We start from the raw sequence: 115,343 nt of genomic DNA on the forward strand, positions 1-115,343 counted from the left end.
AGAGTCGTCAACAATAATAATTCTCTTTCCGCTTACATTTGCCTTAAGGGCAGTAAGTCTTGTTTTGAGAAGTCTTTTCTTTTTATCTTTTCCCGTACCTACGGTTCTGCCAATGTATTTATTCTTAACAAAACCTGTACCGTACGGAATACCCGACGCCTTAGCATAGCCTTGTGCGGCAATAATTCCCGAATCAGGAACACCGCATACCATATCCGCCTCAATAGGATGCTCATTATAAAGCAGTTCACCTGCCTTAAATCTCGCATTATGAACACTCACTCCGTCAATTACACTGTCGGGACGGGCAACATAAACATATTCAAAAATACACATAGATGTATTATATGCCTTAATTCTCGACTTGTAACTGTGAAAACCCGTTTCATCAATTACAACCATTTCTCCGGGCTCAACATCACGCAAAAATTCACCGCCAAGACTGTCAATTACACAGCTCTCGGAAGTAATAATATAGCTGTTGTTAAGTTTTCCGATGCAAAGCGGACGGAAGCCGTTTTTATCACGAAAGCCGATAAGTCTTGACGGACCGCAAAGGACTGCGGAATATGCGCCCTCAAGTTTATCCATAGCAAACAAAACCGCTGTTTCAAGGTCGTCCGTGGTACAGCGTTCGGTTGCGATTACATAAGACATAATCTCAACATTTGAGTTAGACTGAAAAATTGCGCCGCCATGCTCAAGCTGTTGGCGAATTTCGGCAAAATTAGTAATCGCACCGTTGCTTGCAATAGCAAGCGAACCGGCAATATATCTCATAACAAGGGGCTGATTTGCCGCTCTGTCAAGGCTTTCGTGCGCACTGTAACGCACATGACCGACTGCAATGTTTCCGTCGCCGAGTTTATCTATAGCCTTATCGTTAAAGACCTCTGACACCATACCGAATTCTTTTACGGTAGTAAAATTTTCATTGTTATTTACAGTAATGCCTGCACTTACCTGTCCCCTGTGTTGAAGTCCGTACAAGGCCTCACGGGTAAGGGAGGCTATATTAAAGTCATCACTGCCGGCTTTGTAAACGCCGAACACGCCGCATTCATCGTTTACCTTGTCTTTGTCATATATATCAACATACTTAATCAAAGTTCTGCCACCTTAAGCTGCATAGCCTCATCCTTTTTGGCTACGCCTTCTTCCATATCTGCTTTCATTTTCTCAAGCTTTTCTGCAAGACTGTCATCAGAAAGAGCGAGCATTTCAATCGCAAGAATAGCGGCATTTGCAGCGCCGTCAACAGCAACTGTAGCTACAGGAATACCTGTCGGCATCATAACTGTTGCAAGTAAAGCATCCATACCGTCAAAAGCGGCTGATTTGCAAGGAATACCGATTACAGGCAAAGTTGTTTTTGCTGCAAGCACACCTGCAAGATGAGCAGCCATACCCGCTGCGGCAATGATTACTCCAAAGCCGTTTTTCTTTGCGCTGCCTGAAAATTCAATAGCAGCATCAGGAGTTCTGTGAGCACTCATAACATGCACTTCATATGGAACACCAAATTCCTTAAGCTTTGTGACAGCCTTTGAAACTACAGGGAAATCACTGTCAGAACCCATAATAATAGCAACCTTTTTCATCATTACACTCCTTAACTTTTAACGGCACCGTAAAAACGGTGGCAAAATTGTTTCGGCAAAGTTTCTGCAAAGGCAAAAATTCATTGCCCTAAAATCACTTTAATTACCATTATATAAAAAATCAGAATAAATTGCAATATGTGACAGGAATTATTTTGAAATTCATAAGCTAATTTACAGTTTAAACGCAGTTTTGATTAAAAATTTTATAATTGACACAGAAGTCGATGTTTTTTAAACTTTCACAACAAACAATGCGCTAAACCATAAATTAACGGGCAGCAGATATATTTACCTGCTGCCCGAGTTGAACTCTGAATTTTCAATTCACTGCTAATTTTTTTCCGGTGCTTTCATATTTGGAAACAGAAATTCCATTTTCTCATCGTCAAAATGATAATCTATATACTGTATAAAAGCGTTATCCGTTTTGGGGTGTTCTGCCCTGTCCTGCCATCTGTAAACCGCCGCACAAGACATAAATGCATTAAATACCATAAATATTATGAGTACCGCCGTCATTACACCGCCTGCTCGCTTTGGAATTTTCTCAATAAGTCTTGCCATCCACGGATAAACAAAGCGTACCCATACAAGTCCCAAAAATCCCCAGATAAGCGCATACATAAGGTTTGTTCGTCCGTTAAAATTCAGCGGAGTATCGCTGTAATCCCATGATACCGTACCAAAAACAGTTTCCTGAAACCATGAGCAAAAATACTCAAAACTTGCACCAACCACTGCGCTGATTACATAAATAAGCGTATCGTTAAGTTTATACAGCTTATAAAGCACAACAGTCAAAAAGCACGCTCCGCCGCCGTAAACGGGAATGAACGGTCCGTACACAAGTCCCACTCTCACCTGAAAATTACCGTCAATCATAAACGCCCACAAAGTTTCAAGTATCGTGCCAAAAAGCGAGCCGATCACAAACAGATAAAACAACTTTGTAAAACAAAGTCCGAACGCAAAAGGGCGTTCTTCTTTATTCTCAAAAACAGCCGTATATTCGGTCATATTTTTATCCTTGACCTCGCCCACTTTATCTGAAATCATACCGAGATAAACGCTTGTTTTAAGGTCAGGAAACGCATTTGCAAGTCTTCTTCTTAAAATATTTTCCGTAAAAAGTCTGTTACAGTTTTCGCCTATAAGTTTTATTTTTTCCTCGTCTGCATCATCTCCGAGCAATTCTTCAATATTGCTTAAATATTTTATTCTGCGTTTTAATCTTATAACCGTAATCACAGAAAAAATATAGTCAAGCAAAATTATTGCAAGCAGAGCAAACAAAATTATATAGCTGACTGTAGTCGGAATAAGCATAACAAGTGCGTCGGATACGGGCATAAATACTTTTATAAAACCAAATCCGAAAATTCCTGCCAACAAAGCATAAGGCAAAGATATATAACTGCCGATGCTAAGTTTTGACTGCGAATAATCCCATACCTTAAAGCCGAGTATTTTTTCAAACAAAAATCCCGACAATACTATTATACCTGTTGTAAGTGCGATTGACGCAACAAGCAAAAGCAGCGGATAATTCTCAAGCGGAGTCAAAACCACTCTGCAAATAACAGCCGTAAGTCCGTACATAGGAAAAAACGGAGAAGTCAGAAAGCCGTTATTTTTAAACCTTTTATATACCGCAAGGTTTCGTATAACATTACCGACCCAGCCTAAAAACGAAAATATAACAAATGTCCAAAGAATAAGAACCATTAATTCACTTCCTATAAAAAAGCACCTAAGGGTGCAGATAAAAACTGCACCCTTATGCCATATTTTGATTTAGAATTATACTGTATTACTTCTTTGCAGGCTCATCTTTCCAGATTTCCTTAATTGCGGCAACATTTCCTGCAATTGACTGGAGCTCCGACGGAATAATAATCTTTGTAGCCTTACCGTCAGCTGCTTTTGCAAACGCCTCGAGAGATTTAAGCTGAATGATTCTGTCTGTAGGAGCAGCCTCATTAAGCATACGAAGAGCGTCGGCATTAGCTCTCTGTACTGTAAGAATAGCCTCTGCCTCACCGGCAGCCTCTCTGATTTTCTGTTCCTTAACAGCGTCAGCTTTTAGAATAGCAGACTCTTTAAGACCTTCCGCAATAAGAATCTGACTGCGCTTTTCACCTTCGGCGTCAAGAATCTTAGCTCTTCTTTCACGCTCTGCCTTCATCTGCTTTTCCATTGCGTCCTGAATTTCACGAGGCGGAAGAATGTTCTTAAGCTCAACACGCTTTACTCTGATACCCCATGCGTCTGTAGCCTCATCAAGGATAATTCTGATTTTATCGTTGATAGTGTCACGGGAAGTAAGTGTGCTGTCGAGTTCGAGTTCACCGATTATGTTACGAAGTGTGGTTGCCGTAAGATTTTCAATAGCGTTAAGCGGACGCTCAACACCGTAGCTGTAAAGCTTAGGGTCTGTAATTTCAAAATAAACTACGGTATCAATCTGCATAGTAACATTATCTCTTGTGATAACAGGCTGAGGCGGGAAGTCAACTACCTGCTCTTTTAAAGATACTTTTCTTGAAACTTTGTCGATAAAAGGAATTTTTACATGCAAGCCCGTACCCCAAGTTGAGTGATAAGCACCGAGTCTTTCAACTACATAAGCGTGCGCCTGCGGTACGATTTTAACATTGCTGATTATAGCAATTAAAATGATTAATAAAATAATTGCAATTACAATTAACGGTCCCATTCTGATTTCTCCATTCAATAATTATTCTCCCTGCCAAGGTTCAACTATCATTTTTACACCCTCAATGGCAAGGATTTTGACTTTGTCATCTTTCTTTACAGGTGTAGGATTTTTCAACTTTGCGGTCCAGACTTCACCGCTCACCTTTAGCTGACCCACTGCTTCCAAAGTGTCAATATTGGTAAGCATTACACCTGTTTGCCCAATAAATCTGTCGGAATTTGTTTTTACCTCCTTATGACCTTTTTTATACTTATCCACAAGCGGTTTTGTAGCAATGAGCGTACCGCAGGTAACTACGATAAACACTATAACCTGAACAAGCACAGATGAAGTAATAAGAGAGGATACGGCAGCGCAAAGTGCACCTACGACAAACCATATTGAAACAAGCTGATTTGTTGCGGCCTCGCCCACAGCCATAACCACTGCAATACCAATCCAGACAAAAGGCATATACTCTTCCATATTCACATCTCCTTTCACAACAACATTCTACCATAAGAACAATATACAGTCAATTATTTTTTCAAATTATACTATAATTTTTAAAATATTTTTAACATTTAGGTTACTATATTATTAAAATATTTTTATTTGCGAAATTTTATGTGTGTTTATTTATAATATTTTCTCCATATCGGCAATTTTTTAAATATGAAAATTCAGCCTTAATTACTGTTAAATTAAAACATAATTAACCGCAAAAGCAATACATATCGGAATATTTTTTCGGTTATTATAAAATTTCTCTACACATTTATATTTTTATATGATATAATTAAATAAATTAAACTGAAATTAGGTGAAACTATGGCTTTTGATACATTTGACGAGGGTATTGTCCCGGGCGGAATGAGGAGCAAATACGAAATTCGTATTCTTATATGCTATCTTTTAAATTCAATTAAAGAACCCGTCAGCAAAGAAATTATTGTTGACTCAATATGTGAGGAAAGCCTTGCAAATTACTTTGAAACAAGTTCATGCTTTGACGATCTTATTGAAAAAGGAAATATAATTGAAGAAGGCTCCGACGGAGATATAAAGACATATACCGTCAGCAAAAACGGAGTTATGATTGCAAATCAGCTCGACACCATACTTGCCTACACCGTAAAAGAAAAAGCGTATGACTGCGCAATAAACCTACTTGCACAAAAGAAAAAAGAGCGTGAAAACAGCGTAGAAATCGTTAAAACCGATATGGGTTACAATGTAAACTGCAAAATTTCGGGCGGAAATCTTGATTTGCTGAGTTTTTCGATTTTTGCTCCGGATATGCCGCAGGCACAAATAATCAAAAAGAATTTTTACGAAAACCCAACAACTTTTTATAAAGTAATACTCGCCATGCTCACGCAAAACAAAGAAAGCGTAGGCGAAGCACTCGAAAGTCTTTTATGATTATAAAAGCAATTGATAAGATTAATATTAAGAAACAAAATACCGACTTGCAATTTTAATGCGAGTCGGTATTTTGTTATATCGATTATTCTATAAAAAGCACTTAAAATATAATGAAATCAAGCGGTTAAAATATTTTTATTTTGAAATATTTTTTTGCAACTCGGTAACATCTCTTACAACAATAATGCCGTCTTTGTTTAAATCAGCCATTTTTAAGCCCTTATAATCAAATGAGCCGTTTTCTTTGAAAATAAAAACATTAAGTGCAGAAAAAGCCTTGCTAATTGATTTTACAAGGCTTTTGGATAAAAATAAAACAAACAGAAATTGATTTAAAAAAATAAATTTAATCCAAGCATCAGCGTTACTCCGGGCACTCCGCCAAATGCGGCACAACACACCGACACAAGGCTTACAGGCAGGTACACACCTGTAAAAGAGCCTGTCAGATTTACCGCAATCAGCGTTAAAATTCCTATAGCCATTGAAAGCAGACTTCTTTTAAACGGATGTCTGCTTTTACTTATGTAATGAGCAAATGCAAACAGCAAAAATGCACCGAAAAACATTAATCCTATTCCCCACAAAGGCATAATTAACAGCTCCTTTAGCATAAACAATACTGTAAAACAGAGTCTTTTATATATGTAGGATAAATTGGTTTTGCTCTAAATGTTAGGCAAAATAATTTAAAAATTTAGGTCAAGCCTTTTTAAAGGCTTGCGAGTTTGGGCAGCGCCCATAAAAATCTTCCGATATAACAATTTATCAGGCGCAAACAGCCACGCTGTTTGCGTGCTAAAACTAAGTTTGTTAAAACAGGCGACAGCCTTTTATAAAAGAAATAATTAACTTTTCATTATATATCGAATGGCTTTCTTATTGCTGTCGCATTTAAGGGCTTCGCCCATTCGTTCAAGCCGCCAAACAGCAAACTGTTTGCTATCGTTAGATTGCATAAACGGAAAATATTTGTGGGCTTTGCCCACACCCACGACCTTTGAAAAGGTCGACCAAACTTTTGTAATTAATTTGCAAATCAATTTGCTAAACCATAAAAACAAAAATAGACCGCAGGACTAACCTACGGTCTATAATTATGTTTGAAATTTTGAAAATATTACAAGCTTAATCAGAAACTTTTTCCGACAAAATAAGCAAGTACATTAAGTGCAATTACGATAATTACGAAAATTGCTGCAAAAAACTTTGTAAAACGAGCAAGCTTTGCATCAATCGAGCGAGCCTTATTTTTTGAGAAATAAGAGTCAGCAGCACCGGAAACAACACCGATACCCTGCTGGTTGCCCTGCTGAAGAATAATTACGATGATAATTGCAATGGCTGCTACGATAAGCACTGAACCAAGAACAATACCCCAAACGCCCATATTATACCGTTCCTTTCTGTAATATAAATGTATAATAAGTTCCAAATACAAAAACTAACTAATTTATATTAACATAAAATTATAGATTTTGCAAGATTTTTTTGAAAAAATTTAAATTTTTTCGATATAATTCCAAAGGTGAAATATACAGTTAAATCAGCGTAAGCTGTTCGTCGGTTGAATCTTCATTTGCAGGCATAGCGCCGAGAGTAGGAAGTGTTTTCGTTCTGTATCTCTGCGGCTTTGCAAATGTTCCCTCAACATACTCCGAAATTTCAAACAGTCTGTGACCTTTTTTGAGTTTCATAACCGCCACGCCCTGTGTCGAACGGGTTGTTTTCAGATTAATTGCACCCGAATGAATAAGCAACATTCTGCCTGATGACGCTTTCAACAAAAATTCTTTATCCTCTGTAAAGAATACCATTCCCGCAAGCGGTGATTTATCGGAATAAGCGCCCGTAAGTTTTTTTCGGTTTGTCTTTGTTTGATAAGCCTCAAGCGGCACTTTTGCAAGTTTACCGTTCTCAAACGCAAACAGCAGCATTCCCTTGTAATCCTTTGTGGCTACCATATACACTGCGTTTTCGCCCTCGTCCATACCCAACTTTGCCGGTACATACTCGCCGAGAGCGCTTGCCTTTGTATCGGTGAAATCCGCTGCCTTTGCTTTGTAAACCTGACATTTATCGGTAAAGAACAGCAATTCGCCGTTATTTGAAAATTCGCAGGTCTGGGCAATCTCATCGCCGTCCTTGAGCTTATGGTTGCTGCTCATTCTAAGCGACTGCGGAGTAATCTTCTTGAAATAGCCTTCCTTTGTAAAGAAAAGATTTACGGGGTAATCAGGAACATCGTCCTTTTCCTCCGTATAACTTACGATATCTTCGTAAATTATAATACTCTTTCGTGGCTGACCGTATTTTTCGGCAATCTCTTTGAGTTCCTTTACAATTATGGTTTTAATTCTTGTCTTGCTCTTGAGAATTTCTTCAAGTTCGGCAATTTCCTTTTCAAGTGCCTCAATTTCTGCCGTACGCTTTAAAATGTATTCCCTGTTAAGATGACGAAGTTTGATTTCGGCTACATATTCAGCCTGCACCTCGTCAATGCCAAAGCCGATCATAAGGTTTGGTACAACCTCTGCCTCTTCGTCTGTTTCTCTTACAATTTTAACCGCTTTGTCAATATCAAGCAAAATTGCCGAAAGACCTTTTAAAAGGTGGAGCTTTTCGGCTTTTTTGTTTCTGTCAAAATATGTTCTTCGTCTTACACATTCAATTCTGAATGCAATCCATTCTTCAAGCAAATCCTTAACACCGAGCACCCTCGGCACTCCGCCGATAAGTACATTAAAGTTGCAGGAGAATGAATCTTCAAGCGTTGTAAAACGGTAAAGTTTTGCCATAAGTCGGTCGGGATCAACACCGCGCTTAAGGTCAATTGTTATCTTAAGACCGTCAATACCCGTTTCATCTCGAACATCGGCAATATCCTTTATTTTTCCTGCTTTTACAAGGTCAATAATCTTTTCAATAATAACTTCGCAAGTGGTTGTGCTCGGAATTGAAAGTACATCAATACAGTTTGCCGATTTATCGTACCGGTACCTTGCCCTTAGTTTTATTCCGCCCTTGCCTGTTTCATAAACCTGGCGCAATGCACTTTCGTCATATATAATCTGACAGCCGCCGATAAAATCGGGCGCAGGCAATGTCTGCATAACATCGTGGTTCGGGTCACGAATAAGCGCCGCCGTGGTTTCGCAAATTTCTTTTAAATTGAAAGAACAGATATTTGACGCCATACCTACCGCAATACCTGTGTTTGTATTTACAAGTACAGACGGAAAAGCAACCGGCAAAAGTGACGGCTCTTTCATTGTATTATCGTAGTTATCAACAAAGTCTACGGTATCTTTATCTATATCACGAAAAAGCTCGTTACAGATTTTGTCAAGTTTTGCCTCTGTATATCTTGATGCCGCCCATGCCATATCACGGCTGTAGAATTTACCGAAGTTACCCTTTGAATCCACATAAGGATGTAAAAGCGCTTCGTAGCCTCTCGAAAGTCGCACCATAGTGTCATAAATTGCCGAATCGCCGTGCGGATTAAGTTTCATAGTTGCACCGACAATATTAGCGGATTTTGTTCTTGCACCGTTTAAAAGTCCCATTTTATACATTGTATAGAGCAGCTTTCTGTGCGACGGTTTAAATCCGTCAATCTCCGGAATAGCACGGGAAAGAATAACGCTCATTGCGTAAGGCATATAGTTTTCTCTGATTGTAGAGTCAATGTTCTGTTCTACAACTTCACCCGCACCGTTGATAACACCGTGTGTTTTTCCCGTTGCGGCAGGCTGTGTTCTTCTTCTTTTTGCCATAAATTCGCACCTCCCGTCAGCTTACATCAAGATTGTCAATGTACTCGTTACCATGAGCCACAATGTAATCTTTTCTGCCCTGAAGATTGTCACCGAGCAGAATATCAAAAATTTCCGCTGTTTTTTCAGCGTCTGTCGGCATAACCTTAATAAGTCTGCGTGTAGCAGGGTTCATAGTTGTAAGGTTCATCATATCAGGCTCGTTTTCACCAAGACCTTTTGAACGCTGAATCGTGAACTTCTCTTTGCCGATTTCCGCAATAAACTTATCTTTTTCCGCCTCGTCATACGCAAAATACACATCATTTTTAGCTGTAATCTCATAAAGCGGTGATTCCGCAATAAAGACTTTTCCCTCGTTTATTAGCGTAGGAGTAAGTCTGTACAGCATTGTCAAAAGCAATGTTCTGATCTGAAATCCGTCAACATCGGCATCGGTACAGAGAATAACTTTATTCCAACGCAGTGCGTTAAGGTCAAATTCGCTCAAGTTTTTATTGGCCTTTGACTTTACCTCAACACCGCAACCGAGCACTCTAAGCAAATCCGTAATTATTTCGCTCTTAAAAATTTTGTCATAATCAGCCTTAAGACAGTTAAGTATTTTACCTCTGATTGGCATAATCGCCTGAAAATCAGGGTTTCTTGCCTGCTTACAAGCACCGAGAGCAGAGTCACCCTCTACTATAAAAAGCTCTCTTTCCTCGGCATTTTTGCTGCGGCAGTCAACAAACTTAGCTACACGGTTTGTCATATCAAGACTGCCCGAAAGCTTCTTCTTTATGTTAAGTCTTGTTTTTTCGGCATTCTCTCTGCTGCGCTTGTTTACAAGCACCTGCTGTGCGATTTTGTCTGCCTCAAGCGGATTTTCGATAAAATAAACTTCAAGGCTCTGCTTTAAGAAAGCAGTCATTGCGTCCTGAATACCCTTGTTGGTAACTGACTTTTTAGTCTGGTTTTCATACGAAGATACGCTCGAAAACGAAGAAATTACACACACAAGGCAGTCTTCAATATCATCAAATTTTATCTTGCTTTCCGATTTATTGTATTTATTATTTGTCTTTAAGTAATTGTCTATCTGATAAAGAAAAGCAGTTCTCACCGCTTTATCAGGAGCACCGCCGTGCTCAAGCCAGCTTGAGTTGTGGTAATACTCGGTAAGTCTTGTCTGATTTGAAAAAGCAACCGCCACATCAATCTTACACTTATACTCAGGCTTATCGTCACGATCCCTTGTTTTTACCTCCGTTGTCCAATGCTGAACCGAAGTAAAACCGTTTTCACCGATGACCTCCGCAACATGATCCTCAATACCGTTTACATAGCAATAAGTTGTGGTGTCAAAGCTCTTACCGTTCTGATTTCTGAACACAAATTCAACGCCCGCATTGACAATAGCCTGTCTTTTCATTATGTCAAGGAAATATTCAGGCTGAATGTCTATATCGGTAAATACCTCAAGGTCAGGTTTCCAACGGATTTTTGTACCTGTATCCTTTTTATTGTACGGCTCTTTTTTTAAGCCGCCGACATTCTCGCCCTTTTCAAAATGCAGGGTATAGCGGGTACCGCCACGGCGAATATCAACATCCATATATTCGGAGCTGTACTGTGTTGAGCAAAGTCCGAGACCGTTCATACCGAGCGAAAACTCATAACTTTCTCCCTCGTTGTTGTTATATTTACCGCCTGCATACATTTCGCAGAATACAAGTTTCCAGTTAAACTCATTTTCTTTTTCGTTAAAGTCAACGGGAATACCTCTGCCGTGGTCTTCTACCTCGATAGAACCGTCGGAAAACCTTGTTACGGTAATTTTTTTGCCGTAGCCCTCTCTTGCCTCGTCAATAGAGTTAGAAAGAATTTCAAAAACTGAATGTTGACAGCCGTCAATACCGTCAGAGCCAAAAATAACCGCAGGTCTTTTTCGTACTCTGTCTGCGCCTTTAAGTGCAGAAATACTTGAATCACCGTATTCAACTGCTTTGGTTTTAGCCATTTAATCAATCCTCATTTATCGCCACGGAGCTTTTTGATTTTGTCACGCAGATATGCGGCGTGTTCAAATTCAAGCAGCTTTGCGGCAGCTTTCATTTCCTTAGTAAGGCTCTCAATGAGCTGTTGCTTTTGAGCCTTGTTCAGCTTTTTAGCCGATTTAAATTCATCATCTGTATGTGTAGAAATTTCAAGAATTTCACTGACTTTTTTAACAATAGTGGTTGGCGTAATGCCGTGTTCCTTGTTGTATGCCTGCTGAATTTTTCTTCTGCGTTCGGTTTCGGTAATCGCCTTGCGCATAGAATCGGTTACACTGTCGGCATACATTATTACAGTGCCCTCGCTGTTTCGTGCGGCACGGCCGCAAATCTGGATAAGTGAACGCTCACTGCGCAAAAACCCCTCTTTGTCGGCGTCAAGCACGGCAACCAGCGATACTTCCGGAATATCAAGACCTTCTCGCAAAAGGTTGATTCCGACAAGCACATCAAATTCGCCGAGGCGCAAATCTCTGACAATTTCCATACGCTCTACGGTGTCTATATCGTGGTGCATATAGCGCACCTTGATACCCATTGTTTCAAGGTATGCTGTCAAATCCTCCGCCATTTTCTTGGTAAGAGTGGTAATAAGCACTCTCTGCTTTTTGCTCACCCTTATATTAATTTCAGAAACCAAATCATCAAGCTGTCCCTCGGTAGGTCTTACCGAAATTTCAGGGTCAAGAAGTCCTGTAGGTCTGATAATCTGCTCTGCTATTGTCTGTGATTTTTCAAGTTCAAGGTCGCCCGGAGTTGCACTTACAAACACAACCTGATTTATTCTGTCGTAAAATTCGTCAAAATTAAGCGGTCTGTTGTCAAATGCAGACGGCAGGCGGAAACCGTAATCAATAAGATTTTTCTTTCGTGCATGGTCGCCTGCGTACATTCCTCTTACCTGCGGCAAAGTGACATGCGACTCATCAACAAACAACAGAAAATCCTTGGGAAAATAGTCAAGCAAAGTAAACGGCGAAGAACCGGGTTTTCTGCCCGACAAAATTCTCGAATAGTTCTCAATGCCCGTACAAAATCCGATTTCCTGCAGCATCTCCATATCATAGCGTGTGCGCTGTTCAATTCTCTGTGCCTCAAGCAATTTTCCGTTCTCACGAAAATACGCAAGTCTTTCTTCAAGTTCACGGTCAATTTCTTTGAGTGCGGTTGCCATTTTATCCTTAGAAACAATGTAGTGTGACGCTGGATAAATTGCCGCATGACGCAAAACCGCCTTTAGTTCTCCCGTAAGTGGGTTAATCTCGGATATACGGTCAATTTCATCGCCAAAAAATTCTACTCTTATTATAGAATCGTTAGATGCGGCAGGAAAAATTTCGACCACATCTCCCCTTACTCTGAACTTATTTCTTATAAAATTAACATCGTTGCGCTCATATTGCAGTTCAACGAGTTTTTTCACAAGGTCATCTCGGCTTTTTTCCATACCGGGGCGTAAAGATATTACCATATTTCGGTAATCAATAGGGTCGCCCAAGCTGTAAATACAGGAAACCGAAGCAACTATAATTACATCTCGTCTTTCAGAAAGCGCAAGAGTAGCGCTGTGCCTGAGTTTGTCTATTTCATCATTTACAGCGCTGTCCTTTTCTATATAAGTATCCGTGTTGGCAATGTATGCCTCCGGCTGATAGTAATCGTAATAAGACACAAAGTATTCTACCGCATTGTCGGGAAAAAACTCCTTAAACTCGCTGCAAAGCTGTGCCGCAAGAGTTTTGTTGTGCGCAAGCACCAGGGTAGGTCTTTGCGTTCTTTCTATTATATTAGCCATAGTAAATGTTTTACCCGAACCCGTTACGCCGAGCAAAGTCTGCTCTCTGTTGCCCGACTCAATGCTGTTTACAAGCTCATCAATCGCAGCAGGTTGGTCACCCGTAGGCTTATATTTAGATTTCAGTTTAAATTCCATAAAATCAAACCTTATTACAATAAAAAAATACTTCCCGACATTTCACTTTCACGCAGGGAAACATAGTCAAACTCCGTCACAATATAATGGTCAACAAGGCTTACTCCTATGCTGTCAAGAGTTCGTCTTATGATTTTTGTAGAAGTCAGATCGCTTTGCGAGGGCAATGCCGAGCCGCTCGGATGATTGTGTCCTAAAAAAGCGGTCTTTGCGTTGTGCCTTAGCGCAAGGTCAACGATTTTCCTAAGCGGAACATCCGACGAACTTAGCGAACCTTTGGCAATAATGTCAAAGAAAATCATTCTGCCCTTTGCATCTCCGAGCATAAGCGCAACTGCCTCGTTTGTTCTGCCTATAAACTTATTTATAAACATTTCGCCGAGATGTTCAAGCTCGATGACATTATGATTTTCCGTTTTTGACTCTTTATACACTCTCGAAAACTCGGGCAGCATTTTCAGAAAAACCGCACAAGACTGCGAAAGTGAAAATTCACGCATAAGCTCGTCAACAGGTGCGTCGCACACACCCGCAACGGTTAAATACCTGTCGAGCAAACGGTGTGCAAGCGCATTTGTATCTTTTCTGGGAATGGCATAGAAAAGGCACATTTCAAGCACCTCGTGCGGCTCAAAGCCGTCAAATCCGTTTTCAAGAAACTTTTTGCGAACACGGTCACGGTGTCCTGTATGCTCATTTGCCACGCCATCCACCTCCGATTAAATTTCTGTTAAGTAATTATTCTTTTACACCGTACTGCTCATAGTATGCGTCAATTGCAGCCTTGAGCTTGTCGTCAATAATAACTTTGCCCTTGTATTCCTTATTGTAAAGGTGCTCAACAACCTCTGCCATGGTAACGATTGCGGTTGTTTTCAAGCCGTATTTCTCTTCAATTTCAGAAAGCGCACTCTTTGTGCCCTTGCCTCTCTCCATTCTGTCAACGGATACAACAAGACCGATAGGGTCAGCATTGCCCTGCGCCTTGATAATCGGGAGAGTTTCCTCGATAGAAGTACCGGCTGTAGTAACATCTTCGATAATAACTACCTTGTCGCCGTCATTTATAGGGCTGCCGAGTAAAATACCCTTATCGCCGTGGTCTTTAACCTCTTTACGGTTTGAGCAGTAGCGAATATCTGTATCGTACTTTTCGCTGATTGCAACAGCAGCCGCAACAGAAAGCGGAATACCCTTGTATGCAGGTCCGAAGAGAACATCAAAATCAAGACCGAATTTCTCTTTGATAGCCTCTGCATAGTAGCCGCCGAGCTTTCTAAGCTGTGCGCCTGTTCTGTAAAAACCTGTGTTTACAAAGAAAGGTGTCTTCCTGCCGCTTTTTGTTACGAAATCGCCAAATTTAAGCACCTGGCAATCAACCATAAATTCAATAAATTCCTTTTTATAAGCGTCCATAGTAAAATCCTCCGATAAAAATACATAATTTAACATTTAACATCATACCACATATGTTCGGTTTTGTAAATGATAAAACGAAAATTTAACCGTTATTTAACCGTTAAAAAAATCCCTATATAAATAGTATAGAGAATTTTTACGAAAATCCGTGTTTAATATATAATTAAATTAAACTGTCTTTTAAGCAATATATCAACAAAATTATTAAAAAAGTTTTACAATCGGTACTGTTTTTTAATAAATCAAGGGTATTATTATTTTCAACAAATTAATAAAAAAAACGGCATAAAAACTATAAAAATGCACTTGCATTATTTTTACTTTCGGTGTACAATATTTGCTGTAATAATATTTTGCAAAATATTATATTTTAAATGAGGGAGAAAAATGAAAGAAAAAAGAACACCAAATTCACGCATAAGCGTGCGATTTAAATCGTTAGGTCTTGCAAAAAAAATCAAAAGCAAAAAAGGCTTTACATTGGTAGAACTCGTAGTGGTAATTGCCATAATAGCTATTCTCGCAGCTATAGCTATACCAATAGTTGCATCTACTACTAAGTCATCTATAGTAAGCAGGGCAAAAACCAACGCAAACACCATAGAATATGCCTTTAAAGAAGCCGATGCGGCTGTTGCGGGTGAAGATAACACAAAATATATCCATGCAAGCACAAATACTATACAAATTTCTGAAGTTATAGCCGCTAATAAACTTGAGCATATTATTCAGCCCGAACTTCTTTTTGGCACACCGTATTATCCTGTTATCTGTAAAAGCAAGGTGTATTTTGCAGTTGATTCAAATAATGACGGCAAATTTGATGCAAACGACAAAACCATTGACGGTACAAAATTACCCGATGAGGCTATTGCTCTTTACGACCAAGCAAACGGGTGTATAAAAGACGGAAATATTACAACGCTAAATCTTTCAAACAGAAAAAATTAACGGCACTTTTAACAATTTAACGCAGTAAAGTTTGTGCAATGTTATAAAAATGCGTTTTTTAACTTTTTTTGGTAAAAATATATTGCAAGACTTGCAAAAATGTTATATAATAAACTTGTTTAAAGGAAACGGTAACGCAAAATCCTATCAGCAACCGTCGTTGCGGTTTCCACAAAACGGCTCACAAATTATTATTAAAGAGAGGTAAAAACAATGAACGAAATTCAGGCAGTAAAAACTGCAAAAATCGAAGAAGTTAAGAAGAACAGCAAAAAAGGCTTTACACTCGTAGAGCTCGTAGTAGTTATTGCTATTCTCGCAATTCTCGCAGCAATCGCTATTCCGGTTGTATCTTCAACAATCGCATCATCACAGAGAAGCACTGCACTTTCAGACGCACAGACACTTGAGCTTGCTCTTAAAGAGGCTCACGCTCAGATCGTTGCTAAAGATACATCTGTTTATACTGATGCTGCAACAGTAGCTGATGTAATTTCTGAAAAGTCACTTCAGAGCATTCATGTTGGTGATACTCGTACAATCGGTGGTGATACATATACACTTTCATGGTGTGCAGCTGATGATAAGTGCTATTGGATGAATGGTACTACTAACCTTGATTCTTCAATCACTCCTGGTGGTACAACAGCTGCTATTGCAACTGGAGATGTAGTTTCAACATTATTCTAATTTTTTAATTAATGTAATCTCGGTTTTGCTGATGACCGACAACATACAAGCAAAAGGCTCGCCGAGTGCGAGCCTTTTGAAATATATATAGGCTTTTCGGTGTATTAAACTTAATTTTTGTGTATTGTTAATAACTTTTAGGGGATATGCCCTGTTTGATTATAAAATTATTTTAATTTATTCTTTAAAGTAATTTTATAATCAAATCGGTTTAAAAATTTTTAACGGTTTTGATAAGCTTAAACAAGCATAAAATTTCAGGTGGTGTATTAAATATGAATTATGTACTGGTGCAGATTGCCAAAAGATACCTTTGCATAACAGCCTGCGAAACTGTAGGCGAGGCAGCTGCTAACGGCACTGCAAATAAAGGTAACAGTAAGAAACAGGCTGACCCTAACGAAAAGAAAGCCTACTCTTTCTCCTCCCCTCTTATTATTCCTGTAGACAAGGCTGTATTAAAAGACAAAAGCTCCGTATGGGAAGACCCTGCTTTACTCGCCCGCCTTGTAAAAGACGGACTAAGCACAATGAACCACAGTGAGGTTCGTGATGTTATTCTTATGGTAGAAAGCTACGACCTTACCTGTCAGGAGTATCAGCATATCAGAGGTGCCAAAAGAATAATTGAAGGACTTGCAATTGACAGAATCAGAGATTTTGTCGGCGAGGCGGTTTCCGACTTCTCGGTAATCTACAAGGATTACTCTACATACAAAACAAAAGAAGTCAGCGAAGAAATCACATCTAAGGCTTTTGCAATGCCGAAAGCACTTGCGGATGACCTTGTTACAGGATTTAAGTCTTTCTCTCTTAATCTTATCAAGATTATTCCGTCAGAGGCGGCAATGATTTATGCTGCTCAAAAAACAATCTACAGCTTTAACAAAACCGTAGCTCTCATCAGTATGGACTATTCGGCAGTCAGAGTTTTTATCGCCAAAAACGGTGCGCCTCTCTACTGTCACGAATTTACATCCCCTGTAGATGAAATTTTACAGGTAATTGAAGAAGACAGAGATTTAAGCACGGCTGCCGCTATTGATTACCTGCGTACCGCCGGATACGGATTTAAAAATGAATGCAGAAATGCGTCTTCAAAAAGAAAGATTGACGATATTGCAGAAAACCTTATAGATGATATCGTCCGCAATGTTCGCCTTGTTACAATGTCGCTCAACATCAGCATTGACCAGTTGTTCTTAAGTGACTTCTTGGCTTACATTCCCCACATCCGCAACTATTTTGTAGGTTTTGGACTTGCAGGCGAGGTTATGCTTGTATCTGATACATTCAATACAGGCTCGGTAATTCCGGAACCATCGCTTAAGGCAAGAGATGACTTCTACAAAAACGGTTCATACTTCCTTATGAACGAACTTATGAACTGCGGTACAGTATTTGAGAACAACCTTATTTACGGACTAAAGGCTCAACAGGCTAAAACACTTGATGACAGTGCAAAGGCTGCAAAAGCAGGCTGTGTCGGTCTTGGCATACTCTGTGCTGTGGGACTTGCTTTCTTTGGTTTCTACTTTGGCAGAAGCGTTGTAGATGATATGATTTATAACAATACAAAGTACGACTATGCAAAAACTCTTATTCAACAGAGAGATGACATTACCCAGTCTTTGGCAAATCAGTCACAGGATGCCGAGCTTTTACCGAGAACACAGCTTTATTGTGAAGATGTAATTAATGAGCTTGATGACCAGGTTGTAGATAAAATGGATACTTTTAAAAGTTACAACATAACTCACGCAAACGACAGCAACGAAACCTACAGCATTCCGGTAAACGGACTTATTAAAGACTTCCCTACCTTTATTGATTTACAGAACAACATTAAAGACAACGGTTTCTTCTCTATGAGCGAAAACTTCTCGGTTTCTACAGATACAGAAACCGGTCAGTACAATCTTACAGCTCAGCTTACAACAGACATAACTCAGTCACAATCAAGTAAAACTGCAAGTGATACTGAAAACAACAGCGAAAACTAAGGGAGGAAACAAAAATGAAAAAGACTAAAATACCGGTACCGATTATTGTGTTTGTTGCACTTCTCATAGTATTTGTAATTATTTTGCTTGCACTTGTAATGCCGACATTCACTAACCTTTCTAAGTATAATGATGACCATGCTGCTATCACAGCAAAAATTGCCGACTGCGACGATGTACTTGCAAATCAGACAAGTGTCGAAACCAAAATTGACGAAATGACAAAGCAGTATAATGAAAATCAGGAAAACCTCTATATTGACGCAAAGTCATCCGTTAAGGATTTGCAGGATATTTTTGCCGACCTCGGTATTGATATGTCATCACTTACCCGTAGTGAAGGCGTGCAGGACTCACAGGGCAGAACATCTAAGGGCGGTATTCCGCTTTACTACACAAACCTTTTATTCAGCTATACCGGCACAAAGGATAAAACTTTACAGCTTATTCATTATCTTGAGCAGGAATCAAAAGGCTGCTACTTTATTGATTCGCTTTCAATGTCAGAAATTGAAGACAGCAAAGAATATGCTACTTCATTTAATGTAACACTTTACTACTTTGACACAACAAAGCAAGCTGTAAGTAATACAGATTCTACCGATTCAACAGAACCAACTACATAATTATAAGGACTTTACTATGGCTAATTTACTTCCAATCGACTTTTCACAAATTTCAACCTATATAACTCTCGCAGTAATTTTAATACTGTCAGTTGTACTCTGTATGCTCGCATACAGGCTTATGAATGTCGTGCCTGCAAAATGGCTGTGCGACTATGATGAAGAGCCGGACGAAAGTCTTTTTGGCACAAGGTATATTTTCAAACAAAGCGGAATTTACACTTCCGCTTTGTTTGCTATATTTAACTTAGGTATCTTTGCGTTTTTCGGCTATTCTTATTACACGATTTTCTTTTTATTAATTTCGATTACAATGCTCCTCATAGCTATGAGTGACTTTAAATATACAATTATTCCCGACCAATTCACAATTGCACTTGCAGTGCTTTGTGTTGCGCTTGCAATAACCGACCTTTTCACGCAGCAAATCTTTATTAAAGAATGGTGGAGTATTCCGCTTGGTGCTGTGTGCGGCGGTGGTTCGCTTATGCTTATAAATTTATTTTCTATTGTAATTCTCAAAAAGAACGGAATGGGCTTCGGCGATGTAAAACTTATGCTTGCACTTGGTGCTTGCCTTGGTTTTCCTATGGTATTTTCAGGACTTTTAATCGCCGTATTTATAGCTTTCCTTTATATAATATTTTTGCTTATCAAAAAAACATTTTCAAAAAACGAAGTTTCAAGCTATTTCCCCTTTGGCCCGTTTCTCTGCATCGGTTCACTATGCAGTATGTTTTTAGTTAATGTTATAAACTATGGCTTAGATCTCTATTTCTCTCTCTTTAGCCTTAGTTATTAATCTTTATTCCCCTGAAAGGATGATAATATATGAAGAACTCTGTTTTTAACTTGAGTGACGATCTCGTTAAAAGCGGTATAGTAAGTTTAAAAACATTAAAGCGTATTGAAATGCTTTATATGGAAGACAATACTCTTACTCTTGAACATGCGTTGATAAAAGAAGGTGTTGTCACAGAGGAGCAGATTTATGACCTTATGGCAAAGAAAATGCATTTGCCGCTTGTTGACCTCACTTCCTACTACATATCAGACGATATAGCCCAGCTCATTCCTGAGCAGATGATGGAAGACCTCGGCGTTATGCCGCTTACCATTGAAGGCAATTATCTCTTGATTGCCATGACAAATCCGCTTGATTATAAAGCAATTTATACTCTCAACAACTATACAAAAAGAAAAATAAAAACCGCTATATGTACTCCTACACAACTTAAAATCAAACTTGACGAAATTTTCAGTGTGTCGGACAAAGAAGCGGTAATAGACGAGGCTCAGGAATTTGTACAGAGCCAGATGAAAAAATCCGAGGACACGGTATCTACCGAAGATCAGGAAGATGTCGAAGATCAGCCTATCATTAAATTTGTAAACAATATGATAGCCGAGGCTGTAAGACAGCGTGTATCCGATATTCACCTTGAGCCTCAGGAAAAGAAATTGGTAATTCGTTTCCGTGTTGACGGTAAACTTATTAAATATATGGACTCAAGCAAGGAGCTTGCTCCCTCTGTAACGAGCCGTATTAAATTTATCAGCGGTATGAACATTGCGGAAAAAAGAATTCCGCAGGACGGTAGAATTCACTATAATATCAATAATCAAAAAATTGATATGCGTGTATCTTCTCTTCCTTGTGTTTATGGCGAAAAAATCGTAATCAGAATTACAACCGCACTCGGTATGAAGCTTGATAAAAAGAACATCGGTTTTCTCCCCGAAAACCTTGAGAAATTCGACCAGCTTTTGGCATCAAGCCGTGGTATCATTCTTCTTTCGGGTGCAACAGGTTCAGGTAAGTCAACCACACTTTACGCTGCTCTTTCAGCTCTTAACACCGAAGACAAAAACATTGTAACAGTTGAAAACCCTGTCGAAATGGTTTTGCCGGGTGCTACACAGGTTAATATCAATGAAAAAGCAGGACTTACATTTGCAAGCGTTCTTCGTTCTATCCTCCGTCAGGACCCTGATATTATTATGATCGGTGAGATTCGTGACCAGGAAACCGCAGATATCGCAGCAAGAGCCGCTATCACAGGTCACCTTGTACTTTCAACAATCCATACATATAACGCAGCCAGCTCGGTTGTCCGACTTATTGATATGGGTGTTGAACCTTATATGGTATCTTCTTCTATGCTCGGCGTTATTGCCCAAAAGCTTGTAAGAAGACTTTGCCCGGAGTGTAAGCAAGCATATAATGCAACAGATGACGAGCTTAGACTTCTCGGACTCCCTATCACCAAACAGCTCACACTTTACAAACCGGGTCAGTGCCCTGCTTGTAACAACATAGGTTATAAGGGAAGAATTGCCGTTCACGAGGTTATGCCTGTTTCAAGAACTATTAAAAATGCCATTCATCTCGGTAAAACCACAGATGAAATTGACACAATAGCAAGAGAAGAGGGTATGATTTCACTTCGTGATAACCTTAAAAAGCTGTTGTATGACGGTATTATATCATTTGATACATTCATTGACACTGTATCAGAAATCTATCAGGAAGATTAAGGAGTAAGTTTTATGGAATTTGAAGAGATGGTCAGATTTGCCGTTGAAAACGGTGCGTCTGATATTCACCTTGCAAGCAATAACTTGCCTTCTTACCGTAAAAACGGTAAAATTATGAGCTACAAAGGCGCAGAGATTCTTGACGAGGACACAGTTATGAAGTATATTGACGAGGTTCTTGAGCCTGCCGATTACCTTAAGTTCTGCAACACAGGCGATATCGACTCGGCTTATCAGTTTGAAGACCTCGCACGATTCAGAGTTAATGCATTCAAGCAGCGCCACGGTGCGACGCTTGTAATGCGTGTAATCAAAATGAATCCTCCAAAACTCGGCGATTTAAATTTGCCGCAGTCTATTGCAAAAATTCTTAACCTGCAGGAAGGTCTTGTACTTGTAACAGGTCCTACCGGTAGCGGTAAGTCAACAACACTTGCAGCTCTTATCAATGAAATTAACCATCGAGAAGAACTGCACATTATCACAATTGAAGACCCTGTTGAGTATATGCACTCCCCTGCAAAATGTATTATTAACCAGAGAGAAGTCGGCGAAGACAGTGAAACTTACTCGTCAGCACTTAAATCGGCACTTCGTGAAGACCCTGATATTATCCTCATGGGTGAGATTCGTGACCTTGAGTCAATGTCAATCGCTCTTCGTGCAGCAGAAACAGGCCACCTTGTTTTTTCAACACTTCATACAGAGAGTGCCGCAAAAACAATCGACCGTCTTATAGATATGTTCCCTGTTGAAAGGCAGAAACAGGCACTCAACCAGCTTTCAACCACACTTAAGGCAGTAATTTCACAGCGTTTGCTTCCAAGATCAGACCGTCCGGGCCGTATCGGCGCATTTGAAATTATGTTCGTTAATTCTGCTATCGCTAACCTTATCCGTGAAGATAAGATTCCGCAGATTGAACAGATGATTTCTTTGAACCAGCAGACAGGTATGATTACAAGAAAGTTGAGTATCGAAAACCTCCTCAAAAGAGGACTTATTTCAAAAGAAACTGCCGACAAGTACAGTTACGATGTGGCTGATAACGCAATACTTACAGGCGGCAACAATTCTCCGCAGCCGGGCGTACCGGGAATACCACAGCAAACACCGCAGCAGTTGACCGCTCCAATGCCACAGTATTCTAATCTCCCGCAAAACAGCACAAACGCTTATCTTAACAGGAGGTAAAAATAATGGAATTTTCTTATGTAGCGGTAAACGAAAAAAACCGTAAATATCGTAACCGTATGACAGCAAACACCAAGGAAGAGGTTAAGCGAAAGCTTGAACAGCGTGGTCTTATCGCTATTTCTATTAATGAAGTAAAAAAAGGTTCGCAGGAAGATATTCCAATCTGGCAGCGTGATCTTGGCGGTTCAAAAGATGTGCATACATTAAAAATCAGTAACAAGCGACTTCTTACATTTATGCACCAGATGGCATTGATGATTCGTTCGGGTATTTCGCTTTCGGTTGCAATGGCCGTAATGTGTGACACTGAAAAAGATAAGAATATGTTGAGAATTTTACAGGAAATAACCGCAAACCTCTACAACGGTATTACTCTTTCGCAGTCGCTAAGCTCATTTAAAACTTTCCCGACTGTTTATGTAAACATTATTCAAACAGGTGAGGCAAACGGTCGACTTGATGAAGCATTTGATAAGTGCGTTAGTCTTCTCAAAAAGGAAATCACTCTTAAAAGTAAGATTAAGGGTGCAATGATTTACCCTATCTTCCTCCTCATTCTTACAATCGGACTTATCATAGTAATGAGTGTAATTGTACTTCCGTCATTTAAAGGATTGTTTGAAAGTTTTGACTCCGAACTTCCGATAATGACGCAAATTACAATGGGTATTTCAGATGTACTTATTCATTACGGCTGGCTCATTGTTCTTATTATCGTTGCAATTGTAGTTACGATCAGAATTCTTTACAAAAAGAACTATTCATTCTGTATGTGGTGGTCAACATTCCAGCTTAAAATCCCGATTATCGGCGAAGTTTTAAGACTTAACCAGCTTACAAGATTTGCAAATATGATGGCAACACTTACTTCTTCCGGTGTAAACATTCTTTACGCACTTGAACTTTCAAGAGATGTAGTAGGCAACAAATTTATGTCCGACTGTCTTAACCAGGTAATTGAAGATGTAAGAATCGGTACACCGATCAATATTTCTCTTTCAAGATATCCAAAAGCTTTCGATCCGCTCTTTGTATCAATGATAAGAGTCGGTGAGGAAAGCGGTATGCTCAGCGATTCCCTTAACAAAATGGCAGATATGTACGAAGAACAGGCAACCGACGCTACACAGCGTATGACAGATGCAATGACACCTGCAATGACAATCATTATCGCCGGTATCGTAGGTTTCGTTGTAATTTCTATCGTACAGGCAATGTTCGGTATGTATTCAGTTATTAACTAATTGTATTTCAATAATCGAAAGGAGTTTTTTTATGAAGAAATTCACTACAAAGAAGAGAAAGATTAACAGCAAAAAGGGTTTTTCTATGGTGCTTGCCATTGCCTTGGTTGCAGTTTTGTTTTTATCGACAACTACTTTCTTATCTATTGCAATGCTCCAGCAAAAAGAAACCGGTATTACAATGAACTCCCGTCAGGCATATGTATCAGCAAAAAGTGCACTTGATATAGCAGAAGAACTGTTAAACGGCGGTAAACTTTCATTACCTGATTCAGGATCACTTTACTATGTTTTTTACTATATTGAAGGAGATCCAAATGTTCATGTAGAAAAATTCAACAGCTCTGAAGATGCATTAAATTGGATTAACAATCCACCTAATGCAAGTTATACTATAATAGGTAATGCTTATATTAAAATTACTAAAAATGCAGACGGTAGTTACACTATGACTGCCGTTGGCAAAGAAAATAAATATGACTATTCAGGTGATGGAAATACAGGTGATCTTTCAACCAAATTTGATGTAAAATATAATTTAGTTGAAAAAGAAGAAATAGCTAACCTCACTATGAAGCAAAAATCAATTACTACACCGACCGGCAATAAATTTTTAATGCTTGGTGATCAAGCTTCATTTTCACTTCTTCGTTCTGTAAGAAAAACTTTAAACGAAGGAGATAACACATTTCGTACCTTACAGGACTATGATACTGACAATGACAATAAATCAATAATTTATATTCCTAAAAACGAAGCTGGCAGTACACCACTCACAACTTGCTTTCCTCTTGTATTTGATAAAGCAGTAAAAAGTACAAGTAACGGTGATAGTAGACTTAAATTTACAGCATATGATAACGGCATTTACTTTTTAGGCAATTACACCGGACCAAAAGTAAAAAGTGACTATAATTCCGAAGCAGTTGATATAAGTTTTTACACAAACTCAGACGCTTACGGTACAGCCTTAGAATGTAAATATCTTGTAATTGGCGGAAATATGGTATGTCGTCCGGCCACTGGCGAATCCGGCATTACACTTAAATACTCCGGCAGCTCTTATAATACCGATAAAGGTGTTGTAATATACTTTACTAAAGATTGTAAGCTTATGACTTATAATAATAGCAAGCAAATAACTAAAACAGTAGAGTATAAAAAAGGATATTATTATATTAACTTAGGTGACAACAATACAGCCGTTGATTTATTTTCAGAAAATACCAAAAAAAGTGCTGTAAAAATTGCTACAAACAGTGAAGAATACAAAAGGGTTAACAGTATTGATATGTATAGTTCTATGGTTGATACAAACGGCAAACTAAAGGACATACATTCAGCTTACGAAGGTAACTGGGAAAAGGGCAAAGAAAGAGTTTATATTTTGAATGACAATGGAGCTTTCAACACAGATCCAAATTCAAACAGCTACTCCAATACACCTCGAACAACATTTACTGAAGGATGGAAAGACTACTACATTTATTGTTCACCATCCGAAATGCCAACAGCTAGTGGATATTATGATATGTATTCAGGCAAAGAATTTAATTATCTTTGGTACAATATAAAACCAATGGAATTTAATGGAAATATCGATATGGCAATTCATAGTAGTAATATTACATTATCAATTGGTCCCGATGAAAAAGAAACTGTTTATTATAACAATAAAATTAAGAACAGCAACGGCAATACATACTTTCCTTATTCTTTCAATCAAACTATTCTTCCTACTAGCGATTTTGCTACTGACAGTAATACTCAAAAATTCACAGCAGAAGGTTCAAATATAATCAAACAAATAAACAGTTCAGCATCATTTAGCGTAAAACCTTATTGGAATGAAAAATCGTTTACTCTTAAAGTAGTAAATGATTTTATTGTAGAAATGTCAGATGGTACATCATATACCGTAAAAGCCGATGATTACACAGATATTCCGGAGACAGGACTTAACTTATTTTCAAATGATGCAAAAAAATACTTTGAAGATCATTCTACTTCACGAGTTGATTCTAACTCATCGAGTATTAAATGGGTGAAAGATAACGCTATTAATACTTCAGTAGACAGCAGTAACCTCGACCAAAGCAGTTCAGTTATAAATTTTAAAGCAACATGCGGCGGAACACTTAAAGACGATACATATAAGGGCAAAGCTATTTACTGTGATTTTGGTAATGGTTCTTCGGGTAAAGATGCTATTGTAACATATGGAAACAATGCAACCTTAAAAGCAGATGTTGTTTCAATCGGAGCGGATTTACTTGAAAGAAAAGACGGAAAAGGACTTAAAATTAATACTTATAGTGCACATAATGAATCGACATGTGTTGTAGACGGTAATCCTATTGACGGTTCCATGCTTCAGATTACTCGTAAAACTACTCTCAAATTTAATGATGATAATGCTAATTCTATAACTTTAAGTCCGGGTTACTATTTCTTCCCGGGTATTACAGGTGATTTTGATATTTTAAGCAAAGCTTTTTGGGAAAATTGGACTGATTCAAAACCATATTACAAAGCAGAAAAATTAGGCGATGGTACTAAAGCTTATAAAAAGGTAACTGTTACAACTAAAATGGATCCTGTTGACTTTGAAGGGAAGTATTTCTAATGAAGAAGAAGAACCTTAAATTTAAAAAATATTTAAAAAGTAAAAAAGGCTTTTCTCTTCTCGAGTTGGTATGTGCAATTATGATCATGGCAATAGCCGTTTCGGCTACTGCCACTGGTCTTAATATCAGTAATCAGTCCATTACTAAAAACAGTCTTATGGACAAAGCTTCTGCAAAAGCACAAATGTATTGCGATGTAATTATGACATATGTTGAAAAAACACCATCAAATGATCCATATGACGGTTGGGATTCATTAACTGATGCACAAAAGAATGCTAATAAACTTTTTAACACTCCGCCTAATCAAACATATACTTTTACAAGCGATATTCAAAACAATATTGATACAGATGTAAAATCTCTTGACAATACTTTTTCAGCAAAACAATATACTTCTGCAAATATCGACCATAGAGATTTTAACAAAAATGAAGTTGCTTATACAATTCAAAAAGAAGGTTCTTACACTAATTCTGATGGTATAAGTATGGTATCGTACAAAATCACTGTTTATATTGATTACGGTACAAATGGTACAACTTCATGTACCGGTATTATCACTAAATCCAAATATGTTCAATAAGGAGGATGCAAATGATTAAAAATAAATTAAAAAAACATCTCTCCAAACGCTCTATAAAGGCAAAAGCAGGTGCTACGCTTGTTGAGCTTATCGCAGTTGTATGTATTCTTGCAATAGTTTCTTCAACCTGTATCGGCGGTATGTTTGCTATGGCAGATGTAGCTAAACGAGGTCAGGATCTTTCCCTTTGCGAACGCACAAGCGATATGATTTCTAAACAACTTTCAATTTACGGTAATACCTCAAACTATGTTCAATCATATGATTCAAAACCTACTCTCGAAGCATATGACGAAAGTGCAAAACCAAGTGGTTTTATGGATGTAGATAATGGTATCGGTAATAAAAGTGATTACTTTTTATATGCAGATCCAAATACAAAATACAGATTAATTCTTGCTAAGTTTGATACTTCATCGGGCGATCCTACAGGACATAAGCTTACACCAATAGTCAGTATTGACAATGTAAAATCAATTAAATTCGACCTTAAACAACTTAATACTGATGAAAAAAAATATATTCTTCAATATACAGTAACAACAGTAGGAAGCAATGTATGGGATAAGGATACTGATAAACGAGTTGAGTACACTATTTCAAGCGGAGTAGTTTTGAATAATACAAATAATTCTTCTACTATACCTACCCCGCTGCAATATTCAACCATAACAACAAAAACTTCTTCAACTGAAGCAAATTCAACCTATATCAGAATACAAACCACAAGCAGAAGTGATCTTGATATTTACTAAAAGTTAAAAGTCTTAAACAAAAAGCTGTAAAAACAGCATATCAAAAAAGCCGAGATTCACGAAAAAGTGAGTCTCGGTGATTTTTTTCTTATATTCTTGAAATTGTATAAAAATATGAAGAATATTGAATACTTATTGTCTGTGCTTTATACTGCTTTTCTTCCATACCCGGCTGTATTTATTTGCATTGGCAGTTATCTTTGTTCCGTCAAGGTGTTATTTAGATCAATATAATGAAAAACCTCGTTAAATGTATATAACGGATCAGAAATTTCTATTATTTTTTCAATTTTAGGTGGTAATTTTAATTGATACGGTGTATAATATACCTTGTTTATATGGTTTTTCATTACAAATAAATTATATCACAAAAATGACTGCATTCCTACCTTTCGGTTAGAATGCAGTCGTTTTTTATCTGGGTTGTTTTTTACAGCTCCATAAATTATGTAGCTATTAACTTAGTTTGTTGAAATGAACGGACGAATTGCAGATGCAACTGTAGAAATTGGGTGCGACTGCAAGAACACTCTGCCCGGTCCTGTAATAACTGTATTAAACAAACCCTCTCCGCCGAGGAACATATTCTTAACACCCTTAATACGCTGGATGTCCATTTGACAAGATGCATCCATTGCAGCAAGGTTGCCTGTATCAACAACAATCTGCTGACCGGGTGCAAGGTTATACTGCTTGCAGTAGCCGTCAATCTCAACAAAAGCAGTTCCGTAACCCGATAGCTTTTGAAGTATGAATCCTTCGCCTCCAAAAAAGCCTGCACCCGCTTTTTTATTAAAATGTACAGAGAGGTCAACAGTAGCAGAACTTGCAAGGAAGCCCGATTTCTGAACGATTATAGGCATATTAGGCTGAATCTCAAAAGGAATGATTGAACCTGGGAAAGATGAAGCAAGAGTAATGAAACCCGGACCGCCCATAGCTGTGTAGCGGTTATGCATAATCGACTCACCTGTCATCATTTTGCCGAACATCTTGCCTACTCCGCCGCCTGAAGTTTCCATATTAAGGTTAGGTGACATCCATACCATTCCGCCGCCCTGTGTAATAATAGTTTCGCCGTTTTCAAGAGATACCTCCACTATCGGAAGTGAACCTCCCTCAATTTTGTATTGCATAGATAAACCTCCATAAATGTTTATTATCGGCATTATATCATATATCAAATGCAATGTAAATAAAATTTTACATATATACATCAAAAGACTTCCATTTGCAGAAGTCTTTTTTACTTATGTTTATTCACCTGTCAAATGTACAACTGTTGCCGTATGCCCTACTGCTTTTAAAAACTTATCAAAAACATCTGTTGTTTTTATTTTAAGGCTCGATGTATTCACGCATGGGTGACATCCTACATATTCACCTTTTAAAACATCTTCATCTACAAGCAAAGTGACTGCGTTTTCTTTGTCGTTCATAAGTCCCATAATGCTTACAGACCCCGGCAAAATATCAAGGTACTCTTCCATAGCCTCGGCAGACGCAAAAGAAAGTCTTGCCGAATTAATTTGACTTGAAAGTTCCTTTGTTTTAAAAGGCTTGTCCCCCGGCATCATTAAAAGATAAAATTTAGTTTTCTGCCTGTTGCACAAAAACAGATTTTTACAAATAAGTACATCAAGTACCTTGTCAATTTCATTGCACGCCTCCATAGTATCGGCATGGCCGTGATCTGTTCGCAGATACTCTATGCCAAGGCTGTCGAGCAAATCATATACTCTGACTTCCCTGTCAAGTCTTCCCTCAATATTCTGCGGTCTGCCTTTGTATAATTCCACCGCTGTCATCTCCTAACATTTTTACTACTAATATAATAATGGATTACTCTCCCTTTGTCAAAGAAAAACAGAGCGACTGCACAACACAATCGCTCTGTAATTTATTTATCTTTCATATACTGTGTCGTAATCACCATATTCAGGAACATTAAAATACTCAGAGTTTTTATTAAGTGTATAGTCAGCTTTAAGTAAGCCGTACTTTTTGAGTACCTCAATGGTATTTGTATATGACTTCGGTACAAAGTAATACTCAGAATCTGTACTGTTAGTACCGAAAATAAATTTTTTAGCTTTTTCAGGATCATAATTAGTATATTGTAATTGAATTTTGCAGACATAATCCTTAGAATACTTCTCTCTGATATATTTAAGAGAATCAAAGCTGTAAACCGAATCATCGTCATTAGAAGAATCATAATAAATATCATCATTGTAAAGAAGTGCAAACGGATCATACAAAACACCGTTAAGATAAGCAGTGTCAGCCTCAAGGTCTTTTTTAAATGCTGCGTTTATATCATTCATAATACTGTTCTTTTCAGCAATTTCTTTTGGATCTTTTTCTTTTTCATCATATGAATACTCGCCATAGTTTTCTATGGTCGACGAATATACACTGTCCTCGGAATATGTTTTGGTCAAAGCATAAACAGTCACACTGCTTACTTGGAAATCTTCGTTCAGACCGGCATTTGCCACACCCGAGTATTTCATAATATACGGCTTTGATGAAAGCACAGGTTTGGCGGCAGTGTAAATTTGTGTAAATCCATATGATCTATAACCGTAATCAACATCATATGTATCATCGGTATAATCAATCGGCTCATAATCAAATGTCGCAGCCATTTCAAGCAGATTCTTAGAATAGTATCTTGTTACGGTTCTTCCGCTGTTTAGCTTGTAGGCAACGGTAATTATCTCGTCGCTTGCATATTCTCTGAAGGTATTGTAAAGCATACTGCCCCACACACTTGAAAATTTAGCCTTAGAAGTTGTATTCGTCTTTTTCTTGGTGAGAATTTCATTGTGAACATTAATAATAGATTTAATGTCAGCTTCGTCTGTAAAATCGCCCGCACTCTTTGTGTAATATTTCGATATATTCTTGCCGACAGTGCTATACTCTGAACTAATCAAACCCGCACTCTTTACATCTTCTGATTTAGGCACATAATTATTGTAGCCTAACACATCAAGATTAATAAGAACCACACCGACAATTACCACAACAGCAAGACCTGCATAAATCGGAATAGTTCTTACAATCTGCTTTAAGCCTTTGTAGAAAATCATATGAACGATAAGGAATGTCGGCGCACTTGCAAGAATAAAACCAAAAACAAAACCGCCTACGCCATTGCCAAAAACATTTATAGCGCCGAACATAGTTCCGAGAAACATACCTGCAAGGAATGAAACTATAACTTTTATTATATGGCAAGGAATGTAATAAGCAAATGAAGTCTGGGCTCTTTCGGATCTTCTCTTCATAATCAGCAATGTACCCAAAGCAATGCAGACTATACTGAAAATTATCCAATAAATAAGATTGTTGCCAAAGTAAGCAGAAATAGGATTGAGTGCATTTGTTATAAAACTGTCAGAAAAATTACCCGTGTATGAGCCTGTAAAGAAAGCGTCGATATAAGCCCTTACAAAAACCATAGATAACGGATAGCAGGCACAAACCGCAATAAACATAATAACAGTATTAAATGTAGTACCACAGCAAGCAGACAGAAAACCGTATGCGCTTATGCAGGCAAGAGTACCCACAATAAAATTAACATACATATTTGTTACCTGCGGAAGTAAAAGCGTACCCGTACAAACAGACGCAATAGCAATAATGCCCATAAACACAAGCATAGGAATGATAGAGAACAAATAAGCTGCACCGTACTTGGCGAGGAAAAGTCTTGCTCTGCTTATAGGAAGCGAACCGTAAAAATCGACTTTACGCTTGTTGTGCATATACGAGAATATCTGCACAGTATAAATAATAGCAAAAATAAGTGTAAGAAAACCGATAATGGCAGATGAAATAACCTGAAAAACCTGCATTTTTTCGCTTAGAGATATTTTCGGTGAACTTTCAGTTGAAAACAAAGGCGAAAATGAGGTTTGATCTGCCGTAAGCACAAAAACAAGTGTAAAAATTATTACAGTAAATACCGACGCCAAAATCGTATATACCATCAACGAGCCTTTACAGCCTTTCAAATCCCATAGAATAACTGAAAAAATCTGCTTGAGCTTATCTTTAAAGGATACTGTGGATGTCATATCCTGCCGCCCCCATTTCACTAATAAATATTTCCTCCAAAGTAAGAGGTATTGCAGAAACAAAAGCAGGATTAAGTGCCTTAAGCTTTGGCATAAACTCCTCTTCCTTTCCCTTTATTGTAAGATTAAATATATTGCCGTTGCGGGTTATATTAATTGCATTAATACCCTCAAATATATTCGGCTTATACGGCAACTCCGTAAATGCCACCTGTACCTTGCGCAAACCGTGCCTTAAATCGTCAATACCACGCTCAAGCATCATATGTCCCCTATGCATAAGGCAAAGTCTGTCGCATAAATCTTCAAGCTCTCTCAAGTTATGAGAGGCAATTACAACGGTTGTATTATTGTCTGCCACCTTTTCGGCAAGCAGGCTTTTGAGCATATGTCTTACCACAGGGTCAAGACCGTCAAATATTTCGTCAAGGAATAAATATTTCGGACAGGTTGAAAGCGCCAAAATAAGCGCCGCCTGTCTTTGCATACCCTTTGACATATTAATAATAGGTGCGTTTATGTTAATCGGGAAAATCGAACAAAGTCTGTTATATTCCTGTTCGCTCCAATTCGGATAAAGTCGTCTGTAAAGGAAAGCCGTACTCTCTACCGTGCTTGTATTGTAAAAATACGGGAAGTCAGGTATAAAAAAGCATTCTCCTTTAGTTACGGGATTATCAAAATGCTGTATGCCGTCAACTTTTACAGTTCCTCCGTCAGGTGCATATACTCCCGCAAGCATACGCAAAAGTGTTGATTTACCGCTGCCGTTACTGCCTACAAGACCTACAACCGCACCGTTTGGAATATTCACGGTCATATTATCTACAGCATTAACCTTGCCGAACCTCTTGGTAAGTCCGCAAATTTCAATCATCAATGCCACCTCCGTTATAAATATTTTCAATAATTCTATTAAGCTCTGCCTTGTCAACGCTCAGTAAATTTGCTATTTTTGTGCTCTGTTTAAAATCATCGAGCGCCATGGCTCTTTCAGCACAATCCTTTGTCAGTTTATCGGATACATAACTTCCCCGTCCGACATTGGATACAATATACCCGTCATTTTCAAGCAATTTATATGCTTTTGCTACGGTATTAGGGTTAATGCCAAGCTCAGATGCAAGACTTCTTACAGGCAACAATTTATCACCCGGCTTCAATACTCCCGCTGATGCAAGACGAATTATATTGGTACAAATTTGTTCATAAATCGGTACTCTTGATGTCAAGTCAATCTGAATCATTATTCTACCTCCAATCTTATGAATTGCACTCATTGGATTTATTGTATTAATTTAAATAGTACATCTTAAATATATACTATTTAATTATTTTTGTCAATACTTTTTATCATTTTAGTAAATTTTATTTGATTGTCATTTTTTGTTCTGAATATGTAATCTATTATACAACAATATTATATGTGCAAAAAACACAGAAAAAGAAAAAAGCAAGACAAAGTCTTGCTCTTTTCTATGCTCACAAAAATTAAAAGAAAGAAATAACTATAAACTTTTTCAAAACATATAATTGAAAATTTGTTATAATTTATCTTATGGCTTTATTATAGCACATAATACTTCAAAATCAAGCATATTTTTTAATTTCATTCAAAATCAGCCATTTATATATGTTGTATAAGCTTTGTATGCGATATTTGTGCAATTTGTACATCAGAAGAAATTTAACTCTTTTAAAAAATAAATCCAGCCGAATAAAGTAAAACACGAAAGCATAGTTGTAAAAACTACGGTACCTGCTGATAATTCATAATCGCTGTCCATTTGCCTTGCCATGGTATAAGAAGACACAGCGCAGGGCGATGCAAAAATTCCGATAAGCGAAACTAAATCAATTTCCCTGAAACCAATCATAATAGCTACTGAAAGACTGATTGCAGGCACAATAATAAGTCTTGCAAAAATAACCGCAATAAGGTTTTTCTTGTATCTTTTTATGCTTGCAAATTCAAAAGATGCTCCGAGCACAATCAACGCAAGCGGTGTTGCCGCCGACGCCATATCAGAAATAACGCTCTCTGCAATTTCAGGTAATTTAATGCCGAAAGCCGCAAACAAAATACCTGCAACCGAGCCGATAATCAGCGGATTAGTAACTATGCCTTTGAGTATTTTTGTAATTTTTATACTCTCTCCCCTGAATACTTCAAGTGTTATTACAGCCAGAATATTATACATCGGAACAATAACCGTGACAAGCATAGATGTCATACCAAGTCTGCCGCTGCCAAAGATATTACCTACAATCGGCAAACCCATAAGCACAAAATTACTCCTGTAAATCGCCTGGATTAGCGCACCACGACTTTTATTTGATTTTTCAAAAATTAAAGCAAAACCAACCGACAAACCGTAAATAACCGCTACGGCAACAACCGCATACAAAAGAAGTGATGCATTAAAATCTGCCGACAAATCAAAAGCATATATATTGTTAAACATCAAGAACGGAAAGAAAACATTAAAAACGATTTTGTTAAGCACAGGCAAATGAGCCTCTTCAATCACCTTCATTTTTCGCACAGTAAAACCTATAGCAAGCATTATAAACATAGGCAGTACCGCATACAGAGCCACAAAAAAATTAGACATTCTACCATCTCCTCAAAGAAAGCATAGCATATATTTTTTATAAATACAATATAATGTTAATTACCTTTACAAATTTGTTAGGCATTATAAACATCTTTCCCATTCCATTCACTTAAATATCATTGAAAAAAGCGGTGTAATGTGTTAGAATAGTTTATAATATAAATGAAAGGTTCTGAAAACTTGAAAAAATGTGATTATTGCGCAAAAGAAATATCCTATTTTGAACAATATTGCAGTGAAGAATGTCACGGCAATGCAAATAAATATTACGAAACTACCGAAAAGTACGGTAAATTGTTCAGCATTATAAATATGATTTGCTTTTTCGGTATTCCTATCGGAATTTTTCTTTTTGCGTTTTTGCGAACTGCGGGAATGATAATTACAGTCGCAAGCTGCGATATTCTCGGCATAATGCTTATTTTACTTCCGTTTCCCACCGAAAATATGATTTCAAAGTACAAGCTGAAAAAAGCAACGAAAATTACCCGTATTATCGGACTTGCCGTAATCGGCCTCGGATTTATGTTTTTAATCTTTATGCTATTGTTCCCGATTATTTTTCCTGATTAACTTTCGTTTGAAAATTTTAATGTAAAGGAGTAAAAATTTGAATGTAAATCAAAATACAGGAAGAAACTATTGCATTTCCATACTAAGAGTATTAGGTATGCTATTTATAATACTTTGTCATATTGCAAGTTGGCTTGATATAGCTTTTTTAGAACAATTTTTTAATTATGGCGTATATATTTTTTTATTCATTTCTGGATTTCTTTATGCAAATAAAGAAATAAATAGCCCTTCTGAATGGTTTTTGACAAGAGTAAAAAAACTGTTAATTCCATTTTATTTGTTTGTTATTCCTGTTTCCATAGTGTATTTTAAAATAAATGGATTTGATGGCTTGGAAGCAATAAAATATTTATTTTGCTTGCAAGGCATTAATTTTATAACTCCTTTCATACCATTTTCTGAAATTAAACCTTTAGGAAATTTGTGGTTTGTTACAATTATTCTTATTTGCTATTTACTGACAATATTAGTTAAAAAGATTGAAAAAAAGCATAAACTCAATATAGCTGTAATAATTCTGATACTTGTTGCTGCTTGGTTTATTCCAAAAATAATGATGTGTTTTAACATACCATATATTTCACTTGAATATTTTGTTACATATTTTTTAGGATATTATATTTCTAAATTCAAAGTAAAAAATACACTGCCGATATTCATTATTTATGGCTTGTTTTTATTTTTAGCTTCTATTGGCATCAGATTAGTAGGCAAATATTGTTTTGATAATTCTATTAATAATTTTTATTTACTGATTGTTTCCGCTACTCATTTAGGATTAGCCATATCAACTTATTTCATTTGTAATTACTTGGTTAACAAATTTACAATATTTATAAAAATTGCAAAATCAAATATTTGGATAACTTTTGATAAACTGTCATATCCAATATATATTACTCACTATGCTTTTTTAAATAGTGTAACTTCAGTTGATAATTTTGGATTATCTAAACCGATTTCATTTATACTTTTTATATTAATGACTATTACAAGCGCTCTAATTATATTTTATATTGATAAAGCTATACAAAACAAAATTATCAGAACATAAAAACAACTGAATATTTATTTTAAAAGCGTCAATAATATTTTTACAATTATAATTAAGGAGGATTATTATGATTGATAAAATTGCCCTGACGCTTTTAATTATAGGCGGACTTAACTGGGGCTGTGTAGGTATTTTTCAGTTTGACCTTGTCGCCTGGATTTGCGGCGGTCAGACAGGAATTATAAGCCGAATTGTTTACATTCTCGTTGCGCTCGCCGCAATTTGGTGTATTTCACTTTTATTCAGAGATACCGACTCCGATACTGCGGTTAATAATGATTCCGTGTAACGCAAAAGGTGGCTGTCCACTACGAACAGCCACCTTATTTTTATATGTAGTTTTAATTAAAGGGCCTCTACAATTTCCTTTGTATCTCTTGCAATAACAAGTTCTTCGTTAGTAGCAATAAGCTCAACTCTGATTTTTGAGTTTGGAGTTGAAAGTGTGCCTGTAACGCCGCACTTTGCTTTCTTGTTAAATTCCTTGTCCATCTCTACACCAAGGCAAGAAATGTAATCGCAAACAGTTTCACGAAGCTGTGGCTGATTTTCGCCGATACCTGCGGTGAATACGATTGCGTCACAACCGCCGAGTGCAACATAATAAGAACCGATTGTCTTTGCAATCTGATAATAAAGCATTTCGTGAGCAAGGTGTGCTCTGTGGTTGCCATGCTCCTCAGCTGCACAAACATCACGATCATCTGAGGATATGCCGGATACACCCAAAAGACCCGATTCCTTGTTAAGAATCTTAAGCATTTCTTCGGCAGAAATGTTTTCTTTCTCTGCAATGAAAGTAATTACAGACGGATCAAGTGAACCTGAGCGTGTGCCCATCATAAAGCCGCCGAGCGGAGTAAGACCCATTGATGTATCAATTACCTTGCCGCCCTTGATAGCTGTGATTGATGAACCGTTACCGATGTGACAAGTAATGATTTTTGTATCTTCAATATTCCTGCCCATAAGTTCAGCCATTTTCTGTGATACATAACGGTGAGAAGTACCGTGGAAACCGTAACGGCGGATACCGTACTTTTCATAGTATTTATATGGAATAGCAAACATATAAGCCTTTTCCGGCATTGTCTGATGGAAAGCGGTATCAAATACTACAACCTGAGGAACATCTTTGCCGAATACCTTTGTACAAGCATTGATGCCCTGAATGTGAGCGGGGTTGTGGAGAGGAGCAAGAGGAGCAAGCTCTTCAATCTTCTTGATAACATCGTCTGTTACGAGAACCGACTTATTAAAATAGCTACCGCCCTGCACTACTCTGTGACCGATTGCGCTAACCTCTGACAAATCCTTGATTGCACCATACTGCGGATCAAGAAGTGCGTCCTTAACAGCCTCAAAAGCCTGTGTATGATTAACCATCTCTGTTTTGCGTTCAATTTTTGTGCCATCAGGAGCTTTAAAACCGATAAATGCACCCTCCTGACCGATTCTTTCACAGTTTCCTTTTGCAAGTACCTTTTCGCTGTCCATATCAATAAGCTGATATTTAAGTGATGAGCTGCCTGCGTTAATAACGAGAACCTTCATTATTATTCATCCTTTCAACTATATTAGTTGTCCTAAAGCGATTTTTGATATATAATATATCTGAGGACAATTAAAAGTCACTCTGTGAGTGTTACACTATAATGATAAAACTTTTTATAATAGTTTTCAAGTGATTTTTTTAATATCTGACAATAATTTTTTGCTTTTTCGAGGTAATGCTATGGCAATCGGCATAATTTGCGAATTTAACCCTTTTCATAACGGACATAAATATTTAATACAAAAGGCAAAAAGCCTTGTAAACGAACCTGTTGCGGTTGTAATGAGCACAAGCTTTACACAGCGTGGCGAAATCGCAATTACAGACAAATTCACAAGGGCAAAGTCTGCCCTGCTCGGCGGCGCTGACCTTGTAATAGAACTGCCTGTCGCCTATGCCGTATCAAATGCCGAAGTATTTGCAAAAAGCGGAGTTAAAATTCTCTCATCTTTCTCAAGACTCACGCATCTTGCATTCGGTTGTGAAAACAGTAATATTGAACTTTTGAAACAGACAGCCGACGCACATAAAAATACTGCCGTACAATCGCTTGTGGCAAAGGAAATGCAAAATGGTTCGTATTATCCGAAAGCAATTGAATCTGCCGTGCGTGCAATATACGGCGATAAAACAGCCAAAATTCTTGCCACACCAAACAATGTGCTTGCCGTTGAATATCTTAAAGCATTGCCGAGCAACATATCACCACTGCCAATCCGTCGTGAGGGAGTTGAACACGACAGCGAAATCACTGAAAACGGTTTTGCCTCCGCATCATATATAAGAGAACAATTAAAGCAAGGCAAAAATATTGCGGAGTTTGCTCCTTTTGAACCGACAGAGCTTGCTCTGCCCGATAATTTGGAAACCGCCTTGCTGTATAAATTGCGCTCCATGTCTGTTCATCAGCTTGCCGATTTACCCGATGTAACCGAAGGACTTGAAAACAGAATTTACACGGCAGTGCACGAATATAATTCAGTTAATGAAATATTGTTTGCCGTAAAATCAAAGCGTTACACACTTGCAAGACTACGCAGAATTTTAATATGCGCACTTTTGAATATAACAAAAGAAATTCAAAACACCGAACCGTGCTATGCAAGAGTGCTCGGCTTTACAAATGACGGTGCAAAAATCCTGAAAAGCTGTACTCTCCCTGTTATAACCTCTGTAAAAAAAGGTTTGTCACTCGGAGGCAATACAGAAAAATTACTTAAAACAGAAATTTTCGCAACAGATGTTTTTTCACTCGCTGTAAATCCGCTTAAAAAGTGCGGAGCAGACTTCACAACGCCGATAATAAAAATATAAAATCAGTTACCGCAAAATAAATATCTGCTATAACTTGCAAATATTTTATTTTGTGGTAATATATATGCATACAGTTAGTTTAGACTAACCTATGTGTTGAAAAGAGGTAATTCTATGACAAAGAAAAAATCAATTATAATGCTCTTATGAATGCTCTTATGCGGTATTTTAGGTTGCATATGTTTCGGATGCGGCGACTGTCTTTTATAAAAGGAATGATTAACTTTTCATTATATATAGAATGGCTTTCTTGTTGCTATCGCACTTTTAAAGGCTAACGCCGTTGTGTTCAAGCCGCCAAACAGCAAGCTGTTTGGCTATCGTTAGATTGCATAAGCGGAAAGTATTTGTGGGCTTTGCCCACACCCACGACCTTTGAAAAGGTCGACCAAATTTTTATAATTAATTGGCAAATCAATTTGCTAAACAATAATTTATTATTGTTATGCCAACATTCAGGACAGAACCTTTATTTACCCCATAATGCGTAAGCATTACTTTTTTGCATACTTAATTTTCAAAAAGTAAAAGCACCTGTCTGCTGACAAGTGCTTTCTTTTGGAGCGGATGACGGGGCTCGAACCCGCTACCTCCACCTTGGCAAGGTGGCGCTCTACCAGATGAGCTACATCCGCATTTTTGGTGCCTCCGGACGGAATCGAACCATCGACACGGGGATTTTCAGTCCCCTGCTCTACCGACTGAGCTACAGAGGCAAAAAATTGGCGACCCGGAACGGGTTCGAACCGTCGACCTCTAGCGTGACAGGCTAGCGTTCTAACCAACTGAACTACCGGGCCAAATGTGGTGGGAACAATAGGACTCGAACCTATGACCCTCTGCTTGTAAGGCAGATGCTCTCCCAGCTGAGCTATGCTCCCATTTGGTAATTGTTGCCTTTGTTTCGGTCTGTAAAGACTCAAAAATACATATTAAATTATCAAGTTGTTGAGAATAAAAAAGCACTTGACTTACAAGTGTTTTTATTGGAGCGGATGACGGGGCTCGAACCCGCTACCTCCACCTTGGCAAGGTGGCGCTCTACCAGATGAGCTACATCCGCATTTTTGGTGCCTCCGGACGGAATCGAACCATCGACACGGGGATTTTCAGTCCCCTGCTCTACCGACTGAGCTACAGAGGCAAAATTTGGCGACCCGGAACGGGTTCGAACCGTCGACCTCTAGCGTGACAGGCTAGCGTTCTAACCAACTGAACTACCGGGCCAAATGGTGGGAACAATAGGACTCGAACCTATGACCCTCTGCTTGTAAGGCAGATGCTCTCCCAGCTGAGCTATGCTCCCATTGCCTTTGTCGCTTCGCTTTCGTTTGTCGTATCTCTTAGCGACAGGTATTATAATACACCATATCGGCTCAAATGTCAACACTTTTTTGAATTTTTTTCAAAAAAACTTTACAAAAGCAAAGCAACACGATATTTTACGACAATTTACTCTTTTGACTTTTTGTCTTTGGAAGTGTTATCCTTGGAATTTTTCTCTTTAATAATCTTCTCAAGGTCTTCTTTATTAAAGATATACTTCTTGTTACAGAAATGACAATTAGCCACTACTCTGCCGTTTTCATCAGGCATTGCACGAATTTCATCGTCGCTCATTGTACAGAAAAGTCTTTCGAGTTTTTCTCTTGAACAAGTGCAAACATACTTTACAGGGTACTCGTCAAGCACTTCTACCTCAAAGCCTGCAAGAGCGGTTTTGCATATATCAAGAATACTCATTCCCTTTGCAAGCATAGTTGTAACAGGCTCGAGAGTTTCGAGATTCTTTTCAAGTTTTTCAATTGTATCTTCAAAAGCACCCGGCAAAAGCTGAATAAGCAATCCGCCTGCGAGCATCACTTCGCCGTCCTCCTTATTAATAAGAACGCCAAGCGCACATACTGTGGGAATCTGCTCACTTGTTGCAAAATAATTGGTAATATCCTCGGCAATCTCTCCGCTTACAAGCTCAACCTGACCGATATACGGGTCGCCTGAACCGTAATCACGCATTACATTAAGCACACCGTTTTTACCTACTGCTTTTGAAACATTGATTTTGCCGTTGTTATAGTATTCGGTAGGGCAATTTGCGTTTCCTACATATCCACGAACATTACCCTTACTGTCCGCAACCGCTATTACGGGGCCGAGTTCTCCGTCACCCGATACTCTAAGGTTAATTGATGCGTCTTTCTGCTTGAGCATTGCACCCATCATAGAAGTCGCACACAAAAGTCTGCCGAGTGCCGCAGTAGCGCTTCTTGAAAGTCCGTGAATTTTCTGTGCCTTAAAAACAATATCGGACGCATCAATAGCCGATGCCATTACTGCGCCGTCCGATGTTATACATCTTATAATTTTATCCATATTATTCTCCCGTTAACATTCCTTATTGATTGGATTTTTCATTCTTGCCACAAAAACAAGCCTTTGTTCGTCGGCTTTCGGTTCGTCAAAACTCATATCTCCATATACAGCCTCAAGTTCAAAACCCGCATTTACAAGCATTTCCGTCAGTTTTTCTCTTGAATATCCACGTTCCGAAAAGCTCTCGCTTGTTCTATAATAAATGCCGTTTTCTTCTTCAAAAAAGTCAAGGTCAATATCCGTCACGCAGTTTTCCCGTAAAGTATTCTGCCACACGCAAAATACCTTATCGGTTTCGTACACAAAGGTATTATTCGCAAGCACCTGTTCGTGTTTATAAACGGTATTGACATCAAATACAAACAAACCGTCTTTATCCATAAAGAAAGCTACACGCTCAAAAGCCTTTGTCACATCTTCTTCTTTTGTAATGTGATTTATGCTGTCCAGCGTACAAATACAAGTATCTATAGTGCCGTAAAGGTTAAGATTCTGCATTTTCTGCTTTAAATATAAAATATTAAGCCCTTTTTCGCTCGACTTTTGCATTGCCTCGCTAAGCATTTCCGCACTTGCGTCAATTCCGTAAACATCTATCCCCTTAAGTGCCAACTCCGTAGTAAGACTGCCCGTACCGCAGGCAAGGTCAAGTGTAATGCCAAATTCGTGATTATGCCTTTTCATAAGCTCACAAATGTAGTCGCTTCGCTCTTTGTAGCCGACATTTTGCATTAATACATCATAATAATCGGCAAAAATATTGTAACTCATTTGTTTTCCTCTTTGGCGATTTTATCGAGTACAAGTGTGTAACCGTAGGTATCGTTATCAAAAAGAGCACGCTTTACACGACTGATTGTTGCGGTTGACGCACCCGTTTCTTTTACAATTTCAGAATAAACCTTTTTTTCTGTAAGCATTTTTGCTACAACAAGTCTTTGTGACATAGCCTTAAGTTCAGGACTTGTGCATAAATCTTCAAAAAAGCGATAACACTCCTCTTCGTTTTCAAGAGAAAGAATTGCTTTAAAAAGAAAATCAGTATCACTGTTTTTTAACTTAGAGTTCATAATTTCCGTTCTCCTTTGCAAAACATTGCAAATATTTTTATACACTAAAATTTTAACATACAAAAGTATAAAAGTAAATATCAACAGAAAAATTTTTATAAAAACAAAAAGCTGCCTCAAAAGAGACAGCTTAAAGTTTATACCTGATAAATTATAGGTTAAGATTAGCCTAATTCAGCAAAGTACTTAATTGTTCTAACCATCTGGCTTGTGTATGAGTTCTCGTTGTCATACCAAGAAACAACCTGTACCTCATAGAGATCGTCAGCAATCTTTGATACCATTGTCTGTGTAGCATCGAAGAGTGAACCGAATCTCATACCGATTACGTCTGAAGAAACGATTGGATCTTCGTTGTAACCGAATGACTCAGAAGCAGCAGCCTTCATAGCAGCGTTAATGCCCTCAACTGTTACATCCTTACCCTTAACAACAGCTGTAAGAATTGTTGTTGAACCTGTTGGAACAGGAACACGCTGTGCAGAACCGATGAGCTTACCGTTGAGCTCAGGAATAACAAGACCGATAGCCTTAGCAGCGCCTGTTGAGTTAGGAACGATGTTAGCAGCACCTGCTCTTGCTCTTCTGAGGTCACCCTTTCTGTGAGGACCGTCGAGGATCATCTGATCGCCTGTGTAAGCGTGGATTGTTGACATGATACCGCTCTGGATCTCAGCATACTTGTTAAGTGTGTTAGCCATAGGAGCGAGGCAGTTTGTTGTACATGAAGCAGCAGAAATGATTGTATCATCAGCTGTAAGTGTACCCTCGTTTACGCTGTAAACGATTGTCTTAAGATCGTTGCCTGCAGGAGCAGAAATAACAACCTTCTTAGCGCCGGCATCAATGTGAGCCTGGCTCTTTGCCTTTGATGTGTAGAAACCTGTGCACTCAAGAACTACGTCTACGCCGATCTCGCCCCATGGGAGTTCAGCAGCGTTAGCCTTAGCATAGATTGTAAGAGTCTTGCCGTCAACTGTGATTGTGTTGTTCTCGTCATCAGCCTCTACTGTGTGAAGGTTCTCACCGATTTTACCGCAGTAACCGCCCTGTGCTGTATCATACTTGAGAAGATCTGCGAGCATTGATGGTTTTGTAAGGTCGTTGATAGCAACTACCTCATAGCCCTCTGCACCAAACATCTGTCTGAATGCAAGACGACCGATACGGCCGAAACCGTTAATTGCAACTTTTACTGACATTTTAAATTCCTCCTAATTTATAAGGTAGTTTAATTATATTACATTTTTTGCTGTTATTCAAGTGTTTGATAAAATTTTAACAAATTTCTTATGAATTTTACATAAAAACGAAAATTTTACAAAATTTCTGCATCTTTTACTGCAATTTGACGAACGCTATTGTCAAATTGTCCTGTGAATGTTGCGCTTTTTAATTATTTATTTGCAAAATTGCCATTAATATTCTTGACATTTTTATTAAATTAGGATAAAATACTTATAATACCGTTAGTGCGGTTAAATAGGATTAATGCAAATTTACCTATTTTTTATTAATCAGACTCGTTCAGAGCCGTTATTTATAGATATTTTTTATTTAGTTTTTATAACTTATTAATCGTTATAATATACCTTTGTTGCAAACCACAGCATATAAAAAATATTAAAATTAAATTATTTTTATAAAAATGAAAATTGAATATCTTTACTAACGGCACCGACAAGGCTGTTTGATTGAACTTAAACTTATTATCTAATTAAGAATCAAACAAGGAGGTGTCAGAATGTCGTTATTAGCAATAATATTAATTATTGTTGCGTTGCTTCTCGGTGCGGGCATAGGCATTTTTGCAGGTATAAGCTATCGTAAAAATGTTGCCGAAAAGGAAATCGGAAGTGCAGAAGAAGAGGCAAGAAAAATCGTGTCAGAAGCTATGAAAACAGCCGAAGCCAAAAAGAAAGAGGTTGTTTTAGAAGGCAAGGACGAGGTTCACCGTTTCAGAACCGAGAGCGAAAAAGAAATTGCCGACCGCCGCAAAGAAGTTCAACGCCAGGAAAGACGCATTCAGCAAAAGGAAGAAACCCTCGACAAAAAGCTTGACAACATGGAGCTTAAGGACGAAAAGCTTTCTCGTAAGTTAAAAGACGCTGATGCAAAGCTTGAGGAAATCGAAACACTCAAGAAAAGTCAGTTTGAAATGCTTGAGAAAATTTCCGGCTATACAGCCGAGCAGGCAAAGAGTTACCTGCTTTCACAGCTTGAGGACGAGCTTGCTCATGAGAAATCCGTTAAGATTATGGAATATACGGAGCAGCTTAAGGATGAGGCGGACGAAAAAGCAAGAAACATTATTTCTCTTGCAATTCAGCGACTTGCCGCAGAGCAGGTTGCAGAGGCTACAATTTCCGTAGTTCCTCTTCCGAATGACGAAATGAAGGGCAGAATTATCGGTCGTGAGGGCAGAAACATCAGAGCCATTGAAACACTCACAGGTGTTGATCTTATCATTGACGATACACCGGAAGCAATCACTCTTTCAAGCTTTGAGCCTGTAAGAAGAGAAGTTGCAAGAATTGCTCTTGAAAAACTTATTTCAGACGGCAGAATTCATCCGGCAAGAATCGAAGAAATGATTGAAAAAGCAAGACGAGAAGTTGACGCTACAATCAAGCACGACGGCGAAAGAGCAGTGCTTGAGGCAGGCGTACACAACATTCATCCGGAGCTTGTCAGATTACTCGGCAGACTTCGTTATCGTACCAGCTACGGTCAGAATGTACTTAATCATTCACTTGAAGTTTCATATCTTGCAGGTATGATGGCAAGCGAGCTTGGTATGGATCCGACAATTGCAAAGCGTGCGGGTCTTTTACACGATATCGGTAAGTCAATTGACCACGAGGTCGAAGGAACTCATGTTCAGATCGGTGTAGATTTGGCAAGAAAATACAAAGAACACGATGCGGTTATTCACGCTATTCAGGCTCACCACGGTGATGTTGAGGCAAAGACGGTTGTAGCTTGTCTTGTACAGGCTGCCGACGCACTCTCTGCCGCAAGACCGGGTGCAAGAAGAGAAAATGTAGAAAACTACATCAAGCGTCTTGAAAAGCTTGAAGAAGTTGCATCTTCATTTGAGGGTGTTGAAAGCTCATATGCTATTCAGGCAGGCCGTGAGGTTCGTATTATGGTTAAACCCGAAGTCATAAATGACGAGCGTATGCTTCCGCTTGCAAGAGAAATCTGCAAGAAGATAGAAGAAGAGCTTGAATATCCGGGACAGATTAAGGTTAATATCATAAGAGAGAGCCGAGCTGTCAATTACGCAAAATAATTAAATCAAGAGATACCTTTCGTGGGTATCTCTTTTTTGTTGCGTTGAGTTAAAACGAGTTAAATTATGGTTTAGCAAATTGATTTGCCAATTAATTATAAAAGTTTGGTCGACCTTTTCAAAGGTCGTGGGTGTGGGCAAAGCCCACAAATACTTTCCGTTTATGCAATCTAACGATAGCCAAACAGCAAGCTGTTTGGCGGCTTGAACACAACGGCTAATGCCCTTAAATGCGATAGCAACAAAAAAGCCATTCATTAAACAATAAATAAGCAAATTCTTTTCTAAAAGGCTACCGCCTGTTTTTTCAAACTCAGTGCAAGCACGCAAACAGCGTGGCTGTTTGCTCCTGATAAATTGTTATATCGGAAGATATTATGGGCGCTGCCCATACCCGCAATTTTTGAAAAAATTGAGTAAACTTTTTTGTTCTTTTGCTGATAATTTAGCGTTAGCTAATTTTCAATGCCCGACCGACACTCCGCTAAACAATAATTTATAAACCGCACCGCACAACCTTTTTTATTATAACTGTATTAATCTCCCCTATTATGGCAATACTTATTGTAAGAAATTGCTTGGGGGTAATTTTTTGCAGTATGGTAAAGTTGAAATTTGCGGAGTAAACACATCTAAGCTTAAAGTCCTAAGTGAAAAAGAAAAGAAAGCACTGCTCAACACAATAAAGAACGGCAGTGAACAAGAGCGTAAAAAAGCAAGAGACGCAATGATAAACGGCAACCTGCGCCTTGTACTTTCGGTAATTCAGCGCTTTACAAACCGTGGTGAAAATCCAGATGATTTATTTCAAGTCGGTGTAATCGGACTTATCAAAGCAATTGATAATTTCGACCCGTCACTCGATGTGCGTTTCAGCACCTACGGAGTACCTATGATTATCGGCGAGGTACGAAGATACCTGCGAGATAATAACGCTATCAGAGTATCACGCTCAATGCGTGACACCGCCTATAAGGCTATGCAAATCAAAGAACAGCTCACCAATAAAGAAAACCGAGAGCCGACAGTTGAAGAAATCGCCAAAATAATGGGAGTGCCAAAACACGATGTTGTGCTTGCGCTCGAGGCAATAATTGAACCCGTTTCATTGTACGAGCCTGTTTTTTCGGACGGCAATGACACCATTTATGTTATGGACCAAATTGGTGACAAAAACGACGATACAACCTGGCTTGAAGAAATTGCGGTAAAAGAAGCAATCGCAAACCTTTCCGACCGTGAAAAAAGAATATTGACAATGCGGTTTTTCCGAGGCAAAACTCAAATGGAGGTTGCAAGCGAAATAGGCATTTCACAGGCACAAGTCAGCAGAATAGAAAAAGGCGCACTTGACAGAATCAAGAAAAATATTTTTTAAGCCGTTCAACAAAGATACTCCGCCATCGTTGTAAAGTGGCGGAGTATTACTTAATTATTCTCTTTTTAACACGCAAATCACAAAAAAAGTGACCTGAATTTTAATTATTTCAAGCTAAACCATAGCGTTTACATTTTCTTTATTACTAACTTTTTTACAAAGTTAATAAACAAAACACCGAGTAATGTCAATGAAACAGCACTGATAACATAGAACGAATAAGATATAAAATTATACATAAATATATTTTCTGACATCATATTATCAAAAATTTCATAATTCTTCAAAGCAAGGCCTATCATATAATTCTCCGAAGCAAGGCCTTTCATAATAATATAATACACAAAGAAGATAATATTTGTAATCAGAAATATTACAGCAAAAAATATTGCACTTTTTCTCGCCTTGACATTGGTTTTAATCTCCTTTAATGATATGTTTGCACAATTTTTTAGTATTACCACAAACATAACAACCGCAAACGATGAATTTATTAAATACGAAAAATCAATGTAGGTTTCACTTAAACATGTCACTGATGCGTTAAGCAAATAATATAAAATATCAAAACCTGTTCTTACGGCAAACAAAACACCGATATTTTTAAACACCTTTTTCGCCATAAATTGTGTATCGGTAACCAATATCACCACATAATTATATGCCAGCAGATACACAAACACAAAAGCCGCATTAAATATTAGCATTGGTATTGCAAATTTGAATCCTCCCATAGCAAGTATTCCTATGCACTTCATCCGCAAAAAGCTATGTTCCTCATTATAAAAAATCAGCGATATTAATTCGAGTGCAACCACAATTATAAAAGGTAAGCATTTTTTCAATTTACTGTTCATATTATTCTCCCTCATTCTTATATTTTTTCGTTCAAGCCTAAAGCAAGAAAAATTTTCAATCTCTGCTTTTCTGAATCACGAACGCTCGTCATAACCGGAAACTTGCCAAACATTATCTTCCAATACCCATTGTACCGTACAATTAGAACGATTAGCAATATAGCGACTGTTATCGGTATTTACCACCCCTGACATAAGAATCAGAGGTGGTTTTGTCAAAATAATAATTTTCTCCCAAAATACCGTTTACATCACATTCAACCCATGCAACTCTGTTGCTGTTATAATAATTAGCCAAATAACTGCCATCTCTGTGCCATGTATGTTTCATATCCCATTTTTCTGTCCAATACACAGGAAATCTCCAACTCGGTTTCATAAAATCTATATAAATTTTATCCGTACCGCAGTTTTCCATTTCATTTTTGTAATTATATGTATTTAAAAATTCATAAATTAATGCTTTGGTTTTCTCCTCATTATCGGGACAATTTTGTATTATAAATGCCCTAATCGATTCAGAATTATATTGAAGATCTTTTTCGGTACCGTACGGTGTTAATTTCCTGTCATGAGAATAATCCTCTATTTCAAATATTCTTTCCTTATTAGGATCATTTGTTCTGTGATAAAGCTCAACACGATATGCCAAAAATCCTATAATTGCCAAAACAGAACAAACAGATAATACGATTATTTTTGTTTTAGATTTTTTTATTTTCATTGTAATTCACCTGAAAACTAAGTTTTGTAATTTTATTTTTATCCATATCTATATTTCTTTTTAATTAATATTCCATAGGATTTCGCTCATAATATTCTTCGGCGGCTTTGAATACATCAATTATTGCATTTCCTATTTCTTCCGCCGTAGCATTGGCAGGCAAGTTTATTGACTTTATGCAGCCATTATATCCGCCCTTCTTTTCTCTGCATTTCTCAGATGAATAAACTTCGTAACTTTGGTTTTGATACAACCTAACACTTGCGAGGTTATTATGTTTCCAAAAAGTTATATATCCCTTATACTTAGAACCATTTTTCCAAAATTGTTTAGGCTTTCCTACATACAACGGACTATCCTCAATAGATTTTAATCCTAAAAAAGCTTCAGTTCCTAACTTAGCTACAAGGTTATCTTCTGCTTCACTAACTATTGTTATTTTATCAGAATATGTATTATAACCGGCCTTATGTTCAACTTCTTCAACAATTAAAAATCTTCCCTCTCCTTTATATATTCTTACTGTCCACGGATATGATTGTACACTCATCTTTCTCCTCCTCTGTTTTTCCATTGATTATCAAATGGTACCTTACCACCCCTGACATAACAGTCAGAGGCGGTTTTGTCTAAAAATACTTTTCAAATCTAATTCCGTTAGCATCGCACCGCAGATACGCAACTCTGTTGCTTTCAAAATAATTTGCCAAATAACTGCCATCTCTGTGCCATGTATGTTTCATATCCCATTCTTCTGTCCAATACACAGGAAATCTCCAACTTGGTTTCATAAAATTAACTACAAATTTATCGGTATTATACTTTTTCATTTCATTTTTATAGTCATAGGCGTCTAAAAATTCATAAATTAAATTTTTAGTATCTTCTTCATTATTCGGACAATCTTGTATCATAAAAACACGCACTGATTCAGCATTATAAGGAAGTTCTTTTTCATAATCGTATAATTTTAATTTCCTGTTATGAGCGCAATCCTCTATTTCAAATATTCTTTCCTTATTAGGATCATTTGTTCTGTGATAAAGCTCAACACGATATGCCAAAAATCCTATAATTGCCAAAACAGAACAAACAGATAATACGATTATTTTTGTTTTAGATTTTTTTATTTTCATTGTAATTCACCTGAAAATTAAGTTTTCCTTTTATCACAAATCCCCGTCAAAATCAGATACTCGCCAAACATTATTATCATCCGATTTCCATTGCACCGTATAAGAAAGATCCTTAGCAATATAACTGTCATTCTCATTATTCAGTTGATATCTAACATAACAGCTATAGTTTACTTCCGCAGATTTTAAAGACAATATCTGCGGTTGAATACTCGTAAACTTTGACTCAAAAATTTCCAAATTGTTTTTGTCTGTACAATTCTCCACATACAGATAATTCATATTTTTATAAATTTGCTCCGATACTATATCCTGATATTTGCTTTTTGAGTAATCTCCGTAATTATCGCAAGACTCCTGTACTATGTCATAAGTTAGGTCGGTAAGAGTATTTTCTATATTTTTCCGATGATTAATACAAACCCCAATTCCGACAAAAACAAGAACAAATGCTGTTATTACCGCTGCAACCTTTATTTTTCCTTTTTTATCCAGTGCTTTTAATTTTCTGAAACTGTTTAATAAATCATCAAGAGGGGTACTGTTATATGGAACTATTGTTGAAAAAGGACCAACCACTAAAACTTCCCAAAATAATTTGAAGCAAATATAAAACAGCAATAATAAGCTACACAATTGCGGTATATTAATAAACAAGAAAATATACCATATCAAAAAAGCAGATCAATCAACCTATTTACCCATATTATTTTGCCTTTAAGTTTTAAAGTTGCTTTGCAATTAGGGCATTCTTTTTCTTTCCAAAAATTTGTATAAAACCCTTTTTTATACCAACTGATACATTCTTCTCCGCAAACAGGACATTTAGTTTTTTTAGATAATAAATCTATAATTTTATCTTCCAACATATCCATCTCTTTTTTCATTTAATTTCAAGCATTTTTTGAGCAAAATTTATCATATAATCTGTATTGATTTCTTGATTTACTTTATTTTCATTTTCTGTAAAGTCACCGTTCGCATATCTTTCTATGTATGGATTTATAAAATCAGAATCATACTTTTTAAGATAATCACAACCGTACTCAAAGTAATTCCATTCGCCGTCAGAAATTAAAGTTTCGAGCATTGCTGTAAGCACCTTGTTTTCGCTTTGGCTCTTTATATTCTCGGTCTTAATCGCATATCTTTGGTCACCGTCAAAGAAAAACAAGCCAAAATTTTCGAGCCTTTGCACATTACACTCCAAATAGTCCGTTGACTCCGTATATTCCGTTTCAACGGGAACAAGCTCACAATAATAATTCGAGTCCTCGTCAAACGGCATAAAGTATGTAAATGTCTTTATACGGTCTTTTCCGTTTTTTACAGTAACAGAACCTAAATTCAGCACACGCTTTTCATCGTGTTCATAAGAAGAAAATCTGCTTAACGGAGTTACACACGTATCCGTTCTGAAATCCTTTACTGTTTCATTTGTATTTGAATAGGTGGTATCTGAACTTGAAATGATACTGCTCGGAATAATCTCATACAAATCTATCGGATAAGCTATGTATTTTACAACATACAATATTCCCGTTAAAAACAAAACCGCCCATAAACGGGTTATTATTTTAGCAAAACCGACATTGCTTTTACTTTTTATAAGTCCGCATTTTTCGACTGAAAAATAAAAATACAAAAAGCAAATAATATTCAATGCGCAAATAAAAATCAGCCTTGAAACCTCAAGTATAAAGCCGATATTTTCAGTGTATGCAACCCTCACATTTGCAACGACTGTATATTTTTCAACTATATAAGCAAAACCGTTATACTGAAACATACAATATATTGCAAGCAAAGCTACAATCACAAAAGTTGCTATAAAAAACGGTATTGTCCCTTTAATCGGGCAAAATCTAAATTTACCGTCTGAAATAAAGTCCGATATAAGCCACAATGTAAAAAACAGAAAAACTACCTCGATAATGCAAGCCGCAAAAGTAAAAACATAATCATTAAAAAAGTAATAAATAATATAGTTTGCCACATCTGCCATAAGTCTTACACTTGCAAAACTTAATATTAATCCTACGGGACTACGCATAAAAAACGAGTAAAACTTTCCAAAACAGTAATACGAAAACATTGTATATACAGATAAAAAATAAATTGCATAATAAACTAATCTAAAAATTATATCTCCGGCATTTATATGCTCTACAATATATGTTGTACAAATAAAGCCCTTGTAATACGGAGTCCATAGAAACATCAATATTTCCAATGCAACTAACAGTATACAGCCGCTGATTTTTGAATAATATTTTTTCATTTTATCTTCCTCTCCGAAAAGCATTATTCTCAATAATAAATATTCAAGTGAAGCATATTTCCATCATTTTTTAGCATATCATTTTCTTTTCATAAACTCTCATTTTATCACGGAGGATCATCAAAATCTGATACTCGCCAGACATTATCATCATTTAATTTCCATTGCACCGTACAGGTAGATTTGCCATAGCTATAGCCCTCCTCACCTTTTACAGAAAATTTAATCTCATAAGTATATTTCGACTCAGCTGTATCTAAGAAAAAAATTAAGGTATTTACTTTAGATTGATTTGATACATATATGATAAATTCATCTCGATTATCATAGGAACCCCCGCGAAGATAATTCATACTGCTATAAATGTTTTCCGGTACTATATCCTGATATTTGCTTTTCGAGTAATCACCGTAAGTATCATAAGATTCCTGTACTATATCATAAGTTAGGTCACTAAGATAATTTGATATTTTTATCAAGTGATTAATGTAAACTCCTGTTCCAACAGTGATAAAAACAACTGCCGTTGTTACTGTTGTTACTATTATTTTTTTCTTTTTATTATTGGTTTTTAGTTTTTCTTTATCTTCCAGCATATCCATCTCTTTTTTTATTTAATTTCAAGCATTTTTTGAGCAAAATTTATCATATAATCTGTATTGATTTCTTGATTTACTTTATTTTCATTTTCTGTAAAGTCACCGTTTGCATATCTCTCTATGTATGGATTTATAAAATCCGAATCATACTTTTTAAGATAATCACAACCGTACTCAAAGTAATCCCAATATCCACAAGTAATCATATACTCTAAAAAATTTGTTATAACCTCATTCTCATTTTGATTTTTAATATCATCAAAGGCTATGACATAAGGGGTATCGTTTTTTGCATAAGCTATATATTGATTTGAAAAGAATAACACTTCTTGATCTTGTATTTTAATTGATGCGCCTGAATTTGAATTGTTTATGTTATTCTGCTCTTTATTTATGTATTCATAATCGAAAAAATTATTTAGCTTAAAATCGAGTAATTCTTCGTCATGATATTTTATTTTAACATCTGTATTTTCGTATGATAATATCTGCGATGAATTACCATTTACCCTATATATTTGTTTATAAACAAAGCTATTAGAAATTAAATTTGGTAATCCAATGTAGCAATCAGATGATCTTTCCGGTATTTTTGCAATAGTACCCACATTTGAGATACAGATTTTAATAAACAATAATACAAATATTGCTATAAAAGCTATTATTGTTCGTGCAATAATATTTAAAAATATTTTTGACCAATATAAATCTGCGTCAAAATTATTTGCATATAGATTATTAAGTATTATTACAAGAAGTAGTTGTAAAATGATTGCCGCAAACATTCTTAACAACTGTGAATTAAAGTTATAATTCATACTTTTAAAAAGATAAAATGATGAATCAATTGTATATTTTTCTGCATACATTTGCAAATTTATAAATATATAGATTAAATAAGAAACAACTATAGCCACAACTAAAACATACAATAACAATATAACTACTATAGATTTATCTTTGCCCTTAATTTTACCATATATATCTTTTAATAAATTTCTGCCGGTATAAGCAAATGTAATAATTTGGAATATAATTACAAAAAATACGCAATCCGTTAATAAGCTATATATAGATTTAATCTCTGTACTTTTGAAAATATAACAGCCAATATCAAGTATAACTCTTATGAATAAAAGAGCAAAAAAAGATATTACTATTTGCTTTTTATACAGTAAAAAAGTTTTCTTAGCAAAGCCCAATATAACAAATGCACTGAATGAAAAAAAGAATACAGTAAATAAAACAATTGACCATATTAAATTATTTAAAGGATAAACCGGTAAAATCGATTTTGAATAAGGTGTCGATAAGAATACAACTAATTCAAGCAGAGTAATTAATATCCCCATAAAGCAAATATTTTTATTTATTATTTTTCGCATAACTATACACACCATTTCAAATTATTATCAGTTATAAAATCATCAAAAAAAGCACGATGTTTATTAGAAACTTTGCAAGTAGTATTGAATTGTTATCTGTACCGTAATTAAAAAACTGAACACTTTACACTCTTTGTTTTTCTGTTAATTACCACCCCTGACATAACAATCAGAGGTGGTAGTTCTATACACCTAATCAATATTCCATAGGATTTTGCTCGTAATATTCTTCGGCGGCTTTGAATACATCAATTATTGCATTTCCTATTTCTTCCGCCGTAGCATTGGCAGGCAAGTTTATTGACTTTATGCAGCCATTATATCCGCCCTTTTTTTCTCTAAATTTTTCAGTTGCACAAACTTTATAACTTCCGTCTTCATACAAATCTACATATGTTAAAAGATTATGTTTCCAAAAGGTTATATAGCCTTTATACTTAGAACCCTTTTTCCAAAAATCTTTAGGTAAACCCACATACAACGGACTGTTCTCAATAAATTTAAATGCTAAAAAAACTTCATCTCCCAACTTAGTTTCAAGGCTATTTACATCTTCACTAATTACAGTAACTTCATCCGCTTTTGTTCTATAGCCACCTTCATGCTTGACCCCTTTTGTTATTAAAAATCTTCCCTCTCCCTTATATATTGATGCTACCCATGGATAAGGTTGTACACTCATCTTTCTCCTCCTTTGTTTTTCCATTGATTATCAAATGGTACCTTACCACCCCTGACATAAGAATCAGAGGTGGTTTTGTCAAAATAATAATTTTATCACGGAGGAGAATCAAAATCTGATACTCGCCAAACATTATCATCATCTAATTTCCAATATACTGTCGGTGAAGTTTCCCCACCGGAGCTATGATCTTCGTTTTTTCTTATATAATAACATTTTTCCTTATAGAACGATTTGGCTGTATTTCCGGGTAAAACTAATGTTATGGGATTTGTATGATAACATTCAGTTATATGATAATTACTGCCATCGCCCTCCCCAGGTCCCGGCAAAATATTCATAATGCTATAAATGTTTTCCGGTACTATATCCTGATATTTGCTTTTCGAGTAATCACCGTAAGTATCATAAGATTCCTGTACTATATCATAAGTTAGGTTACTAAGATAATTTGAGATTTTTATCTGATTATATATATATACTCCGATTATAATAATTGCAATTATACCTACAATTGTACCTATAATTTTTATATTTTTTTATTTTTTTTATTTTTTTTATTTATCATTCTTCATCTCCTCATCCTAATTTTATTGTGTGTGCAATTGTACTAAAACAAATTCGTATCACCTCACCACTATTTATTCAATTAGCAATAAACAGAATTGTTTATTATTGCTGTTTTATTGTCTATTGTTGTATTAATATACTATAAAAAATAATATTTGTAAATACCTTTTTTCAATATATTTACTTCAGAAAATCTATGCACATTTTTATAGTTATGTACAGCTCACAAAACATATAAAATAAATTTGATTTTTACATTTTAATAAAATTAACTTGATTTATTTATAAAAAAACTATTTTTATGTAAAATTATGTTCCTTATGGGAATTTTGAGAGGTTATTTATAAAATTTACACGAAAATATTGTGTAAAAATTTTCAAATTTGCTTGAAAACAACATATTTATTTGGTATTATATATTATAGGAATATAGAAGCAGTTTTAATTGGTATTCTTATACAAGAAGTTTTTATAATTAACAGTGATTATCAAACAATCCGCATTATTCGGAATGGTTGACTGTCGATTGGGTGATTCGGCAGTCATAATAAGGAGTTGAATATATGAAGTATGTCTTTAATGATGAGCGTTCTCCGCTGCGACTGTTTTCTGACGGTGACGCTGTTCGTGCTTACGACTTTCTCGGCGCTCATTTTATAAATTTAGACGGCAGAAACGGTGTAATTTTCAGAGTATGGGCGCCAAACGCAATTACAGTTTCTCTTGTCGGTGATTTTAACAATTGGAATCAAAAAGCTAATTATATGTATAAAATCGGCGGCGGTGTATGGGAACTGTTTATTGAAAATCTCAATGAATTTGCCGTATATAAATTCTGTATAGAAACCGTTGACCACACAAACATTTTAAAATCGGATCCGTTTGCTTTTCATTGTCAGACAAGACCCGAAAATGCCTCTATGGTATTTAATACAAATCAATATGTATGGCATGACAGCTATTGGATGGAAAATCGTCAGAATACATCTTCACCCGACAAGCCGATGAATATATATGAAATTCACGCAGGCTCGTGGAAAAAATATCCTGACGGCAATTACTTTAACTATCAAAAAATGGCAGATGAGCTTATTCCTTATTTAAAGGAAATGAACTACACTCATGTTCAGCTTATGCCGCTTATGGAATATCCGTATGACCCAAGCTGGGGCTATCAGACAACAGGATACTTTGCCGCAACCTCCCGTTACGGTACGCCGTGTGACCTTATGGCTCTCATTGACCGCTGTCATATGGAGGGAATCGGCGTTATTATGGAAATTGTACCGTCAAACTTTCCTAAGGACGATTACGGACTTTATAAATTTGACGGCACCTGCCTTTACGAGGACAACAATCCTAAAAAAGGTCAGCGTGACAGTTGGGGCACTTGCCTCTTTAATTTCCAGCGCTATGAGGTAATCAGCTTTTTGATTTCGGCTGTAATGTTCTGGTTCGACAAATACCACATTGACGGTATGCGAATCGGTGCGGTTTCTTCTATGCTTTACCTTGACTACGGCAAAAAGGACGGCGAATGGGTACCTAACCGCTTTGGCGGCAACGAAAACCTTGAGGCAATCGACTTTATCAAGCGTTTGAACAAGGCAGTACATATGTATCACCCGTCGGCTCTTACATTTGCCGAGGAAAACACTTCGTGGCCAAAACTTACCCTGCCTATTGAGGAGGGCGGACTCGGATTTGACTACAAATGGAATATGGGTTGGATGAACGATACTCTCCACTATATGTCGCTTGACCCGTTGTGGCGACCGTTTAACCACGATAACCTTACATTCAGCTTTTTCTATGCTTTTTCAGAGAGATTCATTCTTCCTATTTCTCACGATGAAGTCGCTCACGGCAAAGGCTCGCTTATCAGCAAAATGCCGGGTGACTATGACAGCAAGTTTGCAGGCGTAAGAACATTTATTACATATATGTACGCTCATCCCGGTAAAAAGCTTTTATTTATGGGCTGCGAAATAGGACAGTTTGATGAATGGGATTCCGACTCGGGTATTCAGTGGGATCTTCTTAAGTTTGAAAAACATAATGCTCTATATACATTCTTTAAAGCAATAAATAAATTTTATATTGAACATAAGCCGCTTTATGAGCTTGACAATACTCCGAAAGGCTTTGAATGGATACACCGTAACGACTACACTCAAAGCGTTATTGCTTTCAGAAGAACCGACTCAGACGGCAACGAAATCATTGCAGTCTGCAATTTTCAGCCGACCGTTCACGAAAACTATATGATAGGTGTTCCCCGCTTTGGCGAATATGAGGAAATATTTAATTCCGACTTAACCGAATTTGGCGGAACAGGTGTATCAAATACAGGCACTCTTACCACGGTGCCGATGAAAATTCACGGTTACAAGCAGGGACTTTCACTTACCCTGCCGCCGCTCGGTGTAATTTATCTTAAATGTACAAAGGAACTTGAAAATCCCGAAGGCAACACCGAAAAGCCGAGAAAAACCGTTGTTCTCAATTCCGAAACCGTAAAGGCAGAGGAATTAAAATAAATATACTTATAATTGTAGGACAGTATGCTCACACTCTGCCCTACTCTTAAATAATCTCTGGAGGTAGAAAAATGTTCCCTAAGAAGGAAGTAGTTGCAATGCTTCTTGCCGGCGGACAAGGTTCCCGTCTTGGCGTTTTAACAAGAAAAATTGCAAAACCTGCCGTTCCATTCGGCGGAAAATATCGAATTATTGACTTTCCACTATCAAACTGCGTAAATTCAGGCATCGAAGCTGTTGGTATTCTCACACAGTATCAGCCGCTTGTTCTTAACGAATACATAGGCAACGGTCAGCCGTGGGATCTTGACGGTATGCACTCGGGTGTAAACTGCCTAAGTCCGTATCAGGCTGTTGACGGTGCAGATTGGTACTCAGGTACTGCAAACGCAATTTTCCAGAATATTAACTACATTGACCGCTATGACCCCGAATATGTTGTTGTTTTGTCAGGCGACCATATCTACAAAATGGACTACAACAAAATGCTTGAATACCACAAAGAAAAGAATGCGGCTTGTACTATAGCTGTTATAGATGTACCTCTTGAAGAGGCGTCAAGATTCGGTATTCTCAACACACACGAGGACGGCGAAATTTACGAATTTGATGAAAAGCCCGAAAAGCCAAAAAGCACACACGCATCAATGGGTATCTACATTTTCAGCTACAAAGAGTTAAGAAAATACCTCATTGAAGATGACGAAAACAAAAACTCAAGCCATGACTTTGGTAAAGATGTTCTTCCCGCAATGCTCAACGCAGGCGAGCGTATGTTTGCATATCCGTTTGAGGGTTATTGGAAAGATGTCGGAACAATCGACAGTCTTTGGGAAGCTAATATGGATCTTCTCGACCCTAATGTTACACTTGACTTAAAGGATATTTATTCAAGAAATCCAATGATGCCGCCACACTTTGTATCTAATGACGCAGTTATTCAGAATTCACTTGTTGCAGACGGCTGTAATGTTTACGGTAATCTTGAGTTTTCTATTCTTTTCTCGGGCGTTACTATCGGAAAAGGCGCTACAATCAACTCTTCTATCATTATGCCTGGTGCGGTAATTGAAGAGGGCGCTACAGTTCAGTTTGCAATTATTGCAGAAAATACAGTTGTTCGCAAGAATGCGGTTGTAGGCGCAAAACCTGAGGACTGTGCTAACAGAGATGACTGGGGCATTGCCGTAGTCGGCGAAAACGCTATAATTGACGAGGGCGCAGTTGTGAAACCAAAGGAAATGATTGACAGATGCACGGAGGTAAAAGCAAATGAGATGTAATAATGTTTTGGGACTTATTTTTGCAGGCACTCTTGACGAAAAAATGCCTGACCTCACCTCATCACGCACAATGGCAAGCGTTCCTATCGGGGGCAAATACAGAATAATTGACTTTGTTCTTTCTAATATGTCAAATTCAGGTATCAACAATGTAGGCGTAGTTGCCACAAAGAACTATCTTTCTCTTGCCGATCACCTCGGCTCGGGTTCTGCTTATGACCTTTCAAAGAGAAGAAGTCAGCTTACATTGCTCACACCTTATAACGGCAGTTCTTTCTCAAGCTATCCCGAAACCATTTATAATATGCACGGATACATTGAAAACAGCCGTGAGGAATATGTATTGCTCTCACCGGGCAATATTATTTCTAATTTTGACTGCACAGACCTTTTTGATTTTCACACCAAAAAGAATGCAGACATTACCGTAATTTACAACAAGATGGTTGTACCGTCAGGCTACGACCGTCCTATGACAATCAGCGTTGACGATAACGGCAGAGTAAACAGACTTTTTCTCAATCCGCAAAAGACAAATACTGTTGAAAATGTAGTATTCGGTGCAATACTCCTGAAAAAAGATCTCCTTATGCAGGAAATAAATCAGGCTCTCGCCGTAAATCAGAAAGACATTAAAAATATTATTCAGGCTGCCGTCGGCAAATACAATGTTTACGGCTTTGAAGATAAAGGTTATACAGCGGCAATTACTTCTAATCAGGATTACTTCAATTTCAATATGGATTTAATCAAAAAAGAAGTAAGAGATGCTCTCTTTAATCCACAGCGTCCGATTTACACAAAGGTCAGAGATGACGCTCCGTCACGCTACGGTCTTACAAGCAGTGTCAAAAATTCAATTATTGCTCAAGGCTGTGTAATCAACGGTGAGGTTGAGAACTGTGTTATTTCTAAGGGTGTATATATCGGCGAGGGTGCTAAAGTAAGCAACTCAATAATTATGCAAGATACAAAAATCGGTTGCAATACCAACCTGAATTATGTTATCATAGATAAGGATGTTAAAATTCAGGATGGTCGTTCACTTATGGGATATGACTCCTATCCTGTATATATAGCAAAAAAATCTGTAGTTTAATGGAGGTAAAATCAAATGAGAATTTTATATTGTGCATCTGAAGCAAATCCGTTTTGCGGTAGCGGCGGACTTGCAGATGTTGCAGGAAGTCTGCCACACACACTTTGCAGAAAGGGTCAGGACTGCAGAATTGTAGTTCCGCTTTACGGCACAATTCCGCAGGAGCTTAGAAATTCACTAAATTTCATTACAAACTTTACCGTACCTGTTGCATGGCGTCATCAGTATTGCGGACTTTTCTGGGCAAGATGGCACGACTGTACATATTATTTCATTGACAATGAATACTATTTCAAGCGTGGTACACTTTACGGTCACTATGACGATGCCGAGAGATTTGCATTCTTCTCAAGAGCAATTCTCGAAATGCTCCCATACATTGACTTCCATCCTGATATTATTCACTGTAATGACTGGCAGACAGCACTTGTACCTGTTTACTACTATCTGTTCTATTCACACAGACCATGGTATCACAATATCAAGAGCCTGTTTACAATTCACAATATTCAGTATCAGGGTGAATACGGCTGGGAAGTTAATACAGAATGTGTAGGTATTCCTGCCAATGAAACAAAAATTCTTGAGATGAACGGCAAACTCAATATGATGAAGGGCGCTATTGAAACAGCAACAAGAGTTTCAACAGTATCTCCAAGCTATGCGGCTGAAATTAAAGACCCATGGTTCAGCTGGGGACTTCACGACGAACTTAACCTCCGTCACTATAAACTTTGCGGTATTAAAAATGGTATTGATACCGAAAGCTATAATCCTGAAACAGACTATCAGATCTATCGTAACTACTCTAAGGACGATATGAGCGGCAAGGGTGAGTGTAAGAGAGCACTTCAGGAGCGTCTTTGCCTTGAACAGCGCTGGGATGTACCAATGGTTGGTATGGTAACAAGACTTGTAGGTCATAAGGGACTTGACCTTGTAAGAATGGGACTTGAAGAGCTTATGAATACCGAGAATATGCAGTTTGTAATTCTCGGCTCGGGTGATAAGGAATACGAGGACTACTTTAACTATATGCAGGCAAAATATCCGGGCAGACTTTGCTTCTGTCACGGTTTTGTACCTGAACTTGCAAGAAAGATTTATTCAGGTGCTGATATATTCCTTATGCCGTCTGCTCAGGAGCCATGCGGCCTTGCACAGATGATTGCTCTCCGTTACGGTACAATTCCTGTTGTTCGTGAAGTTGGCGGACTTAAAGACTCTGTATTTGACAGTGCAGACAACTACGGTAACGGCTTTACATTCAAGAACTACGATACGGCAGATATGGTAAATGCCGTAAGAAGAGCTTTGTGGGGTATTCATGATGACGCAGGCTGGCATCAGCTTATGTGGCGTGCAATGATGAGCGACAACAGTTGGGATCGTTCGGCTAACGACTACATCAATGTATATAACGATACTCTTAATTGGGCATAATTTTTAAATTTAAACCTTTTCCCTCTCTGAAAAATCGGAGAGGGATTTTTTCTTTATCAAACATTGGGGTAAATTATGGTTTAGCGGAGTGTCGGTCGGGCATTGAAATTTAGCTAACGCTAAATTATCCTCCCAAAAAAGTTTACTCAATTTTTTCAAAAATTGCGGGTATGGGCAGCGCCCATAACATCTTCCGATATAACAATTTATCAGGCGCAAACAGCCACGCTGTTTGCGTGCTAAAACTAAGTTTGTTAAAACAGGCGACAGCATATTATAAAAGAAATGATTAACTTTTCATTATATATCTAATGGCTTTCTTGTTGCTATCGCATTTAAGGGCTTTTGCCGTTGTGTTCAAGCCGCCGAACTGCAAGCTGTTTGGCTATCGTTAGATTGCGTAAACGGAAAGTATTTGTGGGCTTTGCCCACACCCACAACCTTTGAAAAGGTTGACCAAACTTTTATAATCGTGACTGATAATTTAATCTTGCTCAAATTTTATTGCCCGATTAATATTCTGTAAAATTTTCTTTCGGTTATATTTTTTATTGCAAAATCATACTAATATTTGTAACCAAATATGCTTACTGAAAAGTCAGCCATACGCTGACATTGCGACAAACAGAAATCAGTAGCGCAATAAAATTAACGGAGGCTGTAAAATGTCAGAATATTTACCCGAAGGAAAACTCATTTTAACACAGGATAATATCAACACGCTCCACAGCTTTTCTTTATTAAGTGACGCAAAAAAGGAAGGAAAAATTCTTGAGGCAAGGGCCTGCGTTTGTGATGCAGAACATAATCTTATTGTTGACCTCGGCATAATGAAAGGAATTATCCCCCGTGAAGAAGGTGCAATCGGTATCCGTGAAGGTACGGTGCGTGATATTGCGGTAATTTCAAGAGTAAACCGCCCTGTATGTTTTATCATCACCGACTTTGCCGTTGATGAAAACGGAGAACGCTTTGCAGTTCTTTCAAGAGAAAAGGCACAACAACGCTGTATGAAAAATTACATTTCTCACCTTGTCTGCGGTGATGTAATTGATGCTCGTATCACCCACCTCGAAAACTTCGGTGCATTTGCCGATATTGGGTGCGGAATTGTGGCTCTTATGCCGATCGATACAATTTCCGTATCACGAATAGAACATCCACGGGAAAGATTCACGGTCGGAATGGACATCAGAGCTGTAATAAAATCCATCGAAAACGGCAGAATAAGCCTAAGCCATAAGGAACTTCTCGGCACTTGGGAAGAAAACGCAAACAACTTTTGTGCAGGCGAAACCGTTGCGGGAATTGTACGCAGTGTAGAAAACTACGGTGCGTTTGTAGAACTTGCCCCTAACCTTGCAGGACTTGCAGAAAGTAAGGACGGCGTAAAAGCAGGTCAGCAGGCAAGCGTTTACATAAAAAGCATCATTCCCGAAAAAATGAAAATTAAAATCATCATCATTGACACTTTTGATTACAAATACAATCCGCAAAAACCTAAGTATTACTGCAACGGCAATCATATCGACAGATTCTTATATTCCCCCGAGGGTTGCAGTAAACTTGTGGAAACGGTATTTAATTGAATTTATAACCATATCACAGCAGACTGTCAGTTTGGCAGTCTGTTTTTGCATAATTTATAAAACATTCGTTTGACTTTTTAGCCTTGAAATGCTAATATATTAGTATAAATTGAATAAGGAAGTGTAAAAATGCAAACGGCACTTGATATTATTATAATTGTTTTGCTTGTTATTGCAGTTGTTATGCTCGGCATTGTTATCCTTAATCAGCTAAAAAAAGCATCGGACAACAGCAACAGTGAAGAATTTAAAAGACTTGAGCAAACTATCCGTAACGAACAATCGGCATTGCGACAGGAGCTTACTTCATCAACTCAAATGTCAGTAAAAAATCTCGGTGATATGATTGCCGCAAGTCAGAATGCATACGCAATCAGCCAGAGTAAGAGCCTTGCTCAACTTGAGGAAAGATTAAAAACATTTTCGCTGACCAACGAACAACAGCTTGATAATATAAGGCACTCTGTTGAAAACCGACTTAATTATATTCAAGAAGATAACAATAAAAAACTTGAAGAAATGCGAAAAACCGTTGATGAGCGTTTACAGCAATCCATAGAAGAAAAAATGAACCGCTCATTTTCACTTGTCAATGAGCGACTTGAGCAGGTTTATAAAGGTCTTGGAGAAATGCAAAGCCTTGCCGTCGGTGTGGGCGACCTCAAAAAAGTCCTTTCAAATGTGAAAACACGAGGTATTCTCGGAGAAATTCAATTATCCGCAATTTTAAGCGAAATTCTCTCGCCCGAGCAGTACGAAGAAAATGTCGCCACAAAAAAAGGTTCAAAAAATGTAGTTGAATTTGCAGTCAAACTTCCCTCCGACGATGATAAATTTATTTATCTGCCTATTGACTCTAAATTCCCGGGTGATACCTATGCGGCTTTGCGTGACGCCATTGACGAGGGCGACAAAATAAAAATTGACCTTGCCGCAAAAGCGCTTATCACAAGAATAAAAAGTGAAGCAAAGGATATTCACGATAAATACATAGATCCCCCCTACACCACCGAATTTGCAATTATGTTTTTGCCTTTCGAGGGATTGTACAGTGAAGCAGTAAACCGAGGTCTTGTTGAAATTTTACAGCGTGATTACAAGGTAAACATCGCAGGCCCGAGCACTATGGCGGCATTACTCAATTCATTGCAAATGGGCTTTAAAACTCTTGCCGTGCAAAAAAGAAGTGCCGAAGTATGGGAAATTTTAGGCGCAGTAAAACAGGAATTTGACAAATTCGGAGATGTGCTTGAGGCAACTCAACAAAGACTTGATCAAGCAAATAAGGAACTTGACAAACTCGTAGGTGTGCGTACAAGACAAATTCAGCGAAAACTCAAAGATGTACAGACTCCTGCCAAAGAATTATCCGAAAAAATATTTGATGCCTAAAAATAAAGCGTACACCAAAACGGTGTACGCTTTTTCAGCATAAAATGACATTTTTACTTGAAAACAATTGCAAAGTATAGTAATATATAATTATCAGAATTGGAATGGTAATTGCAATGAATATTAATGAAGTTTATCTAAGAATAATTGAAACTGAAAATGACATCGATGTTGTAAAGCTTGCGAAAAAGGAAGTTATGGTAATTCCGATTTTAATAAATGCAATGCTTGACGAAAATAATTGTCGTGCGCAAAATATACTTATCGACCTTAGCGAACAAACACCTCTCTTGGTGTATCCGTATTTTCAATACATAATACAGGCGCTTGACAGATATGATAATTTTACAGCTTGGAACACATGGAGAATTATAGCTAATCTTTTAATTGTTGATTATCTTGAGATGTGGGAAGAAATTAAAGATAAATACTTTGCGGCCTTTAACAGCGAAAACATAGCAGAAATTCTTGTAGTTGTTTCAACCGCAAAATTCATTATAAAATACAAACCTAAGGATAAAGAAAAGATTACAATACTTGCAAGTGAATGTGTAAATAATGAATTTAAAATTTGCAACGAACCTGCCCCGCATTTAAATACAGTTGCAAAACAGGCAGTTGACGAATTTTTCAACAATTTGTAATAGCAATGTTAATAACTTGTCGGGAATTATAAAATAATAATTATGATTTAGCATACTTTCGCCTGAATAATTATAATTGCTTTGCGAAGTATTTTTGCTAAACTGTAATTTAAGCATTATCCCAACATTTAACCAAAATCTAATAAAAACAAGAAAGCTGTACCTGAATACTCAAGTACAGCTTAATTTTATGCAAAATTTATTAAGTAAAATTACTTAATAAGGCTAACGCCGTCCATTTCAGCAGGCTGCTCTAAGCCCATAATCTGGAGCATAGTAGGAGCAATATCAGCAAGTCTGCCACCCTCACGAAGCTGGCAATCATAGCCTACTACACAGAAAGGAACAGGATTTGTTGTATGAGCTGTAAACGGTGAACCGTCAGCGTCTACCATCTTATCTGCATTACCGTGGTCGGCTGTGATAAGAGCAACACCGCCCATTTTCTTGATAGCCTCAACAACTCTGCCTACGCAAGTGTCAACAGCCTCAACAGCCTTTACAGCTGCCTCGAATACACCTGTATGACCAACCATATCACAGTTAGCGTAGTTTAAGATAATCATATCATACTTACCGCTCTCAATAGCAGGAACAAGCTTATCTGTAACTTCGTAAGCGCTCATCTCCGGCTGTAAGTCATATGTTGCAACAGCAGGTGACTTAACAAGGATTCTGTCCTCGCCCTCATACTGCTTTTCAACACCGCCGTTGAAAAAGAATGTTACATGAGCGTACTTCTCTGTTTCGGCAATTCTAAGCTGTGTCATACCCTTGTTTGAAACATACTCGCCAAGTGTATTCTTAAGTGTCTGCGGCTTAAATGCAACATCAACATTTGGCATTGTAGCGTCATACTGTGTCATACATACAAAGTTTACAGGGAAAAATCCGTTCTTTCTCTCAAATCCCTTAAATTCAGGATCAACAAAAGTTCTTGTAATCTCTCTTGCTCTGTCAGGACGGAAGTTAAAGAAGATAACGCTGTCGTTCGGCTTAACCTGTGCGCCGCCGTCAACTACAACAGGAACTACAAACTCGTCTGTAACGCCGTTTTCATATGACTTTTCAATAGCACAGCATGGGCAATCGGCTTTTTCACCCTCGCCGTAAACCATAGCGGCATATGTCTTTTCAACTCTGTCCCAGTTATTATCACGGTCCATAGCATAGTATCTGCCTGAAACAGTGGCTACCTTACCTACACCGATTTCTTTCATCTTGTCGAGGAGCTCGTCCATAAATTCAGCGGCACTTGATGGCGGAACATCTCTGCCGTCGAGGAATGCGTGAACATATACATTCTCAAGGCCTTTCTTCTTAGCAAGCTCAAGAATACCGTAAAGGTGTGTATTGTGGCTGTGAACGCCGCCGCTTGAAAGAAGACCCATAAGGTGAAGTGCTGTACCGTTCTCAATAGCCTTATCCATTGCATTTACAATAGCCTCGTTCTCTTTGAGCTTATCTTCATTAATAGTTTTTGTAATTCTTGTAAGCTCCTGATATACGATTCTGCCTGCGCCCATATTTGTATGGCCAACCTCTGAGTTACCCATCTGACCGTCAGGAAGACCTACATCCATACCCGACGCACCAATCTGTGTTACCGGGTTTTCTGCAAAAAGTTTATCAATATTTGGCTTATTTGCTGCTTTAATAGCATTACCTTTCTCCGGTGCAATACCAAAACCGTCGAGAATCATAAGAATTAATGGTTTTTTCATAACATAAATCCTTTCTAAACATTACGGACGACACAGGGAACACTGACTGCAAATTTATTACAGTTATTTCCTTTTGCCGTCCGTACCCCTAAAATTTAATTACTTGCTTGCTGCCTTTACAATAGCTGCAAATTTCTCAGCAACGAGTGAAGCACCGCCGATAAGACCGCCGTCAACATTTGTCTTTGAGAGGAGTTCGTCAGCATTGCCGTCATTCATTGAACCGCCGTACTGAATTGTAACAGCGTCAGCGTCAGCCTGTGTGTAAAGCTTAGCGATTGTAGCACGAATAAATGCGCAAACTTCTTCAGCCTGGTCAGCTGTAGCAGTCTTGCCTGTACCGATAGCCCATACAGGCTCGTAAGCGATAACGATGTTCTTAAGCTCGTCAGCTGTAACATTGAAGAGGTCAAGTTTAATCTGTCTTGCGATAACTTCCTCTGTAATGTCGCACTCACGCTCCCAAAGAAGTTCGCCGACACATACGATTGGCTTTAAGCCTGCAGCAAGAGCAGCCTTTGTTCTCTTGTTTACAGTTTCGTCTGTTTCGCCGAAATACTGTCTTCTCTCGCTGTGACCGAGAACTACATACTCAACACCCATTTCCTTGAGCATAAGAGCAGAAATTTCGCCTGTGAAAGCGCCACTCTCTGCCCAGTGGCAGTTTTCGGCACCGATTTTTACATTTGAGCCCTTTGTTGTTTCAAGAGCTACGCTTAAATCTACGAAAGGAACGCAAGCGATTACTTCGCAGTCAGCATCCTTTACAGCAGGAACAACAGCCTCAAGAAGTGTCTTAGCCTCTGAAGGTGTCTTATTCATTTTCCAGTTACCGGCAATAATTGCCTTTCTCTTTGTCTTGTCCATTGTAATATTCCTTTCCGATAAATAATTTATAAGAAATTAAAAATTGTTGTCTGTTATTGTTGATAAATAACATTAGCCTGCATGGCCATAAGTGTTTTATCAACTCTCTCCTTAAGCAATTGTTTAGGAAGTGCCCCAACAAAGCCCTTTGTACCCATTTCGCCGACATATACACCCGGAAGAATGGCAAATTTTATCCAAGCCTCAAGCACATAGCTGCCATCGTTATTAACAGAAAGTTTTAAAAACTGCGGAGCGGTAAGAAGGCCTACACCTTTTTTCCAATACTGTTCCCCGTTTTTCTGAACAAACTCAAAATTCTCTCTGTACATAAACTTGCCAAATGCGTCAAAAACCGCATTAGAGTTAAAAGGAGAAGTAAATTTAATTATTGTTCTCGACATATTTATTATATCCTAAATATTGTGTAAACCATTAAGGGCGGAAAAACTCCGCCCCTATTGATTTTATAGATTAATTTTTGTCAGCGATAACTGCGATACCCGGAAGAACCTTGCCCTCGAGGTACTCAAGAGATGCGCCGCCGCCTGTTGAGATGTGGCTCATCTTGTCAGCAAAACCAAGCTGAATAACAGCTGCAGCAGAGTCGCCGCCGCCGATGATTGTTGTAGCGTCTGTTTCTGCAAGAGCCTTAGCAACAGCAATTGTGCCCTTTGCAAGTGTTGGGTTCTCAAATACGCCCATAGGTCCGTTCCAAACAACTGTCTTAGCTGTCTTAACTGCATCTGCAAAGAGAGCCTGTGTCTTTGTACCGATATCAAGACCTTCCATATCAGCAGGGATAGCAGAAGAATCTACAACCTCAACCTCGATTGGAGCATCGATTGGATCAGGGAATGTCTTAGAAACTGTTGTATCTACAGGGAGAAGGAGCTTTTTGCCGAGCTTTTCAGCTTTAGCCATCATTTCCTTACAGTAGTCAATCTTTGTATCGTCAACGAGTGAAAGACCAACTTCCTTACCCTGAGCCTTTAAGAATGTGTAAGCCATACCGCCGCCGATGATAAGTGTATCGCACTTATCAAGGAGGTTAGAAATAACATTAAGCTTGTCAGCAACCTTTGCGCCGCCGAGGATAGCAACGAAAGGACGAACAGGAGTTTCAACTGCATTACCGAGGTAGTTTATTTCCTTCTGCATAAGGTAACCAACTGCTGTATCCTTGATGTGGTCTGTAACACCTGCTGTTGAGCAGTGTGCACGGTGAGCTGAACCGAAAGCGTCCATTACGAATACATCTGCAAGAGATGCAAGCTCTGATGAGAATGGCTCAAGGTTCTTGGTTTCTTCTTTTCTGAATCTTGTATTCTGAAGAAGAACAACATCGCCGTCCTTCATTTCTGCAACTGCCTTTTTAGCGTTCTCGCCTACAACCTCGTCGTCGTCAGCAAAGATAACTTCCTTGCCGAGAAGCTCGGAAAGTCTTACTGCAACAGGAGCAAGTGAGAATTTAGCCTCTGGGCCGTTCTTCGGCTTGCCGAGGTGTGAGCAAAGAATAACCTTACCGCCGTCTGCGATAAGCTTTTTAATTGTAGGAAGAGCTGCTGTAATTCTGTTATCATTTGTAATAACGCCGTCTTTGAGCGGAACATTAAAGTCAACTCGAACGAGAACTCTTTTACCTTTTACATTGATGTCATCAACTGTAACCTTATTAAGATTCATTATTGAACAATCCTTTCTAATAGAAGAATAATGTAAAAATATAGCATTTTTACAGTCAATTATATTATATATCAAAACATTGGTTTTATCAATATAAATCTAAAAAATTTCGAGCAATTCCCAAAAAAATTTCGAGCAATTCCCAAAAAAATTTCGTATAATAATTGAATTTACGGATTTTTTATGCACAAAATATTTATGAGATTTACTTCAAAACATCGCTCCATTTGTGGTTATGCAGTTCGCCTATACTCTGCAGCTGCGGATAATTCCACTGTCTTAGCACTTCATATGTTGCAATGGCAACTGAATTTGAAAGATTCAGACTTCTTGCCTCGTCAATCATAGGTATTCTGACCGTGCTTTCGGGATACTGCATCAAAAGTTCTTCGGGCAGTCCCTTGGTTTCCTTTCCGAAAATAATATAGCAGTTATCGGGATACTCGGCATCTGAATGAATATGAGTACCCTTTGTTGAAAAGAGAAAATACCTGCCTCCCTTTGTTTTTTCGAGAAAATCGTTTAAATCATCGTAATATGTAATATCAAGCAAGTGCCAATAATCAAGACCCGCTCTCTTTAGTTTTTTGTCATCAATATAAAAACCGAGAGGACGGACAAGGTGCAGACTTGCTCCCGTTGCGGCACAGGTTCTTGCAATATTGCCTGTATTCTGCGGAATTTCAGGCTCTACCAGCACAATATTAAGCTTTGCCAAATCTTATCACTCCAAAAATTCAAAATTCTGTTTTATTCTATTTTAAATCGTAAACAATAATAATGCAAGAACAATCTTGCTCAAATAATAAATACAATTTTTACAGGAGGAAAGACTTATGTTTCATTCACCGATAACAGACATTATGAAAGGTGTTGCCTTAGGTATGATGGCAGGCATAGCTGTTGGCTGCTGCGGAAGAAAAATGTATGACGAAAATCCAAAGCTTAAAAGAAAAGCCAGCAAAGCAATCCACACAATGGAATCCATGCTCGACACCGCACACTATATGTTCAGATAAAAAATCGGCAGTATCATTTTTAAGTGATGCTGCCGATTTTCAGTGTTGAATAAATTATGGTTCAGTAAACTTTCTTTATTTTTTGGCGGATAATTTAGCGTTAGCTAAAATTTCAATGTCCGTTCAAAACCTAAACTAAATCATAATTTAGTACCGCATAACAAGCATAAAACCGCTTATTATGCGGTGCTTTTTATAAGTATTTTAAAATCACATTCCATTCCCGTAAAAGTTTGTCGAGTGTAAATGCCGCATTTGCAGGACTTGTTGACGGAAGTTTTATCGCCTCAATTTGTGTAAACGGATAAATATGCTTTTTATACAGTTTATCGGCGGTCGAACCGTTTGTAAAAATTTGCGATATATTTGCCGTCTGTAAAATCGGCTCAATATCATTCGGCACAACATTCTTTATTGAGCTGTCGCTTGAACCTGTAATTGTGCAGGACTTTATAACATCCCACAAAGCTATGCCGTTATTGAGCAAAAGTTGTTTTTTCTCTTCCGTGTTTTCGGGAACACTTTCATTTAAAAGATCGGCAAGAACTTTCCAAAAGCGGTTTTGCTTATGTCCGTAGAAAAACTCCGCCTCCCGTGATTTTACGGACGGAAAACTGCCGAGAATTAATATTTTTGAATTTCGGTTAAACACAGGCGGTATGGTGTGCAGCAGCCGTAATTCTTCTTGTATGTTTATTTTTGCCATAGCTGTTTTAATCTCCGATTAAATATTTTTTACTTGTGATTTATTCATTTTTACAATTATTACGGCTATTGCAAATACAATAAATTCAGTCAGAGGAAAAGACCACCAAATTCCCATAATATTAAAGTTATTGTTCAACAGCCACATAAGAGGAAACAATAAAACTCCTTGACGAAGTACCTGAATAACCATACTCGGTACAATTTTACCCATTGCCTGAACATAAGTGGCAATCATGGTAGATACCCCGCCAAAGCAATAGCTAAGCGCCATTATTCTTATTGCAGGTATTCCGACAGAACACATTTTTTCCGATGCGGAAAACAACAAAAGTATTTGTCGCGGAAACAATACCTGATATGTCCGATTAACCCGTTCGTATTTTTTTGCGCCGTAATTATAACGCATAATCGGCAAACAACCTTGAATTAAACCGTTTACCGACATAAATATTAACTGCTGTACCTTAAAATACGCTCCGAAAAAAGCCACTGCCGTATCAGAATATGTGACTAAAAACAGATTGACAAAAGTTATCATTAATGAACTTAAAACATTCATGGCAAACGAAGGCAATCCATATCCAAATATATTTTTAAACATATGAACATCAAAAACAAAACTCTTGATTTTGAGTTTTACCTTTTGCTTAGTAAATATAAGTACATATAATGAAATTAACATTGACAAAACATAGCCTAAAACGGTTGCCAAAGCAGCTCCTTTTATTCCCATTTGAGGAAAAGGGCCTATTCCAAAAATAAGCAATGGGTCAAACACAAGATTAAAAACCACTCCTGCAATCTGAAACCACATAGGAGAAATCATATTGCCTGTTGCTTGCAGCATTTTTTGAATTGCAATATGTACCATATTCGGCACTTGCATAAATGCACAAATCTGCATATATATACAGCCGTATTCAAAAATTCGGCTGTCCTCCGTAAAGGCAGAATAGTACGGTGTCATAACTAAAAGTACAATTATATTAACAATTATACCAACCGATAACGACAAAATCAATCCCATTGTAACAACAGAATTTGCCTTGTCCTGCCTTTTTTGCCCCAAATAACCGGCAATCAAAACATTTATTCCTACTCCAATCCACACTGAAAGTGAATTCATTAAATTTGTAATCGGAAAAGACAAAGATACTGCCGCAAGAGCTTGCTCATTAATGCAGGCAACAAACATACTGTCTATCATATTATATGAATATTGCAAGAACATAGAAATCATAGGCGGCAAGCACATCTTAATTATTAATCTGTTTATAGGTTGATATTCCATTTTGTTACAGGTTTCCATAAAAACTCCTCCAAAACAAAAAAGTCACACCCCGCAAAGGGTGTGACGAAAAAACTTTGTTGAAAAATTCACACAAATTTTCTACTTACATTATAGCACAGCACAAGTATTTGTCAAATAAAAGTTATACAGAGAACCATTAAAATATTCTCTATTGACTTTACTGATTGAGAATTTCTCTTGCAACAAACACACCGCTTGCGCTTGCGTGTGACAAGGAATGAGTTACACCACTGCCGTCGCCAATAATATAAAGTCCTTTATGAAGCGACTCAAGGTGTTCGTCAACTTCAACTTCCATATTGTAGAATTTAACCTCAACGCCATAGAGCAATGTATCATCATTCGCTGTACCCGGCGCAATATTATCAAGGGCATAAATCATTTCAATAATGCCGTCAAGGATTCTCTTAGGCAATACAAGACTAAGGTCACCCGGTGTAGCCGACAGTGTAGGAACAACCAAACCTTCCTCTATTCGTTTCGGGTTACTTCTGCGGCCACGGATTAAATCGCCAAAACGCTGAACGATTACTCCTCCGCCGAGCATATTACTAAGTCTTGCAATGCTTTCGCCGTAACCGTTACTGTCTTTAAAGGGTTCTGAAAAATGCTTGCTTACGAGCAGCGCAAAGTTTGTATTCTCCGTTTGTTTTTCCTTGTCCTCATAACTGTGACCGTTTACTGTAATAATGCCGTTTGTGTTTTCTGTAACTACACTACCCTTGGGATTCATACAGAATGTACGCACATTATCCTCGAACTGCTCTGTACGATATACGATTTTACTTTCATAAAGTTCGTCTGTAAGATTTGCAAAAATTACAGCAGGCAGCTCAACACGAACACCAATGTCAACTCGGTTAGATTTTGTCGGAATTTTAAGGTCATTGCAAACTTTTTCCATCCATTTACTTCCACTTCGACCAACTGAAACAATACATTTTTCACACTCGTAACTTTCTTTTTCGGTGTTAATGATATATCCTTTATCATCACCCAAAATTTCAATATTGCTGACAGGAGTGTCAAAGTAAAAATCGACCTTATCCTTAAGAAAACTATATATGTTATTCAACACAATGTAGTTTTTATCAGTACCGAGATGACGAACAGATGCATCCAATAAATTAAGCTTGTTCTGCAAACAAAGTTTTTTAAAGCCTGAACCTGCTGTTGAATACAATTTAGTACCGCTGCCGCCGTACTGCATATTTATATCATCAACATAGTGCATTAATTCAATAGCCTTTTTCTTGCCGATATATTCATATAAAGTACCGCCGAAATCATTGGTAATGTTATATTTACCGTCAGAAAAAGCACCTGCGCCGCCAAATCCGCTCATTATTGAACAAGTTTTGCAAGAAATACATTTTTTTACCTTGTCGCCGTCAATAGGGCATTTTCTTTTTTCAAGCAAATGACCCTCTTCAAAAACAGCAACCTTGAGGTCTGAATTGTTAGTAATTAATTCATAGGCAGAAAAAATACCGCCCGGACCTGCACCGACAATAATTACATCATATTTTTTCATCATTTTTCATTTTTCTCCTTTATGTTAAAAAGTAAAGCGTAAAGGCAAATAAAAAAACCACCAAAAACAACTATAATATGCCCCTACTCGGGGATTATAGTTAAACAGTTTAAGGCAGTTTGTAGATACACCCGTCCGTATTACGAGTTTATATAATCTTTGAACCTGCAATATTATAGCAAATTATATTGCAACCGTCAATAGCTATTTTTATTTTTATGTAAATTATAGGGTATTCATTATCAGTTTGGCATTTAAATTTAGCTAACGCTAAATTATCCGCCCAAAAATAAAAAAGTTTACTCAATTTTTTCAAAAATTGCGGGTTTGGGCAGAGCCCATAAATACTTTCCGTTTACGCAATCTGACGATAGCCAAACAGAAAGCTGTTTGGCGGCTTGAACAAATAGGCGAAAGCCTTTGCGAGAGCAATAAGAAAAGAAATTCGTTATTTCATTAACAAAATATAGGTCTTTTCTTAACGGCTGTCGCCCGTTTTAACAAACTTAGTCTTAACACGCAAACAGCGTGGCTGTTTGCGCCCGATAAATTGTTATATCGGAAGATATTATGGGCGTTGCCCAAACCCGCAAGCCTTTAAAAAGACTTGACCTAAATTTTTTAATTATTTCGCTTAAATTGGTGCATTAAACCCCAAATTTACAATCTCAACTAACCAAAAAGGGACAGTCATCAGACTGTCCCAAAAATATTAGGTTATTATTCGCAACCGAGAATTTTCTTTGCGTTAAGAACTCTCTCGGGTGTTGGCGGATCAATGCCCTCAAGTTTATAGTCGATGCCAAGTTCTTTCCACTTATACACTCCAAGTGTGTGATACGGCAACACTTCAACTCTCTTGACATTTTTAAGAGTTTTTATAAAATCGGCAAGACGATACAGATACTCGTCATAGTCGCTCCTCTGCGGAACAAGTACATGGCGAATCCATACGGGTTTACCCATATCCGAAAGCTCTCTTGCCATTTGCAGAATATTAACATTAGTATGCCCGGTAAGAATTTTGTGCTGTTCATCATCAATATGCTTAATATCGAGTAACAACAAATCCGTATATTGCATAAGCTCTTTCCACTTTGAGTAGTAAGGTTCTTCTGTAGTAAACGGGTTTCCGCTTGTATCAAGCGTTGTATTTATACCGAGCTTTTTTGCCTTTTTAAAAAAGTCAATAAGAAAATCAATCTGTAAAAGCGGCTCTCCTCCACTAACTGTAATACCGCCCTCACTTTTCCAGTAAGGGCGATATGCGATAGCTTTTTTAAGCAATTCTTCTGCTGTGTAAGGTGTACCCTTACTCATTTGCCAGGTGTCGGGATTGTGGCAGAATTGACAGCGCATTGCGCAACCGCTCAAAAATACTACATATCTTACACCCGGTCCGTCAACAGAACCAAAGCTCTCGAGTGAGTGGACATAGCCGACTAACTCTTTATTTTCCATTATTAAATCACATTGACTTGTGGCAAGTTCTTGCGATTACATCGAGCTGCTGCTCTCTTGTAAGGTCAATGAACTTAACAGCGTAACCTGATACACGGATTGTGAAGTTAGCGTACTCTTCCTTCTCAGGATGCTCCATAGCATCGATGAGCTTTTCTGTACCGAATACGTTTACATTGAGGTGGTGTGCACCCTGATCGAAGTAACCGTCAAGTACATTTACAAGGTTGTTTACACGCTCGTCATCATTGTGACCGAGTGCATCCGGGCTGATTGTCTGTGTATTTGAAATACCATCGAGTGCATACTCGTATGGAAGTTTAGCAACAGAGTTAAGTGAAGCAAGAAGACCGCTCTGCTCTGCACCGTAAGATGGGTTAGCACCAGGTGAAAGTGGCTCGCCTGCTTTTCTGCCGTCAGGAAGTGAACCTGTAGCCTTACCGTATACAACATTTGATGTAATTGTAAGGATAGAAGTTGTAGGCTCTGAATCTCTGTATGTGTGGCAGTATCTGATCTTGCTCATAAACTTACGGAGAAGGTTTACAGCGATTTCGTCTGCTCTCTCATCGTTGTTGCCGTATCTTGGGAACTCACCGTCGATCTCGAAGTCAGTAGCAATACCGTCTTCATCACGGATAACCTTAACCTTAGCATACTTAATAGCGCTGAGTGAGTCAACTACATGTGAGAAACCTGCGATACCTGTAGCAAATGTACGACGGCAGTTAGTATCAATAAGAGCCATCTCGGCAGCTTCATAGTAATACTTGTCGTGCATATAGTGAATCATATTAAGTGTACCTACATAGAGGTGAGCAAGCCAATCCATCATAGCGTCATACTTCTTGAGAACCTCATCATAGTCAAGGTATTCAGAAGTAATCGGTCTGTATTCAGGACCTACCTGTACCTTTGTCTTCTCATCAACACCGCCGTTGATAGCGTAAAGAAGACACTTAGCAAGGTTAGCACGAGCGCCGAAGAACTGGATTTCCTTACCGGTTTCTGTTGCAGATACGCAGCAGCAGATTGAGTAATCATCGCCCCATACCGGACGCATAACATCATCGTTCTCATACTGAATTGAGCTTGTCTGAACAGAGATCTTAGAAGCGTACTTCTTAAAGCCCTCAGGAAGTCTTGAAGAATAAAGAACTGTGAGGTTTGGCTCAGGTGAAGGGCCCATATTCTCAAGTGTGTGGAGGAAACGGAAGTCGTTCTTTGTAACCTGTGAACGGCCGTCGATACCGATACCTGCAACTTCAAGAGTAGCCCATACAGGGTCACCTGAGAAGAGCTGGTTGTAGCTTTCGATTCTTGCGAACTTAACCATACGGCACTTCATAACAAAGTGGTCAACAAGCTCCTGTGCCTGTGCCTCTGTAAGTGTACCGTTCTCAAGGTCACGCTCAATATAAATGTCGAGGAATGTAGAAACTCTGCCTACGCTCATTGCAGCACCGTTCTGAGTCTTGATAGCTGCGAGGTAACCAAAGTAGAGCCACTGAACAGCTTCTTTAGCGTTCTTAGCAGGCTGTGAAATATCAAAGCCGTAGATTGCAGCCATTTCTTTCATGCCGTTAAGAGCCTTGATCTGATCTGCGATTTCCTCTCTGAGCTGGAAGTCGCCTCTTCTCATACCCTGACGGTTTGTTTCGGCGAAGTCTTCCTTCTTGCACTCGATAAGGTAATCAATACCGTAAAGAGCGACTCTTCTGTAGTCGCCTACGATTCTGCCTCTGCCGTATGTATCCGGAAGACCTGTAAGAATCTTGTTGTGACGAGCTACCTTCATTTCAGGTGTGTAGATATCGAATACACCCTGGTTATGTGTCTTGTGATATTTTGTAAAGATTTCGTGAAGCTTAGGGCTTGGCTCATAACCGTACATCTGGCATGACTGTTCAGCCATCTTAATGCCGCCGTAAGGCATAAATGCACGCTTTAAAGGCTTGTCAGTCTGAAGACCGACTACCTGCTCAAGATCCTTAAGATCTTCGTCAATGTATGCTGCGCCGTAAGCTGTGAGTGAGGTAACAACCTCAGTCTCCATATCAAGTACGCCGCCCTTGCTTCTTTCTTCTTTCTGAAGTTCTTTAAGTTTGCCCCAAAGCTTTTCTGTAGCCTCAGTAGGACCTACGAGGAAAGACTCATCGCCGTCATATGGCTTGTAGTTTTTCTGGATAAAGTCTCTGACATTGATTTCAGATTCCCAAAGTCCGCCAACAAAATTACTCCATTCGGAACGCATAGAATAACCCCCTGTATTTCAAAAATAAAACCGACAAGGCTCAAACCGTGATTGATTTGAACCGTCGGCATTTCAAGCATTTTCAATAGACGAGATTAACTCTCATTGAATTGATTTTATTGCTTTTTTGCCGAAACGGCAATGTAAGCCTTGCGTTGCTGATTTATTGTTTCCGTCACAAAATCAGCATATATAAAATACCACATTTTTTTGCTAAAGTCAAGGATTTTCAAAAATTACTAATGCTTTTTATTTTTGCCTAAAAAAGCCGAATTTTCCCTATATTTTTTGCCTATAGCGCCGCCGATTTTCGGTATATTTTTTAATATGTGAAAAATTTAACAATTACTTGTTTTTTATTATTTGTTTTTACATAAATTTTGTTGATTTTTGTTCTGTCCTTTACAAGCGGCAAAAGCATTTCAGTACTTTAAAACGCAAAATCGGTAAAATAAATTCATTAAAATCACAAAGAAATTATTTTTTGATTTTTCTTAATTTTCTTATATAAGCAAAAGTTTCTTCTTCTCCCTTTTCACTCAGCATTGTAAGTAATTCTTCAAGCAGTTTCTCTGTGTTTTCGTGCATACGGTGTTTACCCTTTACCCTGCCGAAGTAATCCAAAGAATCTCTGTCTTTGTAATTCGAACCGTTATATATTTTACTTGCGGCGACCCTGTCACAAAACATTTCGATTACATAATTAAGCGGCATTTCCACATTTTCTATCTGCTTTGTCTTAGGATTGTAGTCATTCCAATACTCGTAGTGATGACGGTTTCTGCCCTTATGATGCATCCATGCCTTTGAGTAGCCGTAAAGCTCCCTTTCTTTTTCGTTAGGACTTCTGTTGCCCTGGTAGTACTTTGCACCAGGAATAAACTCCGTCGGTGAATATTTTGAAAGGTCGTGCCTCAACCCCTGCCAAAGTATTCCTGCCTTTGCGCAGTGAGCAATAACCTTATGCCTGTGTCTTGTAATCGTTCTGAAGTGTTTTATAAAATGTAACATATCCAATCACCAAACATATTCTAACATATTTCACGGGGATTTTGTTGAATATTTAAATATTTCTTGAACTTTTTTAAAAAAACATATATAATAATGTAATAAAATAAACTAAAAGACACAAACGAAAGGAATAATTTGATGAATTTTAAATCCATTAATCGTAAATCCTTTATTCTTACGCTTGCGGCAGTGCTTGGCGTATCGGTAATAGTAACCGCTGTGGCAGGTAGAACTTCCGATAATTCAGTACCTGCCGACAATAAAAACATTAATACAACTCAACCTTCGTTGGCAAACAGCAAACAGCCGACCGTTATTGTAACGGGCGAAACCGCCGATATAAGCATTGAATGTAATGAAATAAAAATTATCACTCCGTCGGAGGCAACCGCCGAAGAACTTGTAAAATCAAAGTGGTCAAGCAGTGACAACAATATCGTTACCGTTGATGACGGTGGAAGAATTGACGGCTTAAGCGAGGGTACGGCTACAATTACCGCACAGATAGGCAACACCCGCCATACCTACAATATTACGGTTGCTGCTCAGTCGCAGAGCATTTATGACGGATATTCAACCTGCTATCTTGCAAACACTGATGTTCTCAATGAAAATCTTAATAATATTTACGAAAAAAATCCTTATTTTATTAAAGTCAATCGCTCGCAAAACTGCGTTACGGTTTACACTTATGACAAAAACGGCGAATATACTGTTCCTGTCCGTGCAATGATTTGTTCAACCGGTGTTAACAAAGCTACCGTTCTCGGCGACGATTTCTACATTTACTACAAGCAGGAATGGAATCCGCTTTTCAATGATGTTTACGGTCATTATGTATCGGGATTTTACGGCGATTATCTTTTTCATTCCGTTCCGTATGAAGACGCAAGCGCCGACACACTCGAAACCGAGGAGTTCAACAAACTCGGAGATGAGGGTTCACTCGGCTGTGTAAGAATGGAAACCGCAGATGTAAAGTGGATATATGATAATTGTCCCGAAAACACACCCGTAACCGTTTACGATGACAACAATCCGGGCCCGCTCGGCAAACCGGAGGCAATTAAAATTACCGACCATACCTGTGGCTGGGACCCTACCGACGATGATCCGCAGAACCCGTATGCAACAAAGACACCTGAAATTCACGGCGCAAGCGATTTGACTATAAGCAAAGGCGAAACCGCCGACCTGCTTGAGGGTGTAACCGCTGTTGACACCTGTTCAAACGATATTACAGATAAAATATCCGTAACAGGCAATGTTCTTACCGATAAAGTCGGTACATATAAGCTGACTTACAGCGTTGAAGACACAATGCACCGCACAAAAAGAATTGATGTTACCGTCAAGGTAGTTTAAAATTATGGTTTAGCAGAGTGTTTTGACAAGTAATTATAAAAGTTTGGTCAACCTTTTCAAAGGTTGTGGGTGTGGGCAAAGCCCACAAATACTTTCCGCTTACGCAATCTGACGATAGCCGAACAGCTTGCTGTTTGGCGGCTTGAACGAATAGGCGAAAGTCAATGCGAGAGCAATAAAAGAAAACATACTTAATCTTCATAGGCAACGCAATGCGTTGCCTATATTTTTGGCATTTCCGTTTACAACGGCTACCGCCTGTTTTTTCAAATTCTGTTTTACGCACACTGACAGCAGACTGTCAGTGCATAATAATTTGTTATATCGGAAGATTTTTATGGGCGCTGCCCAAACCCGCAATTTTTGAAAAAATTGAGTAAACTTTTTTGTTTTTGGGAGGATAATTTAGCGTTAGCTAAATTTCAATGCCCGACCGACACTCCGTTAAACCATAATTCACCCCAACTTTTAATAAAAAATCTGATAACAAGATAAAAATTACGGCTGTTGCTTAAATCGCAACAGCCGTTTAATTTATCCAAAAACTTTTAAAATCTCGTCCTTATGAGCCATAATTGCATCATACCCCTCTTGAATAGTATCGTCAACACTGTCGATAGAAAAAAGGGCGGTATTTTCATTCTTTATCTGCACGGCGAGGTCGGCAAGCTTCATTGATTCTCTGGTACTGTCAATTGAATACACATCGAGAGCACGCCATATAACCTTGATAAGTCCATCAAGGCCTGCGTCCGGTTTATACTGCAAAATATCAAATCCGATTGCAAGCACCTTGCCTACGCCCATATCCTTTAACACTCTTACAGGCAGGTTGTCCTTTGAACCGCCGTCAACAAAGTCATATTCTTTATACGGGCAGGTTGTGTAAATTGCAGGAAACGACATACTCGCTCTTACCGCAACATCGAGCGGAACATCTGTAAGATAGTGTATATGCTCTCTTTCAAGGTGTTCGTCATAGGTTGTAAAAATACATTCGTCTGTTGTCATTGTGTCAACGGTACAGACAGAAAGATTAATCGGCAAAGACTTAAAATCATTTTCAAGTCCCTTTAAGGCAAGCACTTCTTTTACAACATCAGAAATTATTTCGCCGTTTTTTATGCCGTTTTTCTGAATTTTTTTATAAACGATAAACTGCGCAAGTGCCTTGAATATAAGTCCGTTGTCAATTTCGGCAAGAATTTTCCAATATTTTTTTGCTATCTCGTGCATTTCTTTCGGTTCAAGCCCCATAGCAACCAACATTGCCATAATAGAGCCTGAGCTTGTTCCCGAAACATATTCGGGTCTTATACCAAGTTCATATAAAGCGGTTACCGCACCAATGTGCGCAATACCCTGCAATCCGCCGCCTGAAAAAACAAATCCAATCGCATCTTTTCTGTCTTTCATAATTTTTCGCAATCCTTATCTTTATTAATAAAATTTGTACACATTACAATAAGATTCGGTTTCCACAAAGTAATCGTACCAATTGTAAAACTCGTCAAAGCTGTAATCCTTTGAAATCAAGTCATAATTCTTGAATTTTGTATTCTCTGTAATATACTTAATTACCTTGTCTTTGTCGGCAAGTCTTGAAATGTAAACTGTAATTTCATTCTCATTCGCAAGTTTTAAATCCGTTTTGATAGCCTGCATACTGTCGGTCTTTTCCTTTTCACTGCCGTTATTCATATAACCGTCCATAAACTCGGTAATCTTTCCGTTGGTAATTACTCCCCTCTTCTCTGCAAAATTCTCAAGCTCATTTGCAAGAGCAGGAGAAAAATCAGCCGTCTGAACAATCATAGTTTCATCGTAATTTGCAAGCTTGTCAATGCTCTTGTTCCACTCAAGCATTGCAGTGCCGACAAATACGCATTTAGAAGTCTGCGGAGTGTAAAGCTCCGTCTTTACACCGTACATATAGTACGGCTTTACAGTGATATATCCGATTGCACAGGTAACCGCAAGGCAAATCGGTACGGCTGTTGTGAGCCATTTTTTGCCCGTAACTCTTGTAAATTTAATAAGTGCAAGCACAAATACAGTTACAAGCATCGGCAAAGACGCCATAATGTAGCGGTCGCTGTTAAACGGAGAAACAAGCGAAATTGCCACAAAATATACAAGCGACGGCACAAAAGCCATATACGCTGTGCGAGAAAGCTTTTCCTTTCTGACAAAGCGGAGGTAAATCCAAAAGCCGATGAGCGCCCCACCGCAAAGTGCAAGCAGCCAAATCTGATTTAAGAATACATCTTTTGCCAGCACCTGAATATATGTGCAAATCTTATAAACAAAGTAAGTAACAATAGTAATCGGATCAATATTAATGCTCAGCGAACCGAAGCCACGGTTGCCGCCGAGCACATTCGTAATGATGTACGGATAAATACAAAGTGCCGCCGCACTGCCGAGAACAGCAGTAATTATGTACTTTATTAAATCCTTTATGTTTCTTTCCTTAATTTGGAACACAAGCATAATAAGACCTGTAAGTCCCTCAAACAAGATGAAGTAATACTGCGTAAGCGTGCCAAGCAATGTTATAAGCCCTAAAATCAAGAAATCGGTAAATTTTGCGGTATTCTTTCTCTCATAGATTTTTAGGTTCATATAAATCATTGAAAGCACAAAAAATGTAAGCGTTGCGTACATTCTCAAATAAATAGTCATTGTAGTACAGGCAATACTGAACGCAAAAGCGCCTGTCGCTATGAGAGCATAGAGATTATTTTTGGTAATTCTCTTTACGATTTTAAACAGCATAATCAAAATGCCTGCCATTGCAAGAACATTTATCGAAAACGCAAAATATCTTGAGAATTGATTTGGAAACAGCGAGCATACAGTATGCACAAGTCCGTAGTAAAAAGGCGGATGAGAAGCGTCAATTATTTGATTTTCATAAACCTGTTCATAATTAAAGCGGTCACCGTCCGATACGGAAAGATAGTCGATAAAATCGGCACCGCTGTTCCATTCACCGTCAGTTTTAAGTGTATTAGCCGAATTTGCGAGATTATATGTCAAAAGCTCATCCTCGTGATAGCCCTGTTTGTTCATCATAAAAACAGTGCTTAGCGCAAGGCTTAAAACTATGACAACAGCAAGAAAAATTCTTGATTTTTTGTCTGAAATATTCATATATTACCTCATCTTTTTATCCGTTCTGAATTTTAAAAAATATTATACCAAAATTTTACCATATAGTAAACATACAAAACATTGGTTTTTATATGTAATTTTTCAAATATTTACTGTGCTTTAGCTAAACAAGAGCAAAAACAATGTACCATTATTTATTTTAACGAACGAATGTGACTTTTGTGTTACAAAGAAAAAATTATTTTGTATAAAAATCAAGCCGACACAGATGTTTTTATTTTATCGGTTAAATCCCGTTTTTCAAAAATACTTAATAAATTCTCTTATATAAAAAACTCTTTCATTGCCGCAATCATCTTATCCATTTCTTCATCTCTACCTATAGAAATTCTTAAGTAGTTATCAATTCTCGGAACATTAAAATATCTGATAAAAATTTTCTTGGTTTTCAGATATTCAAATATTTCTTTTGCGGAATATTCTTTATGAGTGGCAAAAAGAAAGTTTGTTGCGCTCTTTTTTACATCAAAGCCAAGCGCAATGAGTTCATCCCTTACCCTCTCTCTTGTAGCGATAACCTTATTAACACATTCCTTAAAGTATTCCTCGTCATTCACAGACGCAGTACCGACCTCAAGTGCAATGCTGTCCATAACATATGAATTGTATGAATTTTTAACGGTTTCAAGCGTAGCAATCAACTCTTCACTGCCGATTGCAAAGCCGATACGCATACCTGCGAGTGAGCGTGATTTTGAAAAAGTTTGGGTAACAAGGAGATTTTCGTACTTCTTTGTAAGCTCAACGGCAGACTCTCCGCCAAAGTCAACATAAGCCTCGTCAATAATAACAACGCTGTCGGGATTATGCTCAACAATGTCAATCACAAAATCAAGCGGTTTGCAAATGCTGGTCGGCGCATTCGGGTTAGGAATAATAATACCGCCGTTCTCCGTATAGTAATCTTCGGCGTGAATTTCAAAATTTTCGTCAACAGGGATTGTCTTGTACGGAATTTTTATAAGCGAACACCATACAGGATAAAAAGAATAGGTAATATCAGGATATAAAATCGGCTTATCAGAATTAAAGAAAGCCATAAAAGACAATGCTATTACATCATCCGAGCCGTTGCCGACAAATACATTATTTCTGTTTACATTATATCTTTGAGCAATGGCATCTTTTAAAATTATCGAATCCGAATTAGGATATTTTTTTAGCCCATCACTGTTCTGTGCGTATTTTTCAAAAACTTTTTTAACCTGCGGTGACGGCGGATAGGGATTTTCGTTTGCGTTAAGTTTAATCATATCCTTATCGTTTGACTGTTCACCTGCTACATACGGTTTTATTTTTATAAGATTTTCTCTCCATTTTCCCTGCATTTTGATTTCTCCTTTTATAAATATTTTTTAACAATCGGGCAATAGCCTTTGAAATCAACGGATTATCCGCCCCGAAAAAAAGTTTGTCAGCCTAAAAAGGCTTGACCTGAATTTTTAAATTATTTCGCTTAACCCGTGCGCTAAGCCATAATTTATCCCAACTTTTGATAAAGAACCACAAAATTTTTCTTAAATTCCAAAACAGGTCACGAAAAATCGTGACCTGTAATTAACTGTGTACATTGTAAACAGCGAAAAAGCGTTAAGCCTTTGCCTTGGCGTCACTCTTAAAGAGTGCTGTAAGAGTTTTATTATCTGCTGTGCCTGACTGTTTAAGTCCGCTCGCTTTTTGGAAATCTTTTACAGCCTTTTGAGTAACTTCGCCGTAATAACCCGTCACATTACCCTTATCTGTAATGTAACCAAGGTCAAACAAGCGCTGCTGCATAGCCTTTACATTATCGTTTTCATCGTCAAGTTTAAGTGAAAGACCGCTTACCTTTATTTTGTATTGGCTTTCAACCGAACCGTTTACATTTGCGGCAGCTGTTGCAGCCTGCGTGGTTGTCTGTGTATTCGATGCCGATTTTGTAGCTGTTGTTGCACCCTCAACGGCTGACGGAACAACCGATTCGGAGGTTGCGTCCGTATTTTTCTTAAGTCTGTCGGGATACATAAAGTTCATAATCTTATTCAATGTAAAAAGTGAAGTTGTACCCATTCTGCTGATTTCTTCCTGTGAAATCATAAGAGTTTGTTTATTCTTAACAGCTTTTAATCCCTTAAGGTCAGAGTCATTCTTAATAAACTGCAAAGTTGCGTCATCGTCATACAATATATAATCCGGATTTGCAATCTTTAAAATTTTTGTGTCAATCTCGCTTTCGGATACATTTACAGCGGCATTTACCGCACCTGTGTATCCCAAAAGCATATCGCCGTATGTTCCGCTGTGGAGAGTATGGAGCTTATCTCCCTCAAGGTACAAATAGCAAATTGTTTTGGAAACATTGCTGTTGACTTCGGCTTTGTAAGTTTTCATGGTGTCAATTAAATCTTTATAAGAATCTTCACCTGTTTTTGCTCCGTCAACAGAACCGCCAAGAATCTTTCCGAGAGTAAGATACACGGTTTCAAGCTCTGTTGTGGTTTCGGGTGAAGCAACATTTAGCACCATAATACCTGCGTCGGTAAGCTCTTTCTTTGCATTTTCGTCAAGTGTGTCATCTGCAAAAACAATATCGGTTGCATACGATTTGATTTTTTCAACATCAGGATTTGCAGCCGAACCCACACTCGGTGCCACCGATAAAAAGTTTTGAGTAACCTCGTCACTTCTGCCTACCATTTTTTTGGCATAACCTAAATAAGAAATAATGTCTGCCGTTTCGTCCGAAAGCACAACAATATCTTTAGGCTCGGTTTCTATAGTAATATCCGCAACAGATACAGGATAGTTTTTATTGTCGCCGCTGCAGCCCGCAAGTCCCGCACAAGCTGAAACAGCAAGTGCCGACGCAAGGAATACTGAAACAATTTTCTTCATTATTTACCTCCGTTTATTTAGCAAATAGAGATTCAATATAATGCTTTGCACATCTCGGTGAACGACCGCCTCTTGAAAGTGCAAAACGCTCTGCGCCTGCCTCAAGTTCTTCTTCTGTAAGATTAACTCCGTTTTCTTTGGCAAGAGCAAAAACAATGTCAAGAAATTCTTTCTTTGACGGAGCAGAATAACATACCGACAAACCGAAACGGTCTGAAAGCGAGAGTGTTTCCTGCATATTATCACGGGTGTTGATATCATCATCCGTACGGTCGGCAAAGCTTTCCTTAACAAGATGACGACGGTTAGATGTCGCATAAATAAGCGCATTGTCAGGACGAGCCGCAATACCGCCCTCAAGCACCGCTTTCAATGTTGTGTAACTCTGATCCTGCTTTTGGAAAGAAAGGTCATCAATAAATATGATAAACTTCATAGGCAGAGTTGCAATCTTATCAACCAGAATCGGGAAGTCGATAAGTCTTTCCTTTGGAATTTCAACAATTCTCAAGCCGTCTTTGCGGAATTCATTTGCAATGGCTTTAACGGTAGAACTTTTACCTGTACCCATATCGCCGTAAAGCAGGCAGTTATTGCAAGCCTTACCCTCAATAAAGGATTTTGTATTGCCGACAACGATGTCACGCTGTCTTTCGTAGCCTGTAAATGAATCCATATCGATTTTATCGGGGTGCAAAACAGGTTGAATATCGCCGTCACGCCAAATAAACGCCTTATAACGGGCAAAAATACCGCAGCCGTTTTCTTTATAATACTTAGCTACCTTTTCAAGCGAACCGTCAAACATCTTAAAGCTCTCTGCACACTCGCCGCACTCCCATTTTGGAAGATGCTCGGCAACATAGCCCATATCGGCAACGGTTGCCAAATCATTTGATGCGCAATAGCACTGAATAAGCTCTTGAGAAGTAAGTGAAGCGGCATTTAAAATAGCCTGACAGTCACGCTTTACGGCTTTTAAAAGATTGTCGGGAAGTGTGTTGTACTTACCGGCAGCCGCAGCTCTTGTAAAGCAGTTTTCATCAAACAATGCAGCCTCGGTAAATGCATAGGCAAGGCGATTGCTGCAACCTCTTTCACTGATAAGAGAGAAAAACTCGCCGTATGCGTTTAAAAACTCCTCGGGCTTTTTATCCATAGAATTTAATAATTTGTAATATGCCTTTGGTACGCTTCTGTTTAAAATTCCTCTGAAAATCGAGAGGGACGAAAGCGAAAATAAAATTTCTTTTGCTTTATTCATAATCATCATTCCATTCCTCTTAATTGTACGACTTTTTTCGTTTTAAGTCAATATTTCCTCAAAAAATATGACTTTGTTTTAATTTTTAAAAGTAAAAAACAAACAAAAAACTGTATTGCACATTGTTATTTTTTGCTTTATTTGCAATAATTTAAAAATATTCAAAAAAGTGTTGACAAATACAATTTAATGCTGTATAATACTATATGTTCTCTTGTGAGGACACAATTAAACAGTTGGTGTTAATGACGCTGAGGGTCCACCTGTTCCCATACCGAACACAGAAGTTAAGCTCAGTGGTGCCGAAAATACTTGGCTGGTGACGGCCCGGAAAGATAGGGAGATGCCAACATAACAAAATCCATCTGATTTAGGTGGATTTTTCTTTTGCAAAATTTTAGGTAAATTTGGGTTTAGCGGTTCTTTCTCAAAAGTTGGGGTAAATTATGATTTAGCAAATTGCTTTGCCAATTAATTATAAAAGTTTGGTCGACCGACACTTCGCTAAAACATAATTTATAAAAATTTTAAAAAAGGTATTGACAAATACAATTTAATGCTGTATAATATCAATTGTTCTCTTGTGAGAACACAATTAAATAGTTGGTGTTGATGACGCTGAGGGTCCACCTGTTCCCATACCGAACACAGAAGTTAAGCTCAGTGGTGCCGAAAATACTTGGCTGGTGACGGCCCGGAAAGATAGGGAAATGCCAACATAATGAAATCCATCTGATTTAGATGGATTTTTTCTTTTGCGATTTTTAATTTTAAAAACAAAAACAGCCCTGTCATAGTTTAAATTATGACAGGGCTTTACTTAACTGTAATTCAATTTTGAATTATGCTTTCTTCTGCGTTCTCTGCTGTTCTGAAAACTTTTCTCTTGTTTTCTTTACAATATCAAGCTGTGAAGAAAGTGTTTCTTCTGTTGTCTTTAAAATGCTGTCAGAGTAAACATTTGTAGCTGTGCGGATTTCCTTTGATTTTGCCTTCGCATCGTCAACAATTTCCTTAGCCTTAACCTTTGCCTCACGAACAAGCTCGTTCTGATTGAGGATTGTTTTTTTACGCTCTTCGGCATTGCGAATAATGTTTTCTGCCTCTTTCTTAGCCTCTGTAAGAATTGCCTTTCTGTCGGCAACTACATTCTTTGCCTGGCTGATTTCTGACGGCATTGCGTCCTGAATCTGCTCAATAATGTTGTACATCTCATCGCTGTCAACCATTACCTTGCCGCCTGAAAAAGGTACAGACTTAGCCGAGCCGAGTATATCCTGAAGCTCTAAAATTAAATCATCAATTTTCATAATTTATTATCTCCTTTATTTAAGGTTTACTTTTCTTTTTTATAAAGTCTTTCAACAATTCTGTCATGAATCATCTCAGGAACAAAATTGCTTATATCACCGCCGAGAGAAGCTACCGTACGCACCATACTTGAACTTAAATACATTGACTCCGACTCCGCTGTCAGAAATATTGTTTCAAGCTGCGGATTAAGCCTTTTATTGGTGAGTGCCTGCTGAAATTCATATTCAAAGTCAGACACAGCTCTTAATCCTTTTACTATTGCGTCAACCTTGCGCTCTTTGCAATATTGAGCAAGCAAGCCGCTGTAGCTTACTATTTCAACATTCTCGATACCTGCGGTTGATTCCTTTAAAAACTGTATTCTCTCCTCCGCAGAAAAGCTCGGAGTCTTTTTTTCGTTGGTAAACACACCGACTATAACCTTGTCAAACATATTTGCGGCACGCTTGATAATGTCGATATGTCCCAGCGTAACCGGATCAAAACTGCCCGGACAAATAACTGTTTTTTCCATTACAAAAAATCCTTATGTCTGAATGTGCTTATTTTTATTTTACCATAGCGATATTCTCTGTCAAGTACAAAATCGCCGTAATTTGCAGAAATTTGTTCGTCAATGGGATTTTCTGCAATAATTATGCCTGTTTCACGCATATTCTCCGCCACAATAGGAAGTGCGTCCTGCAAAATTCCTTTTTTGTACGGCGGGTCTAAAAACGCTATGTCAAACTCGGTTGAGTTCATAGAAAGAAAGCTGCGGTAATCCATTGCAAACAGCTTTGCCTCTTTGTCAAATTTAACCGCAGAAACATTTTTTCGCACTACATCAAGCGATTTTTTTGATGCGTCAACAAAATACGCCGAGCTTGCGCCTCTGCTTATTGCCTCAATACCCATCTGTCCCGAGCCTGCAAAAAGGTCGAGAAATGTATGTCCCATAATTTCAAACTGTATAATTGAAAATACGGCCTCTTTTATTCTTTCGGTGGTAGGTCTTACATCTTCTCCCTCAAGGGTTTCAAGTCGCCTGCCTTTTGCCGTTCCTGTTATTACCCTCATAATATCTTCCTTTTTTTCGTATAAAGCATAAAAGCACTTATTACGAATGTATTTTCTTCAATATTACATAATTATAACATATTATTACAAAAATTACAACATTTTTATTAATTCAATTTTCTGTCGTTTTTTCATTTGAATGAAAGTATCTGTACACTGCTATTGCCGCATTTTTTGTCATTTGCGGACATCCCTCAAGCTCTTCAAGGTCTGCCTTTGAAATATTGTCAATCGTCCTGAAATACTTAAGCATTGCCCTTGCTCTCTTCTCCCCTATGCCGTCAATATCGGTAAGCGAGCTTTTAAAAGTATTTTTACTTCGCCTGCTGTGGTGATAGCCGATTGCAAAGCGGTGCACTTCGTCCTGCATTTTGCTAAGGAAAGTAAACAGTGCCCTGCGTGAGCTGACAGAAATTTCTCCGCCGTCACCCGTAACCGCCCTTGTACGGTGTTTGTCATCTTTAACCAAGCCGAAAAGCGGAACATCAATATTCATCTCCCGCAAAACTTTTTTTACTGCCGCAACCTGACCTTTACCGCCGTCAAGCAAAATCAGGTCGGGCAGTTTTCCGAAGCCCTCGTCTGCCTTTTCGGCTTTATAGTATTCGTCAAATCGTCTGCCGATAACCTCCGCCATAGATGCGTAGTCGTCCTGTCCCTCAAAACCCTTTATCTTAAATTTTTTATAGGCGCACTTGTACGGCTTGCCGTTTTTATAAACAATCATACCCGCAACATTTTCTGTACCGGCAAGGTTTGAAATATCGTAGCTTTCAATGTATTGCGGTATTTTTTCAAGTCCGAGCAATTCCTTAAGCTCTTCAAGTACACTGTATTCCTTGACTGTCGCACCCTTGCGCTGTGCAAGTTCTTCGGCGGCGTTTGAACGGCACATTGCCATAAGCTGTGCCTGCTCACCCCTTTGCGGAACTGTAACATACACCTTACTGCCACGCTTTTCGCTCAGCCAATCCTGCATTGCGGTCAAACCGTCAAAATCTTTGTCAATGGCAATATTTTTTGGTATATCGTCACGAATAGTATAGTAGCGCAAGATAAATTCCTCGGTTTCACTGTCACTGTCGCCCGAATCAAAAACAAAACTTTCTCTGTCAAAAAGCCTGCCGCCCTCAAAGCGAAACACCTGATAGCAGGTCTTTTTTCCGTCCGAAAAACTGCCGATAACATCTTCGTCGAGAACCTTGTTTGCAACAACCTTTTGCTTGTCCCCCATTTTTTTAATTGAGCTGATTTTATCACGGATTCTTGCGGCTCTTTCAAATTCAAGATTTTCTGCCGCCTCCTCCATTTTCTTAGTGAGGTCTTTAACCGAATTTGACGAACCTCCCTTTAAAAACGCAAGCGCCTGTTCTACGCTTTCGTTATAATCGGCAAATTTCACCTTTCCTGTGCACGGAGCGGAACAAAGTTTGATATGATAGTTAAGACACGGTCTGCCCTTGCCGAAATCCTGCGGGAACTTGCGATTGCAGGTTGGGAGCATAAAAATTTTGTTAGCCTCCTCAACTGCGCTCTTTACATAGTAACTGCTTTTGTACGGTCCGATGTATTCGGCATTATCGTCATTTTTCTGGAGAACATAAGAAATTTTGCGCCATTTGTCGCCGCTGACCTTGATGTAACTGTAGCCCTTATCGTCTTTAAGGAGAATATTATATTTTGGGGTGTGCTGTTTAATCAGACTGCACTCAAGAATGAGCGCCTCAAACTCGCTGTCTGTGATAATGTATTCAAAGTGGTCAACATTGTCAACCATACGGCGCACTTTTTCTGCGTGGTTGTTTTGAGAACCAAAGTATTGGCTGACACGGTTTCTCAAAGCCTTTGCCTTTCCGATGTAAATAATTTCACCGTCAGCGGAATGCATAATATATACCCCGGGCAAAAGAGGCAGTGCCATAGCTCTTTTGCGGAGTATTGCCATTTTGGGATTCATTGATATTCTCCTTTGAACGAAGTTTTCAACATTTTATTATAATAACATTAAAAGATTAATTAAAAATTCCGTAATAAACAAACTTTAATCATAAAACAGAGTATAAAAAACCGATTTTTATATTTTCTTTGTTAATCTGAATTTATATCACAAATCCGCCGTTTACACCGAGGACTTGTCCTGTAATAAACTTTGCCTTATCCGAGCACAAAAACAATGCGGTCTGCGCTATATCATCAGGTTCGCCGAGCATATTGAGCGGAGTTTCATCTTTTAATTCATTCACAGTATGCTCGTCAAACGATTTCATCATATCGGTCATTACAACTCCGGGTGCAATGCAATTGACACGAATACCCGAAAGTCCGACTTCCTTTGCAAGCGCCTTTGTAAGTCCGATTACGCCTGCCTTTGCGGCGCTGTAATGCACCTCGCAGGACGCACCTACCTGCCCCCACATTGAACTGACATTTAGTATAACCCCGCTGTGATTTTTTATCATAAAGCGTTTCAGTACCTCTCTTGAACAATAAAAAACACCGTCAAGGTTAGTGCCTGTCATTCTTCTCCAATCCTCATCCGTTATATCCGTAAAAAGTTTTTGCTGTGCTATTCCTGCATTATTCACAAGCACATCAACAGTGCCGAACCGATTTTCAACTTCGTCAAAAAGGAAAGTAACTTCTTGCGAAGATGAAACATCCGCTTTAACAGGTAATGCAGTCGAGTTAGTTTCGTTCTCTATCTTTTTTGCAAGCGCAAGCGCCTTGTCTTGTGAATTGTTATATTGCAAAACAACATTGTATCCGTCCTTTGCAAAAGCAAGCGCCGTTGCCGAGCCGATACCGCCCGACGCTCCTGTGATTACCGCTGTTTTCAAACCTTCATCTCCGTTTCATCTCGGTTTTATTTATATGATAATTATAACATCTATAAATTACATTTACAAGATTAGGTTATTTGGCAACGGTTTGAAATAAATAAAAACAGCTTTGAATCGGCATAAGCGAAAACAAAGCTGTTTGTTTAAATGTTGCGGCAACTATAACTAAATAAAAATAAATTTAAATCTAAATCTAAATTATCTCTTTAAGGTTTTTCACCATATCGGCAATAACTTCCATAATTTTTTCAGTCGGTTTTTCCTTAAGCAATTTGTCAAGATTTTCTTCAAAATCCTTTGGTAAAATCTCGCAACGCTCCTTGCAAATTTGCACAAGTCTTTTTTCTCCCGGGTGGGTAAGTCTGTTCACTGCAAAAATAACATCAAAATAGCTTGCAACAAAAGCGGCTGTTCTGTGATTTACACTTACAAAATCGTTTCTGTCAATCGCTTTTTTTATCTGCTTGTCATATGACGGCAAAATACCCGAAAGCATCTTCATATTTAAATCTATAATATTTTGACGGAGTTCTTCAGGATACGGAACGGTAAACTTCTTTTTAATCTCCGCATATTTACCGCTTGGGTCATACACGATCTGCGATGTAATAATGTTATGCCAAAAACAAGTTGTATAACCGTGGTTTGCGTGATGTTCAAAAACAGTATAGCTTATAAATTTATCGAATTTATCCATAGGACGGTATATAATGTCCATAGGAACACCGTCTTTGAGTATAATATTGTCTTCAAACTCCCAATAATGATTGCCGATTTCCATTTGCGAACAGTAAGGCGCAAGGATATTTTCTCTTACACCGTTGTCGATGTTATCTGTAAGATACACATAAACATCATAATCTGATTTTTCGTCAAAAACACCGTTTGCACGGGAACCGCCGAGAGCAATAGCCTCTACCTGCGGCAATGCGGAAAGTTTTTCAAAAATTTCGTTTACCATAATTCACCAATCTTGTTAATGTATAGCTTTTTTAATTTCCGATAAAAAGGTTCTTTGTCAAAAGTTTTGGAAATTATGGTTTAGCGCATAGCTTTAGCTAAATAATTTATTAATACTACTCCAACATTTAGGACAGAACCTTTAATTTTGCAAAAAAGCGGCAAAGTTTTGCCTTTGCCGCCCATAAATTACATAATAGACTTAATAAGTCCGCCTTTTTTAATAATGTTCTGAATAAACTCCGGGAAAGGCTCTGCCTGATAAGTCTTGCCTGTTGTTTCGTCTGTGATAACACCTGTATCAAAGTTTACAGAAACAACATCGCCCTCTTTGATTTCCTTTGCTGCCTCGTCACACTCAAGAATTGGAAGACCGATATTAATTGAGTTACGGTAGAAAATTCTTGCAAAAGTCGAAGCAATTACGCAGGAAATACCGCTTGCTTTAATTGCAATCGGTGCGTGTTCTCTTGAAGAACCGCAGCCGAAGTTCTTTTCGGCAACCATAATGTCGCCCTCGTGAACCTTATTTACAAATTCTGCGTCAATATCCTCCATACAGTGAGCGGCAAGCTCTTTGTGAGATGCTGTGTTGAGGTAACGAGCAGGAATAATTACATCTGTATCTACATTGTCGCCAAACTTGTGGACTGTACCCTTAGCGTTCATAATCAGTACCTACCTTTCAAAAAATCAAAGCTTTGCAGGGTCTGTAATGTAACCCTTAACAGCACTTGCGGCAGCTACAGCCGGGCTTGCGAGGTAAACCTCACTGTCAACATGACCCATTCTGCCTACAAAGTTACGGTTTGTTGTTGAAATAGCTTTTTCGCCTGCGGCAAGAATACCCATATGTCCGCCAAGACAAGGGCCGCAAGTCGGAGTAGAAACTACTGCGCCTGCCTCAATAAATATATCAAAAAGTCCCTCGTGCATAGCCTGTAACCAGATTGCCTGTGTACCCGGGAAGATAATGCATCTTACATTCTTTGCTATCTTTCTGCCCTTGAATACCTCTGCGGCAGCTCTGAGGTCGGTAATTCTGCCGTTTGTGCAGGAACCGATAACGCACTGGTCAATCTTAACCTCTGTTTCGCCGATTTCGTCAACTGTTCTTGTGTTTTCCGGAAGATGCGGGAAAGCAACGGTAGGACGAATTTCTCTAAGGTCAATTGTGTATTCCTCGTCGTACACAGCGTCCTCATCTGCTGTATATTCAACAGGTGTACCCTGATATCTGCCGTTGCAGTATTCACGGGTTACATCGTCAACAGGGAAAATACCGTTTTTAGCGCCTGCCTCAATAGCCATATTTGCAATGCAAAGTCTGTCATCAATGTTGAGGTGCTGAACGCCCTCGCCTGTAAATTCCATTGATTTGTAAAGCGCACCGTCAACACCTATCATACCGATAATGTGGAGGATAACATCTTTGCCGCTTACAAATCCCTGTGGCTTGCCGACAAGATTAAATTTAATTGCGGCAGGAACTTTGAACCATGCCTTACCGCTAATCATACCTGCGGCCATATCTGTTGAGCCGACACCTGTCGAAAATGCACCGAGTGCACCGTATGTACAGGTGTGAGAGTCTGCACCGATGCACAAACAACCAGGTCCGACAAGACCCTGTTCAGGCAAAAGTGCGTGCTCAATGCCCATCTGACCTACATCTCTGTAGTTTTTGATGTCGTATTTATCTGCAAAAGTTCTTACCTGCTTAACCTGAGTAGCCGCTTTAATATCCTTATTAGGAGTAAAGTGGTCCATAATCATAGCAATTTTAGTGTTATCAAATACTGCTGTTGCACCGTTCTGTTCAAAAACATTGATTGCAACAGGTGATGTTACATCGTTACCGAGTACCATATCGAGTTTAGCCTCAATAAGCTGACCTGCCTTAACCTCTGAAAGACCTGCGTGAGCCGCAAGAATTTTCTGTGACATAGTCATACCCATAAATATCACTCCTTATATTTTTTCTAATATCATTATTACATACCGCTTGCAAAAAGATTGTAAAGTATGCTACAATTAAAGCAAAATAAGAACTTTGTCGCTAAAATATGGTTTATCGCTCAATTTTAGCCAAATAATTTAAAAATTTAGGTCAAGCCGTTAAAAAGGTTGACCAAACTTTTATAATTGCTCGGCAAAAGTTTTATAAACCGCATTTACCAATCGACAACCGAGGTGAAACTATGGAAAAAAATCTCAACACTCCTCCCACACAACTTTACAACATACACTACGATATGAAAACTCTGTTTGACAGTTTGCCGTACACCAAATCTTTTGCAAAAGGCGAAATAATCTATCACCAAGGCGACATTGCAGACAGCTTTTACTATATAAAGAAAGGCAAAGCAACCGTATTTATGATTTCTCCCGACGGAATGGAAAAAACTCTGAACACTGCCTCAAAAGGTGAACTTATAGGCGAAGGTGCATTTTTTGACCACAAACCGAGGGTAAGCTCCGCAAAAGCCGTAACTGCAAGCGAGCTGACCATTATTGATAAAAAAATTCTCCTCGACCTTATTCAAAAAAATCCTCCGATTGCATTTGAACTGCTTGAAATTCTCGCCACAAGAATAAGACTGCTTACCACCCAGCTTGACTCAATGACATTTATGCAGGCAGACGCACGAATAGCAAAACTTTTGCTTGACGATATGGTTGACGGCAAAGTATCGCTCACACACGAGGAAATTGCATTGACGGTAGGCGTGTCACGAATTACGGTAACCAAAACACTAAGCAGATTATCGTCGCAAGGCATACTTGCCACACATTACAGAGGAATAAAAATACTCGACAAAGCAGGTCTTGAAAAAATTTGCGGGGAAAAATAATAATGTAAATATTGTTTAGCAAATTACTATTTTAAAAATCAAATTTGAAACTTGCCAAACTATTTGGCTTTGTCAAGAAAAGTGTGTAAGTTTTTAAAAATAGCGGAATGTAATTTTTGTAAAGCACACTGTGCAAATATACATTGTTGTTTTCAATGTCTGCAACGATAAAGCAATCCGATTTTTCACTGTAATATACATTTTCAAGTTCGGCGGTGTAAAACAATTGCGAGAACAAACAAGTATGTAATCTATGCCATTGGAATACACCCCCTTTCGCAAGGGAGCTGAAACAGCCGCCACCGTTCCTTTGCAAATATTTATTATAAACACAGTATTTAATACTTCGTAGTATTAAAATAATCTCATCCGTTTTTCAGTACAACGCATTTATTATTTCTTGATGTAAAGACAGATTCAAAATTTTCTTTCGGATATTCAACAAGTCCGTTAATAGGGTCTGCTATGGTTACCGTGTCGGCACTGTAGCCAATCAAATCGGCTGCATGGTCGTCCATACACCAATCGTATTGTTTGCCGTCTGTTCCTGTCCAGGATTCAATGTCACTGCGTTCAACCATACCTATAGTAACCCATACCACAATCGGGTAGCCTTTATCGACAAGTTCGTACAGTTCCTGAGGGGTAGAACCTGTAATGTCTATGGCTTTCAGTTTGCTGCCCGTGTATTTAAAATAGTTATTTGCCGCCGTTACAATAGGAGTTGTGCCGCAGACATAGCCGTAAACGCTTGTAGGGTCGCCGATAAAGTATTGTTCGGGACTTGAGCCGTAAAGGTTTCCGTCCTCGCCGTACTCAATGTCGTAAGGCGTGCAGGGGAGGTATTCGGTAGCCATAGTGTATTTGTCAACATTGCAGCCGCTGTAGTTCATAGCCATTGTAAGGGCAGTTACTTCACAGCCCGTAGGAAGTTCAGGCTCCTGATATATTATATCGAAATTTTGAATAACGCAACTGTCCCTTGACGCTCTTGATACTGTTGCAGTGCTGTTTTCCCTAAAATCATCGGCAATGTCATTTTTTTTGCCACAGCCTGAAATCAAAGTTATAGCGCTCATTGCGGAAAGCAAAAAAGCGGTGATTTTTATTGCAATATTTCTCTTCATCGCAATTCTCCGTTTCAAGTAAACATATGTACAAATTATACCACAAGCTTTGACAATAAACAATCTTTTCGGAGTAATATTGTTGTAAATAAGTTGTCACTTCTCAAATTTAAGATAGATTAGGCAAAATTTGTTTTTATAATAAAAGCTTTCTGACGGTAAAAATAACTCAAACTGAATTATTTAATTGTCAATAATTGCCTTTAATTGATATGTTTTGTGTTTGTAAAAAAATTGTAAAAAAGTGTTGACAAAGTGAACGCACAGTGATATAATCAATACTGTTCTCAAGAGAGAACACAATTAAACAGTTGGTGTTAATGACGCTGAGGGTCCACCTGTTCCCATACCGAACACAGAAGTTAAGCTCAGTGGTGCCGAAAATACTTGGCTGGTGACGGCCCGGAAAGATAGGGAGATGCCAACATCAAAGTGTCCATCCAATAGGGTGGGCATTTTTTATTGTTAAATTTAAGTGATTAAGCAAAAATCCGACTTCTTACATATGAAGTCGGATTTTTCGGTTATCATTCAAGTACATCAAAGCCTCTGTCATACAGCATTAAATTAATATCAATTACACTTAGTTTGTGAAGCAGTCCAAACATTATTACCGCATCTCTGCCATCTTTGGCATACAGAGGTGACGCTTTTATACTGTTCAGCAGTTTTTCTGTCTGGGTCAGATCCGCACCTATTCCAATGCAGAGCATTATCAGCTTATCTCTTGACGGTGTCTTTATTCCTTGGAATATCTGATAGCCGTAGTGCTTTTCTATCATAGAATTATTTATAGCTTCTGATTTGCTTATCTTTTTGCTTTGTATAATACTTTCAAGCATTTGAGGTAATGTCGCCAAATTCAGCTGATCCGAGTTTTCTTTAAAATAATCGTCAAGATTACTTTTTGATTTTAAGCTATTGAGAAGTTCATCAGTTGATTTTTTCAATTTATATCTTCCTTTTTATACAAATTTATGCTAATATTTACAAGAGGGGATGTGCAAAAATGAACGAGTTTGAATATAAATTTTCACTTTGGCAATTTGATGTTGTTACAGATTTTAACAGAACGACACAGCTTGTGCGCAATCGCAGCACGGGTCGGCTTATGGTGAAAAAGATTATGCCCGCTTACGAATTTGAGGTACATAACGCTGTCAGTAAAATTAATAATTGCCATATCGCAAAAGTTTTTGATGTTATAACTGACCGCAATGCCTGCATTATTCTTGAAGAATATGTACAAGGTCATACCATTGAGCAGTATTTGTCAAAAGGTACTTTTGCGGAAGATTATGCCATAAATATTGCCCGTCAGATTTGCAACGGACTCAGTGTTTTGCACAAATATTCAATTACCCATCGTGACATTACTCCGTCCAATATTATCATAGGTTTTGACGGTGTTGTTAAGATAATTGATTTTGGAATTTCAAGACTGCATAAAGAAAACGCCAAACACGATACGCAGGTTCTCGGTACAGAGGGTTATGCCGCACCCGAACAATTCGGCTTTAAGCAGAGCGACTGCAAAACAGATATTTATGCTCTGGGAGTTTTGCTTAATTATATGCTAACAGGTCATATTCCGTCAGAAGTTATGTACCGTGACGGTGATGTTGCGGATATTATTAAAAAATGTACAGAATACAATGTTGAAAAGCGTTTTGAACGGATAGAAGATTTAGACGCCGCTTTGAAAAGAAAGAGAGTTTACGGCTTTAACTTTGCCGACAATTTTATGGAAAATTTTCCCGGACTCCGTTCGGAAAAGAAAGGTGTGCGTGTTTTTGCGTGCGTAATGTACGGCTGGATGTTTTTATGGATTATAGGTATGTACAGAAAGTATTGCGTAATAAATATACTGAATTTTTTTCCCGTCACGCTTATGGTAATACTGCTTTTCTTTATTCCCATTTCATTTTTCTCTGACCTTTTCGGCTTTCAGAGTTGTATTCCCAAAATAAGGGATATGCCTAAAACTTTAAGGAAGCTTATTTTTTACTCATTAGCCGTTGTGAGTATGTTTGTCGGTATGTCGATTTTCCGTGCCGTTACAACGGTATCTTATTTATGGTAATTATTTCCATAGTACAACAATATTATAGCATAAAATTTTTTCTTAGTGTATGCTGTCAGCATACACTTTTTTATTTGGCTTTTTATATAATAATGTCAACGAATTTAATAAAAGGAGGAATTTATTATGAAAAATACCGTTAAAAAAGTTTTATGTACATTTATTGCAGTGGTTGCGGCGGTCACTTCTACATTGGTTTTTACAGGTTGTGGCTCAAAAAAAACCACAAGCGACGTAAGTATTCCTGACTATACTTTTTCTGAAAGTTCTAAGGAAGAGGAAAGTTCGCAGGCAGAAGAAAGCTCAAAGGATGATGAATCTTCTGAGGAGGAAAGTTCAAAGGAAGAAGAAAGTCAACAAGATGAAGAAAGTTCTAAAGAAGAGGATAACGATTCCGACACCGTTAATCCTGATTTTAAGGAAGTAATGGACGATTACGAGGACTTTATGAATGATTATGTTGACTTTATGAAGAAGTACACAAGCAGTGACAATCCTGCAGGACTTATGAAAGATTACACGGAGATTGTGTCGAAGTATGCTGATTGGGGCAAGAAGATAGACGATATTGACGAGGATTCTCTTTCAAAAGCAGATTACGATTATTATATTGATGTGACAGCAAGAGTTACTAAAAAACTTGCAGAAGTTGCCTAATAATAAAAATGACTTTTAATGACATCTGGGAAGAAATCGTAAGATGCACAGGCAATGTAATTACCACAAAAGAGAATACAAAATTTACATATGTTGTAAATGAAAACAGTATTTTTATTCCGAAAGCGAATTGGAAAATTACAAAATCAGAGCTTGAAGGTGCGGTAAAAATGTTGCAAAATCCGTCATTTGCAAAGAATGCGGCAATCGGTTCATCGTATGTGTATGCTATAATATTTAATGCTTTGGCAGAAATTCAATAATAACAGACTTTTTCATATGGATAAAAGCGCTCGGGTACTGTACCTTGAGCGCTTTTATAATGCAATTAAAAGTTGGCTTTGTCAAGAAAAGTGTGTAAGTTTTTTAAAATCATAAAAACTTTACAAATAATCCTATGAGAACAACTATGTATCTAAAAAACAACTACAATCATCCCATCAGTCTTCCTTATATTCTATTACTCGTGTACATATATAATGATAAATTATAATGATAAATGTATCACGAACTAAAGTCAAGTAATAATTTTCAAAAACGAATAATGTCTTTTCCTAGTGAATTCCCAAAGTAAATTCCACAGTAGGAAAGGAGTGGAATTTACTTTGGGAATTCACGCTTATAAACGCAATTATAAACGAATATAAAAACAGCTGTGACGGATTTTATCTTTTTGGCGACCTCGGTGCCGTTGATTTTTATAAAAAGCTCGGATTCAAAACCATAAATCAATACACTTGCAAAATTAAAGATGAAATAATTGCAAATGTTCTTCCCCACTCTTTCACACGCATAAACTACAAAAACTCTCGGACAGATTTGACCCGAGAGTTTTGTGTTATAACAATGGAGTTTGTTGATTATTAATTTTTATTATAATTTTGCAATCATCTTAGAGTTGCCGTGATAGTAGCACATGAACCGAGTAAATTATACAAGCTGTTTCTCTCACCGTTATATCCGTTTTCTTTGAGATGTTCGTCTGCCGTTTCTTCGGTAATCGGTTCAACATTAAAATCTACTGTCTGGGTTTCCTCTGTGCCGTCATTGTACTTAACGGTTACATCAACCGATACTCCTTCAAAAAGCTGTGAATAAAGCTCGTTATACATATCAATCAAGTCAGATTTGTTGTAGTTGTCTACATCGTATCCTTTGTCAAAATCTTCACCGAGTAATTCAGCATAATCATCTCGTGCGTTTTTAAGTAAAGCGTCGTCACTGTATAAACAGTATATATCGTGCTTTTTAAGCACCGCAGCCGCTGTTTCGCTGTCATTTGCAGTAAGATAAACATTCATACTAAGAGGTGAATCTTCATATACCTCAGTGTTTTTATTTGCAAACTGTTTATCGTATTTAACGGATAAACTTGCATAATTCTTACCATTGAGTAAAGCTAATTCAGAATAATCATCGGAATTCATAAATTCTTCGGAATCGGTTAACAATACTGTATCATAAATATCGTCACTATAATTGCTATCAACAGTAAAATATGATCTTCCTTTGGCAGTATAGGTAATTGAGCTAATATTATCACCCTTGCAGGAAAGCATAATATTAAATACTTCTTCGTAACTTTTATAGCTAAAGCCCACAGCATAATCCGGATTTATTTGAGCAATTTTGACCGGCTTGTTTTTTGATAATTCAGCAGCTGCGGCCGTAATAACAAATCCGTTTTGATTTTGAGCAGGCTTTGAAAAAAGGGCAAACGCACCTCCCGAAACAAGCATTGCCGCAACAAGAGAAGCTGCAATAACTTTATTTACTTTTTTATTTTTACTTTTCTTAATGTCAATAATGTTGTCATTGCTTTGCTTGCTATAAATATTTTCTATCGCAGAATTAACTGCATTCTCACTGATTTTAATATCATTGATTGTTTTCGTATATAAATTTTTACGCATACTAAAGTCCTCCTTCGGATAGAATTTTGCCGAGTTTTTTTCTTGCCCTCTGCAGCTGCGAACTGATTGTATTTTGACTTTTGTCCATTATACGGGCTATTTCTGCAATTGAATAATCCTCATAATAATACAGATAAATAACATTTCTGTACTGCTTTGGAAGCTGCCAAATTTCTTCCATTACAGCCTTTGTTTGCGGCTGCTCAAGTTCTGTATATTTGTCGATTGACTCAATCTTATTATGCCAAAACGACTTATGAAAATTATTGCATTTGTTTATAGTAACCCGTATAAGCCAATATTTTAAATGTTTTTCATCGTCAAGAGGCGGGTTCTTTGTAAGTAATGTAACGCAAACCTCTTGAAAAATATCCTCGGCGTCAGCTTTTGATTTTAAATTTTGATATGCAATGCGAAATATCATATCCGCATATTTTACAATTACTTGTTCGATTTTGTTTTTCGGTACCGAATGAATCACTCATTTGTAACCTCCTTCCACTGTTAATACAACTGCAAACACACATTTTCGTGCATAATTTTAAAATTTTTTAATTTTATAATACCAAATTAATGTCTGTTTGTAAAAACAGTGAATATATAAAACTGCGTAAACAAAAAGACCTTATCCAAAAACGAATAATGTCTTTCCTTGGAACTGATAACGGGTGATTGTAATTATTCAAACTCTTTGCCTCGCTTGCTGCGGCTTGTTCATAGTCATATTTTCATCAACTCTACGCCATAAAAACAGTCCAGCGGACTGTTCAGCTTGTCGAAAAAGCCCAGCTTTTACTGGACTTTTTCTACAGGCTGAAGCTGCTACATTTCTGTAACAGCTTAACAATGAATTTATTATTTAATTGTTTAAGTATTTTTGTAACACCTTTTCAAGTTTATCAAACCTGCAGCATCTTTTTACGAGATTAATGTTTTTATCAGGATAATTTACTACAATGTCATAAAGCTTATTAGCTCTCTTTAAAATCAACTCACTATTACTTTGACAAAAAGCAAGCTGATCCTTTAAAAGCTCCTTATAAGCTATATCCCTCGGTGTATCATCAGGGCGTACTTTCATATCTATTGGAGTAAGTAAAGACTCATCTACCGGTAACATATTATTTATGTTTAATGCTCCGAATTAAAATATTTTTAAATTCCCTGTTCAAAAATGTAGAGGTACAAGTCCTCAAGGGTTGGTTTTGCGGTTGTGTATTGGAAGTCTGTCGGCGGGTTATCGGTCACGATGCGGACTATTATGCTGTTGTCGTTGTGACAGAGATTTGAAACACGGTAATTGTCTTGAAAATATTTTAAATCTTCCCTTTGAATTTCGACCTCAAAGACTTTATTTTCAAGCTCCTTTGTCAGCTTATTCGGGGAATCGTGGGAGATGAGCTGACCTTTTTTAAGCAAAATAATCTCCTTTGCGATAAACTCAATATCCGACACAACATGGGTGGAGATTAGGACAATTTTATCCTCGGCAATCTCGCTGATGAAGTTGCGTATGCGTATTCTCTCTTTCGGGTCAAGTCCTGCCGTCGGCTCGTCAAGTATGAGAATTTCGGGATTGTTCAGAAGCGCTTGAGCAATCAAGGCTCTCTGCTTCATACCGCCCGAAAACGAGCCTAACTTTTTATGTGCGGCATCTGTCAGATTAACCGTTTCAAGAAGCTGAGTGATCTTTTCCTTGGCTTCTTTCTTTTTTAAGCCCTTTAAAGCCGCCATATACCACAAAAAGCGGTTGAGGGTGAAATCATCATACAAGCCCTGCTGTTGGGGCATATAGCCTAGTATGGCTCGGTAATCCTTGCCGAGCTTTTTGATATTTTCACCGCCGTAAACCACCTCTCCTCTGTCGGCATTAAGGTTGTCGGTGATAATGTTCATCAGCGTGGACTTGCCTGCTCCGTTCGGTCCGAGCAAGCCGTATACTCCCGGAGTTAAGATAACGCTGAAATTATCAAGCGCCTTTACCGAGCCCTTTTTATAGGTTTTGCTGATAAGATTTAAAGCTAATTCCATATTTACAACCTCTTTTGCTTTGAAACTTAAATTATAAATTTCGTACTTTTGCGCTTGGGGACAAAGATAATCAGAGCCGATACTGCGATTATCAGCAGACAAACGGCGGTGATTATGCCGATAACGGCTGTCTGAGCATTATTTGAAAATGCCGATACCATACGGATTTTGCTGTTATCAATGAACACCACGCAGGGTATAAGGAGCAAGCCGCTTGAAATTATCATTGTCACAAACTGATTTTTTAATATGTAGGAGAGCAGATAGACCAAAGCCGTTGCGCCGACTGCTGCAAGCAGATGAACAAAGCCGAGAGCAAGAATATATCCGCCCACGGTTATGCCGCTTGTCAGAGCCGAAAAATCTCTTGAATATGCAAGCGGTAAATCAAATGATGCCGTGCCGAAGGTCTTGATAAAGTTGAGCATATACGGCAGATAGATTAAGATATAGGAAATCACCGTGGTAATCAGGACGGTCAAGAGCTTTATAATCAACAGCCTCGCTTTGCCGTACTTATTTGCCGAAATCAAGTTAACCATAGAGGTCTTGTATTCAATCGCCAAAATGTTGGAGGTACAGAAGATAACCACGGCTAAGAGCAGAGCAAAATACTCCCACTCCCTAAAAGTGTCCATAGTCAGCCGCTTGTTCACCACTTCATTGACAAGTGCAGGCTTTTCGCCCGTCAGCTCAGCCTTTCCATTAACATATTCAAGCTGAGTGCAAATGTCCTCAAATGCCATTCCTCTTATGCTTAAAATACCATCAATGGTATTGAGCCTGTTCGTTTTTTCCTCAGCCGAAATCGTGGTGTCGGCTGAAAGCTCCTCGGCTTCTCTTGTAAGCTCGTCAAAATAAGCCCTTTCACTCTCGATAAAATCATACTTTTCCTCGTCAAGCTCACCCTCAAGCGTTTGCATATAGGTGTCATAGGCGCTTTCCTGAGGACTTATGAATATAATACTCAAATCATCATTGTAGCTGACAAAGCCGAGAGCCACGAGGATAATTACTGCGACAAGGGCGAAGGAGGTTTTGTAGTGCTTGTAAGCCTCGCCGCTGTATATTCTCACACTTCCGTTGATTTTCTTAAACCGTCCGAGCCGTGACATAAGCCTGTCGAGCAAAACGAGCTTGCCGTTATGCTGTGACAGTCTTGAAAACGCCAATGCCGCTCCCAAAACTCCGACAACGGAGAGAGCTATAGCTAAGCCGATGAAAACGGTGATTATGTTAATCGGCTGTGAAAAAATATTGACATTCTGATAACAGCCAAAAATATTGTTGCCGCTGATAAGGTAGAAAATATTTATAAATTTTAGCGAAGCCAACACAGAGCTGCCGTCAATGAAAATGAAGCAGGAAAATTCAAAAATCAGTGCCGCCGCCAAGATTAAATAGGTCTTTGCGGAGGACTTGATAACCACGAATAAAAATGCCGTGAGCATTGACAGAGAGCAGAGCAAAAGCGTTTTGCCGAGTACCCACAAAATCAGGTATTCAAGCATTGTAACATTTAATGCGCAGTTTAAAAACAGCTTGCTCGACTGCACGGGGCGGCTCAAGTCTCCAAAGCCGTAGACTGTGCCTGCCATCATAATGTTGCTCGCATAGAACAGCAGACTAACAACCGCCGTAACGCTCAAAACAACCAAGAGCTTGCAGGCTATTGTTTGCAGTCTGCCCTTCGCCGTTGACCGCACAAGAATATAAAGCTCCTTTTCTCTTTCAACGGAGAACATCAAAATATTGACGAGCAATACGATAATCAGCAAAATATAGCTTGAAACCTCATATGAGGTTGCGGCTTCAACCGCCTTGTTGTTGCCGAGAATGGGCTTAACACCTTTAACCTCGGCAAAATCCACGGGAGTTTTTTCAATATTTCTGAACGAAAAGCTGTCCGGCTCTGCAAAAATGGAAAAGCTGCTCTGTTGCTCGGCTCTCGACTTCATATTGGAAATAAACTCTTCATAGCTGTCTATGTGAGAGAGCTGAGCCTGTATGTTGCTTAGCATAACCGAGCGGTTGAACAGCTCATCATCGTTCAAGTCCAAGCCTGCCGCATTGTCATACAGCTTTGGATATTTTTCCTTGTATTCATCTGCATTTCCGTTGTGCAAAAGAATTTGTGCAATCTGTATCTCCGTGTTCTTGCTTTCAAAGAACGCATTTTTATCCTCTGCGTCGTTACATTCCCGAATAAGCTGTTCATATGCCCCAACATCACTTGAAATTGCCGAATTTTCATAATCAGAGGATTGAAGCATTACGAAAAACAGAGAATCGGCGCAGAAAAAGGCAATGATGCAAATAAGAAATATTTTGTTTGAAAACAGCTTTAAATATTCGCTACCTGCAATTCTCATTCAACTCTCGCCTGTCCCTCTACATAATAATTGCTGTCCTTCTTTTCAGCCCATTTCAGCTTGCAAAGCTTGGTGAATTTTATAGTTTCGCCGCCGATTGAGCCAAGTTGACTTTTATCCGCCATAGCTAAAATTCGTTCTCCGTTATCATCTACAGATTCAAAAATAAAATATTCATTATCCTGTGGATTAATATTATTGCATACTATATTTTCAAATTCAGGCGGAGCATACGAATCTATCTCATTCATATTTAAATCGTAAACCGTAATAATCTGTTTTTCTGCATCTTTTCTGGTGACCTGCACACAATTATCACCATATATGTATTTTCCATCGGTTGAATATCGCAAATTATCTTTATGAGCTATTGTGAAAAAGCTTTCCTTTACATTTCCATCCAAATCGCATTTAAGATAAACATTTTCATCCGAATTTTTATCGTAATAGGACGCAATCATTGTGTTGTCTAAAAAGAAATTATAAGACACCTGATAGCCTTTAGCTTTAGGAATGTCATTAATCTCTAATGTATCCAAATTGATACATTTGATACTTAAACCGGGTCCTTCCTCTTTTTCATTTCTCTCGTCGGCAGTAAAGTAAAAATAATTCTTATACGCACATATTTGAGAAACAGCTCTCAAGCCGGACTCAATATAGTAATCCGTTTTGTATAGAATCTGCGGTTCTGATTTAGGTGAATCAAGAGGTATTCTGATTACTGATGAATCAGTAGAGCAATAAAAATATCCCCTGTGTATGAACCATTCAAAATCATAAAAATTAAAGCTTCCCGTGAGATTTTCCCTTTGGCTTCCATCAGGCTTCATACGCATAAGATATGTATTGTAATTTATATAGCTCTTGTCATACTCTCCGCATAAAGCATACAAATATCCGTCATTATATTGTATTTGGGGCTTCTCCGTTAAGTTTAAATAGGCATCGCAAGCTTCAGGGTCATCGTGAGTACAATTTGGTTTTGAACAAAGAGGAGTAGCCTTTTTTGTTTCTTTATCAATAAAAATCACGATTCCGTCATCACCGATATAATAATAACCTTTATCTGATTTTGTCATAGGTGCATTTCCGCCGATATGGTACATTAGCTGCATATCTGTTGCATAATTTATATATGCATCATCGGAATTTGAGTATGAAGATTTATTCGTACAGCCATAAAAAAATACAGCAGCACAAATTGTTAAAAATAATGCCATCATTGCAGTTGTTTTCTTCATTGGAATACCTCTCACAATTTAATTATTTATCTGATGTTGATATTAATGCTGCGCTTATTGCTGATACTAATATTTTTTAATTTTCATAAAATTATCCTCCAAAATTTTTATACCTTTGTCACTAAAGTAATACATTGAACTCACCTCCCGAAACAAGCATTGCCGCAACAAGAGAAGCTGCAATAACTTTATTTACTTTTTTATTTTTACTTTTCTTAATGTCAATAATGTTGTCATTGCTTTGCTTGCTATAAATATTTTCTATCGCAGAATTAACTGCATTCTCACAGATTTTAATATCATTGATTGTTTTCGTATATAAATTTTTACGCATACTAAAGTCCTCCTTCGGATAGAATTTTGCCGAGTCTTTTTCTTGCCCTCTGCAACTGCGAACTGATTGTATTTTGACTTTTGTCCATTATACGGGCTATTTCTGCAATTGAATAATCCTCATAATAATACAGATAAATAACATTTCTGTACTGCTTTGGAAGCTGCCAAATTTCTTCCATTACAGCCTTTGTTTGCGGCTGTTCAAGTTCTGTATATTTGTCGATTGACTCAATCTTATTATGCCAAAACGACTTATGAAAATTATTGCATTTGTTTATGGTAACCCGTATAAGCCAATATTTTAAATGTTTTTCATCGTCAAGAGGCGGGTTCTTTGTAAGTAATGTAACGCAAACCTCTTGAAAAATATCCTCGGCGTCAGCTTTTGATTTTAAATTTTGATATGCAATGCGAAATATCATATCCGCATATTTTACAATTACTTGTTCGATTTTGTTTTTCGGTACCGAATGAATCACTCATTTGTAACCTCCCTTTACTGTTAATACAACTGCAAACACACATTTTCGTGCATAATTTTAAATTTTTTTAACTTTATAATACCAAATTAATGTCTGTTTGTAAAAACAGTGAATATATAAAACCGCGTAAACAAAAAGACCTTATCCATAAACGAATAATGTCTTTCCTTGGAGCTGATAACGGGCGATTGTAATTATTCAAACTCTTTGCCTCGCCTGCTACGGCTTGTTCACAGTCATATTTTCTTCAACTCTACGCCCTAAAAACAGTCCACCGGACTGTTTTCTTTACGGGCTTTCAAATCCCGTTTTACAATTTCATCTTTAATCAAAAAAGATATTACCCACAAATTCGGATAATATCTTTTCCTTGGAGCTGATAACGGGTGATTTTAATTATTCAAACTCTTTGCCTCGCCTGCTACGGCTTGTTCACAGTCATATTTTCATCAACTCTACGCCCTAAAAACAGTCCACCGGACTGTTTTCTTTACGGGCTTTCAAATCCCGTTTTACAATTTCATCTTTAATCAAAAAAGATATTACCCACAAATTCGGATAATATCTTTTCCTTGGAGCTGATAACGGGATTTGAACCCGTGACCTCGTCCTTACCAAGGACGCACTCTACCTCCTGAGCTATATCAGCATATTAAATTTTTAATCAGCGTTAAGCAACATTGGTATTATATCACATATGTTTTACAATTTCAAATGTTTTTTTAATTTTTTTCAAATTTCTTGATAAAAATTTGAAATGTTCCGTATAATACGAAATTTGTATTGCACAAATCATAAAACCAAAATAGGCGGTGTCAGAAGTCCTATAATACGCACACAAGGACTTCTGACAAACTACCTATTACCCTGAAATGTCGAAATGACATTATATTCAGTATTTTACAACAAGTTATAATTATTGTCAAGTTAAATCACGGTAATTCCGAGTCCACGCATAACATTTAATGCGGCTGTATTTAAACCGTCATCATTTGAGGCAGTGGCATTGCTGTCAACAGTCAGTCGTGCGTTCGGCAAAGCGGTTCGGGCAAGCACGGCGTTTGAAATAACACAAATATTTGATACAAGTCCGCAGAGCTCGATTTCTTTGTAATCACACTTTCTTAGATAATCAAACAGAGCCTCACTACCATAGGTGCATTTCTTGAACACTTTGTCGTTTGGCTGAACCATAGACTTGATTTTTCCGTAAAGTTCGTGACCTTTTGTGTACTCAATGCAATGTTCAATCGGCAATATTCTGCCCTCAAAAGTAGTTAAGTAATCGCATTGATGGGTATCGAGAGTGAATATAATGTCTGCACCCTCTGCCCTGTATTTTTCAATTTTTTCGGCAATTACATTTTCAAGTTTTTCCGCACCGTCAAATCCAAGTGAACCGTTTACAAAATCCACCTGATAATCAACTGTAATCAAGCATTTTCTCATAGTAAACTCCTTACTTCCACGGGCGCTTTTTACCGTCCCAGCCTTTGTTATGCCAATAGTCCGTATCAGCCTCGTTCCAACCGCTTTTCCTTTGAATTATACGCATAAGTTCAAAAAAGGCTTTGGTTTTGATTCCGACCTTCACCTTGCCGTCTTTTGCTTTGATTTTCTTTGCAAGGGCGGTGGTTTTTTTGTCGATTGCTTTCAAAGTGTTTTCGCTGATTCCGTTGTATGATGTGGCACGGACATTCACACCGTATTTATAAATTTTTGGTATTCCCCAAAAGAAAAAGCTGTCGGCAATATCTTTGTTGGTTGACTTTGTACCCGCTCCGGCTGCGGTAGAAATACAAACTGCCTGCTTTGAAAACATCTTCTTTTCAGGACGGTGTACCATCCAACGGTAGCCGTAATGGTCAAGAAAACTTTTCATAGCGCCTGTGGTGTGGTAAACATAAACGGGGCTTGTAAAAATAAGCACATCTGCATCATCAATTGCATTTGTCAGCTTTTCGAGCCTTGCGTGATGAGGGCAAAGATGTTCATTTTTTATAAAACAGCTTGTACAGCCAATGCACATATCACTGAAATCCTTTGGCAAAAAGAACTCTGTAACTTTGCCGCCAAGTTTATCGGCAAGCATTTTGCCGATGTGATATGTAGAGCCTTTATGGCTCTGACCGTTGACTACTGTAATTTTCATTCCTTAATCTCCACAGGTTTTTCGTCAAAGCCTTTTATTTGAAAACGAAGTCCGCAGGTTGAACATTCGTAGTACGGTTTGCCGTTGTTTTTTCCGTCATCTACGATGAGCATAGGACTTTCGCAAAATGGACAAAGTTTAATATCTTCCATAGTTATTCTCCGTTCGGATTAATTTTTAATGTATTAATAATCGGTTATTTGTCAAAAGTTTGGCAATTATGGTTTAGCAAAATACTTTTTAAAGCAATTATAAAAGTTTGGTCGACCTTTTCAAAGGTCGTGGGTGTGGGCAACGCCCACAAATACTTTCCGCTTATGCAATCTAACGATAGCCAAACAGCTCGCTGTTTGGCGGCTTGAACACAACGGCGTTAGCCTTTAAAAAGGTTTGACCTGAATTTTTCAACATTATTATAACAGAATGTTAAAGAAATCAGTTCAAAAACAATTTAAGAATTTTCAACTGACCGCTTTCGTTATCGGCAATGCCAAGACCTAAAAATTTTCCCTGTCTGTCGCTTACTCTGATTATTTCCTTATCTTGCGCTTTTGCTTTTGCAAGTGCGGTTCTTAACATATCAAGTTCACCGCCGTTTGAAAAGCGTTTTGCCTGTGCGTCAGACACATATATTTTGCGGTAACTTGCAAAAAGAGTTTCCGTGCGCATAATATGCTCTGAAATTTCTCCCTTTTCGGCTAATTCTCTTGCAGTTTCAAGCGTAATGCTGTCAGCAAGGTTATAGCCGCACGCAGCCGTCCTGCACAAAGCAGTCATTACTGCACCCGTTTTGAGAATTTTACCTAAATCGTCAATTATTGTTCGGATATATGTTCCCTTGGAACAGCTTATATTCAATGTTCCGCTTTGGCTTTCTTCGTCAAAATCTTTAAGTTCAAGTCTGTAAACCGTAACTTTTCTCGGCTTTCGTTCAACTTCTTTTCCCTGTCTTGCAAGGTCGTAAAGTCTTTGACCGTTTACCTTGATTGCCGAGTACATCGGCGGCATCTGCTCGATTTCACCTCTGAAATTTTCAAGTGCCGATAAAACATCTGCCTCGGTTGCGGTTTTATCGCTTTGTGATGTTACGGCACCCCATATATCGAGGGTATCGGTTGTCATTCCGAGGCGGAATTTTGCGGTATATGATTTATCGTGATTCGGCACTATATCCTGCGCTTTTGTGGCATTGCCGAGAAGTATGGGCAACACACCCGTTGCGTTTGGGTCAAGTGTGCCTGTATGACCGATTTTACGCTGACCTGTCAGCTTTCGTATCACAGCCACCACATCAAACGAAGTAAATTTCTGCGGTTTATTTATAATTATTACACCGTTCATAAAGTTTCTTCCGCTGCTTTTATAAGCTGACTGCGCACATCTTCAAGACTGCCGTTTATAGAACAGCCTGCCGCCGCCTTATGTCCGCCGCCGCCAAAGCGTGAACAGAATTTTGCAGCGTCAATGTTGCCGTTTGTACGAACGGAAATTTTGAAAAATCCGCCCTCTTTTTCTTTCATAGTAATGCCTATCAATACACCCTCAATCTGACGGGGAATAGAGGCAAGACCCTCTATTTCATCCTCGCCGATATTAAGGCTTTTGAGCATATCGAGAGTAACCCACACAATCGCACACTTGCCGTCTGCACAATAAGTGATAGTATCGTAAACTTCACGCTCAAGCATAATTTTCTCTTTTGATTTGGTTTCAAACATCACCTTATTGATGTACGCCGAATTACAGCCGAGCTCAACAAGGCTTGCGGCAATTCTGAATGTATCGGCAGTGGTGTTTGTATAGCGGAAACAGCCCGTATCGGTAGAAATACCCGTATAAAGGCAATTTACAATCTGCTTTGTAAAGTTTACGCCCATACGCATAAGAAGTTTATAGATAATTTCGCAGTTTGCCGCTGCGTATTTATCGACAAATTTCTCCTTAGCGGTAACGGAATTAGAGCCATGGTGGTCAATGCAAATGTCAATTTTGCCGAGATACTTTTCCATATTCGGCGCTAAAAGGCTGTCTGCCGCAACATCTGTACTTATAATGTAGTCGGCGGTAAAGGACTGCTCCTCTATTCCGTCTGTAAGGTACTTGAATTTTTCGGGCAGATTTGCGGTAATTACCCTTGCATTTTTGCCAAGCTGTTGGAAAGCAAGGCAAAGCGCATATCCGCTGCCGAGAGTATCGCCGTCGGGGTAGTTATGAGTTAATATTTCATAATTATTGTGTTCTCTGAGGAAAACGGAAATATCATAAAGATTCATCTTCGTCCACCTCGTCCTCGGGAATGTCCAAGTCATTTAAAATTCTGCTGATGTTTGCACTGTACTCAATGCTGTCGGTAGCCTTAAAAATAAGCTGTGGAACATATCTGAGTGTAAGACGGTGAAAAAGCTCACGGCGAATAAAGCCTGCTGCGGACTTAAGTCCCTTAACTGCCTCGTTGGCACGGTCAAGTCCCTCCATAGCGCTTACATAAACCGTACAATAAGAAAGGTCATTAGTAACATCAACACGAATGATTGATAAAAAAGCCTGCTGCACACGAGGGTCTTTAAGCTCACGAAAAATAGCCGTAAGTTCACGCTTTATATCCTCGGTAGTGCGTTCTAATCTATGTCCTGCCATAATATCCTCCATAGTTGTGATTCGTAATTCGGAGCACTGTAACTCAAAGTAAAATAATAAAATAAATTATTGTTTAGCTGATTGCTTTATCAAGCAATTATAAAAGTTTGGTCGACCTTTTCAAAGGTCGTGGGTGTGGGCAACGCATACAAATACTTTCCGCTTATGCAATCTAACGATAGCCAAACAGCGAGCTGTTTTGCGGCTTGAACACAACGGCGTTAGCCTTTAAAAGTGCGATAGCAACAAGAAAGCCATTCGATATATAATGAAAAGTTAATCATTTCTTTTATAAAAAGCTGTCGCCTGTTTTTCAAACTATGTGCAAGCATGCAAACAGCCACGCTGTTTGCGCCTGATAAATTGTTGTATCGGAAGATTTTATGGGCGCTGCCCAAACCCGCAATTTTTGAAAAAATTGAGTAAACTTTTTTGTTCTTTTGCTGAAATTTAGCGTTAGCTAAATTTCAACGCCCGACCGACACTCCGCTAAACCATAATTTAATATTCTTAATCAGCTATGTCATAATAATACGATTAGCGGCAAAGCAATTTTCATCACTTTGTCCGCTAACCGCTAATCACTGATTAATCACGATACTCCTCGATTGTGTAAGCCTCGAAAAGGTCGCCCTCTTTAATATCGTTAAAACGCTCAAGACCGATACCGCACTCGTAGCCCTCGTTTACTTCCTTAACCGCATCTTTAAAACGCTGTAATGATGCGATTGTATCCTCGGCAATTACGATACCGTCACGAATAACTCTTACGCCTGCGTTTCTTACAATCTTACCGCTCTTTACATAAGAACCTGAAATTGTACCTACGGACTTAATCTTAATTACATTTCTGCATTCTGCTGTACCGAGAACTACCTCTCTTGTCTTAGGAGCGAGCATACCCTTCATAGCAGCCTCTATCTCCTCAATGCAATCGTAAATAATTCTGTAAAGACGCATATCAACGCCTGCACTTTCCGCATTTGCGGCAGCAACGCTGTCAGGACGAACATTAAAGCCTACTATAATTGCATTTGAAGCCTCGGCAAGCATTACATCGGATTCATTGATAGCACCTACACCGCCATGAATTACATTTACTCTTACCTCGTCATTAGAGAGTTTTTCGAGCGACTGCTTTACAGCCTCAACAGAACCCTGAACATCGGCTTTAACGATAATCTGTAATTCCTTAACCTCGCCTAACTTCATCTGGTCAAAGAGGTTGTCGAGTGTAACCTTTGTCTGTGCCTTGAACTGCTCCTCTTTCTGAGATGCCTTTCTCTGCTCAACAAGCTCTCTTGCAAGTTTTTCATCAGAAACAGCGTTGAATATATCGCCGCCCTGCGGAACTTCTGCA

The 115,343-nt window shown here is 38.1% G+C and carries 106 protein-coding genes, 9 tRNA genes, 3 rRNA genes and 1 riboswitch (2 of these 119 running past the window's edge); of the genes, 34 read left to right on the forward strand and 84 right to left on the reverse strand.

All coding sequences use genetic code 11. The annotated features are described in order from the left end of the window. The 5 genes from purF to KGF34_RS05870 all read right to left on the reverse strand — a co-directional run. Positions 1 to 1,107 carry the 5' portion of an amidophosphoribosyltransferase gene (gene purF, locus KGF34_RS05850; protein WP_252558358.1) on the reverse strand. Its footprint begins 345 nt before the window's first position, so the window shows 1,107 of its 1,452 coding nt (coding positions 1-1,107); its start codon is at positions 1,105 to 1,107; its stop codon lies off the left edge, out of view. Further along, positions 1,104 to 1,601: a 5-(carboxyamino)imidazole ribonucleotide mutase gene (gene purE, locus KGF34_RS05855; RefSeq protein ID WP_252558359.1), complete on the reverse strand. Its 498-nt coding sequence runs from the start codon at positions 1,599 to 1,601 to the stop codon at positions 1,104 to 1,106. The genes purF and purE overlap by 4 nt, the downstream gene beginning before the upstream one ends. 333 nt (positions 1,602 to 1,934) lie before the next feature. Further along, positions 1,935 to 3,329 (reverse strand): putative ABC transporter permease, encoded by a 1,395-nt coding sequence (locus KGF34_RS05860; protein ID WP_252558360.1) that lies wholly within the window; start codon positions 3,327 to 3,329, stop codon positions 1,935 to 1,937. 85 nt (positions 3,330 to 3,414) lie between these two features. Further along, positions 3,415 to 4,320: an SPFH domain-containing protein gene (locus KGF34_RS05865; RefSeq protein WP_186935246.1), complete on the reverse strand. Its 906-nt coding sequence runs from the start codon at positions 4,318 to 4,320 to the stop codon at positions 3,415 to 3,417. A 21-nt stretch (positions 4,321 to 4,341) separates the two neighbouring features. Next, on the reverse strand, positions 4,342 to 4,788 hold the full coding sequence (locus KGF34_RS05870; protein WP_252558361.1) for an NfeD family protein: 447 nt from the start codon (positions 4,786 to 4,788) through the stop codon (positions 4,342 to 4,344). 345 nt (positions 4,789 to 5,133) lie between these two features. Here KGF34_RS05870 and KGF34_RS05875 point away from each other — a divergent pair, with 345 nt between their 5' ends. Next, a complete protein-coding gene (locus KGF34_RS05875) occupies positions 5,134 to 5,727 on the forward strand; it encodes a DUF4364 family protein (RefSeq protein ID WP_249377271.1) in 594 nt (197 codons plus the stop codon). A gap of 335 nt (positions 5,728 to 6,062) precedes the next feature. Here KGF34_RS05875 and KGF34_RS05880 read toward each other — a convergent pair whose 3' ends face one another. The 7 genes from KGF34_RS05880 to pyrE all read right to left on the reverse strand — a co-directional run bounded on the left by KGF34_RS05880 (position 6,063) and on the right by pyrE (position 14,897). After that, complete coding sequence (locus tag KGF34_RS05880; protein WP_252558362.1) at positions 6,063 to 6,344, reverse strand: pro-sigmaK processing inhibitor BofA family protein; 282 nt, start codon at positions 6,342 to 6,344, stop codon at positions 6,063 to 6,065. 518 nt (positions 6,345 to 6,862) lie between these two features. Next, positions 6,863 to 7,120 (reverse strand): preprotein translocase subunit SecG, encoded by a 258-nt coding sequence (secG, locus tag KGF34_RS05885; RefSeq protein ID WP_022234208.1) that lies wholly within the window; start codon positions 7,118 to 7,120, stop codon positions 6,863 to 6,865. A 151-nt stretch (positions 7,121 to 7,271) separates the two neighbouring features. Beyond that, the gene (locus KGF34_RS05890; RefSeq protein ID WP_252558363.1) at positions 7,272 to 9,509 is read right to left on the reverse strand and encodes a DNA gyrase subunit A; all 2,238 of its coding nucleotides are present in this window, start codon (positions 9,507 to 9,509) and stop codon (positions 7,272 to 7,274) included. A 16-nt stretch (positions 9,510 to 9,525) separates the two neighbouring features. Then, complete coding sequence (locus tag KGF34_RS05895; protein WP_252558364.1) at positions 9,526 to 11,511, reverse strand: toprim domain-containing protein; 1,986 nt, start codon at positions 11,509 to 11,511, stop codon at positions 9,526 to 9,528. An 11-nt stretch (positions 11,512 to 11,522) separates the two neighbouring features. Further along, the gene (uvrB, locus tag KGF34_RS05900) at positions 11,523 to 13,481 is read right to left on the reverse strand and encodes an excinuclease ABC subunit UvrB (RefSeq protein WP_195410744.1); all 1,959 of its coding nucleotides are present in this window, start codon (positions 13,479 to 13,481) and stop codon (positions 11,523 to 11,525) included. 14 nt (positions 13,482 to 13,495) lie between these two features. After that, positions 13,496 to 14,185 (reverse strand): RadC family protein, encoded by a 690-nt coding sequence (locus KGF34_RS05905; protein ID WP_186935253.1) that lies wholly within the window; start codon positions 14,183 to 14,185, stop codon positions 13,496 to 13,498. A gap of 34 nt (positions 14,186 to 14,219) precedes the next feature. Continuing rightward, positions 14,220 to 14,897, reverse strand: coding sequence for an orotate phosphoribosyltransferase (gene pyrE / locus KGF34_RS05910; RefSeq protein WP_252558366.1), 678 nt, complete (start codon positions 14,895 to 14,897; stop codon positions 14,220 to 14,222). 390 nt (positions 14,898 to 15,287) lie between these two features. Between pyrE and KGF34_RS11745 the strand changes: the two genes are divergently transcribed. From KGF34_RS11745 to KGF34_RS05965, 11 genes are all read left to right on the forward strand, one after another. After that, on the forward strand, positions 15,288 to 15,851 hold the full coding sequence (locus KGF34_RS11745) for a prepilin-type N-terminal cleavage/methylation domain-containing protein (RefSeq protein ID WP_271229682.1): 564 nt from the start codon (positions 15,288 to 15,290) through the stop codon (positions 15,849 to 15,851). Between the two features lie 213 nt (positions 15,852 to 16,064). Next, the gene (locus KGF34_RS11750) at positions 16,065 to 16,541 is read left to right on the forward strand and encodes a prepilin-type N-terminal cleavage/methylation domain-containing protein (RefSeq protein WP_271229681.1); all 477 of its coding nucleotides are present in this window, start codon (positions 16,065 to 16,067) and stop codon (positions 16,539 to 16,541) included. Positions 16,542 to 16,816: 275 nt separating this feature from the next. Next, positions 16,817 to 18,544 carry a hypothetical protein gene (locus KGF34_RS05925; protein WP_252558367.1) on the forward strand — a complete coding sequence of 576 codons (1,728 nt, stop codon included), beginning with the start codon at positions 16,817 to 16,819 and terminating at the stop codon, positions 18,542 to 18,544. Between the two features lie 14 nt (positions 18,545 to 18,558). After that, positions 18,559 to 19,170: a hypothetical protein gene (locus tag KGF34_RS05930; protein WP_252558368.1), complete on the forward strand. Its 612-nt coding sequence runs from the start codon at positions 18,559 to 18,561 to the stop codon at positions 19,168 to 19,170. A gap of 16 nt (positions 19,171 to 19,186) precedes the next feature. Further along, positions 19,187 to 19,972 carry an A24 family peptidase gene (locus KGF34_RS05935; RefSeq protein ID WP_252558370.1) on the forward strand — a complete coding sequence of 262 codons (786 nt, stop codon included), beginning with the start codon at positions 19,187 to 19,189 and terminating at the stop codon, positions 19,970 to 19,972. Between the two features lie 29 nt (positions 19,973 to 20,001). Further along, the gene (locus KGF34_RS05940) at positions 20,002 to 21,708 is read left to right on the forward strand and encodes a GspE/PulE family protein (RefSeq protein ID WP_252558372.1); all 1,707 of its coding nucleotides are present in this window, start codon (positions 20,002 to 20,004) and stop codon (positions 21,706 to 21,708) included. Positions 21,709 to 21,720: 12 nt separating this feature from the next. Continuing rightward, positions 21,721 to 22,902, forward strand: a complete 1,182-nt coding sequence (locus KGF34_RS05945; protein ID WP_252558374.1) for a PilT/PilU family type 4a pilus ATPase — start codon at positions 21,721 to 21,723, stop codon at positions 22,900 to 22,902. Between the two features lie 5 nt (positions 22,903 to 22,907). Continuing rightward, positions 22,908 to 24,149, forward strand: a complete 1,242-nt coding sequence (locus tag KGF34_RS05950; protein ID WP_252558375.1) for a type II secretion system F family protein — start codon at positions 22,908 to 22,910, stop codon at positions 24,147 to 24,149. Positions 24,150 to 24,180: 31 nt separating this feature from the next. After that, positions 24,181 to 26,775, forward strand: coding sequence for a hypothetical protein (locus tag KGF34_RS05955; protein ID WP_252558377.1), 2,595 nt, complete (start codon positions 24,181 to 24,183; stop codon positions 26,773 to 26,775). Then, positions 26,775 to 27,362, forward strand: coding sequence for a type II secretion system protein (locus tag KGF34_RS05960; protein ID WP_252558378.1), 588 nt, complete (start codon positions 26,775 to 26,777; stop codon positions 27,360 to 27,362). Before KGF34_RS05955 ends, KGF34_RS05960 begins: the two co-directional genes overlap by 1 nt. 11 nt (positions 27,363 to 27,373) lie before the next feature. Further along, positions 27,374 to 28,117, forward strand: a complete 744-nt coding sequence (locus tag KGF34_RS05965) for a hypothetical protein (RefSeq protein ID WP_252558383.1) — start codon at positions 27,374 to 27,376, stop codon at positions 28,115 to 28,117. A gap of 461 nt (positions 28,118 to 28,578) precedes the next feature. Here the strand turns inward: KGF34_RS05965 and KGF34_RS05970 are convergent, their stop codons facing one another. From KGF34_RS05970 to KGF34_RS05995, 6 genes are all read right to left on the reverse strand, one after another. Continuing rightward, positions 28,579 to 29,253 (reverse strand): TIGR00266 family protein, encoded by a 675-nt coding sequence (locus KGF34_RS05970; protein WP_252558384.1) that lies wholly within the window; start codon positions 29,251 to 29,253, stop codon positions 28,579 to 28,581. Positions 29,254 to 29,373: 120 nt separating this feature from the next. Beyond that, positions 29,374 to 29,925 (reverse strand): prolyl-tRNA synthetase associated domain-containing protein, encoded by a 552-nt coding sequence (locus KGF34_RS05975; RefSeq protein ID WP_333780948.1) that lies wholly within the window; start codon positions 29,923 to 29,925, stop codon positions 29,374 to 29,376. Between the two features lie 96 nt (positions 29,926 to 30,021). Continuing rightward, positions 30,022 to 32,208, reverse strand: a complete 2,187-nt coding sequence (locus tag KGF34_RS05980; RefSeq protein ID WP_252558387.1) for an ABC transporter permease — start codon at positions 32,206 to 32,208, stop codon at positions 30,022 to 30,024. Next, the gene (locus KGF34_RS05985; RefSeq protein ID WP_252560207.1) at positions 32,186 to 33,085 is read right to left on the reverse strand and encodes an ABC transporter ATP-binding protein; all 900 of its coding nucleotides are present in this window, start codon (positions 33,083 to 33,085) and stop codon (positions 32,186 to 32,188) included. Before KGF34_RS05985 ends, KGF34_RS05980 begins: the two co-directional genes overlap by 23 nt. Then, entirely contained in the window at positions 33,078 to 33,455 is a 378-nt protein-coding gene (locus KGF34_RS05990) for a GntR family transcriptional regulator (protein ID WP_186935263.1), read from the reverse strand. The genes KGF34_RS05985 and KGF34_RS05990 overlap by 8 nt, the downstream gene beginning before the upstream one ends. A gap of 429 nt (positions 33,456 to 33,884) precedes the next feature. Next, positions 33,885 to 34,823, reverse strand: a complete 939-nt coding sequence (locus KGF34_RS05995; protein ID WP_252558389.1) for an AEC family transporter — start codon at positions 34,821 to 34,823, stop codon at positions 33,885 to 33,887. A gap of 165 nt (positions 34,824 to 34,988) precedes the next feature. On the opposite strand from KGF34_RS05995, the gene KGF34_RS06000 reads away from it, so the two are divergent. The 3 genes from KGF34_RS06000 (at position 34,989) to KGF34_RS06010 (ending at position 36,745) form a co-directional block, all read left to right on the forward strand. Next, positions 34,989 to 35,399 carry a hypothetical protein gene (locus KGF34_RS06000; RefSeq protein WP_252558391.1) on the forward strand — a complete coding sequence of 137 codons (411 nt, stop codon included), beginning with the start codon at positions 34,989 to 34,991 and terminating at the stop codon, positions 35,397 to 35,399. 37 nt (positions 35,400 to 35,436) lie between these two features. After that, positions 35,437 to 36,456, forward strand: a complete 1,020-nt coding sequence (locus tag KGF34_RS06005) for an acyltransferase family protein (RefSeq protein WP_252558393.1) — start codon at positions 35,437 to 35,439, stop codon at positions 36,454 to 36,456. A 67-nt stretch (positions 36,457 to 36,523) separates the two neighbouring features. Next, complete coding sequence (locus KGF34_RS06010) at positions 36,524 to 36,745, forward strand: DUF378 domain-containing protein (RefSeq protein WP_022234185.1); 222 nt, start codon at positions 36,524 to 36,526, stop codon at positions 36,743 to 36,745. A gap of 56 nt (positions 36,746 to 36,801) precedes the next feature. On the opposite strand, the gene KGF34_RS06015 is transcribed toward KGF34_RS06010, so the two are convergent. Then, positions 36,802 to 38,010, reverse strand: a complete 1,209-nt coding sequence (locus tag KGF34_RS06015; RefSeq protein WP_271229680.1) for an acetate kinase — start codon at positions 38,008 to 38,010, stop codon at positions 36,802 to 36,804. A gap of 181 nt (positions 38,011 to 38,191) precedes the next feature. Here KGF34_RS06015 and KGF34_RS06020 point away from each other — a divergent pair, with 181 nt between their 5' ends. Next, positions 38,192 to 39,325, forward strand: coding sequence for a nucleotidyltransferase family protein (locus KGF34_RS06020; RefSeq protein ID WP_252558395.1), 1,134 nt, complete (start codon positions 38,192 to 38,194; stop codon positions 39,323 to 39,325). A gap of 559 nt (positions 39,326 to 39,884) precedes the next feature. On the opposite strand, the gene KGF34_RS06025 is transcribed toward KGF34_RS06020, so the two are convergent. From KGF34_RS06025 to gap, 12 genes are all read right to left on the reverse strand, one after another. Beyond that, positions 39,885 to 39,960: transfer RNA gene (locus tag KGF34_RS06025), tRNA-Gly, on the reverse strand. A 5-nt stretch (positions 39,961 to 39,965) separates the two neighbouring features. Beyond that, positions 39,966 to 40,041: transfer RNA gene (locus tag KGF34_RS06030), tRNA-Phe, on the reverse strand. A 7-nt stretch (positions 40,042 to 40,048) separates the two neighbouring features. Then, positions 40,049 to 40,125 (reverse strand) — tRNA-Asp (locus tag KGF34_RS06035). A 5-nt stretch (positions 40,126 to 40,130) separates the two neighbouring features. Beyond that, a tRNA-Val gene (locus KGF34_RS06040) sits at positions 40,131 to 40,206 on the reverse strand. A 106-nt stretch (positions 40,207 to 40,312) separates the two neighbouring features. Further along, positions 40,313 to 40,388 (reverse strand) — tRNA-Gly (locus tag KGF34_RS06045). 5 nt (positions 40,389 to 40,393) lie between these two features. Next, positions 40,394 to 40,469 (reverse strand) — tRNA-Phe (locus KGF34_RS06050). 6 nt (positions 40,470 to 40,475) lie between these two features. Then, a tRNA-Asp gene (locus KGF34_RS06055) sits at positions 40,476 to 40,552 on the reverse strand. Between the two features lie 3 nt (positions 40,553 to 40,555). After that, positions 40,556 to 40,631: transfer RNA gene (locus tag KGF34_RS06060), tRNA-Val, on the reverse strand. Between the two features lie 146 nt (positions 40,632 to 40,777). Continuing rightward, on the reverse strand, positions 40,778 to 41,698 hold the full coding sequence (hslO, locus tag KGF34_RS06065) for an Hsp33 family molecular chaperone HslO (RefSeq protein WP_022233852.1): 921 nt from the start codon (positions 41,696 to 41,698) through the stop codon (positions 40,778 to 40,780). A 12-nt stretch (positions 41,699 to 41,710) separates the two neighbouring features. Then, positions 41,711 to 42,469 carry a methyltransferase domain-containing protein gene (locus KGF34_RS06070; RefSeq protein WP_195410728.1) on the reverse strand — a complete coding sequence of 253 codons (759 nt, stop codon included), beginning with the start codon at positions 42,467 to 42,469 and terminating at the stop codon, positions 41,711 to 41,713. After that, positions 42,466 to 42,768: a YerC/YecD family TrpR-related protein gene (locus tag KGF34_RS06075; RefSeq protein ID WP_022233850.1), complete on the reverse strand. Its 303-nt coding sequence runs from the start codon at positions 42,766 to 42,768 to the stop codon at positions 42,466 to 42,468. The genes KGF34_RS06070 and KGF34_RS06075 overlap by 4 nt, the downstream gene beginning before the upstream one ends. Before the next feature lie 164 nt (positions 42,769 to 42,932). Then, positions 42,933 to 43,970: a type I glyceraldehyde-3-phosphate dehydrogenase gene (gene gap / locus KGF34_RS06080; RefSeq protein ID WP_022233849.1), complete on the reverse strand. Its 1,038-nt coding sequence runs from the start codon at positions 43,968 to 43,970 to the stop codon at positions 42,933 to 42,935. A 542-nt stretch (positions 43,971 to 44,512) separates the two neighbouring features. On the opposite strand from gap, the gene rny reads away from it, so the two are divergent. Next, complete coding sequence (gene rny / locus KGF34_RS06085; protein ID WP_022234350.1) at positions 44,513 to 46,063, forward strand: ribonuclease Y; 1,551 nt, start codon at positions 44,513 to 44,515, stop codon at positions 46,061 to 46,063. Here rny and KGF34_RS06090 read toward each other — a convergent pair whose 3' ends face one another. Next, complete coding sequence (locus KGF34_RS06090; RefSeq protein WP_252558397.1) at positions 46,064 to 46,393, reverse strand: hypothetical protein; 330 nt, start codon at positions 46,391 to 46,393, stop codon at positions 46,064 to 46,066. A 262-nt stretch (positions 46,394 to 46,655) separates the two neighbouring features. On the opposite strand from KGF34_RS06090, the gene sigG reads away from it, so the two are divergent. Next, positions 46,656 to 47,441, forward strand: coding sequence for an RNA polymerase sporulation sigma factor SigG (sigG, locus tag KGF34_RS06095; protein WP_186935268.1), 786 nt, complete (start codon positions 46,656 to 46,658; stop codon positions 47,439 to 47,441). 128 nt (positions 47,442 to 47,569) lie between these two features. Here sigG and KGF34_RS06100 read toward each other — a convergent pair whose 3' ends face one another. The 10 genes from KGF34_RS06100 to KGF34_RS06145 all read right to left on the reverse strand — a co-directional run bounded on the left by KGF34_RS06100 (position 47,570) and on the right by KGF34_RS06145 (position 55,105). Next, positions 47,570 to 48,298 carry a hypothetical protein gene (locus tag KGF34_RS06100; RefSeq protein ID WP_252558399.1) on the reverse strand — a complete coding sequence of 243 codons (729 nt, stop codon included), beginning with the start codon at positions 48,296 to 48,298 and terminating at the stop codon, positions 47,570 to 47,572. 169 nt (positions 48,299 to 48,467) lie between these two features. Beyond that, positions 48,468 to 49,022 (reverse strand): hypothetical protein, encoded by a 555-nt coding sequence (locus KGF34_RS06105; RefSeq protein WP_252558400.1) that lies wholly within the window; start codon positions 49,020 to 49,022, stop codon positions 48,468 to 48,470. A gap of 64 nt (positions 49,023 to 49,086) precedes the next feature. Then, entirely contained in the window at positions 49,087 to 49,572 is a 486-nt protein-coding gene (locus KGF34_RS06110) for a hypothetical protein (RefSeq protein ID WP_252558402.1), read from the reverse strand. Between the two features lie 79 nt (positions 49,573 to 49,651). After that, positions 49,652 to 50,158, reverse strand: a complete 507-nt coding sequence (locus KGF34_RS06115; protein ID WP_252558404.1) for a hypothetical protein — start codon at positions 50,156 to 50,158, stop codon at positions 49,652 to 49,654. Between the two features lie 33 nt (positions 50,159 to 50,191). Then, the gene (locus KGF34_RS06120; RefSeq protein WP_252558406.1) at positions 50,192 to 50,737 is read right to left on the reverse strand and encodes a hypothetical protein; all 546 of its coding nucleotides are present in this window, start codon (positions 50,735 to 50,737) and stop codon (positions 50,192 to 50,194) included. 92 nt (positions 50,738 to 50,829) lie between these two features. Continuing rightward, on the reverse strand, positions 50,830 to 51,045 hold the full coding sequence (locus KGF34_RS06125) for a hypothetical protein (protein ID WP_252558408.1): 216 nt from the start codon (positions 51,043 to 51,045) through the stop codon (positions 50,830 to 50,832). After that, on the reverse strand, positions 51,042 to 52,439 hold the full coding sequence (locus KGF34_RS06130) for a hypothetical protein (RefSeq protein ID WP_252558409.1): 1,398 nt from the start codon (positions 52,437 to 52,439) through the stop codon (positions 51,042 to 51,044). Before KGF34_RS06130 ends, KGF34_RS06125 begins: the two co-directional genes overlap by 4 nt. A 107-nt stretch (positions 52,440 to 52,546) precedes the next feature. Beyond that, the gene (locus tag KGF34_RS06135) at positions 52,547 to 53,035 is read right to left on the reverse strand and encodes a hypothetical protein (protein WP_252558410.1); all 489 of its coding nucleotides are present in this window, start codon (positions 53,033 to 53,035) and stop codon (positions 52,547 to 52,549) included. Between the two features lie 14 nt (positions 53,036 to 53,049). Then, positions 53,050 to 54,423, reverse strand: coding sequence for a hypothetical protein (locus KGF34_RS06140; protein ID WP_252558412.1), 1,374 nt, complete (start codon positions 54,421 to 54,423; stop codon positions 53,050 to 53,052). Positions 54,424 to 54,619: 196 nt separating this feature from the next. After that, positions 54,620 to 55,105: a hypothetical protein gene (locus KGF34_RS06145; RefSeq protein WP_252558413.1), complete on the reverse strand. Its 486-nt coding sequence runs from the start codon at positions 55,103 to 55,105 to the stop codon at positions 54,620 to 54,622. Positions 55,106 to 56,238: 1,133 nt separating this feature from the next. Between KGF34_RS06145 and glgB the strand changes: the two genes are divergently transcribed. The 7 genes from glgB to KGF34_RS06180 all read left to right on the forward strand — a co-directional run bounded on the left by glgB (position 56,239) and on the right by KGF34_RS06180 (position 65,665). Beyond that, complete coding sequence (gene glgB / locus KGF34_RS06150) at positions 56,239 to 58,215, forward strand: 1,4-alpha-glucan branching protein GlgB (protein ID WP_252558415.1); 1,977 nt, start codon at positions 56,239 to 56,241, stop codon at positions 58,213 to 58,215. Between the two features lie 71 nt (positions 58,216 to 58,286). Next, the gene (locus KGF34_RS06155) at positions 58,287 to 59,498 is read left to right on the forward strand and encodes a glucose-1-phosphate adenylyltransferase (RefSeq protein ID WP_022235298.1); all 1,212 of its coding nucleotides are present in this window, start codon (positions 58,287 to 58,289) and stop codon (positions 59,496 to 59,498) included. Continuing rightward, positions 59,488 to 60,597, forward strand: a complete 1,110-nt coding sequence (gene glgD / locus KGF34_RS06160; RefSeq protein WP_252558417.1) for a glucose-1-phosphate adenylyltransferase subunit GlgD — start codon at positions 59,488 to 59,490, stop codon at positions 60,595 to 60,597. The genes KGF34_RS06155 and glgD overlap by 11 nt, the downstream gene beginning before the upstream one ends. A 15-nt stretch (positions 60,598 to 60,612) precedes the next feature. Next, positions 60,613 to 62,040: a glycogen synthase GlgA gene (gene glgA, locus KGF34_RS06165; RefSeq protein WP_022235300.1), complete on the forward strand. Its 1,428-nt coding sequence runs from the start codon at positions 60,613 to 60,615 to the stop codon at positions 62,038 to 62,040. Positions 62,041 to 62,705: 665 nt separating this feature from the next. Further along, entirely contained in the window at positions 62,706 to 63,629 is a 924-nt protein-coding gene (locus KGF34_RS06170) for a S1 RNA-binding domain-containing protein (protein WP_252558419.1), read from the forward strand. 129 nt (positions 63,630 to 63,758) lie between these two features. Further along, complete coding sequence (locus KGF34_RS06175) at positions 63,759 to 65,021, forward strand: DNA recombination protein RmuC (protein WP_252558420.1); 1,263 nt, start codon at positions 63,759 to 63,761, stop codon at positions 65,019 to 65,021. A 116-nt stretch (positions 65,022 to 65,137) separates the two neighbouring features. Then, positions 65,138 to 65,665, forward strand: a complete 528-nt coding sequence (locus tag KGF34_RS06180; RefSeq protein WP_252558423.1) for a hypothetical protein — start codon at positions 65,138 to 65,140, stop codon at positions 65,663 to 65,665. Positions 65,666 to 65,877: 212 nt separating this feature from the next. Here the strand turns inward: KGF34_RS06180 and gpmI are convergent, their stop codons facing one another. The 5 genes from gpmI to trmL all read right to left on the reverse strand — a co-directional run bounded on the left by gpmI (position 65,878) and on the right by trmL (position 70,660). Next, on the reverse strand, positions 65,878 to 67,389 hold the full coding sequence (gene gpmI / locus KGF34_RS06185) for a 2,3-bisphosphoglycerate-independent phosphoglycerate mutase (RefSeq protein WP_195410715.1): 1,512 nt from the start codon (positions 67,387 to 67,389) through the stop codon (positions 65,878 to 65,880). A gap of 99 nt (positions 67,390 to 67,488) precedes the next feature. After that, a complete protein-coding gene (gene tpiA, locus KGF34_RS06190) occupies positions 67,489 to 68,256 on the reverse strand; it encodes a triose-phosphate isomerase (RefSeq protein WP_186935281.1) in 768 nt (255 codons plus the stop codon). Between the two features lie 53 nt (positions 68,257 to 68,309). Continuing rightward, the gene (locus tag KGF34_RS06195; RefSeq protein ID WP_022235306.1) at positions 68,310 to 68,660 is read right to left on the reverse strand and encodes a hypothetical protein; all 351 of its coding nucleotides are present in this window, start codon (positions 68,658 to 68,660) and stop codon (positions 68,310 to 68,312) included. 70 nt (positions 68,661 to 68,730) lie between these two features. Continuing rightward, positions 68,731 to 69,942 carry a phosphoglycerate kinase gene (locus tag KGF34_RS06200; RefSeq protein ID WP_117705507.1) on the reverse strand — a complete coding sequence of 404 codons (1,212 nt, stop codon included), beginning with the start codon at positions 69,940 to 69,942 and terminating at the stop codon, positions 68,731 to 68,733. A 205-nt stretch (positions 69,943 to 70,147) separates the two neighbouring features. After that, a complete protein-coding gene (gene trmL, locus KGF34_RS06205) occupies positions 70,148 to 70,660 on the reverse strand; it encodes a tRNA (uridine(34)/cytosine(34)/5-carboxymethylaminomethyluridine(34)-2'-O)-methyltransferase TrmL (RefSeq protein ID WP_022235308.1) in 513 nt (170 codons plus the stop codon). Between the two features lie 118 nt (positions 70,661 to 70,778). On the opposite strand from trmL, the gene KGF34_RS06210 reads away from it, so the two are divergent. Continuing rightward, positions 70,779 to 70,961 carry a hypothetical protein gene (locus KGF34_RS06210; RefSeq protein ID WP_022235309.1) on the forward strand — a complete coding sequence of 61 codons (183 nt, stop codon included), beginning with the start codon at positions 70,779 to 70,781 and terminating at the stop codon, positions 70,959 to 70,961. A gap of 193 nt (positions 70,962 to 71,154) precedes the next feature. Here the strand turns inward: KGF34_RS06210 and KGF34_RS06215 are convergent, their stop codons facing one another. The 6 genes from KGF34_RS06215 to KGF34_RS06240 all read right to left on the reverse strand — a co-directional run bounded on the left by KGF34_RS06215 (position 71,155) and on the right by KGF34_RS06240 (position 79,241). After that, complete coding sequence (locus KGF34_RS06215) at positions 71,155 to 71,667, reverse strand: DNA-deoxyinosine glycosylase (protein WP_252558430.1); 513 nt, start codon at positions 71,665 to 71,667, stop codon at positions 71,155 to 71,157. A gap of 18 nt (positions 71,668 to 71,685) precedes the next feature. Then, positions 71,686 to 72,978: an MATE family efflux transporter gene (locus tag KGF34_RS06220; protein WP_252558432.1), complete on the reverse strand. Its 1,293-nt coding sequence runs from the start codon at positions 72,976 to 72,978 to the stop codon at positions 71,686 to 71,688. Positions 72,979 to 73,138: 160 nt separating this feature from the next. Continuing rightward, complete coding sequence (locus KGF34_RS06225) at positions 73,139 to 74,515, reverse strand: NAD(P)/FAD-dependent oxidoreductase (protein ID WP_252560208.1); 1,377 nt, start codon at positions 74,513 to 74,515, stop codon at positions 73,139 to 73,141. A gap of 77 nt (positions 74,516 to 74,592) precedes the next feature. Beyond that, positions 74,593 to 74,691: riboswitch (purine riboswitch) on the reverse strand. A 544-nt stretch (positions 74,692 to 75,235) separates the two neighbouring features. After that, positions 75,236 to 75,976: a pyruvate formate-lyase-activating protein gene (pflA, locus tag KGF34_RS06230; protein WP_022235313.1), complete on the reverse strand. Its 741-nt coding sequence runs from the start codon at positions 75,974 to 75,976 to the stop codon at positions 75,236 to 75,238. A 7-nt stretch (positions 75,977 to 75,983) separates the two neighbouring features. Further along, complete coding sequence (pflB, locus tag KGF34_RS06235; protein WP_195410710.1) at positions 75,984 to 78,230, reverse strand: formate C-acetyltransferase; 2,247 nt, start codon at positions 78,228 to 78,230, stop codon at positions 75,984 to 75,986. Positions 78,231 to 78,707: 477 nt separating this feature from the next. Continuing rightward, a complete protein-coding gene (locus KGF34_RS06240) occupies positions 78,708 to 79,241 on the reverse strand; it encodes a DUF5662 family protein (protein ID WP_022235315.1) in 534 nt (177 codons plus the stop codon). Between the two features lie 138 nt (positions 79,242 to 79,379). Here KGF34_RS06240 and KGF34_RS06245 point away from each other — a divergent pair, with 138 nt between their 5' ends. Beyond that, a complete protein-coding gene (locus tag KGF34_RS06245; protein WP_252558434.1) occupies positions 79,380 to 80,606 on the forward strand; it encodes a L,D-transpeptidase family protein in 1,227 nt (408 codons plus the stop codon). Between the two features lie 534 nt (positions 80,607 to 81,140). Here the strand turns inward: KGF34_RS06245 and KGF34_RS06250 are convergent. The 5 genes from KGF34_RS06250 to KGF34_RS06270 form a co-directional block, all read right to left on the reverse strand. Next, positions 81,141 to 82,022: a patatin-like phospholipase family protein gene (locus KGF34_RS06250; protein ID WP_252558436.1), complete on the reverse strand. Its 882-nt coding sequence runs from the start codon at positions 82,020 to 82,022 to the stop codon at positions 81,141 to 81,143. 24 nt (positions 82,023 to 82,046) lie between these two features. After that, on the reverse strand, positions 82,047 to 83,762 hold the full coding sequence (locus KGF34_RS06255; RefSeq protein ID WP_252558438.1) for a glycosyltransferase family 39 protein: 1,716 nt from the start codon (positions 83,760 to 83,762) through the stop codon (positions 82,047 to 82,049). Positions 83,763 to 84,046: 284 nt separating this feature from the next. Continuing rightward, positions 84,047 to 85,111 (reverse strand): histidinol-phosphate transaminase, encoded by a 1,065-nt coding sequence (gene hisC, locus KGF34_RS06260; RefSeq protein WP_186935294.1) that lies wholly within the window; start codon positions 85,109 to 85,111, stop codon positions 84,047 to 84,049. Between the two features lie 262 nt (positions 85,112 to 85,373). Next, entirely contained in the window at positions 85,374 to 86,657 is a 1,284-nt protein-coding gene (locus KGF34_RS06265) for a peptidoglycan-binding protein (RefSeq protein WP_252558440.1), read from the reverse strand. A gap of 13 nt (positions 86,658 to 86,670) precedes the next feature. Further along, positions 86,671 to 87,930 carry an ATP-binding protein gene (locus KGF34_RS06270; protein WP_022234321.1) on the reverse strand — a complete coding sequence of 420 codons (1,260 nt, stop codon included), beginning with the start codon at positions 87,928 to 87,930 and terminating at the stop codon, positions 86,671 to 86,673. Positions 87,931 to 88,156: 226 nt separating this feature from the next. Here KGF34_RS06270 and rrf (KGF34_RS06275) point away from each other — a divergent pair. Both rrf (KGF34_RS06275) and rrf (KGF34_RS06280) read left to right on the forward strand, forming a co-directional pair. After that, positions 88,157 to 88,273 (forward strand): 5S ribosomal RNA (gene rrf / locus KGF34_RS06275). A 250-nt stretch (positions 88,274 to 88,523) separates the two neighbouring features. Next, positions 88,524 to 88,640: ribosomal RNA gene (gene rrf, locus KGF34_RS06280) — 5S ribosomal RNA — on the forward strand. Positions 88,641 to 88,763: 123 nt separating this feature from the next. Here rrf (KGF34_RS06280) and KGF34_RS06285 read toward each other — a convergent pair. The 8 genes from KGF34_RS06285 to leuC all read right to left on the reverse strand — a co-directional run bounded on the left by KGF34_RS06285 (position 88,764) and on the right by leuC (position 96,053). Beyond that, a complete protein-coding gene (locus KGF34_RS06285) occupies positions 88,764 to 89,231 on the reverse strand; it encodes a hypothetical protein (protein ID WP_022234320.1) in 468 nt (155 codons plus the stop codon). 26 nt (positions 89,232 to 89,257) lie between these two features. Then, positions 89,258 to 89,749 (reverse strand): pantetheine-phosphate adenylyltransferase, encoded by a 492-nt coding sequence (gene coaD / locus KGF34_RS06290; RefSeq protein ID WP_022234319.1) that lies wholly within the window; start codon positions 89,747 to 89,749, stop codon positions 89,258 to 89,260. Further along, positions 89,749 to 90,294: a 16S rRNA (guanine(966)-N(2))-methyltransferase RsmD gene (gene rsmD / locus KGF34_RS06295; protein ID WP_252558442.1), complete on the reverse strand. Its 546-nt coding sequence runs from the start codon at positions 90,292 to 90,294 to the stop codon at positions 89,749 to 89,751. The genes coaD and rsmD overlap by 1 nt, the downstream gene beginning before the upstream one ends. A 112-nt stretch (positions 90,295 to 90,406) precedes the next feature. After that, complete coding sequence (gene uvrC, locus KGF34_RS06300) at positions 90,407 to 92,251, reverse strand: excinuclease ABC subunit UvrC (RefSeq protein WP_252558445.1); 1,845 nt, start codon at positions 92,249 to 92,251, stop codon at positions 90,407 to 90,409. Positions 92,252 to 92,393: 142 nt separating this feature from the next. Next, positions 92,394 to 93,131, reverse strand: a complete 738-nt coding sequence (locus KGF34_RS06305) for an SDR family oxidoreductase (protein ID WP_252558447.1) — start codon at positions 93,129 to 93,131, stop codon at positions 92,394 to 92,396. A gap of 196 nt (positions 93,132 to 93,327) precedes the next feature. Beyond that, positions 93,328 to 94,095: a nucleotidyltransferase domain-containing protein gene (locus KGF34_RS06310; protein WP_252558449.1), complete on the reverse strand. Its 768-nt coding sequence runs from the start codon at positions 94,093 to 94,095 to the stop codon at positions 93,328 to 93,330. Between the two features lie 188 nt (positions 94,096 to 94,283). Next, complete coding sequence (gene leuD, locus KGF34_RS06315; RefSeq protein WP_022234314.1) at positions 94,284 to 94,763, reverse strand: 3-isopropylmalate dehydratase small subunit; 480 nt, start codon at positions 94,761 to 94,763, stop codon at positions 94,284 to 94,286. A gap of 24 nt (positions 94,764 to 94,787) precedes the next feature. Then, positions 94,788 to 96,053 (reverse strand): 3-isopropylmalate dehydratase large subunit, encoded by a 1,266-nt coding sequence (gene leuC, locus KGF34_RS06320; RefSeq protein WP_252558451.1) that lies wholly within the window; start codon positions 96,051 to 96,053, stop codon positions 94,788 to 94,790. A gap of 242 nt (positions 96,054 to 96,295) precedes the next feature. Here leuC and KGF34_RS06325 point away from each other — a divergent pair, with 242 nt between their 5' ends. Next, complete coding sequence (locus tag KGF34_RS06325) at positions 96,296 to 96,949, forward strand: Crp/Fnr family transcriptional regulator (RefSeq protein WP_022234312.1); 654 nt, start codon at positions 96,296 to 96,298, stop codon at positions 96,947 to 96,949. A 365-nt stretch (positions 96,950 to 97,314) separates the two neighbouring features. Here the strand turns inward: KGF34_RS06325 and KGF34_RS06330 are convergent, their stop codons facing one another. Further along, positions 97,315 to 98,076 (reverse strand): C39 family peptidase, encoded by a 762-nt coding sequence (locus KGF34_RS06330; protein WP_022234311.1) that lies wholly within the window; start codon positions 98,074 to 98,076, stop codon positions 97,315 to 97,317. 310 nt (positions 98,077 to 98,386) lie between these two features. Between KGF34_RS06330 and rrf (KGF34_RS06335) the strand changes: the two genes are divergently transcribed. Continuing rightward, a 5S ribosomal RNA gene (gene rrf / locus KGF34_RS06335) occupies positions 98,387 to 98,503 on the forward strand. A 100-nt stretch (positions 98,504 to 98,603) separates the two neighbouring features. Here rrf (KGF34_RS06335) and KGF34_RS06340 read toward each other — a convergent pair. Beyond that, positions 98,604 to 99,026 carry a hypothetical protein gene (locus tag KGF34_RS06340; protein ID WP_252558453.1) on the reverse strand — a complete coding sequence of 141 codons (423 nt, stop codon included), beginning with the start codon at positions 99,024 to 99,026 and terminating at the stop codon, positions 98,604 to 98,606. 59 nt (positions 99,027 to 99,085) lie between these two features. Between KGF34_RS06340 and KGF34_RS06345 the strand changes: the two genes are divergently transcribed. The 3 genes from KGF34_RS06345 (at position 99,086) to KGF34_RS06355 (ending at position 101,079) form a co-directional block, all read left to right on the forward strand. Next, on the forward strand, positions 99,086 to 100,159 hold the full coding sequence (locus KGF34_RS06345; RefSeq protein WP_252558455.1) for a serine/threonine-protein kinase: 1,074 nt from the start codon (positions 99,086 to 99,088) through the stop codon (positions 100,157 to 100,159). Between the two features lie 126 nt (positions 100,160 to 100,285). Next, entirely contained in the window at positions 100,286 to 100,816 is a 531-nt protein-coding gene (locus KGF34_RS06350; protein ID WP_252558457.1) for a DUF6591 domain-containing protein, read from the forward strand. A gap of 8 nt (positions 100,817 to 100,824) precedes the next feature. Continuing rightward, complete coding sequence (locus KGF34_RS06355) at positions 100,825 to 101,079, forward strand: hypothetical protein (protein ID WP_252558459.1); 255 nt, start codon at positions 100,825 to 100,827, stop codon at positions 101,077 to 101,079. A 624-nt stretch (positions 101,080 to 101,703) separates the two neighbouring features. Here KGF34_RS06355 and KGF34_RS06360 read toward each other — a convergent pair. The 16 genes from KGF34_RS06360 to infB form a co-directional block, all read right to left on the reverse strand. Next, positions 101,704 to 102,729: a hypothetical protein gene (locus KGF34_RS06360; protein WP_252558461.1), complete on the reverse strand. Its 1,026-nt coding sequence runs from the start codon at positions 102,727 to 102,729 to the stop codon at positions 101,704 to 101,706. 1 nt (position 102,730) lies between these two features. Then, on the reverse strand, positions 102,731 to 103,210 hold the full coding sequence (locus KGF34_RS06365; protein WP_252558462.1) for a sigma-70 family RNA polymerase sigma factor: 480 nt from the start codon (positions 103,208 to 103,210) through the stop codon (positions 102,731 to 102,733). A 378-nt stretch (positions 103,211 to 103,588) separates the two neighbouring features. Continuing rightward, on the reverse strand, positions 103,589 to 103,858 hold the full coding sequence (locus KGF34_RS06370; RefSeq protein WP_289780783.1) for a type III toxin-antitoxin system ToxN/AbiQ family toxin: 270 nt from the start codon (positions 103,856 to 103,858) through the stop codon (positions 103,589 to 103,591). Positions 103,859 to 103,884: 26 nt separating this feature from the next. Beyond that, the gene (locus KGF34_RS06375) at positions 103,885 to 104,760 is read right to left on the reverse strand and encodes an ABC transporter ATP-binding protein (protein ID WP_252558463.1); all 876 of its coding nucleotides are present in this window, start codon (positions 104,758 to 104,760) and stop codon (positions 103,885 to 103,887) included. A gap of 26 nt (positions 104,761 to 104,786) precedes the next feature. Continuing rightward, a complete protein-coding gene (locus tag KGF34_RS06380; protein WP_252558464.1) occupies positions 104,787 to 107,132 on the reverse strand; it encodes a hypothetical protein in 2,346 nt (781 codons plus the stop codon). Further along, positions 107,129 to 108,376, reverse strand: coding sequence for a hypothetical protein (locus KGF34_RS06385; RefSeq protein WP_252558465.1), 1,248 nt, complete (start codon positions 108,374 to 108,376; stop codon positions 107,129 to 107,131). Before KGF34_RS06385 ends, KGF34_RS06380 begins: the two co-directional genes overlap by 4 nt. Before the next feature lie 121 nt (positions 108,377 to 108,497). Continuing rightward, positions 108,498 to 108,710: a hypothetical protein gene (locus KGF34_RS06390; RefSeq protein ID WP_252558466.1), complete on the reverse strand. Its 213-nt coding sequence runs from the start codon at positions 108,708 to 108,710 to the stop codon at positions 108,498 to 108,500. Position 108,711: 1 nt separating this feature from the next. Beyond that, the gene (locus tag KGF34_RS06395) at positions 108,712 to 109,191 is read right to left on the reverse strand and encodes a sigma-70 family RNA polymerase sigma factor (protein ID WP_022234305.1); all 480 of its coding nucleotides are present in this window, start codon (positions 109,189 to 109,191) and stop codon (positions 108,712 to 108,714) included. A 576-nt stretch (positions 109,192 to 109,767) separates the two neighbouring features. After that, positions 109,768 to 109,843: transfer RNA gene (locus tag KGF34_RS06400), tRNA-Thr, on the reverse strand. Between the two features lie 278 nt (positions 109,844 to 110,121). Continuing rightward, entirely contained in the window at positions 110,122 to 110,643 is a 522-nt protein-coding gene (locus KGF34_RS06405) for an isochorismatase family cysteine hydrolase (RefSeq protein WP_252558467.1), read from the reverse strand. 10 nt (positions 110,644 to 110,653) lie between these two features. Beyond that, a complete protein-coding gene (locus KGF34_RS06410; RefSeq protein WP_252558468.1) occupies positions 110,654 to 111,346 on the reverse strand; it encodes an NAD(P)H-dependent oxidoreductase in 693 nt (230 codons plus the stop codon). Further along, entirely contained in the window at positions 111,343 to 111,498 is a 156-nt protein-coding gene (locus tag KGF34_RS06415) for a hypothetical protein (protein ID WP_176781861.1), read from the reverse strand. Before KGF34_RS06415 ends, KGF34_RS06410 begins: the two co-directional genes overlap by 4 nt. Before the next feature lie 283 nt (positions 111,499 to 111,781). Next, entirely contained in the window at positions 111,782 to 112,687 is a 906-nt protein-coding gene (truB, locus tag KGF34_RS06420; RefSeq protein WP_252558469.1) for a tRNA pseudouridine(55) synthase TruB, read from the reverse strand. Next, positions 112,684 to 113,619: a DHH family phosphoesterase gene (locus KGF34_RS06425; RefSeq protein WP_252558470.1), complete on the reverse strand. Its 936-nt coding sequence runs from the start codon at positions 113,617 to 113,619 to the stop codon at positions 112,684 to 112,686. Before KGF34_RS06425 ends, truB begins: the two co-directional genes overlap by 4 nt. Then, the gene (rbfA, locus tag KGF34_RS06430; protein WP_186935357.1) at positions 113,606 to 113,983 is read right to left on the reverse strand and encodes a 30S ribosome-binding factor RbfA; all 378 of its coding nucleotides are present in this window, start codon (positions 113,981 to 113,983) and stop codon (positions 113,606 to 113,608) included. Before rbfA ends, KGF34_RS06425 begins: the two co-directional genes overlap by 14 nt. Before the next feature lie 588 nt (positions 113,984 to 114,571). Further along, positions 114,572 to 115,343, reverse strand: the end of a protein-coding gene (gene infB, locus KGF34_RS06435; RefSeq protein ID WP_252558471.1) for a translation initiation factor IF-2. 1,643 nt of this gene lie beyond the right edge of the window; only the last 772 of its 2,415 coding nucleotides appear in the window; its start codon lies off the right edge, out of view; its stop codon occupies positions 114,572 to 114,574.

It is taken from the genome of Ruminococcus sp. FMBCY1, from assembly GCF_023921805.1.
Lineage (GTDB): Bacteria > Bacillota > Clostridia > Oscillospirales > Acutalibacteraceae > Ruminococcoides > Ruminococcoides intestinale_A.

Excerpts from the sequence above, each read along its gene's own strand:
- purE (WP_252558359.1), bottom strand. The coding sequence starts at position 1,601 with ATGAAAAAGGTTGCTATTATTATGGGTTCTGACAGTGATTTCCCTGTA.
- KGF34_RS05860 (WP_252558360.1), bottom strand. The coding sequence starts at position 3,329 with ATGGTTCTTATTCTTTGGACATTTGTTATATTTTCGTTTTTAGGCTGG.
- KGF34_RS05865 (WP_186935246.1), bottom strand. The coding sequence starts at position 4,320 with ATGGGACCGTTAATTGTAATTGCAATTATTTTATTAATCATTTTAATT.
- KGF34_RS05870 (WP_252558361.1), bottom strand. The coding sequence starts at position 4,788 with ATGGAAGAGTATATGCCTTTTGTCTGGATTGGTATTGCAGTGGTTATG.
- KGF34_RS05875 (WP_249377271.1), top strand. The coding sequence starts at position 5,134 with ATGGCTTTTGATACATTTGACGAGGGTATTGTCCCGGGCGGAATGAGG.
- KGF34_RS05880 (WP_252558362.1), bottom strand. The coding sequence starts at position 6,344 with ATGCTAAAGGAGCTGTTAATTATGCCTTTGTGGGGAATAGGATTAATG.
- secG (WP_022234208.1), bottom strand. The coding sequence starts at position 7,120 with ATGGGCGTTTGGGGTATTGTTCTTGGTTCAGTGCTTATCGTAGCAGCC.
- KGF34_RS05890 (WP_252558363.1), bottom strand. The coding sequence starts at position 9,509 with ATGGCAAAAAGAAGAAGAACACAGCCTGCCGCAACGGGAAAAACACAC.
- KGF34_RS05895 (WP_252558364.1), bottom strand. The coding sequence starts at position 11,511 with ATGGCTAAAACCAAAGCAGTTGAATACGGTGATTCAAGTATTTCTGCA.
- uvrB (WP_195410744.1), bottom strand. The coding sequence starts at position 13,481 with ATGGAATTTAAACTGAAATCTAAATATAAGCCTACGGGTGACCAACCT.
- pyrE (WP_252558366.1), bottom strand. The coding sequence starts at position 14,897 with ATGGACGCTTATAAAAAGGAATTTATTGAATTTATGGTTGATTGCCAG.
- KGF34_RS11745 (WP_271229682.1), top strand. The coding sequence starts at position 15,288 with ATGAAAGAAAAAAGAACACCAAATTCACGCATAAGCGTGCGATTTAAA.
- KGF34_RS11750 (WP_271229681.1), top strand. The coding sequence starts at position 16,065 with ATGAACGAAATTCAGGCAGTAAAAACTGCAAAAATCGAAGAAGTTAAG.
- KGF34_RS05925 (WP_252558367.1), top strand. The coding sequence starts at position 16,817 with ATGAATTATGTACTGGTGCAGATTGCCAAAAGATACCTTTGCATAACA.
- KGF34_RS05930 (WP_252558368.1), top strand. The coding sequence starts at position 18,559 with ATGAAAAAGACTAAAATACCGGTACCGATTATTGTGTTTGTTGCACTT.
- KGF34_RS05935 (WP_252558370.1), top strand. The coding sequence starts at position 19,187 with ATGGCTAATTTACTTCCAATCGACTTTTCACAAATTTCAACCTATATA.
- KGF34_RS05940 (WP_252558372.1), top strand. The coding sequence starts at position 20,002 with ATGAAGAACTCTGTTTTTAACTTGAGTGACGATCTCGTTAAAAGCGGT.
- KGF34_RS05945 (WP_252558374.1), top strand. The coding sequence starts at position 21,721 with ATGGAATTTGAAGAGATGGTCAGATTTGCCGTTGAAAACGGTGCGTCT.
- KGF34_RS05950 (WP_252558375.1), top strand. The coding sequence starts at position 22,908 with ATGGAATTTTCTTATGTAGCGGTAAACGAAAAAAACCGTAAATATCGT.
- KGF34_RS05955 (WP_252558377.1), top strand. The coding sequence starts at position 24,181 with ATGAAGAAATTCACTACAAAGAAGAGAAAGATTAACAGCAAAAAGGGT.
- KGF34_RS05960 (WP_252558378.1), top strand. The coding sequence starts at position 26,775 with ATGAAGAAGAAGAACCTTAAATTTAAAAAATATTTAAAAAGTAAAAAA.
- KGF34_RS05965 (WP_252558383.1), top strand. The coding sequence starts at position 27,374 with ATGATTAAAAATAAATTAAAAAAACATCTCTCCAAACGCTCTATAAAG.
- KGF34_RS05970 (WP_252558384.1), bottom strand. The coding sequence starts at position 29,253 with ATGCAATACAAAATTGAGGGAGGTTCACTTCCGATAGTGGAGGTATCT.
- KGF34_RS05975 (WP_333780948.1), bottom strand. The coding sequence starts at position 29,925 with ATGACAGCGGTGGAATTATACAAAGGCAGACCGCAGAATATTGAGGGA.
- KGF34_RS05980 (WP_252558387.1), bottom strand. The coding sequence starts at position 32,208 with ATGACATCCACAGTATCCTTTAAAGATAAGCTCAAGCAGATTTTTTCA.
- KGF34_RS05985 (WP_252560207.1), bottom strand. The coding sequence starts at position 33,085 with ATGATTGAAATTTGCGGACTTACCAAGAGGTTCGGCAAGGTTAATGCT.
- KGF34_RS05990 (WP_186935263.1), bottom strand. The coding sequence starts at position 33,455 with ATGATTCAGATTGACTTGACATCAAGAGTACCGATTTATGAACAAATT.
- KGF34_RS05995 (WP_252558389.1), bottom strand. The coding sequence starts at position 34,823 with ATGTCTAATTTTTTTGTGGCTCTGTATGCGGTACTGCCTATGTTTATA.
- KGF34_RS06000 (WP_252558391.1), top strand. The coding sequence starts at position 34,989 with ATGAAAGGTTCTGAAAACTTGAAAAAATGTGATTATTGCGCAAAAGAA.
- KGF34_RS06010 (WP_022234185.1), top strand. The coding sequence starts at position 36,524 with ATGATTGATAAAATTGCCCTGACGCTTTTAATTATAGGCGGACTTAAC.
- KGF34_RS06015 (WP_271229680.1), bottom strand. The coding sequence starts at position 38,010 with ATGAAGGTTCTCGTTATTAACGCAGGCAGCTCATCACTTAAATATCAG.
- KGF34_RS06020 (WP_252558395.1), top strand. The coding sequence starts at position 38,192 with ATGGCAATCGGCATAATTTGCGAATTTAACCCTTTTCATAACGGACAT.
- hslO (WP_022233852.1), bottom strand. The coding sequence starts at position 41,698 with ATGGATAAAATTATAAGATGTATAACATCGGACGGCGCAGTAATGGCA.
- KGF34_RS06070 (WP_195410728.1), bottom strand. The coding sequence starts at position 42,469 with ATGAGTTACAATATTTTTGCCGATTATTATGATGTATTAATGCAAAAT.
- KGF34_RS06075 (WP_022233850.1), bottom strand. The coding sequence starts at position 42,768 with ATGAACTCTAAGTTAAAAAACAGTGATACTGATTTTCTTTTTAAAGCA.
- gap (WP_022233849.1), bottom strand. The coding sequence starts at position 43,970 with ATGTCAGTAAAAGTTGCAATTAACGGTTTCGGCCGTATCGGTCGTCTT.
- rny (WP_022234350.1), top strand. The coding sequence starts at position 44,513 with ATGTCGTTATTAGCAATAATATTAATTATTGTTGCGTTGCTTCTCGGT.
- KGF34_RS06100 (WP_252558399.1), bottom strand. The coding sequence starts at position 48,298 with ATGAACAGTAAATTGAAAAAATGCTTACCTTTTATAATTGTGGTTGCA.
- KGF34_RS06105 (WP_252558400.1), bottom strand. The coding sequence starts at position 49,022 with ATGAAAATAAAAAAATCTAAAACAAAAATAATCGTATTATCTGTTTGT.
- KGF34_RS06110 (WP_252558402.1), bottom strand. The coding sequence starts at position 49,572 with ATGAGTGTACAATCATATCCGTGGACAGTAAGAATATATAAAGGAGAG.
- KGF34_RS06115 (WP_252558404.1), bottom strand. The coding sequence starts at position 50,158 with ATGAAAATAAAAAAATCTAAAACAAAAATAATCGTATTATCTGTTTGT.
- KGF34_RS06125 (WP_252558408.1), bottom strand. The coding sequence starts at position 51,045 with ATGAAAAAAGAGATGGATATGTTGGAAGATAAAATTATAGATTTATTA.
- KGF34_RS06130 (WP_252558409.1), bottom strand. The coding sequence starts at position 52,439 with ATGAAAAAATATTATTCAAAAATCAGCGGCTGTATACTGTTAGTTGCA.
- KGF34_RS06135 (WP_252558410.1), bottom strand. The coding sequence starts at position 53,035 with ATGCTGGAAGATAAAGAAAAACTAAAAACCAATAATAAAAAGAAAAAA.
- KGF34_RS06140 (WP_252558412.1), bottom strand. The coding sequence starts at position 54,423 with ATGCGAAAAATAATAAATAAAAATATTTGCTTTATGGGGATATTAATT.
- KGF34_RS06145 (WP_252558413.1), bottom strand. The coding sequence starts at position 55,105 with ATGAGTGTACAACCTTATCCATGGGTAGCATCAATATATAAGGGAGAG.
- glgB (WP_252558415.1), top strand. The coding sequence starts at position 56,239 with ATGAAGTATGTCTTTAATGATGAGCGTTCTCCGCTGCGACTGTTTTCT.
- KGF34_RS06155 (WP_022235298.1), top strand. The coding sequence starts at position 58,287 with ATGTTCCCTAAGAAGGAAGTAGTTGCAATGCTTCTTGCCGGCGGACAA.
- glgD (WP_252558417.1), top strand. The coding sequence starts at position 59,488 with ATGAGATGTAATAATGTTTTGGGACTTATTTTTGCAGGCACTCTTGAC.
- glgA (WP_022235300.1), top strand. The coding sequence starts at position 60,613 with ATGAGAATTTTATATTGTGCATCTGAAGCAAATCCGTTTTGCGGTAGC.
- KGF34_RS06170 (WP_252558419.1), top strand. The coding sequence starts at position 62,706 with ATGTCAGAATATTTACCCGAAGGAAAACTCATTTTAACACAGGATAAT.
- KGF34_RS06175 (WP_252558420.1), top strand. The coding sequence starts at position 63,759 with ATGCAAACGGCACTTGATATTATTATAATTGTTTTGCTTGTTATTGCA.
- KGF34_RS06180 (WP_252558423.1), top strand. The coding sequence starts at position 65,138 with ATGAATATTAATGAAGTTTATCTAAGAATAATTGAAACTGAAAATGAC.
- gpmI (WP_195410715.1), bottom strand. The coding sequence starts at position 67,389 with ATGAAAAAACCATTAATTCTTATGATTCTCGACGGTTTTGGTATTGCA.
- tpiA (WP_186935281.1), bottom strand. The coding sequence starts at position 68,256 with ATGGACAAGACAAAGAGAAAGGCAATTATTGCCGGTAACTGGAAAATG.
- KGF34_RS06195 (WP_022235306.1), bottom strand. The coding sequence starts at position 68,660 with ATGTCGAGAACAATAATTAAATTTACTTCTCCTTTTAACTCTAATGCG.
- KGF34_RS06200 (WP_117705507.1), bottom strand. The coding sequence starts at position 69,942 with ATGAATCTTAATAAGGTTACAGTTGATGACATCAATGTAAAAGGTAAA.
- KGF34_RS06210 (WP_022235309.1), top strand. The coding sequence starts at position 70,779 with ATGTTTCATTCACCGATAACAGACATTATGAAAGGTGTTGCCTTAGGT.
- KGF34_RS06215 (WP_252558430.1), bottom strand. The coding sequence starts at position 71,667 with ATGGCAAAAATAAACATACAAGAAGAATTACGGCTGCTGCACACCATA.
- KGF34_RS06220 (WP_252558432.1), bottom strand. The coding sequence starts at position 72,978 with ATGGAAACCTGTAACAAAATGGAATATCAACCTATAAACAGATTAATA.
- KGF34_RS06225 (WP_252560208.1), bottom strand. The coding sequence starts at position 74,515 with ATGAAAAAATATGATGTAATTATTGTCGGTGCAGGTCCGGGCGGTATT.
- pflA (WP_022235313.1), bottom strand. The coding sequence starts at position 75,976 with ATGGAAAATAAAGAGTTAGTCGGCTATGTCCACTCACTCGAGAGCTTT.
- pflB (WP_195410710.1), bottom strand. The coding sequence starts at position 78,230 with ATGCGTTCCGAATGGAGTAATTTTGTTGGCGGACTTTGGGAATCTGAA.
- KGF34_RS06240 (WP_022235315.1), bottom strand. The coding sequence starts at position 79,241 with ATGTTACATTTTATAAAACACTTCAGAACGATTACAAGACACAGGCAT.
- KGF34_RS06245 (WP_252558434.1), top strand. The coding sequence starts at position 79,380 with ATGAATTTTAAATCCATTAATCGTAAATCCTTTATTCTTACGCTTGCG.
- KGF34_RS06250 (WP_252558436.1), bottom strand. The coding sequence starts at position 82,022 with ATGAAAGACAGAAAAGATGCGATTGGATTTGTTTTTTCAGGCGGCGGA.
- KGF34_RS06255 (WP_252558438.1), bottom strand. The coding sequence starts at position 83,762 with ATGAATATTTCAGACAAAAAATCAAGAATTTTTCTTGCTGTTGTCATA.
- hisC (WP_186935294.1), bottom strand. The coding sequence starts at position 85,111 with ATGCAGGGAAAATGGAGAGAAAATCTTATAAAAATAAAACCGTATGTA.
- KGF34_RS06265 (WP_252558440.1), bottom strand. The coding sequence starts at position 86,657 with ATGAAGAAAATTGTTTCAGTATTCCTTGCGTCGGCACTTGCTGTTTCA.
- KGF34_RS06270 (WP_022234321.1), bottom strand. The coding sequence starts at position 87,930 with ATGATGATTATGAATAAAGCAAAAGAAATTTTATTTTCGCTTTCGTCC.
- KGF34_RS06285 (WP_022234320.1), bottom strand. The coding sequence starts at position 89,231 with ATGAAAATTGATGATTTAATTTTAGAGCTTCAGGATATACTCGGCTCG.
- coaD (WP_022234319.1), bottom strand. The coding sequence starts at position 89,749 with ATGGAAAAAACAGTTATTTGTCCGGGCAGTTTTGATCCGGTTACGCTG.
- rsmD (WP_252558442.1), bottom strand. The coding sequence starts at position 90,294 with ATGAGGGTAATAACAGGAACGGCAAAAGGCAGGCGACTTGAAACCCTT.
- uvrC (WP_252558445.1), bottom strand. The coding sequence starts at position 92,251 with ATGAATCCCAAAATGGCAATACTCCGCAAAAGAGCTATGGCACTGCCT.
- KGF34_RS06310 (WP_252558449.1), bottom strand. The coding sequence starts at position 94,095 with ATGGTAAACGAAATTTTTGAAAAACTTTCCGCATTGCCGCAGGTAGAG.
- leuD (WP_022234314.1), bottom strand. The coding sequence starts at position 94,763 with ATGAACGCTAAGGGTACAGTCCACAAGTTTGGCGACAATGTAGATACA.
- leuC (WP_252558451.1), bottom strand. The coding sequence starts at position 96,053 with ATGGGTATGACTATGTCACAGAAAATTCTTGCGGCTCACGCAGGTCTT.
- KGF34_RS06325 (WP_022234312.1), top strand. The coding sequence starts at position 96,296 with ATGGAAAAAAATCTCAACACTCCTCCCACACAACTTTACAACATACAC.
- KGF34_RS06330 (WP_022234311.1), bottom strand. The coding sequence starts at position 98,076 with ATGAAGAGAAATATTGCAATAAAAATCACCGCTTTTTTGCTTTCCGCA.
- KGF34_RS06345 (WP_252558455.1), top strand. The coding sequence starts at position 99,086 with ATGAACGAGTTTGAATATAAATTTTCACTTTGGCAATTTGATGTTGTT.
- KGF34_RS06350 (WP_252558457.1), top strand. The coding sequence starts at position 100,286 with ATGAAAAATACCGTTAAAAAAGTTTTATGTACATTTATTGCAGTGGTT.
- KGF34_RS06355 (WP_252558459.1), top strand. The coding sequence starts at position 100,825 with ATGACTTTTAATGACATCTGGGAAGAAATCGTAAGATGCACAGGCAAT.
- KGF34_RS06360 (WP_252558461.1), bottom strand. The coding sequence starts at position 102,729 with ATGCGTAAAAATTTATATACGAAAACAATCAATGATATTAAAATCAGT.
- KGF34_RS06375 (WP_252558463.1), bottom strand. The coding sequence starts at position 104,760 with ATGGAATTAGCTTTAAATCTTATCAGCAAAACCTATAAAAAGGGCTCG.
- KGF34_RS06380 (WP_252558464.1), bottom strand. The coding sequence starts at position 107,132 with ATGAGAATTGCAGGTAGCGAATATTTAAAGCTGTTTTCAAACAAAATA.
- KGF34_RS06385 (WP_252558465.1), bottom strand. The coding sequence starts at position 108,376 with ATGAAGAAAACAACTGCAATGATGGCATTATTTTTAACAATTTGTGCT.
- KGF34_RS06390 (WP_252558466.1), bottom strand. The coding sequence starts at position 108,710 with ATGCGTAAAAATTTATATACGAAAACAATCAATGATATTAAAATCTGT.
- KGF34_RS06405 (WP_252558467.1), bottom strand. The coding sequence starts at position 110,643 with ATGAGAAAATGCTTGATTACAGTTGATTATCAGGTGGATTTTGTAAAC.
- KGF34_RS06410 (WP_252558468.1), bottom strand. The coding sequence starts at position 111,346 with ATGAAAATTACAGTAGTCAACGGTCAGAGCCATAAAGGCTCTACATAT.
- KGF34_RS06415 (WP_176781861.1), bottom strand. The coding sequence starts at position 111,498 with ATGGAAGATATTAAACTTTGTCCATTTTGCGAAAGTCCTATGCTCATC.
- truB (WP_252558469.1), bottom strand. The coding sequence starts at position 112,687 with ATGAACGGTGTAATAATTATAAATAAACCGCAGAAATTTACTTCGTTT.
- KGF34_RS06425 (WP_252558470.1), bottom strand. The coding sequence starts at position 113,619 with ATGAATCTTTATGATATTTCCGTTTTCCTCAGAGAACACAATAATTAT.
- rbfA (WP_186935357.1), bottom strand. The coding sequence starts at position 113,983 with ATGGCAGGACATAGATTAGAACGCACTACCGAGGATATAAAGCGTGAA.